Source organism: Dermatophilus sp. B7861-1, from assembly GCF_058996045.1.
The window spans coordinates 403,268-518,610 of the sequence record NZ_CM180082.1 but is presented as its reverse complement, the minus strand read 5'-3'; the positions used below and the strand labels follow the sequence as shown (position 1 = coordinate 518,610).

At 58.9% G+C, this 115,343-nt stretch carries 86 protein-coding genes and 1 riboswitch (2 of these 87 running past the window's edge); of the genes, 32 read left to right on the top strand and 54 right to left on the bottom strand.

Going from position 1 to position 115,343, the window contains the following annotated elements; genetic code table 11:
* From fbaA to AC2T9U_RS02130, 5 genes are all read right to left on the bottom strand, one after another.
* Positions 1–876, bottom strand: the 5' portion of a protein-coding gene (fbaA, locus tag AC2T9U_RS02150) for a class II fructose-bisphosphate aldolase (RefSeq protein ID WP_115031268.1). It extends 156 nt beyond the left edge of the window; only the first 876 of its 1,032 coding nucleotides appear in the window; its start codon is at positions 874–876; its stop codon lies off the left edge, out of view.
* A 124-nt stretch (positions 877–1,000) separates the two neighbouring features.
* Positions 1,001–1,681, bottom strand: coding sequence for a TrmH family RNA methyltransferase (locus AC2T9U_RS02145; protein WP_493696505.1), 681 nt, complete (start codon positions 1,679–1,681; stop codon positions 1,001–1,003).
* 100 nt (positions 1,682–1,781) lie between these two features.
* A complete protein-coding gene (locus AC2T9U_RS02140; RefSeq protein ID WP_115031272.1) occupies positions 1,782–2,519 on the bottom strand; it encodes a LemA family protein in 738 nt (245 codons plus the stop codon).
* A gap of 135 nt (positions 2,520–2,654) precedes the next feature.
* Positions 2,655–3,260 (bottom strand): orotate phosphoribosyltransferase, encoded by a 606-nt coding sequence (gene pyrE, locus AC2T9U_RS02135; protein ID WP_493696504.1) that lies wholly within the window; start codon positions 3,258–3,260, stop codon positions 2,655–2,657.
* Positions 3,261–3,372: 112 nt separating this feature from the next.
* Positions 3,373–5,016, bottom strand: a complete 1,644-nt coding sequence (locus AC2T9U_RS02130; RefSeq protein ID WP_493696503.1) for a methyl-accepting chemotaxis protein — start codon at positions 5,014–5,016, stop codon at positions 3,373–3,375.
* A gap of 301 nt (positions 5,017–5,317) precedes the next feature.
* On the opposite strand from AC2T9U_RS02130, the gene AC2T9U_RS02125 reads away from it, so the two are divergent.
* The gene (locus AC2T9U_RS02125; RefSeq protein WP_493696502.1) at positions 5,318–6,862 is read left to right on the top strand and encodes a GAF domain-containing protein; all 1,545 of its coding nucleotides are present in this window, start codon (positions 5,318–5,320) and stop codon (positions 6,860–6,862) included.
* Between the two features lie 58 nt (positions 6,863–6,920).
* Entirely contained in the window at positions 6,921–7,712 is a 792-nt protein-coding gene (locus AC2T9U_RS02120; protein ID WP_115031280.1) for an exodeoxyribonuclease III, read from the top strand.
* Between the two features lie 7 nt (positions 7,713–7,719).
* Here the strand turns inward: AC2T9U_RS02120 and AC2T9U_RS02115 are convergent, their stop codons facing one another.
* Positions 7,720–9,216 carry a phytoene desaturase family protein gene (locus tag AC2T9U_RS02115; protein ID WP_493696501.1) on the bottom strand — a complete coding sequence of 499 codons (1,497 nt, stop codon included), beginning with the start codon at positions 9,214–9,216 and terminating at the stop codon, positions 7,720–7,722.
* A gap of 61 nt (positions 9,217–9,277) precedes the next feature.
* Positions 9,278–9,371, top strand: a riboswitch (TPP riboswitch).
* On the opposite strand from AC2T9U_RS02115, the gene thiM reads away from it, so the two are divergent.
* The 4 genes from thiM to AC2T9U_RS02095 all read left to right on the top strand — a co-directional run bounded on the left by thiM (position 9,362) and on the right by AC2T9U_RS02095 (position 12,401).
* Positions 9,362–10,204, top strand: coding sequence for a hydroxyethylthiazole kinase (thiM, locus tag AC2T9U_RS02110; protein WP_493696500.1), 843 nt, complete (start codon positions 9,362–9,364; stop codon positions 10,202–10,204). (Overlaps the previous riboswitch by 10 nt.)
* Positions 10,201–10,860, top strand: a complete 660-nt coding sequence (thiE, locus tag AC2T9U_RS02105) for a thiamine phosphate synthase (RefSeq protein WP_493696499.1) — start codon at positions 10,201–10,203, stop codon at positions 10,858–10,860. Before thiM ends, thiE begins: the two co-directional genes overlap by 4 nt.
* A 21-nt stretch (positions 10,861–10,881) precedes the next feature.
* Complete coding sequence (gene thiD, locus AC2T9U_RS02100) at positions 10,882–11,718, top strand: bifunctional hydroxymethylpyrimidine kinase/phosphomethylpyrimidine kinase (RefSeq protein WP_493696498.1); 837 nt, start codon at positions 10,882–10,884, stop codon at positions 11,716–11,718.
* Positions 11,718–12,401 (top strand): TenA family protein, encoded by a 684-nt coding sequence (locus tag AC2T9U_RS02095; protein WP_493696497.1) that lies wholly within the window; start codon positions 11,718–11,720, stop codon positions 12,399–12,401. Before thiD ends, AC2T9U_RS02095 begins: the two co-directional genes overlap by 1 nt.
* Positions 12,402–12,506: 105 nt before the next feature.
* Here the strand turns inward: AC2T9U_RS02095 and AC2T9U_RS02090 are convergent, their stop codons facing one another.
* The 4 genes from AC2T9U_RS02090 to AC2T9U_RS02075 form a co-directional block, all read right to left on the bottom strand.
* A complete protein-coding gene (locus AC2T9U_RS02090; RefSeq protein WP_493696496.1) occupies positions 12,507–14,231 on the bottom strand; it encodes a thioester domain-containing protein in 1,725 nt (574 codons plus the stop codon).
* 477 nt (positions 14,232–14,708) lie between these two features.
* Complete coding sequence (gene cycA, locus AC2T9U_RS02085) at positions 14,709–16,184, bottom strand: D-serine/D-alanine/glycine transporter (protein ID WP_493696495.1); 1,476 nt, start codon at positions 16,182–16,184, stop codon at positions 14,709–14,711.
* Between the two features lie 223 nt (positions 16,185–16,407).
* Positions 16,408–17,352 carry a S8 family peptidase gene (locus tag AC2T9U_RS02080; RefSeq protein WP_493696494.1) on the bottom strand — a complete coding sequence of 315 codons (945 nt, stop codon included), beginning with the start codon at positions 17,350–17,352 and terminating at the stop codon, positions 16,408–16,410.
* Entirely contained in the window at positions 17,234–17,836 is a 603-nt protein-coding gene (locus AC2T9U_RS02075) for a hypothetical protein (protein WP_493696493.1), read from the bottom strand. The genes AC2T9U_RS02080 and AC2T9U_RS02075 overlap by 119 nt, the downstream gene beginning before the upstream one ends.
* Positions 17,837–17,949: 113 nt before the next feature.
* Between AC2T9U_RS02075 and AC2T9U_RS02070 the strand changes: the two genes are divergently transcribed.
* Complete coding sequence (locus AC2T9U_RS02070; RefSeq protein ID WP_493696492.1) at positions 17,950–19,341, top strand: IS1380 family transposase; 1,392 nt, start codon at positions 17,950–17,952, stop codon at positions 19,339–19,341.
* A 349-nt stretch (positions 19,342–19,690) separates the two neighbouring features.
* Here the strand turns inward: AC2T9U_RS02070 and clpB are convergent, their stop codons facing one another.
* The 8 genes from clpB to AC2T9U_RS02030 all read right to left on the bottom strand — a co-directional run bounded on the left by clpB (position 19,691) and on the right by AC2T9U_RS02030 (position 29,017).
* Positions 19,691–22,345 carry an ATP-dependent chaperone ClpB gene (clpB, locus tag AC2T9U_RS02065; RefSeq protein ID WP_493696491.1) on the bottom strand — a complete coding sequence of 885 codons (2,655 nt, stop codon included), beginning with the start codon at positions 22,343–22,345 and terminating at the stop codon, positions 19,691–19,693.
* A 229-nt stretch (positions 22,346–22,574) separates the two neighbouring features.
* The gene (locus tag AC2T9U_RS02060) at positions 22,575–22,841 is read right to left on the bottom strand and encodes a hypothetical protein (RefSeq protein ID WP_147279235.1); all 267 of its coding nucleotides are present in this window, start codon (positions 22,839–22,841) and stop codon (positions 22,575–22,577) included.
* A gap of 527 nt (positions 22,842–23,368) precedes the next feature.
* Positions 23,369–24,307, bottom strand: a complete 939-nt coding sequence (locus AC2T9U_RS02055) for a homoserine O-succinyltransferase (protein WP_493696490.1) — start codon at positions 24,305–24,307, stop codon at positions 23,369–23,371.
* 208 nt (positions 24,308–24,515) lie between these two features.
* Positions 24,516–24,941, bottom strand: coding sequence for a hypothetical protein (locus AC2T9U_RS02050; RefSeq protein WP_493696489.1), 426 nt, complete (start codon positions 24,939–24,941; stop codon positions 24,516–24,518).
* Positions 24,942–25,079: 138 nt separating this feature from the next.
* Positions 25,080–25,685: a malonic semialdehyde reductase gene (locus AC2T9U_RS02045; protein WP_493696488.1), complete on the bottom strand. Its 606-nt coding sequence runs from the start codon at positions 25,683–25,685 to the stop codon at positions 25,080–25,082.
* Between the two features lie 81 nt (positions 25,686–25,766).
* Positions 25,767–27,452 (bottom strand): hypothetical protein, encoded by a 1,686-nt coding sequence (locus AC2T9U_RS02040; protein ID WP_493696487.1) that lies wholly within the window; start codon positions 27,450–27,452, stop codon positions 25,767–25,769.
* Positions 27,449–28,150, bottom strand: coding sequence for an ABC transporter ATP-binding protein (locus tag AC2T9U_RS02035; RefSeq protein ID WP_493696486.1), 702 nt, complete (start codon positions 28,148–28,150; stop codon positions 27,449–27,451). The genes AC2T9U_RS02040 and AC2T9U_RS02035 overlap by 4 nt, the downstream gene beginning before the upstream one ends.
* 60 nt (positions 28,151–28,210) lie before the next feature.
* Positions 28,211–29,017: a DeoR/GlpR family DNA-binding transcription regulator gene (locus AC2T9U_RS02030; RefSeq protein ID WP_493696485.1), complete on the bottom strand. Its 807-nt coding sequence runs from the start codon at positions 29,015–29,017 to the stop codon at positions 28,211–28,213.
* A gap of 127 nt (positions 29,018–29,144) precedes the next feature.
* On the opposite strand from AC2T9U_RS02030, the gene AC2T9U_RS02025 reads away from it, so the two are divergent.
* Positions 29,145–30,428 carry a YbiU family protein gene (locus AC2T9U_RS02025; protein ID WP_493696484.1) on the top strand — a complete coding sequence of 428 codons (1,284 nt, stop codon included), beginning with the start codon at positions 29,145–29,147 and terminating at the stop codon, positions 30,426–30,428.
* Here AC2T9U_RS02025 and AC2T9U_RS02020 read toward each other — a convergent pair whose 3' ends face one another.
* Genes AC2T9U_RS02020 through AC2T9U_RS02000 form a run of 5 tightly spaced genes read right to left on the bottom strand, consistent with a single transcriptional unit; the run spans position 30,429 to position 36,246 of the window.
* A complete protein-coding gene (locus AC2T9U_RS02020; protein ID WP_493696483.1) occupies positions 30,429–31,418 on the bottom strand; it encodes a 4Fe-4S dicluster domain-containing protein in 990 nt (329 codons plus the stop codon). It lies immediately after the preceding gene.
* Positions 31,418–32,125, bottom strand: coding sequence for a TorD/DmsD family molecular chaperone (locus AC2T9U_RS02015; protein ID WP_208303884.1), 708 nt, complete (start codon positions 32,123–32,125; stop codon positions 31,418–31,420). The genes AC2T9U_RS02020 and AC2T9U_RS02015 overlap by 1 nt, the downstream gene beginning before the upstream one ends.
* On the bottom strand, positions 32,122–33,186 hold the full coding sequence (locus tag AC2T9U_RS02010) for a dimethyl sulfoxide reductase anchor subunit family protein (RefSeq protein WP_493696482.1): 1,065 nt from the start codon (positions 33,184–33,186) through the stop codon (positions 32,122–32,124). Before AC2T9U_RS02010 ends, AC2T9U_RS02015 begins: the two co-directional genes overlap by 4 nt.
* A gap of 4 nt (positions 33,187–33,190) precedes the next feature.
* Positions 33,191–33,799 (bottom strand): DMSO/selenate family reductase complex B subunit, encoded by a 609-nt coding sequence (locus AC2T9U_RS02005; protein ID WP_115031320.1) that lies wholly within the window; start codon positions 33,797–33,799, stop codon positions 33,191–33,193.
* A gap of 32 nt (positions 33,800–33,831) precedes the next feature.
* Positions 33,832–36,246: a DMSO/selenate family reductase complex A subunit gene (locus tag AC2T9U_RS02000; protein ID WP_493696481.1), complete on the bottom strand. Its 2,415-nt coding sequence runs from the start codon at positions 36,244–36,246 to the stop codon at positions 33,832–33,834.
* 376 nt (positions 36,247–36,622) lie between these two features.
* Between AC2T9U_RS02000 and gnd the strand changes: the two genes are divergently transcribed.
* From gnd to AC2T9U_RS01985, 3 genes are all read left to right on the top strand, one after another.
* Positions 36,623–38,122, top strand: a complete 1,500-nt coding sequence (gene gnd, locus AC2T9U_RS01995) for an NADP-dependent phosphogluconate dehydrogenase (RefSeq protein WP_493696480.1) — start codon at positions 36,623–36,625, stop codon at positions 38,120–38,122.
* Between the two features lie 462 nt (positions 38,123–38,584).
* Entirely contained in the window at positions 38,585–40,306 is a 1,722-nt protein-coding gene (locus AC2T9U_RS01990) for a methyl-accepting chemotaxis protein (protein ID WP_493696479.1), read from the top strand.
* Positions 40,307–40,414: 108 nt separating this feature from the next.
* On the top strand, positions 40,415–41,329 hold the full coding sequence (locus AC2T9U_RS01985; protein WP_493696478.1) for an alpha/beta fold hydrolase: 915 nt from the start codon (positions 40,415–40,417) through the stop codon (positions 41,327–41,329).
* A 21-nt stretch (positions 41,330–41,350) separates the two neighbouring features.
* Here AC2T9U_RS01985 and AC2T9U_RS01980 read toward each other — a convergent pair whose 3' ends face one another.
* Positions 41,351–42,007, bottom strand: coding sequence for a TetR/AcrR family transcriptional regulator (locus AC2T9U_RS01980; RefSeq protein ID WP_115031326.1), 657 nt, complete (start codon positions 42,005–42,007; stop codon positions 41,351–41,353).
* A 60-nt stretch (positions 42,008–42,067) separates the two neighbouring features.
* Here AC2T9U_RS01980 and AC2T9U_RS01975 point away from each other — a divergent pair, with 60 nt between their 5' ends.
* Positions 42,068–42,271, top strand: a complete 204-nt coding sequence (locus AC2T9U_RS01975; protein WP_493696477.1) for a hypothetical protein — start codon at positions 42,068–42,070, stop codon at positions 42,269–42,271.
* A gap of 95 nt (positions 42,272–42,366) precedes the next feature.
* On the top strand, positions 42,367–43,257 hold the full coding sequence (locus tag AC2T9U_RS01970; protein WP_493696476.1) for a DUF418 domain-containing protein: 891 nt from the start codon (positions 42,367–42,369) through the stop codon (positions 43,255–43,257).
* Here the strand turns inward: AC2T9U_RS01970 and AC2T9U_RS01965 are convergent.
* From AC2T9U_RS01965 to dnaK, 4 genes are all read right to left on the bottom strand, one after another.
* Positions 43,210–43,668 carry a heat shock protein transcriptional repressor HspR gene (locus tag AC2T9U_RS01965; protein ID WP_115032787.1) on the bottom strand — a complete coding sequence of 153 codons (459 nt, stop codon included), beginning with the start codon at positions 43,666–43,668 and terminating at the stop codon, positions 43,210–43,212. The two genes, AC2T9U_RS01970 and AC2T9U_RS01965, sit on opposite strands and share 48 nt — an antisense overlap.
* An 11-nt stretch (positions 43,669–43,679) precedes the next feature.
* Positions 43,680–44,693, bottom strand: coding sequence for a DnaJ C-terminal domain-containing protein (locus tag AC2T9U_RS01960; RefSeq protein ID WP_115031329.1), 1,014 nt, complete (start codon positions 44,691–44,693; stop codon positions 43,680–43,682).
* 120 nt (positions 44,694–44,813) lie between these two features.
* Positions 44,814–45,605 carry a nucleotide exchange factor GrpE gene (locus AC2T9U_RS01955; RefSeq protein WP_493696475.1) on the bottom strand — a complete coding sequence of 264 codons (792 nt, stop codon included), beginning with the start codon at positions 45,603–45,605 and terminating at the stop codon, positions 44,814–44,816.
* 154 nt (positions 45,606–45,759) lie between these two features.
* Complete coding sequence (gene dnaK / locus AC2T9U_RS01950; RefSeq protein WP_115031331.1) at positions 45,760–47,667, bottom strand: molecular chaperone DnaK; 1,908 nt, start codon at positions 47,665–47,667, stop codon at positions 45,760–45,762.
* Between the two features lie 370 nt (positions 47,668–48,037).
* Between dnaK and AC2T9U_RS01945 the strand changes: the two genes are divergently transcribed.
* Together AC2T9U_RS01945 and AC2T9U_RS01940 are read left to right on the top strand one after the other, a co-directional pair.
* A complete protein-coding gene (locus AC2T9U_RS01945; protein ID WP_493696474.1) occupies positions 48,038–48,403 on the top strand; it encodes an ArsR/SmtB family transcription factor in 366 nt (121 codons plus the stop codon).
* 34 nt (positions 48,404–48,437) lie between these two features.
* Positions 48,438–49,661 carry an MFS transporter gene (locus AC2T9U_RS01940; RefSeq protein WP_493696473.1) on the top strand — a complete coding sequence of 408 codons (1,224 nt, stop codon included), beginning with the start codon at positions 48,438–48,440 and terminating at the stop codon, positions 49,659–49,661.
* Between the two features lie 159 nt (positions 49,662–49,820).
* On the opposite strand, the gene AC2T9U_RS01935 is transcribed toward AC2T9U_RS01940, so the two are convergent.
* The gene (locus AC2T9U_RS01935; RefSeq protein ID WP_493696472.1) at positions 49,821–50,807 is read right to left on the bottom strand and encodes a hypothetical protein; all 987 of its coding nucleotides are present in this window, start codon (positions 50,805–50,807) and stop codon (positions 49,821–49,823) included.
* 815 nt (positions 50,808–51,622) lie between these two features.
* Between AC2T9U_RS01935 and AC2T9U_RS01930 the strand changes: the two genes are divergently transcribed.
* Positions 51,623–53,083, top strand: coding sequence for a polysaccharide deacetylase family protein (locus AC2T9U_RS01930; protein WP_493696471.1), 1,461 nt, complete (start codon positions 51,623–51,625; stop codon positions 53,081–53,083).
* Positions 53,084–53,152: 69 nt separating this feature from the next.
* Here AC2T9U_RS01930 and AC2T9U_RS01925 read toward each other — a convergent pair whose 3' ends face one another.
* The 5 genes from AC2T9U_RS01925 to AC2T9U_RS01905 form a co-directional block, all read right to left on the bottom strand.
* Entirely contained in the window at positions 53,153–54,403 is a 1,251-nt protein-coding gene (locus tag AC2T9U_RS01925) for a YkvI family membrane protein (RefSeq protein ID WP_493696470.1), read from the bottom strand.
* A 292-nt stretch (positions 54,404–54,695) separates the two neighbouring features.
* Positions 54,696–56,258, bottom strand: a complete 1,563-nt coding sequence (locus AC2T9U_RS01920) for an ABC1 kinase family protein (RefSeq protein WP_493696469.1) — start codon at positions 56,256–56,258, stop codon at positions 54,696–54,698.
* A gap of 93 nt (positions 56,259–56,351) precedes the next feature.
* Positions 56,352–58,652 (bottom strand): putative bifunctional diguanylate cyclase/phosphodiesterase, encoded by a 2,301-nt coding sequence (locus AC2T9U_RS01915; protein ID WP_493696468.1) that lies wholly within the window; start codon positions 58,650–58,652, stop codon positions 56,352–56,354.
* A gap of 315 nt (positions 58,653–58,967) precedes the next feature.
* On the bottom strand, positions 58,968–59,963 hold the full coding sequence (locus tag AC2T9U_RS01910; protein ID WP_493696467.1) for a PIG-L deacetylase family protein: 996 nt from the start codon (positions 59,961–59,963) through the stop codon (positions 58,968–58,970).
* 189 nt (positions 59,964–60,152) lie between these two features.
* A complete protein-coding gene (locus AC2T9U_RS01905; protein WP_493696466.1) occupies positions 60,153–61,016 on the bottom strand; it encodes an NAD(P)-dependent oxidoreductase in 864 nt (287 codons plus the stop codon).
* A 145-nt stretch (positions 61,017–61,161) separates the two neighbouring features.
* Between AC2T9U_RS01905 and AC2T9U_RS01900 the strand changes: the two genes are divergently transcribed.
* Positions 61,162–63,447, top strand: a complete 2,286-nt coding sequence (locus tag AC2T9U_RS01900; protein WP_493696465.1) for a putative bifunctional diguanylate cyclase/phosphodiesterase — start codon at positions 61,162–61,164, stop codon at positions 63,445–63,447.
* A gap of 74 nt (positions 63,448–63,521) precedes the next feature.
* Entirely contained in the window at positions 63,522–64,889 is a 1,368-nt protein-coding gene (gene brnQ, locus AC2T9U_RS01895) for a branched-chain amino acid transport system II carrier protein (RefSeq protein WP_493696464.1), read from the top strand.
* 18 nt (positions 64,890–64,907) lie between these two features.
* On the opposite strand, the gene AC2T9U_RS01890 is transcribed toward brnQ, so the two are convergent.
* Together AC2T9U_RS01890 and yaaA are read right to left on the bottom strand one after the other, a co-directional pair.
* On the bottom strand, positions 64,908–65,981 hold the full coding sequence (locus AC2T9U_RS01890) for a YihY/virulence factor BrkB family protein (protein WP_493696463.1): 1,074 nt from the start codon (positions 65,979–65,981) through the stop codon (positions 64,908–64,910).
* Positions 65,953–66,765: a peroxide stress protein YaaA gene (gene yaaA, locus AC2T9U_RS01885; protein ID WP_493696462.1), complete on the bottom strand. Its 813-nt coding sequence runs from the start codon at positions 66,763–66,765 to the stop codon at positions 65,953–65,955. The genes AC2T9U_RS01890 and yaaA overlap by 29 nt, the downstream gene beginning before the upstream one ends.
* A gap of 226 nt (positions 66,766–66,991) precedes the next feature.
* Here yaaA and AC2T9U_RS01880 point away from each other — a divergent pair, with 226 nt between their 5' ends.
* From AC2T9U_RS01880 to AC2T9U_RS01870, 3 genes are all read left to right on the top strand, one after another.
* Positions 66,992–67,543: a GtrA family protein gene (locus tag AC2T9U_RS01880; RefSeq protein ID WP_115032791.1), complete on the top strand. Its 552-nt coding sequence runs from the start codon at positions 66,992–66,994 to the stop codon at positions 67,541–67,543.
* Between the two features lie 27 nt (positions 67,544–67,570).
* Positions 67,571–67,957, top strand: coding sequence for a hypothetical protein (locus tag AC2T9U_RS01875; RefSeq protein WP_115031357.1), 387 nt, complete (start codon positions 67,571–67,573; stop codon positions 67,955–67,957).
* Between the two features lie 153 nt (positions 67,958–68,110).
* On the top strand, positions 68,111–69,550 hold the full coding sequence (locus AC2T9U_RS01870) for an alanine/glycine:cation symporter family protein (RefSeq protein WP_493696461.1): 1,440 nt from the start codon (positions 68,111–68,113) through the stop codon (positions 69,548–69,550).
* 107 nt (positions 69,551–69,657) lie between these two features.
* Here AC2T9U_RS01870 and AC2T9U_RS01865 read toward each other — a convergent pair whose 3' ends face one another.
* Positions 69,658–70,224 (bottom strand): hypothetical protein, encoded by a 567-nt coding sequence (locus AC2T9U_RS01865; RefSeq protein ID WP_493696460.1) that lies wholly within the window; start codon positions 70,222–70,224, stop codon positions 69,658–69,660.
* 28 nt (positions 70,225–70,252) lie between these two features.
* Complete coding sequence (locus AC2T9U_RS01860; RefSeq protein WP_493696459.1) at positions 70,253–70,996, bottom strand: hypothetical protein; 744 nt, start codon at positions 70,994–70,996, stop codon at positions 70,253–70,255.
* Positions 70,997–71,381: 385 nt separating this feature from the next.
* On the opposite strand from AC2T9U_RS01860, the gene AC2T9U_RS01855 reads away from it, so the two are divergent.
* A complete protein-coding gene (locus AC2T9U_RS01855) occupies positions 71,382–72,563 on the top strand; it encodes a nucleotide sugar dehydrogenase (protein ID WP_493696458.1) in 1,182 nt (393 codons plus the stop codon).
* 14 nt (positions 72,564–72,577) lie between these two features.
* On the opposite strand, the gene AC2T9U_RS01850 is transcribed toward AC2T9U_RS01855, so the two are convergent.
* On the bottom strand, positions 72,578–72,949 hold the full coding sequence (locus AC2T9U_RS01850) for a phage holin family protein (RefSeq protein WP_115032795.1): 372 nt from the start codon (positions 72,947–72,949) through the stop codon (positions 72,578–72,580).
* A 149-nt stretch (positions 72,950–73,098) separates the two neighbouring features.
* On the opposite strand from AC2T9U_RS01850, the gene AC2T9U_RS01845 reads away from it, so the two are divergent.
* Complete coding sequence (locus AC2T9U_RS01845) at positions 73,099–73,482, top strand: TM2 domain-containing protein (RefSeq protein WP_181816080.1); 384 nt, start codon at positions 73,099–73,101, stop codon at positions 73,480–73,482.
* Between the two features lie 39 nt (positions 73,483–73,521).
* On the opposite strand, the gene AC2T9U_RS01840 is transcribed toward AC2T9U_RS01845, so the two are convergent.
* Positions 73,522–77,046 (bottom strand): DUF3320 domain-containing protein, encoded by a 3,525-nt coding sequence (locus AC2T9U_RS01840; protein WP_493696457.1) that lies wholly within the window; start codon positions 77,044–77,046, stop codon positions 73,522–73,524.
* 254 nt (positions 77,047–77,300) lie between these two features.
* Between AC2T9U_RS01840 and AC2T9U_RS01835 the strand changes: the two genes are divergently transcribed.
* The 3 genes from AC2T9U_RS01835 to AC2T9U_RS01825 all read left to right on the top strand — a co-directional run bounded on the left by AC2T9U_RS01835 (position 77,301) and on the right by AC2T9U_RS01825 (position 81,492).
* Positions 77,301–78,641 carry an amidohydrolase gene (locus AC2T9U_RS01835; protein ID WP_493696456.1) on the top strand — a complete coding sequence of 447 codons (1,341 nt, stop codon included), beginning with the start codon at positions 77,301–77,303 and terminating at the stop codon, positions 78,639–78,641.
* A gap of 171 nt (positions 78,642–78,812) precedes the next feature.
* Complete coding sequence (locus AC2T9U_RS01830) at positions 78,813–79,889, top strand: glycoside hydrolase family 26 protein (protein WP_493696455.1); 1,077 nt, start codon at positions 78,813–78,815, stop codon at positions 79,887–79,889.
* 139 nt (positions 79,890–80,028) lie between these two features.
* Positions 80,029–81,492, top strand: coding sequence for an APC family permease (locus AC2T9U_RS01825; protein ID WP_493696454.1), 1,464 nt, complete (start codon positions 80,029–80,031; stop codon positions 81,490–81,492).
* Between the two features lie 77 nt (positions 81,493–81,569).
* Here AC2T9U_RS01825 and AC2T9U_RS01820 read toward each other — a convergent pair whose 3' ends face one another.
* Entirely contained in the window at positions 81,570–82,688 is a 1,119-nt protein-coding gene (locus AC2T9U_RS01820) for an iron-siderophore ABC transporter substrate-binding protein (protein WP_493696453.1), read from the bottom strand.
* Complete coding sequence (locus AC2T9U_RS01815; RefSeq protein WP_493696452.1) at positions 82,663–83,601, bottom strand: methionyl-tRNA formyltransferase; 939 nt, start codon at positions 83,599–83,601, stop codon at positions 82,663–82,665. Before AC2T9U_RS01815 ends, AC2T9U_RS01820 begins: the two co-directional genes overlap by 26 nt.
* Before the next feature lie 24 nt (positions 83,602–83,625).
* Between AC2T9U_RS01815 and AC2T9U_RS01810 the strand changes: the two genes are divergently transcribed.
* Positions 83,626–84,786, top strand: coding sequence for an alpha/beta hydrolase (locus AC2T9U_RS01810; RefSeq protein ID WP_493696451.1), 1,161 nt, complete (start codon positions 83,626–83,628; stop codon positions 84,784–84,786).
* A 33-nt stretch (positions 84,787–84,819) separates the two neighbouring features.
* On the opposite strand, the gene AC2T9U_RS01805 is transcribed toward AC2T9U_RS01810, so the two are convergent.
* From AC2T9U_RS01805 to AC2T9U_RS01765, 9 genes are all read right to left on the bottom strand, one after another.
* A complete protein-coding gene (locus AC2T9U_RS01805) occupies positions 84,820–96,147 on the bottom strand; it encodes a non-ribosomal peptide synthetase (RefSeq protein ID WP_493696450.1) in 11,328 nt (3,775 codons plus the stop codon).
* A gap of 96 nt (positions 96,148–96,243) precedes the next feature.
* Positions 96,244–97,620: a lysine N(6)-hydroxylase/L-ornithine N(5)-oxygenase family protein gene (locus AC2T9U_RS01800; RefSeq protein ID WP_493696449.1), complete on the bottom strand. Its 1,377-nt coding sequence runs from the start codon at positions 97,618–97,620 to the stop codon at positions 96,244–96,246.
* A gap of 34 nt (positions 97,621–97,654) precedes the next feature.
* A complete protein-coding gene (locus AC2T9U_RS01795; protein WP_493696448.1) occupies positions 97,655–99,283 on the bottom strand; it encodes an ATP-binding cassette domain-containing protein in 1,629 nt (542 codons plus the stop codon).
* Entirely contained in the window at positions 99,280–101,061 is a 1,782-nt protein-coding gene (locus AC2T9U_RS01790) for an ABC transporter ATP-binding protein (protein WP_493696447.1), read from the bottom strand. The genes AC2T9U_RS01795 and AC2T9U_RS01790 overlap by 4 nt, the downstream gene beginning before the upstream one ends.
* A 5-nt stretch (positions 101,062–101,066) precedes the next feature.
* Positions 101,067–101,276: an MbtH family protein gene (locus AC2T9U_RS01785; RefSeq protein ID WP_208303908.1), complete on the bottom strand. Its 210-nt coding sequence runs from the start codon at positions 101,274–101,276 to the stop codon at positions 101,067–101,069.
* An 88-nt stretch (positions 101,277–101,364) separates the two neighbouring features.
* Entirely contained in the window at positions 101,365–102,201 is an 837-nt protein-coding gene (locus AC2T9U_RS01780) for an ABC transporter ATP-binding protein (RefSeq protein WP_208303909.1), read from the bottom strand.
* A complete protein-coding gene (locus AC2T9U_RS01775) occupies positions 102,198–103,277 on the bottom strand; it encodes a FecCD family ABC transporter permease (RefSeq protein WP_493696446.1) in 1,080 nt (359 codons plus the stop codon). Before AC2T9U_RS01775 ends, AC2T9U_RS01780 begins: the two co-directional genes overlap by 4 nt.
* Positions 103,274–104,218, bottom strand: a complete 945-nt coding sequence (locus tag AC2T9U_RS01770; RefSeq protein ID WP_493696445.1) for a FecCD family ABC transporter permease — start codon at positions 104,216–104,218, stop codon at positions 103,274–103,276. Before AC2T9U_RS01770 ends, AC2T9U_RS01775 begins: the two co-directional genes overlap by 4 nt.
* A gap of 209 nt (positions 104,219–104,427) precedes the next feature.
* Positions 104,428–105,714 (bottom strand): cytochrome P450, encoded by a 1,287-nt coding sequence (locus AC2T9U_RS01765; RefSeq protein ID WP_493696444.1) that lies wholly within the window; start codon positions 105,712–105,714, stop codon positions 104,428–104,430.
* Between the two features lie 88 nt (positions 105,715–105,802).
* On the opposite strand from AC2T9U_RS01765, the gene AC2T9U_RS01760 reads away from it, so the two are divergent.
* From AC2T9U_RS01760 to AC2T9U_RS01750, 3 genes are all read left to right on the top strand, one after another.
* Positions 105,803–106,645, top strand: coding sequence for an aminoacyl-tRNA hydrolase (locus AC2T9U_RS01760; protein WP_493696443.1), 843 nt, complete (start codon positions 105,803–105,805; stop codon positions 106,643–106,645).
* A 163-nt stretch (positions 106,646–106,808) separates the two neighbouring features.
* Positions 106,809–108,191 (top strand): L-serine ammonia-lyase, encoded by a 1,383-nt coding sequence (locus tag AC2T9U_RS01755; protein ID WP_208303912.1) that lies wholly within the window; start codon positions 106,809–106,811, stop codon positions 108,189–108,191.
* A gap of 143 nt (positions 108,192–108,334) precedes the next feature.
* Positions 108,335–109,651 (top strand): TetR/AcrR family transcriptional regulator, encoded by a 1,317-nt coding sequence (locus tag AC2T9U_RS01750; RefSeq protein WP_493696442.1) that lies wholly within the window; start codon positions 108,335–108,337, stop codon positions 109,649–109,651.
* On the opposite strand, the gene AC2T9U_RS01745 is transcribed toward AC2T9U_RS01750, so the two are convergent.
* A complete protein-coding gene (locus AC2T9U_RS01745) occupies positions 109,621–110,487 on the bottom strand; it encodes an SDR family oxidoreductase (RefSeq protein ID WP_493696441.1) in 867 nt (288 codons plus the stop codon). The two genes, AC2T9U_RS01750 and AC2T9U_RS01745, sit on opposite strands and share 31 nt — an antisense overlap.
* 337 nt (positions 110,488–110,824) lie before the next feature.
* On the opposite strand from AC2T9U_RS01745, the gene AC2T9U_RS01740 reads away from it, so the two are divergent.
* A complete protein-coding gene (locus tag AC2T9U_RS01740) occupies positions 110,825–112,177 on the top strand; it encodes an SLC5/6 family protein (RefSeq protein WP_115031399.1) in 1,353 nt (450 codons plus the stop codon).
* A gap of 71 nt (positions 112,178–112,248) precedes the next feature.
* Here the strand turns inward: AC2T9U_RS01740 and AC2T9U_RS01735 are convergent, their stop codons facing one another.
* A complete protein-coding gene (locus AC2T9U_RS01735; RefSeq protein WP_493696440.1) occupies positions 112,249–113,928 on the bottom strand; it encodes an ABC-F family ATP-binding cassette domain-containing protein in 1,680 nt (559 codons plus the stop codon).
* On the bottom strand, positions 113,925–114,857 hold the full coding sequence (locus AC2T9U_RS01730; RefSeq protein WP_493696439.1) for a carbohydrate kinase family protein: 933 nt from the start codon (positions 114,855–114,857) through the stop codon (positions 113,925–113,927). The genes AC2T9U_RS01735 and AC2T9U_RS01730 overlap by 4 nt, the downstream gene beginning before the upstream one ends.
* A 204-nt stretch (positions 114,858–115,061) precedes the next feature.
* On the opposite strand from AC2T9U_RS01730, the gene AC2T9U_RS01725 reads away from it, so the two are divergent.
* Positions 115,062–115,343 carry the beginning of an MFS transporter gene (locus AC2T9U_RS01725; protein WP_493696438.1) on the top strand. The gene runs 1,248 nt beyond the window's last position, so only the first 282 of its 1,530 coding nucleotides appear in the window; it begins with the start codon at positions 115,062–115,064; its stop codon lies beyond the right edge, outside the window.

Genomic DNA, 115,343 nt, shown 5'->3' with positions numbered 1-115,343 from the left:
CATCATCCAGCCAGCAATCGGGCGAGTGAACGCGTACTGAGTGTCAGTGTCAACATTCATCTTCACAACGCCGTAATCCACTGCATCGGAAATCTCCTGCTCAGTGGAGCCCGACCCGCCATGGAACACCAAGTCCAGTGGCTTGTCGCCTTGGGCGTCACCGAACTTGGCGACGATAGCGTCCTGAGCCTGCTTCAAAATCTCCGGGCGGAGCTTGACGTTGCCAGGCTTGTAAACGCCGTGCACGTTACCGAACGTGAGCGCAGCCATGTAACGGCCCTTCTCCCCCAAGCCTAACGCTTCAACCGTGGCAATCGCGTCTTCAGGGGTGGTGTACAGCTTGTCGTTGATCTCACCAACAACGCCATCTTCTTCACCACCAACGACACCGATCTCCACCTCAAGGATGACCCGTGCAGCGGCAGCCTTCTCCAACAGTTCCTGCGCGATCTGCAGGTTCTCTTCCAGCGGAACCGCCGAACCATCCCACATGTGCGACTGGAAGTACGGAAGACCGTCCTTCTTCACCTTCTCCGTAGAAGCCTCAAGCAGCGGACGCACAAAGCCATCCAGCTTGTTCTTGGGGCAGTGGTCGGTGTGCAACGCAATGTTGACGTCATAGTTCTTAGCGACCTCCTGCGCGAACGCAGCCATCGCCAACGAACCCGTCACCATGTGCTTGATCGTCGGGCCGGAGAAGTACTCCGAACCACCCGTGGAGACCTGGATGATGCCGTCCGAACCAGCCTCGGCAAAGCCTCGGATAGCAGCATTCAAAGTCTGAGAAGACGAGACATTGATGGCTGGGTAGGCGAAGGAGCCCGCCTTAGCCTTGTCGAGCATCTCCGCGTATACGTCCGGGGTTGCGATGGGCACGTGACTCTCCTTGCAGTCGAGTGTTGACTCCAACCATCCTAGAGCCGACCACCAGAACCTTTCTGGCACTCCCACTGTCTGTCACGCGGCGACGTGCACGCACTACCACCAATCGTGGCGAACCTCACCCAGCCACCGATTGCCCAAACACATGCGCCCTAACCCAAGCATGCATGGCAATCGCTGCCGCAGCTCCGGCGTTCATCGAACGAGTAGAACCGAATTGGGCGATATCCAAGATGACGTCACACGCCGACACAGCCGCATCCGTCAAACCAGGACCTTCTTGCCCGAACAACATCACACACCGCTGCGGCAACGAGTACGTCTCAATCGGCACCGATCCCGGAACATTATCGATTCCAATAAGCGGAATCCCTACACCCCCGGCTCCATCTGACTGCTGAGCCGCCCACTGCTGCAACGCCGCCACATCACCATGATGAAACTCATGCTGGTATCGGTCCGTCACCATCGCACCCCGCCGATTCCAACGACGCCGTCCAACAATATGGAACGCCGCCACATTCATCGCATTCGCAGTGCGAATCACCGAACCGATATTGAAATCGTGCTCCCAGTTCTCCACAGCTACATGCAGCCCATGGCGCCGTGAGTCCAAATCAGCAACCACTGCCTCATGCCGCCAATATCTGTACCTATCAACCACATTCCGGCGATCTCCTTCAGCGAGAAGCGCGGCGTCATACGGCCAGGCCACCTCACCTTCAGCATCTCGAGGCCATGCCACCTCACCACCAGGCCACGGCCCCACCCCAACCCCGCGCGCATCATCCGAACTCATGCTGCCCTCCTCATCTGCTCAACTCGCACCATGCACTCACACTGGCGCGGGGTGACTCACCAACGGTGAGCCACCCCGCGCCAGAAAACGTGTTACCGAATCACTGCTCGCCTGGGCGCTTGTCCTGAATTGGGCTCGGCGTGTAGTTCTGCCCTAGCCCCTGGTTTGGGTCATACCCAGAAAGCTGTCCTGGCTGCTGAGTCCCCACGGCTGGAGGCTGCGGCGCCGCCTGCGCAGCAGCTGGCCCTCCCTGACCTGGGCCAGCAATCGTGCCGCCACCTTGACCAAAGTTGATCGTCGGGGCGTTCTTCGCGGCCGTCTCTGCCTCGAAGTAGTCTGCCTTGGCCACGCCAGCCCGCTTAGCGAAGAAGCTCGAGGGGAAAGAGTCAACCATCGTGTTCAGATCACGCACCGTGGCGTTGTAGTAGCGACGCCCCGAAGCGATCCGGTCCTCGGTGGCAGAGAGTTCACGCTGCAGTTCGGTGAAGTTGTTGTTTGCCTTCAGATCCGGGTAAGCCTCACTGATACTCATCAAACGACCCAGAGCCGAGGAGAGCTCACCCTCAGCCTGCGTAGCCTGACCAGCCGAAGGGCCAGCACTGACAGCTTTGTTACGAGCCTCAATAACCTGCTGCAACGTGTCACCCTCGTGAGCAGCGTATCCCTTCACCGTCTCAACCAGGTTGGGAATGAGATCATGCCGACGCTTGAGCTCGACATCAATCTGGCGCCACGACTCCTCCGTCAAGTTGCGTGCCTGCATCAACTTGTTGTTGGTCGAGATTCCATACACGACAACCCCCACCACGATGAGGATGAGCAGAAGAAGGACAACCATGGGCAACTCCCCTTGAATTCGGTGTTAACAAGCAACGCGCAATACCAGCGCAGGCCACAACACAATCGCGTTGCAGCCTGCGAGTTCGCTCACCTCATCCTACCGAGGGAAAACGCTATTCACCGAGGCCGAACATCAGGCCAAGCCGAGGTCCTCAAGACCATACGCATAGAAGTACGGAACGCCCGCCTCTTTCCTAATCCGCTCAGCGGCACCAGAAGAACGATCAGCGATAACAGCAACGCCAACAACCTCAGCACCGGCTTGACGAACCGCCTCTACCGCTGTCAACGGTGAACCACCCGTGGTAGAGGTGTCTTCTACTACGAGCACCTTACGACCAGCGATCGAGGGCCCCTCAATACGCTGCTGCAAACCATGCGTTTTCTCCGCTTTACGGACCACAAAAGCATCCCGCCGAATACCACGGTGGGCACCAGCATGAAGCATCGCCGTCGCCACCGGATCAGCACCCATCGTCAACCCGCCAACCGCATCGAAATCCAGCTGCGAGGTCAAGTCCAGCATCACCGCACCTACCAACGGGGCAGCCTGCGCATCCAAGGTGATCCGACGCAAATCAACGTAATAATCGGCCTCTTTCCCCGAAGACAACGTCACCTTGCCCAAGACAATTGCCTTCTCCTTAATAAATTCCAACAGCTCTGCCCGCACCTGCGCAGCCTCCGCTGGAGGAATCACAGCAGCCAGGTCGCCATGACATGAAGAGTTCTCGGTCATACCGATCAGCGTACGTGCGAGATCACCCCCACCTACCTACATAGCGAACGTCGCAGCAGAAACTATCTGCTGCGACGTTCGCTATGGCGCATTCCTCAACCCAAGAGCAACCTCAGATACTGAATCCATCCACCAATTGCTGCAGCTCCGTCGCCCGACGGGAAAGCTCCTCCGCCGCTTGCACCGTCGAAGAAACCGCCTCATTGGTGTCTTCAGCAGCCGCCGATACCTCTTGAATCCCCGAAGAGATCTCACTGGTACCCGCAGCCGCTTCCGAGGCGGAACGACTCATCTCATTCGTCGTCGCCGTTTGCTCCTCCACAGCCGAAGCGATCGTGGACTGTGTGTCATTAATGGAAGCAATGATTCCGCTGATCTCAGCAATCGCAGACACTGCAGCCTGGGTATCCAGCTGGATCTGCTCTACTCGGCGCCCAATATCATCTGTGGCCCGGCTCGTCTCTTGGGCTAGATCCTTCACCTCATTAGCAACCACAGCGAAACCCTTACCTGCCTCACCAGCACGAGCCGCCTCAATCGTGGCATTGAGCGCCAAAAGATTCGTCTGCTCAGCGATACTCGTGATTGTTTTAATAACCTCACCAATCTCCAAGCTCGACTCACCAAGTTTGGCGACCGTGGCGTTAGTCTGGTCGGCTACCTGCACAGCTGAAGCAGCAACAGCCGCAGCATCAGTCGTATTTTGGGCGATCTCGCGAATAGACGCCGTCATCTCCTCCGTGCCTGCAGCAACAGTCCCCACACTTTCAGAGACCGAAGCTGCTGACTGAGCAGCCATCCCCGCTTGACGCGAAGACACCTCCGAAGACGAACGCACCTGCGAGGCAGTGGCAGTCAGCTCCTCAGAAGCAGCCGCGACCGAACTCGAAGCATCCGCCACCCTCGACATCACCTCACGCAAAGACAAACGCGTCTCTTCGATCGCCTCAGCCATGTCGCCCAACTCATCATTCGTCTTACGGACGCTAGGCACACTCAAATCTCGACGACGAATCGCCTCCACCGAAGCCAGCACTCCCTGCACCGAAGCAATAATCGACCCACTGATCCGCATAGCCAGAACACCGACTACCACCGCAACAACAACAAGAACCAGCAGTCCCACCCATATCGCAAAAGTACGCGCACTCAGCACAGCCGCCTGGGCTTCCTCAAAATTCTGTTTAGCAAGGCTATTCAACTTGTCCGACGAAGCCCGGAGCTCATCCATGATGACGCCAGCCTGATCAGTGGCCAGAGCACTGGCTTCTTTATTGCCAGCAGCCGTTTTCAACAGCAACGCAGAAACAACCTTGGCGTCGTTGTTTTTCCAGTCACCGTAAGCACTCTTCACTTTGCCCAACAGCTCCTGCTGCGCGGGGTCATCAAAAACCTCATCAGCCTGGGCCAACACCTGATCCATCTGCCCTACGGCTTTCACATAAGCCTTCCGCGAACCAGCCGTATCACTCACCGGCGGGGCCTCAGTAGGCAAAGCCTCAATGACATACCCGTTCTGCTGACCATTCAACTCCGAAAGCGCCTGGGCAATTCGCCACGCAACAACCCGCGCCGTCGCCGCTTTGGACATCGTTTGTGAGGCAGAAGTGACATTATTCAGCGCCACCAACGAAGTCATCGACAAAAGCAAAGCGCCAATTACGCCAATTGCTCCCACCAGCAAAATTCTTGGCCGTACTCCACGACGACGATTCGTTTGTTGCGCTCGATTTACAGCGTCAGTTGAGAATGCCATGTCAACATCTCCGATGCGTGAGTCCCAAACACGGATCGTCCCGTGCTACGCCCGCCACCCATCCTCTTGCCCTGGCAATGAGGCGCGGCAGTCACTGCTCATATCGACCAAACCGCCCCGAAAATAATCGGATCCACCACCACAAAAACAACACCAGACAAAGAAACTCGCCCCAACGAAAACATCACAATTCCGCCTTACTTACTCGCCCATAAACTCCGTTCCACTCCCCCAGTAGCCCTCAGAGGACACCCCTGACGACCGAAAGGACCTCAAAGAACCTCTCCCGGAACGAGGAAGAATGCGCGCGCTCTTCAACAAACCTCCACAGGTCACCGAGCCCCTGCCGCCCCAGGACGACGAAATCGCAGTTCTACGAACCGTGATGGCAGCCCTGGAAACATCTCACGGGTATGAAGAAGCAGCCTGCGCAGCAATCAACGCCGCATGCTGTGCCCTGGGCTGGGACCTTTGCAGCGTCTGGCGCGTCAACCACGACACCAACAAACTCATCATGGATGCCTCCTCACACCGAGACCCTTCTCTCGAACCAGCCCCTGGAGAAAAACTCACCCTCGCCAAAGGCGAAGGAGTGCTCGGACGCGCCTGGGAACGACACGAAATCATCATTGAAGAGAACGAAGCGACCATTCTGCGCCACTTCTTCGGCCCCAGCGCCCCCATCGGCGCCACCCATATCGGACTGCCGATCAGCCACCAAGGCCGCATCTACGGGGTCTTGTCATTCTTCGCCTACACGCCCTGGATCATCACCGAACGCCGCATCGAACTACTCAAATGCATCGGCGATCTTCTCTCCACCGCACTCGAACGAATTCGATACTCCGCCATCAGCCAAGAACAAGCCCAAAGCGCCAACGCCGTGAACTCCGTTCTGCGCGAAGTCACCCAAACCACTGAAGAATCCACAGCAATCCAAACAGCCCTCGACACCATTCGACACGAATTCAACTGGGAATACGGATCTTTTTGGGGACTCGACGAAAAAGAAAACGTGCTGCGCTTCGTCATAGAATCCGGCGACGCTGGCGAAGAATTCCGCCAAGTCACCCACAACTCCACCTTCGCCAAAGGAGTAGGAGTCGCCGGACGCACCTGGGCAAGCAACAACCTCGTCTACGAACCCGACCTAGGCCAAGTCACCGACTGCGTCCGCGCTCCCGCCGCCCAACGAGCCGGCGTCCGCTCCGGCGTCTGCCTGCCCATCGTCGTCGACAACAAAGTAGTTGGCACCATGGACTTCTTCGCCACCCGCACAATCGACCTCAACGACACCCGCCGCGAAGCCCTACGCAACACCGCATTCCTCGTCTCCCACGCAATCGAACGCATCCGCGGCACCCAACGCATCTCCGAAGCAGCAACACACCTACTCGACTCCATCGCCGAAGTCGAAAAAGAAGTCCACTCAGCACGCACCATCGCCGACGAAGCAGCCCGCATCACCACCGACGCCAGACGCATCATCAAAGAACTCGACACCAGCTCTACCGAAATCGGCGCCGTCGTCAAAACAATCACCGCCATCGCTGAACAAACCAACCTACTGGCCCTCAACGCCACCATCGAAGCCGCCCGCGCCGGAGAAGCAGGCAAAGGCTTCGCCGTCGTCGCCAACGAAGTCAAAGAACTCGCACACGAAACCTCTGGCGCCACAGACGAAGTCAACCTCAAAGTCGGCCGCATCCAATCAGACGCCACCAACGTCAGCAGCACCCTCGATGAGGTATCCGCCGCCGTAGAACGCATCAACACCGCACAACAAGCCATCGCCGCTCTCTTGCACAACCAAACCGACGTCACTCGCGCCGTACTCGGCGGATAAACCCCACACCACCGCACCCCAACACCAAGAACCACCCCACCGGCCTAGGGTGGACCCCGTGCGTATCGCTTTCTGGAACATCAACTCCATCCGCGCCCGCATGGACCGACTCCTCGCCATGCTCGAACGCAACGACATCGACGTCTTGGCCGTGCAAGAAACCAAAGTCAAAGACGAAGCCTTCCCCGCCGACCCCATCCGAGCAGCCGGCTACGACGTCGCCCACCACGGAATCAACCAATGGAACGGCGTGGCCATCCTCTCCCGCGTCGGCCTCGAAGACATACAAATCGGATTCGACGGCATGCCCACCTGGGGCGAACCCGACCCCGTCGCTGAAGCCCGCGCCATCGGCGCCACCTGCTGCGGAATCCGCGTCTGGTCCCTCTACATACCCAACGGCCGCGAAATCGACCACCCCCACTACACGTACAAACTCGACTGGATGCGCGCCCTACGCAACAACGGCGAAAACTGGCTCACAAACAACCCCCACGCCCAGATCCTCCTCACCGGAGACTGGAACGTCGCCCCCACCGACGAAGACGTCTGGGATATGTCTTTCTTCGAAGGAAAAACCCACGTCACCGCCCCCGAACGTGAAGCATTCCAAGCAATGATCGACACCGGCTTCACCGACGTCGTCCGCCCCCACACCCCCGGTCCCGGTGTCTACACCTACTGGGACTACACATCACTACGCTTCCCCAAACGCCAAGGCATGCGCATCGACTTCGGACTAGCCTCCCCCGCCCTGGCCAACCGCGTCACCCACGCCTACATCGACCGCGACGAACGCAAAGGCAAAGGCGCAAGCGACCACGCCCCCGTCATCATCGAACTCACCTAACCCAACATCACCGGCGGCGGAGGTCACGCAACGCTGCCTCCGCCGCGTAAAACCCACACATACCGTGCACCCCACCCCCCGGCGGGGTCGACGACGAACACAAATACACACCAGGAACACCCACCTCATAAGGCCGCAACGTCACCCGCGGCCGAAACACCGCTTGCAACCCCGAAGCAGCACCACCAACAATGTCCCCCCCCACCACATTGAGATTCGCCGCCGACAGCGCACTAGGCCCCGACTCCACCCGCGCCACCACCCGATCCCGAAACCCCGGCGCAAACCGCTCTATCTGCGCATCAATCAACTGCCCAACACCAGGCCCATCAGCCCCCGAAGGCACATGCGCATACGCATACACAACCTGCCTACCCTCCGGTGCACGCAAACCATCCGCAACACCCTGCTGACACACCACCACAAACGGACGCTGCGGCACCCGACCCGCCGCCACCTGACCCTCAGCCCACGCAATCTCCTCCATCGTCCCACCAACATGCACCGTCCCAGCCCCACTCACCCGCGAATCAGCCCACGGCACCGGACCATCCAACAAATAATCCACCTTGTACGCCGCAGCCCCATACCGCCACCGCAACAACGCCCGCCGCACCCGCGAAGGCATGCGTTCCCCCACCAAACGCACCGCATCCCACGGCCCCACATCCAACATCACCACATCCGCATCCCCCACCTGCCGCACATCCACCACCTGGCACCCCGTCACCACCTGACCACCTAAAGACTCCAACTCAGCAACCAACGCCGCCGTAATCGCACCCGAACCCCCCTCAGCCACCGGCCACCCCACCGCATGCCCCGCCGCCGACAACACCACCCCAAACGCCGACGTACACGCCCTACTCAACGGCACAAACGCATGAGCCGCACTCCCAGCAAACAACGCCCGAGCCTGCACACCAGAAAACAGCGAGCGCCCCAACAACGTCGCCGGCCACACCCCACGAACCCCAAACCCAGCCATAGTTACCGGATACCTCGGCACCCGCACCACCGGGCCCAAAAACGACTCCACCACCTGATCCCATCCACGCACCGACGGCCCTAAAAGCCGCCGCCACGCCACCCCATCACGGCCCAACTCACCGGCCGTCTGCCCCAACGAACGCTGTAACACCACCGCTGGACGCCCCACCAACGGATGCGCCAACGGAACCGGCGCATGCAACCACCTCAACCCATGCTTATCCAAACCACACCCCCGAAAAAAGGGGCTAGATACACCAAACGGATGCGCCGCAGCTCCCACATCCACCACCGACCCCTGCCCAAACAACGGCACCGAACGCACCGAACCACCCGGCACCGATGCAGCCTCAAACACCCTCACCTCCAAACCACTACGTGCCAAATGCACCGCAGCAGCCAACCCATTAGGACCCGATCCCACCACCGCAGCAACACCAGCAACCACAACACCCTCCTGCGCACAACTCGATCCACCGACCGTACGGCCATCACCTGAAAACGCCCCAGACAAACACCCGCCTCTACCCGATGACTCCACGCACACCAACCCCCACCCCTGACGGCGATATGCTGCCCACGACGCGGGGTGCCGACCACAACGGCTGAGAAACACCCGTGGAACCTGCTCTAGCTCGCACTAGCGAAGGGACGTCACCATGATCACCACCCTGCCCGCAGAACCCATCACCCCCCACCACATCGCCACCGCACACGAAGCCCTACGCGCCAACAGCCCTCTGGTGCATTACCTCACCAACATCGTCGTAGCCAACACCACCGCCAACATCCTCCTCGCCGCCGGCGCAGCCCCCGCCGTCATCGATAACCCCCACGAAGCTGCCGCCTTCGCAACCATCGCATCCGGAGTGCTCATCAACCTCGGCACCCCCTACGCAGAAACCGTCACCGCCATGCGCGAAGCCGCCAACGGCGCACACAGCGCACACACCCCGTGGGTCCTTGACCCCGTTGCCGCAGGTGCACTGCCCTGGCGCACCGACATCGCTCGCGAGCTAGCCACCCACTCCCCCAGCATCATCCGCGGCAACGCCTCCGAAATCATGGGCCTCACTGGCGGTGCAGGAGGACGCGGAGTCGACTCCACCGCTGCCACCGACGACGCCCTCGAAGCAGCCATCACCGCCTCACGCCACTACGCAACCACCATCGCGGTTTCCGGCGCCACCGACATCTTCGTCACCACCACTGCAGAGGAAACCACCATCGTGCGAGGCAACAATGGTGTCCCCTTGCTCGCCCGCGTCATCGGAACTGGCTGCTCTCTAGGAGCACTTATGGCCGCATACGCCTCAGTAGCCAGCCCCCTCATCGCCGCAGTCGCAGCCACCACCCACCTGAACATCGCGGGCGAACTCGCAGCCGAAAACAGCTCAGGACCAGGATCCTTCGCCGTCAACCTACTCGACGCGCTCGACAACATCACCGCTGACCACATCACCAACGGCACCAACATCACCACCGAAACCATTCCCGCATGACCCGCCCCAACCTCGACCTATCCGTCTATCTCGTCACTGACACCACAATGGCCGGTTCACGGCGCCTGCACGACATCGTTCAAGAGGCCGTCGCAGGTGGGGTAACCATTGTTCAAATACGTGATCCTCACGCTGAAGACCGCGCCTTTACTGAACTTGCCCGCAATGTCGTGCATACACTCACCGGCACCGGCATACCCGTCATCCTCAATGACCGCGTACACCTTGTTGCCGCCACCGGAGCCGACGGCGCCCACGTAGGACAATCCGACATGCCCGTCACCGAAGCACGCACCATTCTGGGCCCCGACGCAATCCTCGGCTTGTCCATCACCCACCCTGATGACCTCACCGCCGCCATGAACAACGGCCCCGAGGCACTGACCCAACTCGACTACATCGGCGTAGGCCCCATCCGCGACACCACCACCAAACCCGGACACGCACCAGCCACCGGTTTGGCCACACTCGCCGGCATCATGGCCAGATCCCCGTGGCCTGGCGTAGCCATCGGCGGAATCACCGCCGCCGATGCCCCGGCCGTCCACGCAGCCGGAGCCCACGGACTATGCGTCGTCAGCGCCATCATGAACGCGCCCGACCCGCACTCAGCTGCAAAAGAACTCGCCGCCGCCTGGCACACAGCCACCCACTAACCGTTTTCTTCAAGGGACCCCATGAACACCCACCCAACCGCACTGACAATCGCTGGTTCTGACCCCTCTGGCGGCGCAGGAATCCAAGCCGACCTCAAAACCTTCTCGGCTCTAGGCGCTTACGGAAGCACCATCATCACCGCGCTCACCGCCCAAAACACCTGCAAAGTCACCGACGTACACCCCGTCCCCACCGACTTCATCCGCGCCCAATTCAACACTCTCACTAGCGACCTCCACATCGACAGCATCAAAATCGGCATGCTCGCCACCCCAGCCATCGCCACTGAAGTCACAGACTTACTCACCACCTACAAAAAAAGCCGGACCCGCCAACAACAGCCCCCCGCCTACATCGTTCTCGATCCCGTCATGGTCGCCACCAGCGGAGATAGCCTCATGGCCCCCAATACTCTGGAGGCACTCAAACGCCTCATACCCCTAGCCGACGTCATCACCCCCAACTTGCCCGAAGCAGCCACCCTGCTCAACACCACCCCCGCAACCACTATCGAAGCCATGCGGCACCAAGCAACCGCTCTGCTAGACCTGGGCGCCACCGCCGTCATGCTCAAGGGTGGCCACCTCACCACCACCAGCGACACCACCGTCGACGTCTTCACCGACGCAACCGGAATCAGTGAACTGACTGGACCAGCCATAGCAACAACCAATACCCACGGCACAGGGTGCAGCCTCTCCTCGGCCTTGGCAGCTCTTCGCCCCCAACAACCCGACTGGCACACCACCGCAGCACACGCCAAAACGTGGCTTACCCACGCCCTCGAGCACGCAGATGCCCTCGACATCGGTCACGGCCACGGCCCCGTGCATCACTTTCACGCCTGGTGGAACTAATGGACTCCACTGTCACCCAACAATGGTGGCAAGACACTGCCACCATCCGCGCAGAAATCGACCGGTTACCCTTCCTCAACGCCCTAGCTGATGGCACCCTCGGACGCAGCATTTTTGTGGAATACCTCGCCCAAGACGCGCACTATTTACGCGACTACGGCCGAGTCATGGCGATGCTGTCAGCGATAGCACCTACCAGGAAAGCCTCCGTTTTTTGGGCCACAACAGCTGCGGAGTCTCTCGAGACTGAACAGCTTCTTCACGACTCACATTTGTCCCACATCCCTGCAGAAAACTTCCCCGCCCCCTCCCCCACATGCATGATGTACACGAGCTTTCTCCTGGCTGAAGCAACCCGTGGAAACTACGCAACTCTGTCAGCAGCTGTGCTTCCTTGCTTCTGCGTCTATGACGATGTCGGTCGCAGACTCGCCGCGCGCGTACGCGCTACGCGTCCCCATGAGACGGATCTTGCTTGGCATCCTTACGGCGATTGGATCAGCACCTACGAAGATGATGCCTTCAGCGCCGCTGCTGCGAATGCCTCAGCTTTAGTGAATGAAGCTGCCATAACAGCTACCGCAGCAATACGTGCGCGCATGCGCGAGGTCTACATCATGGCTACTCGATGTGAATGGATGTTTTGGCACGCAGCTTGGCGGCAAGAACGGTGGCCGGTCTAACTGGCTGTCCTGTAAGTCCTCATGACGCAGAGAGGCTGCCCACCCGTACCTACGGGTGAGCAGCCTCTCTAGCAGTTTGCTCACTGAGTTGATTGCTAGTTCAGATCAGCCGCGGGCAAAGAATTTCTGCACCGTCTTCTTAGCGGTGCCCCATGCGTTCTTAGCAGTGGCGCCCTTACCCAGCTCCCATGCGATGACGTGGGTGCGTCCTGCAGCAGAGGAAGCCAGTTTGCTTGCGGTGTTGACGTCGCCGATCTTCGCGCTGGTTTTAGCGTTGATCGCTTTCATGATGTCAGCGTGGCTAGCGTTGGCTGGCACCGTGACAGTGACGATCTGCCAGGCAGAGCGGCCCCACATGAACTTGTCCTCGCGGTACTTCAGTACACCGTCGTTATCCAAAGCGGCGACACCACGTGCCTGGACCGCATTCTGTGGCATGTAGCGGTCAACCTGGAAGGTGCGAGTCACCATTGGGGTGGCTACTTTACGGACCTTCTTGGGCTGTTCGGCGCGGTTTTTTTCTTTCTCTGGGGCTACAGGTGCTGGGGTGACAGGGGCAGTCGGTGCGGGGGTGGTGGGCTCGACCGGAGCAGGAGCAGCCGGGGTGGTTGGCGCCGCTGGTGCCGGTGCTGGGGTGGCGGGCTCCACCGGTGCTGGTGTTGTAGGAACAACTGGTGCTGGCGTGACAGGGGCAGTCGGTGCCGGGGTGGTGGGCTCGACCGGAGCAGGAGCGACTGGTTTTGCCGTCCAGTTAATCGTGGTTTTTGCCATGACGTGTTGTGTCACTGCTTTGGCCGTGATGAGGGATTGGCTTCCTTTGGCGTACCAGACGGTTCCAACCGGTGACGGCTGTCCTTGGGCATCAGCTGAGATTTCTACTGAACCCGCGGCGGCATTCTCCGGAACTGCCAGCTGCATCGTGGTGCCATCGGCGACTGCGGTGAGTTTGACGTCTCCGGTGTATTCCTTGCCCGAGACGGTAAGGGTCGCGCCTTCGGGCAAAGAGACGTTGACGTTGGCGGGAGCTGTTGATTTGAGGGTGAGGGGTTTGAATACATTGCCAGCAACATTGGTGCTGTTTGCGTTTTGGAAGAAGATTGAGGGAGTGACGTTCTCGACAACAGGAGCTTTTTCGGCGCGCTCGATCAGACGCTGGTAGGCCTCGTAGATGTCGATCTGGCTGCCATCGGCGAAACGCCCGATGCGGGTGTGGTTGCTCTCGTCGATCCAGTTGTTGGAGAGGTCAATACCGTTCGCGAAATGCCAGATAGCCAGCTGGGTGGCGTCGCGCATAGCGCGGTTGAGGTCTTTTTCGCTGTAGGTGCTGCCGTCAGCATAGGTGGGTAGTTCCATGCCGAGTGAGGCGAAAACCTCACGTGCAGGCTTTTGGGGGTAGGAGTTAGCCAGGAGCCACAAGACTTTGTGTTTGTTCGCGGTCCAGGAAGCACGGCGTTCGGCGGTTTTTGCTTGTGAGGTGTAGGTTTCCCAGTCTTGGGCGGAGTAGGCGCCACGGACACCGGTGATGCTGTCCAGGATGGGTGTGTCGACTTCGATGCAGTAGGCGTAGATTTCCTGGCCAGAGTCGTCGCCACGCAGCTGCAGAATGAGGGGGGCGACAGCCTCGTTCATTGCTTTGTCTTGAAGGATGTACTGGTTTCCGTTACCGAGTGCTTGGAGGAATGTGGCGGTGTTGTCCGTGGCGGTGGCTTCGGCAGCGTGAGCGTGGGGCGCGAATTGGCTGTTCATTCCGACCATCGCTGCGGCGATGCTCAGGGCGGCAATGGCGCGTTTGCTGGTGGTGATGGCCAGTGCGTTGGTGGTGATGTTCATGGTGTTCCTCTTTCGTGCGGGCGGGTGGTAGCCCGCTGTGCTGAGTGCTCGGTGTCGTGGTAGCCACGACACCGTGGCTTCCCCCTGTGATCGGCGTGGAGTTCTCCGCTGCCGGTCGCTGCCTTTTTCCCCTCTTGCGGCGACACCAACCTGATCGACCGTCCTAGTCGGGACTTGAGCAGTCGTCCGACAAAAAAGTGGGAAAAGTTGTTCACCCGTCCTAATTCAGAGGATTAAAGATGTGCTTTTTCATCGAAATACCTTGTTTTTCAAGGTTTTTATTTCGACTTATGGGTTTAGTGAGATGTGTCTAAGACGTACGTTCAAGTCGCGTACGTGCTCATATGGCGGCTCGTGTTGTACGTCTGCCTTACTTCATGAAGGTGGCGGTCGGCTTACTTCGAGGGGTCGGGTCACAAAGCGAGGGCGCCCATCCGGTAGTGGATGGGCGCCCCCGTGTAATCGTGGCCGGAATTGTTAGGAAGTGGGCTGGATTTGCGGGGTTTCTGTGTCTTTGTTGATGGTGTTTTTGCGGACAAAGATCCAAGCCACGCCGAGGAAGATAAACCAGAAGGGAGTTACCAGGAGTGCTTGGAGGGTGTCTGTTTCTTGGGTGAGTAGGACAAGAACGAATGCGAAGAAAGCCAGCACTATCCAGCACATGGGTATGCCACCAGGCATTTTGAATGCAGATGCTGCGTGTGCTTCAGGGTGGCGCTTTCGGTAGACCATGTAGCTGCACAGGATGAGTGTCCATACGAAGATAAATAGGACCGCCGAGATGGTGGTGACAACGGTGAAGGCTCCCATGATGGTGTCGCTGGCGAGCAGGAAAACGGCGCAGGCCACGAGCGCAACGGATAGGAAAAGTCCGTTTTGGGGGACTTTGCGGCTGGAAAGTTTCCCGAATGCGGCGGGGGCCATTTTGTTGTGTGCCAGGCCGTAGAGCATTCGTGAGGTGGAGAAGATGCCAGAGTTCGCGGAGCTGGAGGCAGAGGTGAGAACAACGAAGTTCATGACGGAGGCGGCTCCGGCGAAGCCGACAAGCTGGAACATGTTGACGAATGGGGATACGGCGGGGTTGATCTGATCCCAGGGGGTCACGGTCATGATGGCCATGAGGGCGAAGACGTAAAACAGGACGACGCGGATGGGGATGGAGTTGATGGCTTTAGGCATGCTGCGCTGCGGGTCAGCGGTTTCGGCAGCGGTAGTGCCTACAAGTTCAATTCCAACGAAGGCGAATACGGCAATTTGAAAGCCGGCGAAGAATCCTGGGAGGCCGTGAGGGAAGAAGCCGCCAGGGCGGTCCCATAGGTGGGTGAATGAGGCTTTGATGCCTTCGGGTGAGGTGAATCCGACAACTGCGAGGAAGATTCCTAGCACGATGAGCACGACAATCGCGATGACTTTGATGATGGCGAACCAGAATTCAAGTTCACCGAAGAGTTTTACTGTCAGGAGGTTGAGGCCAAGCAGGCCTAGGAGAGTGATAAGGGACAGGGCAATTGCCAGAGGGGTGAGGACGTCTGGGTCGGGGCCATGAACCCAAAAGTTCCAGTAGCCAGCGACCGCGATGACGTCTGCCATGCCGGTAACTACCCAGCAGAGCCAATATGTCCATCCGGAGAAGAATCCGGCCCAGGGGCCGAGGAATTCGGCGGCGAAGTCTTGGAATGACTTGTATTCGAGGTTGTGCAGGAGCAGCTCGCCCATGGCGCGCATGACGAAGAAAAGCATCACGCCGATGATGAGGTAGACGAACATGATGGAGGGTCCAGCAACGCTGATGGTTTTTCCTGAACCCATGAACAGGCCGGTACCGATGGCGCCGCCGATAGCGATGAGTTGGATGTGGCGGTTGGTCAGGCTTCGCTCCAGGGTTTCCTGGGCATCGCTGTGGCCACTGGAGTGGGGGGCGCTGTGGCTTCCCTGGGATGGGGTATCAGTCATTTGCCGTCGCATTCTCGTGAGGGCACGGCGGGTGCACCGTGGTGGAGGTCACATCGTTGTGACACCAGTAACACGCATTAAATAACGAATGACTGGTTGGTGGCACGAAACTGCGCAATGAACTATCTGGGTTTCAGTGGTGGCGTGCAGGCATGAGAACGGGCCCGGCTCGGGAGAGGAGAGGTGTTCTCCCTGGAGACGGGCCCGCGTTGTCGAGCGCGTGTCAGCGCAGTTTGTCGGCGGCTTTGAGAGCGGCCGGGGCGTTTACTTCACCGTGTCCGAAGTAGTTGGTGAGTTTTCCTCGAGCGCGGCAGGGCTGCTCAGTGCTGATCTTCCCAGACTTGGCGCAGGTGCGGGGTTTTGCGCTCTCTTCGAGGATTTTCTCGATTTGGTCGGGGGTGGCGTTGGGTAGTTTCTGTTTGACCAGGGCAGCGACGGCTGACACTGCCGGGGATGCAAAAGACGTTCCTGCGTTCTGCTGGTATTCCCCTGGGTAAGTAGCATATACGCCGGATCCGCGGGCGGTGAGGTCGACGATGCCTAGGCCGGAGGTTGAAGAGAAAGCGACGGTGCCGTCTTCATCGAGTTCACCGACGCCAAGGACGCCAGGCACCTCGGCGAGGAGCGCTTTCAGGCGCGAGGCTAGCCGGGGTAGGTTGCGTTCGGCGTTCGACGGCGGGATGTGGGGTTTGTCAGAAAGGTCTTCGCCGGAGTTCCCGGTGGCGGCGATGTTGAGCACTCCATGCTTGCGGGACCAGTCGTATGCCTTGTTCACTGCAGTGATGGCAGGGCCTTGGTCTGGGTCTTTGGGGTCCCAGAGGGCATGACGGGTGGCTTTGACGTTGTCCAGGCCGTAGGAGTGGTTGACGATGGGCAGTTTGTATTTGACTGCCTGCATCGCGGCGCAGATAGAGGCTTCGGGGTAAATGTCACCATTGTCGGAGACGACACGCATGGCAACTACCTGGGCTTTGGGCGCGATGCCGATCATGCCAGCACCATCGCGCACGGCGGTCATGATGGAGGAAACCATCGTGCCGTGGGTGTCTTTACTTTTCGGTGGGGCGCCATAGGTCGTTGCCGCTTTGCCACACGCCTGCTGCGGTACATGAGCCGGAGCGAGTTTTGTCGATACGTCCGGCGAGTTCGTTGTGCTCGTCGAAGACACCGTCGTCGGCGACACCGATGGTTACGCCGGTGCCGTCAGCTCCCTTGGGCAGGGAGGTAGCGCCAACGAACTGGGTCAGTTCGCCGGGCTTTTCAGCTTTCTTGGGCGGTGCCACCTTTTTGCGGGGTTGACGTGGCTTTTCTTTCTGGACCGCACCTACTGCACCGACAGACTGGATGCCGGGAACTTTGCGAATCTGCTGAACGACGCTCTTGACCTTGGCTTCGGGGGCGATACCGACGGTCACACCGATTTCTGGCCAGGAAGTGGCGTATGTTGCGCCGGCTTTCTTGATGGCTTCGGTGGCGGTTTTTGTGCCTTTTTCGCCGGCTTCGGTGTTGATGATGAAGCTGTGGCCAGCCGGGATTTTGCCGGCAGTTTTCGTGGTGTGAGCGGCCGGAGGGGCCTGCGTCGTGTGGGAAGCAGCTCCGGCCATCGGCGCGAATGCCAGGGGCGAGATGAGGGCGACAGCAGAGGCGATCACTAGCCCGGAGATTTCACGGTGTGAGTAGCCCCTGAATGCGAGAAGTGCCATTGAACTGCAAGGATGTCGCTTGCGACGGCAAACATCAGCAGGGATCGAAGGGCACTTCTCAGGTGAGTAAGCGTAGCGGGCTGTACCCGCATGTCCGCCTCGACGCGGCGCGGGTTCCTGCGGTCGCGCAGGCGGGTGGGGTGTTGTTGACGCGCACGGCCCGCGTCAGCGGGCTGGACGCGGCTCTGAGTGAAGCCTTGGCGCCGTGGCGTAAGCCGCTCGCCAGGCACGATCCCGCGAAGGTGATTTTGGATCTGACTGTCGCTCTTGCGTTGGGTGGGGATGACTGCTCGGATGCGAACCTGCTGCGCGCTGAACCAGGCTTGTATGGGGCCGTGGCATCCGACGCGACGATCTCGCGCACCATCACTACCCTGGCCGCTGACGTGGGCAAGGTCGAGAAAGCGATCGCCGCCGCGCGGGCCACGGCCCGGGCCAGCGCGTGGAAGCACGCCGCCAACCACGCCCCCGACCACGCGATCAGCACCGACAATCCGCTGGTCATCGACCTGGACGCGACCCTGATCACGGCTCATTCCGACAAGGAGAAGGCCGCACCGACGTTCAAGCGGGGTTACGGGTTCCACCCGTTGTGCGCGTTCCTGGACCACGGCGCCGAGGGCACCGGTGAACCGTTGGCGATGCTGCTACGCCCCGGGAACGCCGGGTCGAACACTGCCGCCGACCACGAGTACGTGATCAAGGAGGCGTTGAAGAACGTCCCCGGCATCAACCCCGCCCGGCCGGGCAAGAAGGTGCTCATCCGCACCGACGGCGCGGGCGGCACCCGGGACCTGCTGTGGTTCCTGCACCGTCGCGGACTGTCGTACTCGATCGGGTGGACGTTACCCGCGAACACTCCTGACCTGTACAAACTCATCCCTCAGCAGCTGTGGCAACCCGCTTACAACGCTGACGGCGCCGTCCGTGAGGGCGCTGACGTGGCCGAGTTCACCGGGGTCCTGCCGTTGAAGGGGTACCCGCCGGGGATGCGGGTGATCGTGCGCAGGGAGCGGCCCCACCCCGGCGCGCAACTGCGTTTCGACGACGTCGGCGGCTACCGGCTGACCGCGTTCGTCACCAACACCACCCGCGGGCAACTGGCTGACCTCGAGCTTCGTCACCGCCGCCGCGCCCGCTGCGAGGACCGCATCCGCATCACCAAAGACACCGGACTGAACGCCTTCCCGCTGCACAGGTTCGATCAGAACCGCCTATGGCTGTTGATCGTGCAACTCACGGGCGACCTCCTCGCCTGGATGGGCCTGCTCGCATTCACCAGCCACGATGCCCGCCGGTGGGAACCCAAGACCCTGCGCGTGCGCCTCTTTACCACCGCCGCGACACTCGCGCGCACCGCCCGCCGCAAGACACTGCACGTGAAGAACACCGGCCCCTGGGCGAACCTGATCGTCACCGGCTGGGGCGCTCTGGCTGCCTTGTCGCCGCCCTGACCAGCACCGACGCCCATCCCGACGACCCCAGCACAACCACCTCGTGAGTGGAACACGACGCCCGCCGGAGCCGAGATCCGAAGGGCAGTCGTACCCCGATGCCAGAATTCACCCCGCAGAAGCGGCAACGGCGCCGACTACACCGACGCCGCCACCCGATGAAACATCGAGGCTAGGGATCTGCGGATCATTTTCATGAGGAAAACTCCTGTGGGAGAGTGCGAATGAGTATATGTTCGCCCACATTGCTCACACTATGTTCACAGTGGACTCACACTCGTGGGTCACACTGTTTTTTTGTTGGTGCAACTGCCGGGCGCTGCGCATTTTGCTCGCAGCGCCCGGTGCATTACTGCTCGATTGCGCGGTCTTCGACGATTTCGGCGTCGACAACGTCATCTTCGGTGTTGGGAGTGCTTGCTGTGGTTTCTCGGGGCTGGGGCAGGAGCACTAGACCGTTGAATTCGTTGCTGGGATCGCTGTCCACGATGACGCGCTGCCCGTCTCGTACCTCACCGGCAAGGATGAGCCTGGCTAGTGGGTCTCCGATTTCTTTTTGGACGAGGCGTTTGAGTGGCCGGGCTCCGAATGCTGGGTCGTAGCCGGTGAGTGCGAGCCATTCTCGGGCGGCGTCGGTTACTTCGAGGACGATGCGGCGGTCTTTCAGGCGTGCGGCCAGGGAGTTGACCTGCAGGTCGACGATACTGCCGAGTTCTTCAGTGTTGAGGGGTTCGAAAACCACGACTTCGTCAAGCCTATTAACGAACTCTGGTTTGAACGCTGCCCGGACAGCGCTCATGACGGCGTCGTGTTTTGCATCATCAGTGAGGGCATCTTCGAGCAGGTAGTGGCTTCCCAGATTTGACGTCATGACGAGGATGGTGTTGCGGAAGTCAACGGTGCGTCCTTGCCCGTCGGTGAGGCGTCCGTCGTCGAGGACTTGCAGGAGAACGTCGAATGTTTCTGGGTGGGCTTTTTCGACTTCGTCGAGAAGGACGACGGAGTAGGGGCGACGGCGGACGGCCTCGGTGAGCTGTCCGCCTTCTTCATAACCGACATAGCCGGGAGGTGCTCCGATGAGTCGGGCAACTGCATGGCGCTCGGAGTATTCCGACATGTCGATGCGAACCATTGCGTGTTCGTCATCGAAGAGGAAGTCGGCAAGAGATTTAGCGAGTTCGGTTTTGCCTACGCCGGTGGGGCCCAGAAAGAGGAAGGACCCGGTGGGGCGGTCAGGGTCAGCGATGCCGGCGCGGCTGCGGCGTACTGCATCACTGACGGCGGCGACGGCTTTGTGTTGACCGATGAGCCGTTGACCGATGTGGTCTTCCATGTGGAGGAGTTTTTCGGTTTCCCCTTGCAGGAGGCGTCCTGTTGGGATGCCTGTCCATGCAGCGATGACTTCGGCGATGTCGTCGTAGGTGACTTCTTCTTTGAGCATGGGCTCAGGTGTTTCGGTGTTTTCTTGGTTGCGTTGGGCTTCGTCAATTTCGGCTTGAAGTCGCGGGATTTGGCCGTAGAGCAGGGGCGCAGCTTCGTCGAGTTTGCCGTCGCGTAGGAGAATGTCGGCTTTGATACGCAGGTCATCGAGGGTGGCTTTGAGTTCGCCGACTTGGTTGAGGCCTGCTTTTTCGGCTTCCCAGCGGGCATTGAGTGCGGCGAGTTGTTCATTTTTGTCGGCTAGGTCGCTGCGCAGGCGTGCGAGGCGTTCTTTGGATGCTTCGTCGTCTTCGCGAGCGAGGTGGAGTTCTTCCATTTTGAGGCGGTCGACGTTGCGGCGGAGTTCGTCGATTTCTTCTGGGGAGGAGTCGATTTCCATGCGCAGGCGGGAGGCTGCCTCGTCGACAAGGTCAATGGCTTTGTCGGGGAGTTTGCGGTTTTGGATGTACCGGTTGGACAGGGTGGAGGCGGCGACGAGGGCAGAGTCGGCGATGGCGACTTTGTGGTGTGCCTCGTAGCGTTCTTTGAGTCCGCGCAGGATGGCGATGGTGTCTTCGACGGTGGGTTCGCCGACAAAGACTTGTTGGAAGCGGCGTTCGAGGGCTGCGTCTTTTTCGATGTGTTTGCGGTATTCGTCGAGGGTGGTGGCGCCAACGAGGCGTAGTTCACCTCGAGCCAGGAGTGGTTTGATCATGTTGCCGGCATCCATGGCGCCTTCGCCGGATCCGCCAGCGCCGACGATGGTGTGGATTTCGTCGATGAAGGTGATGAGGCGTCCTTCAGATCGGCGGATTTCATCGAGGACGCTTTTGAGGCGTTCTTCGAATTCGCCGCGGTATTTGGCGCCAGCAACCATGGAGGATAGGTCTAGGGCAATGAGTTTTTTGTCGCGGAGGGATTCGGGGACATCTCCGGCGACGATGCGTTGGGCTAGCCCTTCGACGACAGCGGTTTTTCCGACGCCGGGCTCGCCGATGAGGACGGGGTTATTTTTGGTACGGCGGGAGAGAACTTGGATAACGCGGCGGATTTCGCCGTCGCGGCCGATGACGGGGTCTAGTTTTCCAGCGCGGGCGACGCGGGTGAGATCGGTTCCGTATTTCTCGAGAGCGTTGAAGGTGTCTTCGCCTGATTCGGTGGTGACTTTGCCGCCGCCGCGCATCTGAGGGATGAGTTGGTCGATGGTTTCAGCATCGATACCGAATTGGCCGGTGCGAGCGATGGCCAAGAGTAGGTGGTCGGTGGCGATGAATGTGTCGCCCATTGATTCCATGATTTTTTGGGCTTGGTCGAGCATGCTCATGGATGCGCGGGAGAGGTTAGGGCTGGCGACACTGCTGCCGGTTGCTTTGGGAAGTTTAGCTAGTTCGCGTTCAGCGCTGGCGCGAGCGGCGCGTAGGGATGATCCGCTTGCGTCCAGGAGAGGACCGGTGGTGGTCTCGGGTTGTTCAGCGAGAGCGAGAAGGAAGTGGGCTGGCTCGATGTGCGGGTGTCCCGATGCCGCGGCGTTGCGGGTGGCGGCGGAGAAAGCTTCTTGGGCTTTGGTGGTGAGTTGAAGGTTCATGAGCGTTTGGCTCCTTCTGGGGTGAAAGTTCTAGCCGCGCCGCTTCTGCTCGGCCAGGTCCTTCTGCGCCTGGTGTTTTCAGAATAGCGCTCCTGTTGACATCAACCTCAAGCAAGTTGCGTCTATTCCACTCAACTTTGATTTTTTATGATCCGCTCCCCACACGAACGCGGTGTGGCGCGGAGGTTCCCCTCCGCACCACACCGCGTTCACCGCCACAGGCCTCCTGTTAGACCGTTCCACTCACGAGCAGAACGAAGGCATACAGCGCTCCTGCTGTTGCGGGGACAAGCCCCCAGAGATTTACGCGGAATCCGTCCCATTCCTCATCACGCACACATACCCAAGAACGGTATGCGGCAATAACGAATGCGAGCATAAAAAAGATGACAGCGATTTTGGAAATACCGAGATAGCGCAAAATAACTGCCAGCGCTACCACAGTTATCGAATAAAGCCATCCGTGTTGGTTTTCCTGGACTGCATTTCTACTCATCACATTGTTTTCCACCGCGACCAAAACTCCCACAGCCTTCTTCAATTGAAAAAATTCAATTACCAAGAACCTGACGCGCAAATTTTTCGAAGGCTGCCTCTTGTCCCCTGCCCCGCATGCAACGACCCCACGCCACGCAGGCAGACACCCCCCGACTTGACATCAAACCTGGCAAAGAGGGGTTCAGTCTATCTAGTTCCCTTGTCGCCCATCAACGCTCCCGCCTTCCTTCTCAGCGCAACCCACCTCACCACTCCCCCTGCGCAACGCAGCCCACCGTCACCGCCACACGACCTCTACAAACACCCCTCGACCCGCAAAAATCGAACTTCCAGTCCCCCAATACCGAAGAAAACACACCAACCCTAAGAACAGGAATACACCAAATTCCCATGCATATATCAGGATAAAAACAGGTTTTCTACACAATGCCAGCTGTGCAAAAAATGCATCAACAAACTGATCAGAAATCTTCCATGCCCCACCCCCACCCAGCATCAGCTAGACAAGGCGACTCCCACACCGCTTTAGGACGACCCCATAGCTGCACCAGGAAAAGTAGGCGCTTCATACGGCGTCCCCTGGTAAACACAGTGGTTAAGCCAGTTCGCATAAAGAAGGAAGGCGTGCGCTCGCCACGAGACAATCGGGTCACGCGTCGGATCATCGCCAGGGAAATACCCGTGCGGCGGACGAATAGACAGCCCCCGGGAACGATCTCGCTCCCATTCACTGCGCAGGGTGTCACGCTCGTACTCCGGGTGCCCTGTCACGTAGAACGCACGCCCGTCCTTGCGGCCTGCCAAGTAGAGACCAGCTTCATCGGATTCGGCAAGAATCTCCAGCTCATCTATGAGCTCGACATCGTCGATTCGCGTGGCCGTATGCCGAGAGTGCGGGGCAGGAAAGTATTCGTCGAACCCAGATAACAGCGGCGAGGTCGGTTTCACAACACGGTGTTGAAACACCCCAAACATCTTCTCTGGGAGGTCATATTTAGGGATTCCGTAGTCGACATACAGGGCTGCCTGAGCACCCCAACAAATGTTTAACGTTGAATAAACGTTCTCTTTGGACCACGCGAGAACTTCGGTCAATTCACCCCAATAGTCCACCGCTTCGAAAGGCATCTTCTCCACTGGCGCACCAGTGATAATCAGACCATCGAACCACTCATCTTTGACCTGCGTGAATGTGCGATAGAACGCTCTCATGTGCTCTGGCGGAGTGTTGCGGGTGTGGTGAGAGCTCATGTTGAGCAGAGAAATCTCTACCTGCAGTGGCGTGTTACCCAGCAGGCGCAGCAAATGGGTTTCGGTATCGATTTTTAAAGGCATGAGGTTGAGGATCGCAATCCGCAACGGACGGATATCCTGGCGCGCGGCGCGCTCCTGGGACATAACGAACACGTTTTCCGCTTCGAGCACCCGGCGCGCTGGCAAGCTGTGCGGAATATTGACCGGCATCGTTCCCCCTCGACGATGCACCCCGTATCTCGGCGTGCAGTGACATCCCCAGTGTTCTCATCGGTTGCGAAGTCATTTTCCCGCGATCTATGGGCCACTTCGAAACCACATGTGTTTCGACCTGCTCCATCTTGCTTACCCCATGGATGCAGTAGAGCCCGCCTCGAATGTTCAAGGCGGGCTCTACTAGGGCACATGATGCGTGTTGTTATCGGGTAGGAGGCAGTTGCTCTCCATCGCTGTCTGGGTTCCTCAGAGAACTCTGGTGTTCCTGCGCAATGGGCGGCTCCACTCGCGGCTGGGAACCTGTTGCGGCGCGCTCTTCGTGCTCATCAAGACGAGCACGTGTCTCGGCCAGCTCAGCGGCTTGTTCACGCTCGCGGCGCTCCATTTGGCGACGCTCACGGTGCGACTGGTAACGGCGTTTAGTTGCAAAGAACGCCATCCACACGCCCAACATCATGAGCAGCATCGCGATAGCGCCAAGAACAAACATGGTGGCCGGGGTGATTGACAACGTGTTGCTGAACAAGTCAACGGTCACGGCAGGTGCTGTCTCACCTGAGGCAGCCCACAGGCAAAAACCAGCGATACCAAGGGCCAGAAACATGAGAACCGAACCAAGTACTGCCATACGTGTCTCCTTGCGAGGCTGCCCGAACATGCCGCATGTTCGGAAACGTGAGGTGGGCGATCGCGACCACAGTACCGACCTTCACGAGCAACATCGCAGACCGGCGGCTACTTCTTGGCGCCATCGTTGTGTTTTTGTTCAGATAGAGTTGAAGACCTCCTCGAATGCGAGGCGCTTGTTTCGTGGGTGGTATGACGCTGTGTCGGCATACCCAACGTTGGCAACGATGAGAGGGAACACTCGCTCGTCTGGGAAGAATTCTTTTGCGATGGAGGGAAAGTCCGCGCCTGTCATCGGGGCGACAGCAAGTCCGGCAGCACGTAGCGCCACGATCCAGTACGCAATTGAGAGTGTGGCGTTGAGATGAGCCGAAGGTGTTCTTTTTTCGCGTCCAAGTTTCTCGAACATGTCGTAGGCATCTTTATAGGCCGGGAACTGTTCTGCGGCGTACTGATGAAAGTCCAGGTCGGCAGCGAAAATGAGAGTCACTGGAGCGGTTCGTGTTTTTTCTTTGTTGCCACCAGACATGTGCTCAACCAGCGCGGCTCGGCGTTGCGGAGATCGTACAGCCAGGACACGCAAAGGTTGCAGGTTCATCGAGGTCGGGCCCCATTTTGCTAGCTCATACACCTGGCGGAGTTGTTCATCAGTGACTGGCTGATCAGTAAATGCGTTGGGGGTGCGGGCTTGGCGGAAGAGAAGATCTTGAGCAGCCTGATCGAGAGCGAAAGCAGTTTGGGTCATCCCCCACCCTAACTCTGGGTTTTCGGGCTGTTCTGCTTTGGAGGAACCGATTCCAAGTGGGGGATGACTATGGAGCTGGCTTTATGTCAGCTTTTTTCCTGCTTTCGCGCCGAGGAACCCGCTAATACTGCTGGCGAAGAACAGGGCGATGAATGCTGCGTGGAGCAGTACAGGAGGGCTAGTGGGGGTGATGGTGTGGTTCGGCGCTGCGTGGGCGACGCCGTGTCCCATGACCCACCATGTCACGAGAGTGAATAGGTAGACAGTGGCGGTGCGGGCAGCGGCGTCAGCAGCGACGCTGAACAGATCTGCTGTCCTGGTGGCTCCTAGGGCGGTAGTCACTGCAGTGGTGCGGTGGAAGCTGGCGTTGAGTAGGTAGACCGAGGCAACGCTGAACAGCAAAGATAACGTGATGAGTGGGGCGAGCATGGGGCCGATATCTGCGGCACCAGCGCCACGTATCACGGCTTGAGAAGGGCCATTCTGCGCCCAGGAGCGAGCAGTGGTTACGTTGATGGTGGGGTCGGGCAGTTTTTCTGTCTTCGTAAAGACAGGCAGGGCACGCCATGTGTGAACGGATTCGGGTGGGGCTCCGTCACGAAGTTTTTGCCACGGAGAGCCGGTCAGCCCGTTGCTAGGCGAAGACCATAGCGTTTCTCCTGGCGTGGCAGCGGGGGTGTTGCTAGCCCAGGTGAACAGGGCTTCTCGGGTGTTCTTCTCGGCGTAAGCAATACCGGAGTAACCGCTGGCGTCGGGCCCGATATGGATTAGTCCTACACAGCTGGAAGTGCTGCGGCAGATATGGTCGGCGCTCTGATGGGGCAGTAGCATCCCGTCCGCGGTGGTAGCGACGGCTGCGGTGGGGGTGAACAGATTTGCTAGGGATGCTCGCTGGATCAGTTCTACTGTGCTGATCATTGAGACCAGAGCAGCGAAGAGCACCACGGCGAATGTGGAGACAGTCACGCTAGATGACAGGCCGAAGATGCGGTCACGGGTCAGGGCAATCCTGGCAGCCCATGCTCCTGGCCAGCGGCGGGCCAGGAGCGGCGCGCAGCATACAAGCGTGAATAAGGCTGGGGCGAGCAAGACTGCGGCGATCACCCATATAAGGGCGCTGCCGAAGAGTGCACCCGGGCCATTGGTGGGAGCGGACAGCAGTAAAGCGACTGCGCTGATAACGGCGAGGACACCGGCTGTAGCTCGCAGATAGAACAGCACTGTGTTGCGGCGGCGGCGATGACTTTGTTCTCCGCGGAAGGGACGAGCTCGCCATCCTCCGAATATGGCCAGGAGTGCGGTGAGGGTGGTTCCGGTCAGGTAGGAGAGCGGCCACATTGCTGAGTCGTGGGGTAGGCCGTGGAATCCACCGGTGCGTAGCAGCCATAGCAGCATCCAGTAGGTCGGGACTGCTGCCAAGAGGGCCAGGGGTAGTCCCATCAGAAAGGCGACTAGGGATTGTGTGGCGGTGAAGATGTGGACGCGGGTTGGGCTGTATCCCAGGGCGGTTAGAGCAGCGAGGTCGTCGTCGAATCCGGCTCGCACGACGTCGGTGACGCTGCATGCGATGGCGAACAGTCCGATTGTGGTTGTGAGGAGGAAAATGGTGAGCGCGCCAGTGTTTCCACCACTGGTGATCGAGGCAGTGAGGAGTCCGGTTAAGGCGATCATTCCCGCGGTAGATGCGGCGTAGACAAGTATGGGTGCCAGGAATGCGCGCAGGGTGCGGGTGACGCTCAGCGCGGCTGGGCGTAGAGGTGTGCTCACTGCGGTGTGCTTTCTGTGCGGGCTTGTGCTGGTTCGCTTTTCTGAGTGTGGGTTTCTTGGATCTGTCCGTTGTCGATGGTCAGGATGCGGTCGGCGTAGTTTTGGGCGCGGTTGGTGTCGTGGGTGACGCACATGACGGTGGTATTGGCGTGATGGGCGAGGTCACGTAGACCAGACAGGACGAGGTCGGAGTTGGTGGCGTCCAGTGCTGAGGTGGGTTCGTCTGCCCAGACCAGTGGAGAGCGTCGATAGATGGCGCTGGCCATTGCCACTCGCTGGCGTTGTCCGCCGGACATATGTGAAATTCGAGAGTCGGCGTGGTTGAGGAGTCCTACTGTTTCTAGTGCGTTCCGGGCTGTGTCGGTGTCACGGCGAATACCGGCGATTTCACCGGCTATGAGAACGTTTTCCAGTGCGGTGAGGTATTCCACGACGGATCCTCGCTGGATGAGGTAGGTGCCTTTGCGGCGCACTTGTCGGCGTGCTCGAGCATGCCGAAGGTCCAGGCCTAGGACGTGGACTTGCCCGGAGGTGGCGGGGATAGTTCCAGCACAGACGTCTAAAAGTGTGGATTTCCCGGTTCCGGAGGGTCCGCATATGGCGATGAATTCGCCGGCACGGACATGGATTGAGGGTATGAGGAGCTGGAAGGACGAGCGCGGGTGTTTCACCACGACGTTGTGTAGGTCCACGATCATGGTTCATTCCTACCTGGTAGCGGCAGGGTCGAAAATTTAGTTGTGCCGTTAGAGAGGGGGTCAGTCGTTGTGTGCTGCGGTGACAGTGGTGACGTCTACACCGCAGGAGCACAGTTCAGCGAGGGCTTCGTCACTGATATTGGCATCGGTGAAGACGCGGCCTACCGCTCCGGCTGAGCACAGATGTACAGGGGCACGTGTTCCGAATTTGCTGGAGTCGCTGAGGACGACGATCTCCTCAGCTTGAGCTGCCATGGCGCGGACTGCTTCGGCTCGGGCAATGTCACGACCGGAAAAACCCCGGCCGGTGTCGAATCCGTCGACACCGATGAAGCATGAGGTGACGTGGAAGTTTCTCGCTGCTGCAGCCAGGAGTGGACCCACCATGACTTGGGATCGGGTTTGGTATTCGCCGCCGAGAACGATGACGCGAGGGGCGGAGGTGTTACGGACGTAGTCGGCGATGAAAGCGGAGTTAGTGATGATGGTGATGCCGCGGTCTGCGACACAGAGCTCTTCAGCAAATAGGGCTGCAGTAGATCCTGATTCGATCAAGATGGTTTCGCCGTCGGGAACGGTTTGCGCGGCGGCTCGCGCGATGTGGGATTTCACTTTGAAACCAGAGGCAAGGCGGGCGCGGATGTCATCACCAGCGTTAGCGACCGCGGCTCCATGTTCGCGGCGAAGTAACCCTTGTCGGGTGAGTTCGTCGAGGTCTTTGCGAACGGTGACTTGACTGACGCCTAGGAGTGCAGCGAGCTCGCCGACTTCAACACGGCCACGTTGGGTAACGATGTCCAGTGCACGGTCACGTCGGCCGCCGAGGCTTCGGGTAGCGGAGGGGGCGGTTCCTCTTGTTCGCTCCATAGGAGAAGCATAGGCTTTCGTTTGAAATCAAAAAGATTTCGAGTGTAGTGACGTGTCGGTGTGGAAATGAGGACGCGGATTCACTGCTCATGCATTTTCCCTACCCGATGAAAAGAGGGTTCCCACCGTGACCGATACCGCTCTTCCAGTGATCCCTGCCTCGACAGCACCTACTGATTTCGCTGCAGCCGTCCGCACAGCCAAGAAAGACATCATTTCCGAAATCGGTTCTCCTCAAGCTGCTTACGCGTCGATGATGGATCATCTTCGTCCCGTTCTTGAGGAAATCATTGCGTTGCGGGACGCTGGAAAACAGGTGTGGCCGCAGATCGACTACGACCGGATTGCTTCTGGTGCCGTCACCGAGGCAGAACGAGATCTCATCCGGGCGCGTGGCTGCCTGGTAATCCGTGGCCATTTCCCCCGCGAACAAGCTCTGGACTGGGACGCACGTTTAGAGGAATACGTCGACGCTAATGATTTCGCGCGGATCTACCGTGGCGCAGGGGATGACTTTTTCAGCACTACCTCTGCCTCCAAACCCGCGATCTACCCGATCTACTGGTCACCTTCCCAGATGGAGGCCCGTCAATCCTCCCGTATGAACTGTGCCCAGTCGTTCCTCAATCGCCTCTGGAAATACGAATCAAACGGGACCCGGTGGTTTGACCCAGACCGCAGCATTATCTATCCCGATCGCATCCGTCGCCGCGCCCCCGGCAGCAGCAACGGTGGTCTTGGGGCGCATTGCGACTCTGGTTCGCTAGAGAGGTGGCTGCTCCCGGCATACCGCAAGGTGTATTCCGCTCTCTACGCGGGGCGCCCCGAGCTTTACGACCCATGGGATGCAGCTCACCGGCCCCAGATGCACGAGTACGAAGGCGGCACCACCAAATGTTCGGTGTTTCGCACTTTCCAGGGGTGGACGGCTCTGTCTGACATGCGCAATGACCAAGGGGTCTTACACACTGTTCCTGCTCCTGAGGCACTCGGGAGTGTTTTGCTTCGGGCATTACTGCCTGATGCGGCCCCAGACGAGCTGTGTGGTGTGCAGCCTCGTATGGTCTTGGCTGTTCTCGAAAAGTGGCACCCCGAGCTGCATGCCGCGCTGACTCCTATCCCTGATCTACGGGCTGGTGACTCGGTGTGGTGGCACGCCGACGTTATCCATTCTGTCGCTGCGGTGCAGAACCAGGATGGTTGGGGCAACGTCATGTATATCCCTGCGGCCCCGGCGTGTACGAAGAACCTCATTTATGCCCGCCACACGTACCGTGACTTTCTCGCTGGTCGGTCACCGCACGATTTCCCGGCCGAACATTACGAAACCGATTGGTCTGGCAGGTTCACTGCCGAGCAGCTCACTGATCACGGGCGCCGAGCTTTCGACCTGGACACAGTGAATGGGTAATTACTGTCTATCCCGGGCAGGCAGTGTTGAGCCGAAAGGTTTTTTCCTTCGGTAAGCGCACACCTGACAGAGTCCACCTGCATCAACAGGGGTGGGGGCGCAGCAACGCGTACACGGGGCAACTTCCTGTTGGGCAACGGGTAAGACCCCTCCCCGCAGTTGATCGCTCCACCGAGCATGCCGACGCACCGTGAGCACGTGTGATGGGCACATCTGGACACAGTGACGGCATCCGGAGCAGGCTGCGATATTTTCGGTCAGCACAGCTGTACTTTCGCTAACAATCTGCAGGTCTAGGGCTTTTTCCGGGCACGTTCGTATGCAGGTGCCGCACGCGTTGCATCCGGGAGCTGCGAGCATCACCGCTGGGGCAGCGGTAGTGGCCGCAGCGGTTGCATCGGGGACGCGGTGCCCGGTGGTTTCATGCAAGTTCACCAGGGCGGTGATGAGGTCACTGTGCTCGGATGCCTGCCGGTGGGGCAGAGTGCTCTGGGATGGTGCGCTGATGAGGGTGCGGCGCGAGACCGGCATAGATTTGCCTTCGAGCAGCGGTATCGGCGTGGCGGGGCTACTGGTGGCAGGTGGCAGTGATGTCCACACCTGGAGCGAAGGGGTGCCTGGATTTTTCTGTTCTGTTTCGGGCGGGGTGGTGTTTGTGTCACGTATGAGGGCCAGGAGGTCATTCATTCGTGCATGCACGTGGTCAGGGCGAGCGCATCCGTTGATGAGCAGACGCACACCGGCGGCGCCATCGGCCAGGATGTGCACCACCTGGCTGCGGCGCACGTGGGCTAGGCATCCTGGTGCCCGGATGACTACCGCTTCTGGGCGGGCACGGGTAACCGCATATGCGGTGTCGTGCGGGTGTGGATGTTCTGCACATATCAGCACCACTTCGATTCCGGCTGATCTGCTTTGTAGCCACTGTCGTACTGCACCGAGTTCTGTCGTCGCAGCAAGAGTTTGTGAGGTGGTGTGCAGAGTTGGCATCACAGTGGCCCGTTGGGTTTAAGGAGGGCTGGTGCTGCATCCAGGAGTGCAGCGGTGGCAGCGGCCACTGCTTGGTAGAAGGTGGTGTGGGCGCGGGCGCGTACTAGTGCACAAAAGTCTGGTGCCCACGGCAGCAGGTGGGTGGCGGTGAATTGGCGGGCGCCTTGGGCGTAGATGGCTGCGGACTGGGTGTCGTCTTCTTCTAGGCAGTCTGATGCCCATGTGGCTAGGGTTGCGAGGAATTCTAGTTCGAGGCCGATGTGGTCATCGGGTTCTTTGCCTTGTCTGGGTGCGCTGAGCCCATAGTGCTGATACCAGGCGCGCACATCGAGGGTTTCTGGTTCGAACAGCAATCCTTCGGCAGATGTGTGCACTGATTCGTAGGGGGCGGCTTCCATATGTCCCGGGCCAACGAACAGGCGCTGGTGGTCGGCGGCTACGGCGTCTACATCATGCGGACCAGCGAGGTGGCGTAGTGCCGCCTGGCTTGATGCGTCTGTAGGCGGTAGTGGCCAGGCGTGGGGGAGGTTTTCGGCGTGGAGGTTCTCCAGAACGTCAGCGCCAGCCGGTGCCAGGAACCAGCGAGATAGGGGTGTTGCTGTGGCGGCGAGTTGGATCAGGTTCTCAAAGGCAGGTGGGGCGGGCAGCTGCCTTGTGGGGGTGGTTGACCCGAGCGTTGGCCAGGGTAGCGGTGTCGGGGTGTTCATATCCCGACCCGGAACATCGAGGTGTAGAACTGCGATCGGGCGATGAACTCGGCAACGAATACGAGGACGAACGCGACAGTCATGACCACTGCGACCTGCTCAGCGTGCCCCCATTGGAGCTGTGCTTTCGTCGAGGTGAGAGTGTCTCCTCCTGATGAATAGGTTCCTGTGTTGGGGTCTGCTAGGCGGAAAAGGAACAGTCCGAGCAGCCCTGCCCCTAGCACAGTCATCGTGAATCGGATGATGGCTGCTGCTCCGGTGTAGGCCTGTGCGCTGTTTAGAGCGATCTGTTTGGGCTCAACTGTCAATAGGTGCGTGAAGATGAGCACGTACCAAGCGATTTGCAGAACGAGTAGCACGATCCCGGCGACAGCGATGCCGCGCAGGCAGCTGAGAATGAGGCGAGTGCCCGCTTCGGAAGCGGCTTTGCCACCGAGGCGTTCAACGATTGACAGGTGGGCCCGCTTGCGGGAAATCTCTTCCAGGCGAGTCATCATCGGGCTGCTATACATTCCGCGGCGACGCAGCATCGTGACCGTGACGAATGCGGTACCGATAGCGAAGGCACCCAACAGCAGTGTTGTTGTAGCGAATTGAGCGAACGTCAGCCATGTGGCCCATACGGGAACAGTGGGCAGAGAGATGTAAACCATGCTCATCGAGATGATGAGCAGCACTCCACAAGCCGCGGCAACGAATGCGAGCGCCTGCCGTAATGCGGCTGATCCGATTCGGAAAAGTTGGCAGGCTGTGTAGAGGAACCCGGTGCTGGCGAATAGCATGCCCGAGACGATTTCTCGGCTCAGCCACGATGTTTCTAGGTGTCGGAAGACGTTGAAGACGTGGAATACGTCGTTCATGTGGAACGTGGAGGCTCCTAGCCCAAGGAGCAGGGCTGCTCCGACAGCTAGTACGGCGGGGTCGCTGATTTCTTCGACTGCGTGGGTGTCGTAGCCGCGTAGCCGGGCAGCGGTGTTGATCACGCCGAGCACAATGAACGCGCCCACGGACATCTGTGCCAGGACGGTGAACGCGATCATGGGCAGTTCGTGCATGTTCATCGGTTCAGATCTCCTCAAGGTTGGCTATCTCACCGGTTCCGGCGTTCCATTCCTGCGCGTTCTTGTGAGGTTTGACCACGAGGTTGGGGCGGGTGGTCGAGGGGTCGGGCAGGGGTGCGGTGGCCATGCCTGGCCCGAATTTCTTTTTCAGTTCGCTGATTTCTCCCCATGCCAGTGCTCGGGATGGGCAGGCTGCCACGCAGGCGGGGTCTTTGCCGGCTTGGCGGTAGTCGTAGCAACCGTCGCATTTGCTCATGTGGCCGCTTTCGGCGTTGAACTGGGGTGCCGAGTAGGGGCAGGCCCATTCGCAGTATCGGCAGCCGACGCATTTGCTCCCGTCGACGTAGACGGTGCCGTCCTCGCGCACTGTCATGGCAGTGGTTGGGCAGACTTCAACGCAGATGGGGTCGGCGCAGTGGTTGCACGAGATTGAGGTGTAGTAGGAGAACACGTTAGGGGTCAGGGTCTCACCCTGTCGGGACCAGCTTCCTCCGGTGTATTCCACAACTCGTCGCCATTTCACGCCTATGGGCAGGCTGTGTTTGTCTTTACAGGCGATTTGGCACGCCTTGCAGCCGTTGCAGGCGCTCTGGTCGAACGCGAATCCCTGCATGAGAGGCCTCTTTTTCTTTCAGTGCTGCGGTTTTAGACGGGGGCGCCGTAGCGCGGTGATGGTGCACCGGCTTGTGTGGGAGCATCGGTGGCTTTAGCGACTTGGGCCAGCACTGTGTGCTGGGCGTTACCTTTGGCGTAGGGGGTGCGGTGCATGCTGGTCAGGATGTTGACGGCGCCGCCGTGGTCGGTTCCCTCTGGTCCGCGTTCTAGCCAGGCGCCTTGGGGGACGCTGAGGACGCCGGGCATGATCCGTGGGGTCACCATGACGCGGAGAGTGATTTTTCCGCGGTCGTTCCACACTGCGATGCGGTCATCGGTTTTGATGCCTCGCTCGGCTGCGTCCAGCGGGTTCATCCACGCTTTTTGGGGGTGGGCTTCGCGGTTGTTGGCGAGGTTTCCGTAGGTGGAGTGGGTGCGGCCTTTGAAGTGGTGGCCGATGACTTGAAGTGGGTAACGTTTGTCCGTTTTCGCGGCGGTCGCGCCCTCCCAGGTGTCGATGTGCATCGGGATGGCGGTGATGACGTCACCGGGTAGTCGAGGCTCGGGAAAAGTCCAGGTTTTCGCCATTTCCCATAGCTGGGTAGAGAAGATTTCGATTTTCCCTGATGGGGTGGGGAGTTTGTTCTTCTCGGGGTCTTCGCGGAAATCTTTGAGCGCTACGGTCATGCCCTCGGGGTTGTGGTAGCGGTGTACGCCTTTCTTACGGAGGGTGTCGAAGTCAGGGAAGTCGGGGTGTTCTTTGACTGTTTCGGCTTGCATGTGGCGAGCCCATTCTTCGAGGGTGCGGCCCTCGGTGAATTGTTTTTCGATGCCCATCCGCTTAGCGATTTCGGTGCACATTTCGTAGGCGGGTTTGGAGTCAAAGAGCGGCTCGATGGCTTTCTCCGCCATGATCAGGTAGGCCATGTCGCCGGTGTATTCGCTGGGAACAAGGTCCCAACGTTCTGCCGTGGTGGTGTCTGGCAGGACGAGGTCTGCCAGGTGCGCCGAAGCCGTCATCTGGTTATCAACAACGCAGATGAACTCTGCAAGTGACTCGTCGGTGAGGATTTTTTTGGTGCGGTTAATGTCGCCGTGTTGGCTGGCGAGCATGTTGCCGCCGTAGGAGAGGATGAACTTAATGTTCGATTTCAGGCGTTCACCGCCGCGTACGCCATCTGAGGTAGCAGTCATTTCGGTACCGCGGGTGATGGCGTCGGTCCAGCTGTAGAAGCTGATTGACGTTTTGACAGGGTTATCGCCGTCGGGGAACCACTTCGTGATGGGCCAGTAGTAGCCTTCGCGTCCGCCGGTGCCGCCGCCGGGGATACCGACCTGACCAATCATGGCGGCGAGGGTGTAGATGGCGCGGGCTTGGTTCTCGCCGTTGGCGTGGCGTTGGGGTCCCCAGCCTTGGGTGATGTTGGTTGGTTTGGTGGTGGCGACTTCCCGGGCGAACGCGATGATGGTGTGTTCGGGCACGCCAGTGATTTTCGCGGCCCAGGCAGGGGTTTTAGGGGTTTTGTCTGATCCTTTGCCCAGAATGTAGCTCTCGTAGGAGTTCCCTTCGGGGATACCTTCGGGCATGTGTTCTTCATCGAAGCCTTGACAGTAGGTGTCGAGGAATTCTTTGTCGTGGAGCTTCTCGGTGATCATCACGTGCGCCATCCCGGCCACGAGGGCGGCGTCGGTGCCTGGGCGCGGAGCGATCCACTGGTCAGCCAGGACGGTCCCTGAGTCGGAGTATCGGGGATCCACGAGGATTACTTTGAGTCCCTTTTTCTTGGCCAAGAGTGAGGTGTAGGTGTTTCCGCCTCCGGACATGCGGGTTTCTTGGGGGTTGTTGCCCCACAGCACGAGCAGCCGCGAATGTGTGGCTGCGTCTTCGAAAGAGTTCGACATCTGCTCATCGGTGTTACCGAATTGGAAGATCGAGGCCGAGTTGAGGTTGCCGTAGCTGTAGTTGGCGTAATAACCCAGGTGCCCGCCGAGTAGGTTGAACAGGCGCGGCCACCCGCCGGAGTAACCGAGATGGGCGTTCCATGTACCCGATCCATAGGTTTTGAAGATTGCTTCGTTGCCGTAGGTGTCGATGGTGTATTTCAGCTTCTTGGCGAAAAGGTCAAAGGCCTCGTTCCAGGAGATTTCTTGCCATTTGCCTTCGCCGCGTTTGCCGACGCGTTTGAGGGGTTTTTTGATGCGATCAGGGTTGTAGATGCGCTGGCGCATGTTGCGTCCGCGTACGCAGGCCCGGATCTGCCGGTTGAGTAGTGAGTCGTCGCCGGTGTTGTCGGGTAGAACCCGCACCACTGTTCCGTTCTCTACTTGCAGCCGCAGTGGGCAGCGCGAACCGCAGTTGATCACGCACGCTGACCAGACAGTGCGGCCGTTGACTGCTACGCCTTTAGCTTCGTCTGGGATGGGGGCGGGGCTGGCGGGGGCCTGCGGGCGTGCGCACCCGCTCATCAGGGCGACTCCGCCCCCAGCGATCGCTGACCATTTCAGGACAGAGCGCCGGGCGATTGGCGTTTTTAATGGGCGGGTCTTGTCCATCTGTCCGCATCCTTCACTGACCAGATCGCTGCGTGTTTGCACGTCAAGCTTTTGTTGAACCTGTGAGAGGTTTCTTGATTCTGAGAGTAAAGATGCCCCGGGGTGTAACCCCCAGGTGGGACGGTTTTCAGGGACTGTTGAGAGATTATTCACAGGCACCAACTGCACAGGCAGCCTGTCTGTGTAGTTGGCCGCTCAGGAGCGCCTTGCTCACCCACACTTGCGCACGTCTCATACTCCTCATACCCCTGTTCGCTCGTTGAACATCACCATCAGCAAGGAGAACTCGATGACCGAAACCACCACCACCTCCACCGGCGAATCAGCAAAAGGTCTCTCGCCGGACGGTAAAGCCGAGGTCGGCGTCATCGGTATGGCTGTCATGGGCAGCAGCCTGGCCCGGAACATGGCTCGCCACGGCTACGCGGTCGCTATCTATAACCGCACCTTGGCCAAAACCGAAGAGGTTGTGCGTGAGTACGGCCACGAGGGCACTTTCGTAGCTGCGCAAACCTTGGAAGAGTTCGTTTCTTCGCTGGCCAGCCCGCGACGCATCGTGATCATGGTGCAGGCTGGGCGAGGCACGGACGCCGTCATCGATGAGTTGATGCCCCTGCTGGACAAAGACGACATCGTTGTTGACGGCGGTAATGCCTTTTTTGAAGACACCCGCCGCCGTGAGAAAAAGCTCGCCGATGCCGGGTTCCGTTTCATCGGTGCTGGGATCTCCGGTGGTGAAGTCGGTGCCCTTGAAGGACCTTCGATCATGCCTGGCGGCCCGGCCTCTAGCTACGCGCTCATGGGCCCCATCCTTGAAGACATTTCCGCCAAAGTTGATGGGCAGCCATGCTGCACCTACATCGGCGCTGACGGGGCTGGCCACTTCGTGAAAATGGTGCACAACGGCATCGAATACGCCGACATGCAGTTCATCGGCGAAGCCTACGAATTACTCAAAGCTCTGGGCCTATCCGCCGATGAAATGGCTGACACTTTCGCTTCCTGGAACTGCGGCGACCTGGATTCCTACCTCGTTGAGATCACCTCCGAGGTGTTGCGCCACAAAGACCCGAAAACGGGCACGCCGCTGGTGGATCTGATCGTTGACGCTGCCGGGATGAAAGGCACCGGCACGTGGACTGTCCAGTCCGCTCTGAACCTGGGCACGCCGGTCAACTCCATCAGCGAAGCCGTATTTGCTCGCGCTATCTCCAGTCACGGTGAGCTGCGTGAGCATGCACAGGCAGCTTTGGAAGGCCCGGACCGGACTTTGCCTGCTGACCTGGATCGAGAAGCTTTCATCAATGACATCCGGGACGCCCTATGGAGCGCCAAAGTCATCGCTTATGCCCAAGGCCTCGACGAAATCCGCACCGCTGCCCACGAATACGGGTGGCAGATTGATGTGGCTGCAGTTGCTTCGATTTGGCGAGCCGGGTGCATCATCCGTGCCGCGCTGCTCCAACGCATCTCCGATGAGTACGCCGCGAACAATCTCACCACCTTGCTCGAAGCTCCCTCTATCGCCGCTGGCCTGGCCAAAAACCAGGACGCGTGGCGCCGAGTCGTCGCAACCGCCGCGAGCGCTGGAGTACCTATTCCTGGCTTCAGCTCTGCCCTGGCCTATTACGATCAAGTTCGTTCCCCTCGCCTCAACGCTGCGCTCACTCAGGGGTTGCGTGACTACTTCGGGGCGCACACCTACCGCCGCATTGATGGCGGTGAGGCTTCGTTCCACACGTTGTGGTCTGGTGACCGTAGCGAGATCAATACCTCCACCAGCCACTGATTCCCCGAATTTCTCGCATCCATAATCCTGCGCATATACGAAGGGCCCTGTCCGTGGTGGACAGGGCCCTTCGGGCGGATGAACTAGTGCACGGCTCAGCTAGAGCGACGTGATTCCACACGAACCGGCACCGGCTCGGGGCGCGGCGCGGCGGCAACGACAACAACTGCGGTCGCTGTCGCGACGACTGCGGTAATGACTGCCATGTCATGTCCTTCGTGTTTGGTCCGCGCGGCGGTCATAAGCACACGCGGTATCGCGTCCAGAATATCGCGGCCGCCGCACATCTTGTGTACACAGGAAAAAGTTATTCAGCCACGCCGAAGGCGAACAGCACCTTGTTCTTCCCTAAATCTATGGCCGACTACCCCGTCGTAACAACGAAATCTGCTCAGGTACAAAAATGTTCGCCCGATGAGAGCAGCAGGGGAAAGCTATGTCACATCGCGGGGAAAGGTCGTCATGAAACAATCCACCCTCATCAGAACTGGATATTTGGCGACCCTCATACTGACCGCACTTACTCTTTTGGCCATCGCCGCGCTACTACTCAACACCGGCACCCCTATCCAGGACGGCGGCACCCCCACCGCCACGGCCACCAGCTCCTCTGGCACCTCCTCAGAAACAACAACAGGAATCAGCGACGCCGCCACCATCTTGGACACGATGCGTGCCCTAACCGCTGACGCACGAGGATTCGCCACCACCGGTGACCGCGGATGGCTTACCGACTACTTCGCCATCAGCGAGAACTCACGCACCATCGACACCGCCCTGGAATCCCTGCGCTCAACCAAAACTGCCCCCACCCTGGCCGCCGCAGCCGCTACCGCAGCTGAGGCACACAAAAAACTCACCATCGCCGATATCCGCTCCATGCGGCTACGCCTGGAAGCAGAAAACGTCCCCGAAACTCAAATGCCTGTCCGGGTCGCCGAATACCAACTGATCCCCGCAGATAAAGAGCTCACCGCCACCGCCAAACGCGAACTCGCAGCCACCGTCGTATTGGGCCGCGACTACCGCAACGCCTCCGAGGCCGTCACTGCCCCCCTCAAAAAAGCAATCACCAGCGCCAGCACCACTACCACCCCAACTGCAGCTTCAGACCCCATCGCCCCGGCTGCCAGCGAAACCACCTGGGTCAAGAGCTGGGCCACGATCCCCGTGACTGTCTGCGCAATCGTCTGCCTTATCACCCTGATTGCTCTCGTGCGCCTATGGCACACTCGCACCGCAGCACCACTGACCCGCTATGCCACCGCACTCACCAGCGCAGACCCTCACGATCTCAACCTCACTCTCACCCCCGAAGGCACTGACACCACCCGCGCTCTGGCCCACCACTTCAACACCCGCCAAGCCGCGTTAACTACCTCTTTACATCTCATCACCAGCGACATTGACCGCATCGCAGCCACAGCAGCTGAACTCGATACCAGCGCAGACCGGTTTGCTACCACCTCCGCAGCGACCAGCTCAGCTGCAGAAAACGCCGCCGGTACCGCCACCCAGCTGAGCGACAACGTCAACACCGTCGCCACTGGCACTGAAGAAATGAACGTCTCTATCCGCGAGATCGCCACTGCAGCTACCCGCGCCTCTGAAGTGGCTTCCGAGGCGGTCACCTCTGCCCAGGGCGCGGTAAGCATCGTTGAAAAACTTTCTGAATCCTCTGTCCGTATCGGCGAAGTCATGAAAACCATCACGTCTATCGCTGAACAAACCAACCTGTTGGCCCTCAACGCCACCATCGAAGCCGCCCGCGCCGGAGAAGCAGGCAAAGGCTTCGCCGTCGTCGCCAACGAAGTCAAAGAGCTGGCTTCCCAATCCGCGGCGGCCTCCGATGACATCTCCGAACGGATCCTCGGCATTCAAGGAGACGCTGAAGCGACCTCGGCAGCGCTGACCAGCATCGGCGAAATCATTGCCCGCATCAACGAAACCCAATCAACAATTGCCTCAGCTGTGGAAGAGCAGACCGCAACCACCACAGAGATGCGCCGTTCGGTCCAGGAGGCCGCTACCGGAGCCAGCGGCATCGCCCAGACCGTTTCTCAGGTCGCAGATCGTGCATCTGCAGGTTCAACAGCGGCGACCGAAACCCGTCAAGAGATCGCTACCTTGAGCGAAATAGCCGCCTCTACTGCCCAATCTCTGCGCATGTTCAATACCCATTAGGGAGCCGCGACACGCCCCTAGGCACCCCGCAGGTATGTTCTCTTCATTTTTGCGCATATCGTCGATACCCCCACCAATGGGCTCAGACGGAACGCGAAGGAAAATCCCATGTCGCCACAGGACATCGAAATACCCGTGGATACCGGCGTCCTCGCCGTCAGAGATCATGGTGGCAATGGCCAGCCGCTCATCCTCGTGCACACGCCCGGTTGGAGCCTGGAACTGTGGACGCCACTGGCCCAGCAGCTCACCGACCAGTTCCACGTTTACAGCTTTGACCTGCGCCGCCACGGCCACTCCACCGCCGTGCACCTGCCCGCTTCCGCGGCGTGGCACGACCTCGAAACTATCAGCAACTACTTCAACCTCGCCCCTGCGATCCTCATCGGCCATGACATGGGGGCCTTCTTGGCGTGCGTGGCTGCTATCAAACGTCCGGATCTGTTCACCTCGATCATTGGTATTGACGCAGCAGCAACACTGGCTCGCCGTGAAGTAATAAAGACCTACAGCACTATCACTGACCCCGAATTCCACGCTGGACTCAACACCCGGTTCGCACTGGACACCAAATTGCACAGTAAAGAAGATGTCGAGGCATGGGCAGAAAAACAGCTGGATCGATACCGGAAAGACTGGACTCTCAAAGGGTTCGATGAGGACGCGATGCGCGCTGATATCGACCGAGGTATCCGTTTGCACCCTGATGGAACATTCCGGACAGCACCTAGCATCGAGGAGATTCTGGCTCTCTACATCTTCTCTCTCGCCGACGAGGTGTTCCCCTCAGTCGACCTCTACGAGAAACTCCCCTGCCCCTCGTTGACGATTCACTGCCGAACTGGTTTGCACAGTGAAAGCCACCAGCGTCTCCTCAAACTCACAACACAGCATCCTTTGATGGAAGTGGTCACCATCAACGCTGGCCACATGGCAATTCATTCATCACCACGGGATGTCGCCACCTTGGTCAAGGAGTTCACCGCTGAGGTCTGCGCAGCAGAAACTCTGTGCTTGTCGTAGCTTTATCGCTTAACAGCACACTCATCGCGCATCCAACGCCGCATCGACATGTCTATGCAGTATTTCTCGCACTGTCTTGGCGTTGAGTCGCTCTGGGCCGTAGAGCAAAGCCACCGCTAGGCCATCTACCGCCACCGCAAGACATTCGGCACGCAGTTCAGCCTCAGGGACACGCGCATACTCCACTAAGGGACGCGTCACTATCCTTGCCCCTTCGATCATCTCTTGGGCTTGTGTCCGCAAAGACTTTTGAGTTCGAGAGCGCTCACTCAAAGCTAGCCACACGGCAACTTCACGACGCCGCGTGGCGTCCAGCGGCAGCAGTTCTTCTAAAACATCCACGGCCATATCTCGGAATGCAGGTGAAGCAGCGATAACTCGCTCAGCTTTGGGCGAGAGCTCTTTGAGTGAATCTTTTGTGTTTTTCAGCTGTTCTTTTTGGAAAACCTCTACTCGTGCCCAGATGCGTTTCTCAATGCGTTCCTCCATGACCTGGAGGGATTCAATAAGCATTCCTTCATGGCCATCTATGTAATGACGCACTGATCCAACGTTAAGTCCAGCCTCGGACGCGACGTTACGTAATGACGCTGCTTCCACTCCGCCTCGCTCAATAAGGGCGAAAACGGCGTCGGCAATGCGCTCTCGCCTGCGGGTGACGTCGACGATTTTGGGCACGTTCCTTGTCTATCACCTGCACACCAGATCTTTTTTATCTCAACTGTGATAAAAAAAGCCATGACCTCACCTAAGCCTCGCTATGCCGCCCTGGACATCGCCCGCGGCATCGCGATCTGTGGCACGCTAGCCACCAACATATGGATCTTCTCCCACCCCGGCGGCCTACTCGGTTACTTCGACTCCCCCACCAGCGCCAATGCCGCCCCCTGGCAGCAAACAGTCGAAGCCATTCTTCAAGCTCTGCCAACGGAAAATTCCTAGGTCTCCTGACGCTTCTTTTTGGCATCGGCCTAGCACTTCAAGCAGAAAGCGCATCCCGGCGCGGCCACACCTGGCCTGGGCCCTACCAATGGCGCATGTGCATCCTGTTCCTCGACGGAATCCTGCACTACCTACTTGTAGTCGAATTCGACATTCTTATGGGGTACGCAGTGACCGGCGGTATTGCCGCCTGGGTTATTACCTTCAGCGAACGCACCCGAAAAGCGTGGTTCACATGCGCACTAGCTGTGCACGCTTTACTCGTTCTCATAGCATCGATGATCCTCATGGCAGCCATGAACACCCAGAGCTCCCCCGCTACCTATGGGCACAATCCTTACCGCGATGGCTCCTGGTGGGACCTGGTGCTTCTTCGCATTGATTCAGCATTTATGTTCCGGATTGAACCAGTTTTCATTCTTCCGATGAGCATTGCGATGTTCCTGCTTGGCCACCGCCTATACCAATCAGGAATACTCACCGAAAAAGCCACACAGCTACGCCGGCGATTAATCATCATCGGACTCATCACCGCGCCAATTGACCTGGCCCTATCCCTGTCTTCCCCCGCCTTAAATATCCTCACCCGATACGGCACTGCACCAGTAGTAGCTGTAGGAATGCTCGCACTGATTATCAGCACCGCACATTCACTCAGCTGTGGAATATCCCGCTACCTAGCCGCACTCGGGCGCGTCTCCCTCAGCGCATACATGCTGCAAAATCTCGTTGCTTCAGCGCTTTTCTACGGATGGGGCCTGAACGTGGGGGCGATGGATCCGCAGTGGCGACTGCCAGTCACAATCGCAGCGTGGATAGGCATCAGCGCACTCATGCTTGTGATGGCTCACTGCTGGCTACTTCGTTTTCGCCACGGCCCCATGGAAATGGTCACTCACAAGTTGTACCGCAGCATCGCTGGAACTCCGGAAGCGACCTCAACGGCCAGGAACACGCCGCGGATCCCACACCACAAGAGCACGTGAAGCAACGTTGCGGCGCGGGCGTTGCCCAGCCCGCACCGCAACAACATCACCACTGCTTGCCGCCGCGAAAACCCGCCTGGCCTGATCACGGCGGTCCCGTGCCTGCTCAACCTCGCGACGCAGCTCCTCGACCGTGGCGTTGAGCTCTTCAATACGGTTTTTCAGCGCCAGGATGTACCGAATCCCCGACAAGCTCACGCCTTCATCTTGCGAAAGCCGTTGAATTTCCCGTAACTCCATCACATTCCGTGCTGAATAACGTCGCCCTCCCCCGCGCGTACGCGCAGGTACAACCAGCCCAAGCCGGTCATACTGGCGCAGAGTTTGAGCGTGCATTCCCGCCAGCTGCGCAGCCACGGAGATCACGAACACAGGAGTGTCATCATCAGGGGAAAACGATGAGGAGTTCACGGCGGGCACTTTCACTCACCTCGCGCCCGAGTGAGCAGCTCCGCCCTGGGATCGAAGTCGCTTTCCTGAGCGCGCAAGGCTTCAATAGCTGCACGTGCTTCATCTGTGAGCCGCTGCGGCACCGTTACCTGGATACGTGCCCGCAAGTCGCCCGGAGTTCCTTTAGCTGGCACTCCCCTGCCCCGCACACGCAAAGAACGCCCACTGGGGGTTCCGGCAGGCAGTTTCAACTTCACGGGGTTGCCGCCAAGAGTCGGAACAGAGATCGTGGCCCCTAGCGCGGCCTCTGCGAAAGTAACGGGAACATCAACGACGAGGTCGTTTCCTTCGAGCCGGAATACCGGGTGCGGTTTCACGGTCACTTTGAGGAGAATGTCGCCTGCTTCTCCCCCTGCCATAGGCGAGGATTCCCCTTTACCGCGCAATCGGATGGTCGCTCCGTCTTTAACCCCGGCCGGGATGCGCGCGGTGATTGGTTTACCGCTGACTCCGTTAACAACAACCGTGTCACCGTTAACGGCTTGTTTGAAGCTCAGTGTGGCGGTGGCATGCACATCACGTCCTTTGGGTGGACGTGTCCCAGCGGTACCGAAACCCATATTGCCTGCGCCTGAACCTTGTTGACCGAACATGCCCAAAAGATCTTCGAGGTTGGGTGCTGCTCCAGCAGTGCGACGCGCCCCGCCGAATCCTCCCGCATTACCGAACAGACCACCGAGCAGATCGTCGAATCCGGCTCCCCCTCCCGGCATACCGCCGGGTCCGCCAGCTGTGAAACGGGGACCACCGCCCCCCATGGCGCGGATAGCGTCATATTGACGACGTTGTTCGGCGTCGGAGAGCACTGCATACGCTTCGCCGATTTCTTTGAACTTGGCCTCGGCTACGGGATCGTTTTTGTGGGTATCGGGGTGATACTCACGCGCCATTTTGCGGTACTGCTTTTTGATCTCTTTGTCGTCCGCGCCCGGTTTCACACCGAGGACAGCGTAGAAATCCTTGTCCAACCAGTCTTGACTGGCCATGTTCCCTCCTTGACGTTCTGTGTCGGGTGAGTTGTGCCCGAAGCTGCTGTGCGAGGCGCCGTGGCGGGCGCCACTACACGAGGGCGGCGCGGACGACGATCAGCGCTGGGGTATCCCCAGTCACTTTGGGTCAGCGACACCCACTATTGCTGGGCGCACTACCCGCTCACCGATGCGGTAGCCGGGCTGCATGACCTGCACGACAGTGGTGTCGGTGACGCCTTCGGGCAGTTCTCGAACGTCGTGCGAAATAGCTTGGTGAACGGTGGGGTCGAAGACGTCCCCTTCAGCCCCGAATCGTTCTACGCCTTGTTTGAACAAGGAGGTTTCGAGTTTCTCTGCGATTTTCGCCAGCGGGCCAGTTTCGAGGTCACCGTGAGCTCGGGCGAGACCGATCTCGTCAAGAACTGGAAGTAGCCCTTCGAGGACTTTGCTGGTGCCACGCTGGGCTGCTTCTTCAAGGTCGCGTTTCGAGCGCCGCACGTAGGCGTGGTACTCGTTTTCAAGGTTGGTGTACGAGGCGCTTACGCGCTGTAGCTGGTCGATGAGTTCTTGCTCGCGTTCGCTAGTTTCGTTTTCGAACGCGGCAGCGAGGCCTTCAGGAGAGTCGTCCATGGCTTGCGCTTGGTCAGACTCTGGCTGCTCGGCGGCTGTTTCTTCGCTTGCCTGCTCCACGGTTTCTTCACTGGTTTGCTCGGCGGGCTCTGGAGCCACAACGTGTTCTTCTTCAGGGATAGCCGTGTCGGGGCGGTTCTTTTGGGCGCCTTCGTAGGCGGCTCGGGCGGCGGCTTGCCCCCCTGGCCCGGAGACCGGTGATGTCGGCCCTGGAGCGAACTCAGTTCCTTGTTCGGGTGCGCTGTGGCGGGCTTGGTATGCGCCGAACTCGTTGTCTTGCGGCTGTTCCTGCGACACGTTCCATCGCCTCCTGTTGAGGAAAAACTACTGCTGCTGCACGCCGTTTGTGGTTGTAGGGCATCGCTTGGCGTTGGGTGATACCCGGTGCGGCTCTGGGGCCGCCGCGTGTTGCGGCGGCCCCAGAGGTTACATTCGGTCGGCGACTAGCAGGTCACTTCTTGTCGTCTTCGACGACCTCGGCGTCAACGACGTCGTCGTCTGCCTTGGCCTTGGCGCCCGTGGCGGAACCTGCACCAGCACCAGCGTTACCTGCCGCACCAGCGTTACCGGCCTGTGCGCCCTCGGCCTGGGTAGCCGCGTACATTGCTGCGCCCATCGCCTGAGAAACCTCGTTCAGTTTGGTGACCTTGGTGTTGAGCTCTTCAGGGGAGACTTCGTCGTCACCGGTCTTCGCGAGAGCTTCCTTGAGGTCCTTAACTGCTTCTTCGACCGGGGCTTTCGTCTCGGCAGGAACTTTCTCACCATTGTCGGCGAGGAACTTCTCCGTGGAGTAGACGAGTTGCTCAGCCGTGTTACGGGCCTCAGCGGATTCGCGGCGCTTCTTGTCTTCTTCGGCGTGCGCTTCAGCTTCCTTGACCATGCGGTCGATTTCTTCCTGCGGAAGAGCCGAGCCACCAGAGATCGTCATGGACTGCTCTTTGCCCGTGCCGCGGTCTTTAGCGGAGACGTTCACGATGCCATTGGCGTCGATGTCGAAGGTGACCTCGATCTGCGGGACGCCACGGGGCGCTGGGGCGATGCCGGTGAGCTCGAAGGTGCCCAGAGACTTGTTCGCGCTAGCGAGTTCGCGCTCTCCCTGGAACACCTGGATTAGCACCGAGGGCTGGTTGTCTTCAGCAGTGGTGAAGGTTTCGGAGCGTTTGGTGGGGATGGCGGTGTTGCGCTCGATGAGCTTGGTCATCAGGCCACCCTTGGTCTCGATACCCAGGGACAGCGGCGTGACGTCAATGAGAAGAACGTCTTTGCGCTCACCCTTGAGGACACCGGCCTGCAGGGAGGCTCCCATGGCGACAACCTCGTCTGGGTTGACGCCCTTGTTGGGCTCTTTGCCGCCGGTGAGCTCCTTGACGACCTGGGTGACGGCTGGCATACGGGTGGAGCCACCAACGAGCACGACGTGAGCGATGTCGCCTACGGAGATCCCTGCATCCTTGATGACCTGGTGGAACGGCGCCTTAGTGCGCTCAATGAGGTCGGCGGTCATCTGCTCGAACTGGGTACGGGAGAGCGTTTCGTCCAGGTGGATGGGGCCGTTCTCGCTCATGGAGAGGTACTGGAGCGAGATGTTGGTGGTGGTGGCGCTGGAGAGTTCTTTCTTGGCCTGCTCGGCGGCGTCACGCAGACGCTGCATGGCGATCTTGTCGGTGGCAAGGTCGATGCCGGTGTTGTTTTTCACCGTGGTGAGCAGGTGCTGGACGATGCGGTCGTCCCAGTCGTCGCCACCGAGCTTGTTGTCACCGTGGGTGGCGCGGACCTGGATGGTGGAGAAGCCATCTTCGGGGTCTTTGCCGACTTCGAGGAGGGAGACGTCAAAGGTTCCGCCACCGAGGTCGAAGACGAGGATGAGTTCGTCTTCTTTGCCCTTGTCCAGGCCGTAGGCCAGAGCGGCGGCGGTGGGCTCGTTGACGATGCGCAGGACGTTGAGGCCCGCGATTTCACCGGCTTCTTTGGTTGCCTGGCGTTCGGCGTCGTCGAAGTATGCCGGAACGGTGATCACTGCGTCGGTGACAGTGTCGCCGAGGTAGGCCTCAGCGTCGCGCTTGAGCTTCTGGAGGGTGCGGGCGCTGATTTCCTGGGGCGTGTATTTTTTGCCGTCGATTTCGGTGGTCCAGTCGGTGCCCATGTGGCGCTTGACAGAGCGGATGGTGCGGTCGACGTTGGTGACGGCCTGACGTTTGGCGATTTCACCGACGAGGATTTCGCCGTTCTTGGAGAACGCAACGACGGACGGGGTGGTGCGGCCGCCTTCAGCGTTAGCAATGACGGTGGGCTCGTCGCCATCGAGGATAGAGACGGCCGAGTTGGTGGTTCCGAGGTCAATACCTACTGCACGTGCCATGTGTTGGCGCTCCTTCACGTTGGGTGGTGGCCTTAAGGGCCAGCGGCAACCCGGTGGCTGCTTGTTGCGTTGGCGGAATGCCACCTGCTCGGGGACGTAGCCATCTCTGCGCGAGAGAGGTTCGTACCGGCGTTGTTGCTCGGGTTAATGAAAGACGGACCCGAACGAGAGGCACTCCGCCCTGGCAGGTCAAGCACCTGCTTCGGGTTGATTGCTACACACTCAACTTTGAAACTTGAGTTGAAGGTTGTCAACTACCACACCGAAAACTTGCGCATACTCGACTCAACTTTAAGCTAAGCGCCACTCCGTCTGCGAGATGCATACAGCAGGCAAGAACCCCTGGATGACATTTTGTTACTATCTGCGTATGAATGCAGATAGTAAGGTTTGCGGTCTCTCTCCCTCATCGGAATACGTTGATCTAGCAGCTGAAGTCTTCCGCCTGCTTTCTGACCCCACCCGAATCAAAATCATCCTGGCCCTGCGCGCCGCCGAAGAGCTCTCCGTTAACTCTTTGGCCGAAATCGTTGACAAAAAACCTTCCGGCGTTTCTCAACACTTGGCTCGCATGCGTATGGCCCGCATCGTCACCACTCGTCATGAAGGCACCAGCGTGCGCTACCGACTCACGGACGAGCACGCTCTGGCCCTGGTCATCGAAGCTGTCAAACAAGCCGAACACGCCACCGCCAACGGCCAAACACCACGGCACCACCACTCCCCCGCCGAGTAACCCACATACATCACCTCAGCGAACGACTCACCCCATGCTGCGCGTCCTCACCCACCACACCTACGCGAAGCTTTTCAGCGCCCACGTCATCGCATTAGTCGGCACTGGACTGCTCACTGTCGCGCTAGGCCTACTAGCTTTCGACATTGGCGGCGGTAACGCTGGCCTCATCATGGGCACCGCCATGACAATCAAAATGGGTGCTTACGTGTTCGTTTCACCCATCACTACCGCCTTCGTTTCTCGTCTTCCCCGCAAGCCTGTTCTCATTGGGGCAGAGCTCACCCGAGCCGCAGTAGCTCTCTGCCTGCCGTTCGTCACTGAAGCATGGCAGATCTACATCTTGATCTTCTTGCTTCAATCAGCTTCGGCCACATTCACCCCCACCTTCTCGGCCACAATCCCCACAGTCTTGCCTGATGAGAATGAGTACACCCAAGCGCTTTCACTCTCTCGCCTCGCCTATGACCTGGAATCACTGATCAGCCCGATACTGGCTGCAGCACTGCTGACCATCACTGGTTTTCATAATCTGTTTTTTGGCACGTTTGTTGGGTTCATTGCCTCTGCTGGGTTGGTCATAACAACTCACATTCCTGCCACTGCACCCTCATCGATAGAGAAATTTCACGACAGACTCACTCATGGGTGGCGGCTCTTCTGGTCAACTGCTGAATTGCGTGGCCTGATGGGGATGAATCTTGTTGTTGCCGCAGTCACGCCCTTGGTGATCGTCAACACTGTCGTTCTGGTGCGAGCCGAACTTGGTAGACCACAGCACGATGTTGCGGTGCTTCTGGCAGCGTATGGAGGCGGTTCCATGTTGATCGCACTTGGCATACCGAAGCTGATCAACCGCCTCACAGATCGCAGCATCATGCTTGCTGGAGGCATCTCACTACTTCTGCTTTTGATCGCCGCCGCGGATGCGATCGCTTGGACGACTCATTCTGCCCAATGGGGTGCACTTCTACTGGTGTGGACGCTGATGGGTGCCGCCACCTCGGCTGTGCTTACACCCTCGGCACGAATTCTGCGCAGGAACAGCACTGATGAGAACCGAGCCGCTGTGTTTGCGGCTCAGTTCTCGCTGTCTCATGCATGTTTTTTATTCACTTACCCGCTAGCTGGGTCATTGGGAACGGGTGCGGGGGTCTCGACAACCGCTTTGACACTTGTTCCGCTGGGATTGATCGGTGTGCTTACCGCAGCAGGGATGTGGATGCCTTCATCGGTGGCGAAGTTAGCGGCTAGCTAGCAGCCACATTCTGGTGCAGATCAGCACGATGACGTCGGGCAGTCTTCTGTCAATTAGGTGGTGGCCGGTCACGTCATCACAACCGGCCAGCGGTCAGAACATGTGGCCATGGTGGTATTGCACGATCTCACTGCTCTGTAGGTGCATCCGATGTGCTTTTTAGGAAACAGAGCTGTTCGTGGTGCATTCGGCGGCTTGTTGGCTGGCGTCTTGGCGAGCGCGCGACAGCCAGCGGCGAGCAGTGCGGTCAGCGACATGGTGGCCTAGGTGCGACATAGCTTCCTGGACGTGACGACCTGTCGCGGCATCGCCGTACAGATCGAGAACTTTTGCAGCGACGGTGCTGATTTCTTTGTCGCTGTCCGCAACGACAAACTGTGGCACCCAGCCAGAACCTGCGAGTGCCAGCTGAGGGGCTGTTTGGGGTGTATTTTCAGCGTCTTCGTTAGGAGCGAAGGAGGCATGTTTGGTCGTGGCCAAGGCAGGTAGTGAGTCAACAGCTGCGACCTGGCGCATCGCGGATGCGAGTGCTGCTTGATCCAAGTTGGGTTGACTCCGGCAAAGGCGTAGGTAGATGGCCTCCAGGCGGGCGCTAGCTTTGACGCGTTCACGGTTGGTTGCAGATGCGGCGGCCTGCCTTGCAGCTACTGCCACATCCAGGGTGGCGTTATGGCGGATGCGGTCACCCCAAGGCCAGGCTGCGCGCTCTTCGGCGTCGGCAAGGACGTGGTTGTGCCACAGCCAGGCGGCGATCAGTGGCGCAGCGAATCGGAGGGTGATAGCTAGAAACACCGTGATGGAGATCGTTTTGGGCGCTGCGGTGGTGAGGATTTCATGAAGGGCGGAGAAAATACCTGTGCCCAGGGCGATAGCCCAGGTTGCGATGAGGTCATTACGTGCGCAGCGGCCGGTGATGATGGCTTCGCGCGCAGACAGCGCTGCGACAACGAAAGCAAGCTCACAGAAGATGGCCATAGCGATAGCTATTTCAACGGGGAAGTTGAGAGCTTGGATGCCAACGAGGGCGATTCCGTGAGCGGAAAGAACGAGGGGTATCGCGATTGTCAGCACGGTCACGGTGAACACGGTGCGGGATCGTCCGGTGGCTGTTGAGGTAGCTGCCTGTGGTGGCTTGGCGTTTGTCATGGGACTAGGTCCTTTGGGTTAGCGATGGTTTAGGTATGTATTCGTTGTGCGGCGGCCAGATCCAGCAGCGCTCGGTCACGGATGTTTTGTACGAAGAGCTGCGCGTGTTTGCCCTGAATCGGTGTCGCCGTGTTGTGGTTTTGTGGGTGAGCTCTCTGCGGGCTCGCGACGCCGGAGCGCTACGTCGACAATTCGCTTCCGGGATACGGATGCAATTGACATTCGAGGTGACCATCGAGCCATGAAAAAGGCTCAGCTGGTTTCGGCGTTGTTAGGCCTCGAAGGGTTCGTGGAACGGAAGTCAGCGGTGGCGTTGCAGCCATGCCGTATGCACGACTGCGTCGTGGCCAAGCCAGCTGTCCGCCCGACCGGCCATTGCTGTGAGGGTGACCTGTATCGCAGGTCTTGATGTTCCGAGAGCCGTTCACATGAAACGGTTTCGATGCCTTTTTGAAAGGATACAAGGGTGATTGAGGGACCACTGAAAAAGTGGTAGTCCCACATGAGTGGCCACCACATCGCAGGCATGACCACACGTGAGGCAAAAGCACGTCGCAGCTGACTGGAAGAGTTTTCTACGACATTCAATAATTTTTGCCAGATCCTTGAACTCGCAATGTTTTTCGAGGTCATCGTGATGTCTGCACGCATGCGGGGCAACTGCCGCTTCCGCAGCCAAAAGGGTGCTTTTTCTTAGGCTCGAAAAAACAGCACCCACACCAACCACATCGCGAGACATGCAGGCTTCGCGCTGCCTGAATCTTCCCCCACTACCCTGGACCACCACATGAGCAGCGCGGGGCATCATTGCATTCGTGACGAGAGCAAAAAGAATTCGGGCAAAGCACCTCAGTGTCCTGCTCGCCGCGACACTGACATTGACATTAGCGGCATGCGGATCAGAGCCTGCAGAAGAATCAGCACAGCCACCGGCTGGAGTAACAGCAGACGTCGCCAAGCGCATTGACGAAGAAAAAGCTCACAAAGAACAGACGGAAAAAACTATTCCGGGACTTTCTGCAGCACAAGTAGCAGATGATGACCCTAATCGCCCAATATCTGTCAAATATCCACAACTTAATACTTACAAACCATTTAACGACTGGATATCTAAACAAGCCGAGCAAACCGCAGAAACTTTCCGCTCCGACAATCCAGCCAAAGGAGGCGTCGCAGCCCCAGAACTCACCCAAAACTGGAGGCTCCTCGCAGCCTCAGGGACCACCGTCGGCATACAGCTTGAAACATATACTTTCTCCGGGGCCTCCGGCTCAACGGAAAGTCGAACGGTATGGGTTGACTCCGCCAACAACCAACCTCAGCAAGGATCAGCCCTTCTGACCCCCGAAGGTCAAACGGAAGTCCGCAAACGCATTATCGAGGCAATTAAGAAAACAGGCGCTGCCGCCAACGAGCCAGACCCCCAACACACGGAAGCCGTGATCGCCGGAACAAGCTTCACTCCCGCTGGTGACCTGCACATTATCGTTTCTCAAGGAATGGTCACCTCATACTCTGAGGGACGTTTCGAAGTCACCCTTCAAGGAGACCCCACCTCCAAACTCACCCCGCTCGGTCAAGCAGCCCGCAAAGCCTCACTCCAAGGCGCCCCTGGGTTCACTGAGCCAGCAGGAAGCAAACCTGCCGCACCAGCCACCACCGCAGCCCCCGCCCCCAAAACAGACTGCAACGTCGAAAAGTGTGTCGCCCTAACCTTTGATGATGGCCCTGGTCCCGGAACACACAAGGTCCTTGATGCCCTTGATGCTCACCAAGCCAAAGGCACGTTCTTCATCCTCGGCGAGCATGCACCACTACACCCTGACGCACTCAAACGCATGGCTGCCGAAGGGCATGAACTGGGCAACCACACCTTGGACCACAAACTTCTTACGAAGTTGTCCCCCGAGGAGCAACGCCGAGAAATCGAAACTACAACCGAGACGATCAAACGCATCACTGGGCAAGCCCCTAAGACCTTCCGCCCACCGTACGGTGCCTACAACAAAGACACCCGCGCCGTGAAGATACCGATCATTCTCTGGAACGTTGACACCCAAGACTGGAAAACCCGCAGCACCGCAAAAACTGTGGAAAGCGCAGTCAACAGCGCACGTCCAGGCGCTGTGATCCTCATGCATGACATTCACGACTCGACTGTTCAAGCAGTACCTGAGATCGTGCAGAAGCTCACCGAAAAGGGCTTCAAGCTGGTCACTGTTTCTGAGCTTGGCGGAGAGAAAGTCCGCCCTGGAGAAACCTTCTCCGGCCGCTAAACACCCCGCACGCTCTGGAGGCCTTCGACGATTCGTCGAAGGCCTCCAGAGCGTCAAGCACCTACACGCTTAGGGTTGCAGCGACTTTGTTGGCTCCGCTTCACCTTCTTGCACAGCCGTGACCGCCTCACGATCCAAAACCTCGACAATCACCTCATCTGGCACGTTTGATTCGCGCGCAGCCGTGCGCAACGCCGCCGCCTCCGTACGCCCGAAACGACGCTTTGGGTGTGCACGTGAAGTCAACAATGCTTTTATGCGGTGCCGACGTCCAGTCTCTTCACGAATAGGGGTGCGACTACGTATCCACGCAACCAGCATCACAGCAATCATCGCTAATCCGATGTATCCGATAACGGGATACACGTAATTCATCAATGTACTGAATCCGACAAAGCTCACACCGTAGCCAACTACACACGTGGCAAGAAAAACTATTCGATAACGCTCAGGGCACGAAGCTGTTAGACGCCGCCCTAAGGCGTAAAACATCCCGATGGCAGTGTTGTATATCATCGCAAAAACAACAAAAACCATAATATATGCGAAAGCCGGATGCATTTCTTCAAACAAACGCAACATAGGAACATCCGCGGAACCAACTCGCGCAATATTCAGATATAGAACAATTGCAGCCATGAGCAAAAGCACCATGTAAGCGGCGCCGCCAGCCAACCCACCCCAACCAGCTTCACGAGGATTGGGGTAATTGCCACCAATAACCAAACACATTGACACACCGAGCATCAATGCCAGCCCCGTGTAATTCAGCGAGACAAGCCACCAAGGCTGCACCGGCGATTCGGTACTCAATGCTACGTTCTGCAATGCCCAAACATCCGCTGGCATGTGAAACATCGTGTAGCAGAACGCAATCACCACAGCCACGATGATCAACGGCGTAATTCCCGAGATAATCCCAGAGACCTTATCTACATCCAGCATCCCTGTAGCCATGACCAGCAGTAACATCACTCCTGCCCCCACCCATGATGGCAGAGAGAACTGCTGCTCCAACGTAGATCCCGCACCAGCGAGCATCACAAATCCCACCGCAAATAGCGTTAATGTCACTGCACCATCTAAAGCAGCAGAAACTATGGGGTGCGCCACATTTCGAAAGACCATGTTGTGTTCGCGCGCCAAAAAATAACTACCCAGTTGAATGATGACTGCACCCATGACCGTCATCAACACGCCTGACAGAACCGCACCCCACAACCCCGTGAGGCCAAACGACACGAAGTATTGGATCACCTCCTGACCGGTCGCGAACCCTGCCCCAATCAATAGGCCCACAAAAGCTAGGGCAATCTTCACAGTCGTACTCGGTGACACGTCCGCTCCTCCGCGGCTCGACGACAAGTGTCCGCCCAGCACGGTAACCGTCTGTGATCGAAGAGAAGGCCCCCAACGACGTTCGGCACATTTTTTAGCACCATCCAACCAGCACCATCGAAGACCTAGGAAAAACTTTACTTCCCAGCTCAGAGAGGTTTCGCTTAGAGAGAACTTGGCTACTTCATCACAAATTACATTCGTGTCCCACGTAGTGAGCAAAACGCATCTTCACGACCCCGCAGAGAGAACCAGCATCGGTATGGCTAGCGACTTATTTGCGTGCTCGATACCATGCACTCCACATAATCGATCCCGCAATAATCCCCGACGAAGCCAGCATGCCCCCCACCAAACGCCGCGTGTCCCGGTCACGTTGCCGCCTCATTTTCTGCAGCGAATCCCCCGCAACCGTCACCTCGCTCTCACCAGATTCGATCACATCCAGTACCCGACTGACCCGCGCTGGCAAGTCATGAGCGAAAACCATCGCATCACCAAGCAAGTCAGTCGCGATCTGTCTGAGCTGCTCTGGGCGCATATCAGCACCGAAAGCCTCTCTGGCCTGCACTGCAGCCAAATCGGGTAACGACAAATGTGGAGACAGCCTGCGCACCAACCCCTCTGCCACGCTCATGGCCCGCAAAGCCACCGGAATCGAAGGATCCAGTCGAAGCCGATGTGCCCTCACAATGCGAGTGATCAACCCACCAACTTCAGCAGCTGAAAGCTCAGACAATGTCGTGCTGCGCAGAATATGGACTAACTCGCCGACATCGCGACGCAACTTCGGGCGGTCAAGATGACGACGTGGCGTAGCTAAATCCAACAGTGCAGAAATCAGCAACCCTTCATGCGGAATCGCGAAACCAGCGATGAGCCGCAGCAGCGCACGCCGCGTAGCTGTATCGACATGTCCCACCATGCCCCAGTCAATAAAAGTGAGATGGCCATCAAGGTGCACATAGACATTGCCTGGATGAGGATCAGCATGGAACCGCCCGAAGGTAAGCAACATGCGCATCAAGGCATCGACATAACGTCGTCCTGCACGGTCAGGATCAATACCCGCTGCGCGCATGGATTCAAGATCATCAAGCCGAATACCGCCAACTATCCGCTCTTGGGTGAGCACGTCAGCGGTGGTCAAATCGCGGTACACAGCTGGAATAGCTATCGCTTCATCACTAGCAAAGCGGGAACGCATTTCTTCGCAGTTGGAGGCTTCGGTTCGGAAATCAAGTTCGGCGCGCAAGGTGGCGGCGAAGGTTTGCATTGTCTCGATAACACCGAGTTCTTCGAGTTGAGGACGCGCCCGGCACATCGCTTTAACTAGTCGTTCCATCAGTTCCAGATCAATATGCACATTCTCGAGCACCCCTGGTTTGCGGACTTTGACAACAACCTCACGCCCGTCACTAGTAGTAGCGGGGTGAACTTGACCGACGGAGGCCGACCCCAGCGGCACGGGGTCGATGTGGCGGAAAAGAGCGCTCGGATCGGCCCCTAAAGAGGTAGCTATCGTGGCGCGGATATCAGCAAAAGGCGCTGGGGCAGTGTGGTCGGTGAGGGTTTCGAGTGCGTCGCAGTATTCGGCGGGAATGAGATCACGGCGGGTTGCAAGGGTCTGCCCCAGCTTTATCCAAGCGGTACCGAGTTCAGTGAGGGTACTGACCAGGACTTCAGGACGGGTATTTTCAACTGCGCGGATACTGGCGTCGCTACGAGGTGGGTCGCTGGGGTGTCGAGAAAGCCCAGCACTGTCGGCTAAGGCACGCAGTCCGTTGCGGGCGAGTATTTCTCCTACTTCACGCGACCGGGCGAGTCCGCGTTTCACCGCCACCTCCATGCGTTCGTATGCGTACTTCCCTGTTACATCTCCTTCTTGTTTACATGTCTTGGCGAGGATGAAGGCATGTGAGTGGGCCTATCAGCCTGTTTCGACTGGTGCTGTGAGGATCTGGGCTGACGGGACGGGACGGCCGTAAAAGAACCCTTGAACGCGAGGGCAACCGAGCTGGGCGAGGGCCTGGGATTGTTCAGCGGTTTCGATGCCCTCGGCGGTGACGCGGTTGATTCCTACGCTGGCAACCAGGTCAAGCACTGCTTTGACGCGTGCAGGGGCGGCAGGGTCGTCATCAAGACGTTTAATGAGGGATCGGTCAAGTTTGACACCATCAATCGGCAAGTTCAGCAGCGTAGTGATTGATGCGTATCCAGTGCCGAAGTCATCCAGGCTGAGGGCCAGGCCTGCCTGACGGAGGCGGTGGAGCGTATCAAGAGCAGGCGAGTCGTCGTCGACGAGCATAGATTCGGTGATTTCCAGGACAATCCGACAAGGGCTAAGACGCACCTGGTCGAGAGTTTCTAGAACGGTGTCAACGAAGTTGGCTTGGAGGAGTTGAGCGACAGAAACATTGACGGAGAGGGAAACATCTTCTAGCCCTAATGCACTGATTAGGTCACTGAATTCGGCGGCAGATTTGCGGAGTATTAGGTCGCCGAGATCGCAGATAAGGCCAAGTTCTTCGGCCAGAGGGATGAATTCATTGGGCGGAATGGGACCTAGTGTGGGGTGCTGCCAGCGGGCAAGAGCTTCCCAGCCAGCTAGTTCGCTGTAGTTGTTCCCGCGAAAGATGGGTTGGAATGCTACGGAGAGCGCGTTACGACTCAAGGCCTCGCGCAGAGCCTCGGACATCACGGCTCGTTTGACGGCTTGCTCTTTAAGGACGCTGTCGTAAAAGGTGCATGTACCTCGGCCGGTGGCTTTGGCGCGGTGTAGAGCTAAGTCGGCGTTACTAAGCAGCTCGGCGGCAGTGTGCTGTTCGTGGGGGCAAGCCAAGGCAATCCCCATGGAAGCGGTGACAGTGTGGCCGCGGCGGGCGCCAATGGCGACGGGGGCGCTGAACGAGGCTTGCAGCTTGGCGGCGAGGGCAAGCGCTTCTGCTTCGTCGGTGACTTCGGTGACGAGTGCGAATTCGTCTCCGCCGTGGCGGGCGACGGTGTCTTCTGGTCCGGTCGCTTCGCGCATTCCGGCGGCGAGGTGTTGCAGGACTTTGTCTCCGACGTCGTGTCCCCAGGTGTCGTTGACGTCTTTAAAAGCATCGCAGTCCAGGTAGATGAGGGCGATTGCTGGGCTATTGGAACGCTGGCGGAGTAGGCGACGGTTGAGGTCGTTGTGCAGGGCGAAGCGATTAAGTAGTCCGGTGAGTTGGTCGTGGGTGGCGCGGTAGCTGCTGTCGCGTTCAGAGAGGGCTAGGTGGCGGGTTGCTGCGATAAGTCGAGAGATGAGCAAGAGGAGTAGTGCGACGACGAGCAGGGAGCGGATGCGGTAGTCGAAGGTGGAGAGCATGGGGGTGAGCAGGCCGAAAGACGTTGCGGTGACGGCAACAATGACGTACACGTTACGAAGTGTCATGTTGTCTGCGTCAACGGGTTTAACTACGTGTTTTCCCCAGTCTTTAATGTGTGGGTGGGTGATGCCTGCAATGAACGATGCCCAAGAAAATAGGTTGAAGCCCATGATCCAGGAGGGTGGCCAGGAGTCGTAGTTAAGGGCGTAATAGGTGACTACGCCGTGGACGGCCAGCATGATGAGTACGCCAGTAAGGAACCAGTTGAGGCCGGGCGTGGTGCCTTTAATGCGGAAAAGTACCTGGCCAGCGAATCCAAGAATGGCGAGGTCGACAATGGGGTAAATAGCCCAGGCGAGGTCAGCGGTGCGGCCGGTTGGGTGTATTTGTTGGGAGATGGCCCAGGTGGCGATAACGATACCGATGGTGGCTGCGCTGGTGTCGAAAATGGCGTAGGTCAGGCCACGCAATCCGGTGAGGTGCCAGGTGGCGTAGAGAACCCAGATTCCGGCGATGACGTAGCTGGCGAGGCTGAGTATGTCGAAAAGGGCAATATTGGCGATGTGGGGGTCAGGTGAGCCGGGGTAGTTCCTGACGAGGGTAGCCCCGACTGGGCAAAGCCAGGTGAGAGAGAAAAACACCCAGAGGCGGCGGGGGCGGTATGCGGCTAGTAGTGGGGTGGCAGCCACGATTGAGGCCAAGACCAGCATGAAAGCGTTGGTAGCGATGAGCTGGGTGGCGCTGGCTCGGTCGCCTAGCCAGATGATGTAGGGAATGAGAAAGGCAAAGAGGAGAATGAGGGCACGTTGTCGGTGGGTAGCACGACGTAAGAGCGGAGGTTTATGCCCCGCTCTTTCCGCCTCTTCCACTATCGACACACCCATCTCCTCGACCTGGTACCCCCGAACCTAAGCTCAAGCGTATTGAAATGGTGCTGTTCGGGATAACGGCGCGGGTTGTGCAGTTGTATATGTGAAGTCGTGTTGTGTTCATCCACGTCGGTGGTGTCGGTGGAGCCCCCCGGGGTGCGCCGCGCTATGACTGGTGTCAGGTGGCGTTAGCTGCGCCGTGTGGATCACCAACCAGTTTGTCCCGCATTGACGGTGACATGAATTTTCTTCGGTGACAAGGCCATTCTTGGTCAAGCTGAAAGGTTAGTTCGTTTCATAGCCTCAACGGTTCCTCAGCGACGCTTATCGCAAGGTGGCTAGCTCGACATCAGGGCGACTTTGGGTGGTAGCTATCCAGTTCAAGGCGCGAGTGCGGTCGCTGTCTGTAACCCAGGCGTCACGACTGCTAGGGCCATGTGTCCAGACGCCTGGACGCTCGCGCAACGCTCGGAAGGAACGCGAGACGGAATGTTTCCAGCCGATGGCGTAGCGGCCGTTGTTGGGGTCCCATTGTCGGTACTCTTCAGCGGCCTGGAGCACTCGCCCGTCGGTGGAAGGAATCCATGCACCGATAGGAGTGGCCACGGCAGTGGTAATGGCGTATGAGGGAGCGTCGGGCTGGTAGGAGCTGTACTGATAAAAGTGGCATTCAGGGCCGTTGCCGTCGCGGCACCGTCGGTCGAGATGGTCAGCGAGGTGGTAGTGGGCAGGATTTTTGTCGAGCCAGCTCATGGAGTTGTATGCGGCGTGGGGACCGTAGGTATTGATGATCTGATCCATGGCGGTGCGGAAAGGTTGCGGCTCATCAGTGTCTTCTACGCCGAGGAAGTGAATATTCTCGGTTTTTATGCCGAGTTTTTTAGCAGCGGAGACGAACTCAGCGTTTCGTCCGGCTTGGTATTGAGCTTGTGTGATGGGAGGTAGCCCCGCACGGGTTAGAGCGTTGTTCACGACGCGGTGACCGCGAGCATTGTTTCCCCGTGTAACCAGAACAAGGTGAACGTCTTTGCCTGCCGCGGTATCGGTGGCGATGGCTGATCCCATGGAGAGAGTCTCATCGTCTTGGTGAGGAGAGATGTAAACCTGAGTGTGAGCACGGTGCTGCAGGCGAGAACGAACGCTCTCTCTTTGACGCGCTGAGTCAGCGCTGGCGATGCTGGGTGTGTGAGTGGGTGTATGTGCGTGGCTGGGCGCGATTGCCGCATCGGCCAGGGCTGACCCGGCAGCAGGCAGGCTTGTCGTACCCCACATGCTGAGGAAAAGAACAGCGGCGAAGGTACGTACGGTGGGCGCGGCCATGCAGGACTCCGTTCCAGACGGCCCCTTGAATGTTCACCCCGACACGGACTCCATCCGTGCCGCATCGGTGCGTCCGCCTCGTTAGGCAGTAAAACGCCCAGTTATGAGCCTGCGCATATCATGTGGGCTGCTTATTCATGCATCGAGGCAGCCCCGCATCATTTGTGTTTTCGAATTTTTATGTGACAGCTATTCGCTGCCGAACATGGCGGAAAAGTCGTGGCCACCTCGCCTGGCGCGCTGTTGGCTCTCTAACGAAGCAAGCGCTGCTCGCAATGCTGGAAGGTCTAATCCTGCGCGATGGTGGCCGTGGCGAATAGCCGCGTCCACTTGGGCAATCATCAATCGAGCATCTTTAGTGATGGCATCAACAGTGAAGTCACCCTGGGCTGTGTCTCGTTCTCCACGAATAAAGGGCGCCTTCATGTTGGCAATGAACTGCAATCCCGTTGACTGCAGCATTGTCAAAACGTCTTCTTCCCCCACGCCCAATGCATCACCTAACGCGAGCGCTTCTCGTAATCCTTGGGCGGATATGGCTAGGGCAAGATTGGCCAAAAGCTTTCCAGTGGCGGCGCGGGCTGCGCTGTCAACGCCGATGAGACGATCTGGATCAGCCCATGGGCGTGCAATGTCTAGGGCCAGGGCGCGTAGTTCAGCATGGGGGGTGCCGACGTAGACGCCGAGTTTGCCGGCGCGGGCTGGGCCGAGTGTACCGATCACCGGGGTAGCTATATAGGTATCGCAGGTGGCGGCGAATTCTTCAGCATCGTGTGGAGAGACGGTGGTGGCATCTAGCCAGGGCGTTCCTTGGGGGATGAGGTGAGAGTCGATGACGATGTCACGAACGGTGTCTGGTCCAAATAGTGCCGTCACGACGGCATCTGCGTTTTTGACTGCTGCCTGTGGCGTGTGTGCCCATTTGGCTCCTTCAACCAGCACACGTTGGGCGTTGGCTTCGGTGCGATTCCAGATGGTGAGTTCATGGGTGCGCAGTAGGTGTAGAGCTAGTTCGGTGCCCATGCGGCCGGTTCCGAGAAAAGCAATCCTCATACCGGCTAGTCTCCCACTCCGTGCAGCCCATATACCGGAATAGTGAGCTTCACACTCTTACAATTGAATTCATAGTCCAGATGCTTGTAGTGCCATATCCAGGTAACCCTCCCGGCCCAAAGCCATACAAGGAACGGTGACGGCGGTGACCTATCCCATCGCAGGGAAAACCACTCCACCTCACAACAGGTGTGCCGAACACTCTCTTCTTACCGGGCTGGCTGTCGTTGCAGTCGTTCTCTATCTTGTTCTGCCATCGGATTTGGCCACCCCGATCAAGAATGTGTGGATCGTTCTTTGCGGGCTCATCGCTGTTTTTAGTCCTCTAGCGAAGCGTTTACGGAAAAAACAACTGTGGGCCCAAGTGCCTGTCGTGCTGTGTTTTTACCTCTACTCGATGATTGACCGGGGGAACGGTCACAACATCGGCCCTTTCCAACTCAGTGACGGTACTTACATCGCCGGATACGTCATCTTGTGCCTGTGGCTCACCAGCCTTAACGCGCAAGTGGTGGGCAGGCATCTTGCGCTGCGTGTTTTCCTCGACACTGCAGCTTCAACCAGCGCAGCCGTCTTAGCGTTATGGACCTTCGCGGTCACTGTTGTCCCCACCCATTCGCTGCCTCCCAGCCTTATCTGGACCGTATACCCGATCCTGGACATCATTGCCCTATCGCAAGCAACGCACCTGACATACCGCAGCAGCGGCACTCCTTCAGCGTGGCGATGGCTGCTGCCTGCTTTTGTTCTCCTCTTCATCACAGATGTGGCGTATGTTCTCCTGACCGTTTTCCAAGCCCAAGACGGCATTGAACCCATTGCCGTCAACTACATGATCGCCGCCTATTTCCTCGCTGTTGGCGGCCATCACCCTTCAATACGCGGCCCTCTTCAACCACCTGCCGCTAAAGAGCCACGTTCCACACAGTTCCTGCGCATCTCGCTCATCTTCACAGCCGTCCTACTCGCCGTTATTTCATTGGCTTTCCCTGTACACCGCCACGAGGACGAAGTCGCTCGATCTGGCCTCATCGCGTTCCTCCTCATCGCTCTATTCGCTCGACTCCTCATGACCATGCGTGACCTCGCCCGAGCTGAACAAGAAAGCCGGAACCGCGCCACCTACGACGCCTTAACCGGACTTGTCAGTCGGCAAGAATTCATCGACCGGCTCCATCACCGACTCACTTCAGACCACCACGACGGCCTTCACACCGCACTGCTTTTCATCGACTGTGACGACTTCAAACTCGTCAATGACACCTGGGGACACGCCGCAGGAGACTGCCTCCTACGCGAAGTCGCGTTACGCCTACGCAACGGAATCCACGGAGACCGCGTCCTAGGGCGACTCGGAGGCGACGAATTCGTTGTCGCCATCTCTTTAACCGACCCAGACGAGGCCAACGACCTAGCCCACACCGTGCAGGCCCTTTTCGACGACCCAATCCCCGTCCTGCCACACCATCTACACAGAGTCCGCATCTCCCTTGGCGTCGCCACCACCGCAACCACATCCGCTATCCACCCCGACCTGCTCAGCATGGCTGACGCTGCTCTCTACGAAGCCAAAGCCCGTGGCCGCGCCCAATTCGTGGTGTACGACGAAGAGTTAGACCAGGCAATCCATCAACGAAATGCCCTAGCCACATCACTGCGCGAAGCAATCAAGCACGACAACCTCACCATCACCTACCAAGAAATACGTACCGGCCCCGGCTACACCCGTACCGCAGGGTGGGAAGCCCTCGCCCGCTGGCGTCACCCCACACTTGGCGACATCCCTCCAGCAGTTTTTATTCCACTTGCCGAGGAACTGGGCCTCATCAACGCTCTGGGACAGACAATTCTCTTACGCGCCTGCCGGGAATTCGCAACCCTGCGCACCAGCCTAGATCTAGCTGGCACCTTCATCTCCATTAACGTTTCGGCACCACAACTACACGAACCTGGTTTCGCTACAACCGTTCTTGATGCTCTTAACCTCGCCGGGCTCCTACCCGAAGATCTCAAACTCGAAATCACCGAGACGATGATCGTGACCGAAGATTCCCCAGCCATCGAAACCCTCACTAATTTGCGCGCAGCTGGTGTACGCATCTGTATGGACGACTTCGGCACCGGCTACGCATCCTTAGCCACGCTCATCCGGCTCCCCCTAGACACAGTCAAACTCGACCAATCCATCACCGCACGACTCCAGCACGATCCTCAAGCCCCCGCCCAAGCAACCGCCATCCTCGCCCTGGCCAGAAGCCTACTCATCGCAGACATCGTCGCCGAAGGCGTCGAAACCCCTCAACAAGCTGCACTTTTGGAATCAATCGGCTGCCCCATGATTCAAGGATGGCTCTACGGGCGCCCGCGCAGCCTCACCGACATCATCGCTTCCCGAACACACCAAATCCCCACCCCAGGCAGGCACACCTAACCAGGTTCTACCAGAATCTTTTCACCTACAGGACGCCCTCTTCTTGACTGGGGCCTGTTTGGAATACTGTCGAAATGCCACCCACAAATCAGCCCAGCCGAAGTCTTAGTACCGGCAACTCACTCCTGGTAGGTTCACTGCTCTTTGGACTGTTTTTCGGAGCAGGAAACCTTATTTTCCCTGTTCAACTCGGCCGCGACGCTGCCGGAGCCACTCCTGCAGCCACCGCAGGATTCCTCATCACCGCGGTAGGACTACCCATCATTGGCGTGATTGCCTCCGCGCTATCCCGCTCTTCCTCCATGCTCCAAATGACCAGCAATGTATCGCGCTGGTACGCCATCGCATTCACTTGCGCGCTCTACCTAACCATCGGTCCTTTGTTCGCTGTACCACGAACCGCGACCGTCTCCTTCGAAGTAGGTTTCGCCTCATATCTCTCCGAAGGCTCTGAGCACCTCTGGCTGGCCGTCTTCACCATCGTCTTCTTCACCTTGACCGGCCTGGCAGCCATCCGTCCTGGCCGCCTTATCGACTGGGTAGGCCGCTACCTCACGCCCGTCTTCCTTGTTCTCCTTCTTGCGGTCATCGCCGCAGCCGTCATCTTCCCCATGGGACCCGTCGAAGGAGTCCCCAGTGAGAAGTACGCCCAGAACGCCGCAGCCGTCGGATTCATCGACGGCTACGCCACCATGGACGCCCTAGCCTCCCTGGCCTTCGCCATCGTCATCATCGAAGCTATCCACCGCCTGGGCGTCACCTCACCTGGACGAGTAGCCACCGAAACCGCCAAAGCAGGCATCTACTCAATGATCGCCATGACTGTCATCTACGCAGCCCTGGCCTACATCGGCGCTACCTCACTACACCTAATCCCCACCGCCAAAAACGGTGGCACTGTCCTAGCAGCTGTGTCCTCTCACTACTTCGGCCCAGCAGGGACCGTCCTCATCGCCGCGATCGTGCTAGCTGCCTGCCTGAAAACATCCATCGGGCTTGTCACCGCCTGCGCCGAAATGTTCTCCACCATGTTCCCCACCGTGCTTGGCCACAAAGGCTGGACCATCCTGTTCACTGTTTTTTCCGCTGGCGTTGCAAACATCGGCCTAGCCAGCATCGTGAAAATCTCGGTACCAGTGCTGTTGTTCCTCTACCCCCTAGCAATCACCGCGATCATTCTCGGATTGCTCACCCCCTGGCTAGAAGGACGAGCACTGGCAGCCCAATTGATGACAGCTTTCACAGCCGTGGCTGCGCTCTTTGACATGATTAAGGCGCTGGAATTCCCCATCCCGGGCAAAGACGCTCTCGTCAATTTCGCCTCCGCCGTACTACCTGGCTACGACCTCGGTTTCGGATGGGCTCTACCTGCCCTCGTAGGACTAGCTGCTGGCTTTGCTATCACGCATTTCCGTAACAGCCCACCCGTAGCCGCTGCCTGACCTGCCATCACCAAAACCTCACTCTTGGTGATCAGCAGAGATCCCCACACGCACCCGCCGCCCGGCCTCCACCCGGGCGGCGGCGCGTTCATCAGCACGATCAGCTGCCACCGTGGAGCGAGGAACAAGCTGCAACTCATCCTCAGCTGGTAACCCTCGGTTCAACTGCCTGGTTCGTTCAATTTCGAAATCCACCACTGCCCCGAACAACATCGCCACATTAAGAATCCACAACCACAGCAAAAACAGTACCGCCCCGGTAAGAGTGCCGTACATAGCGTCGTACTGCGCGAAATTCGAGACGTACACACCGAATCCTCCCGACGCGCACACTGCCGTAGCCAACGCGATAAAAGCCCCTTGAGACGGAAACCGTCTGCTTCGAGAATGCACATTCGGGGTAAATCGATATAGCAAACCCAACGTCGCGACCACCAGCATCACCAAAACCGGCCACTTTGCCACGGCATACATATCTATCCCAGCGCGGTCCAAACCAACCAACGTACCGACAGCCTCTGCCACCGGACCAGAAACCACCAACAACGTCAGCACCGCAGCGGCCAAAACAAGAATCACGGCCGTCAATAGGTACATGTCACTCCAGAACCGCACAAGCGTGCGGCCCTCTTTCACCCCATAGATCTGATTGACGAACCGCGCGAAAGCACGCACGTACATCGAGGCTGTGAAAAACGCCACCACCAACCCCACCCCTGCACCTGCCCCCACCCCCTCGGTGGGCATCACAGCATCGATCACGGCGAGTACCGCCGTAAGCGTTTGAGGAGTCACCACATGGGACAACTCCCGCAGCAGCTCTTCCACGAATGAACGAAGCAGTTGCGGATCTTGCCCCAACATCGTCCCAACAGACACAAGCGCAATCGCGGCCGGAAAAATGGATAGCACCGCGTAATACGTCAGTGCCGCGGCAGCATCAATAAGCCCCTGCTCCACAAACAAGGCTGCCGCGCCGCGCAGCACGAACCGCACCCGTGCCCTGCCATGCAAAGCAGTTGGCTGTGGATCTACATGGCAAGGCTCAGAAACTTCAACGGCCTCATCCATGACGGTTCTCAGCAGATGCACCCCGCACCTCAACACGACGGAACACAGGCATGTCCGGCCTAGAGACCTCCGGGACAAACTGATATCCCCCCTCATTGAAGTCTTTCAAGGCACGCACTGACCGAACCCGGTTCTGCACAATCCACCCGGCCATCAAGCCACGCGCCACTTTCGCCGAAAAAGAGATGACCTTCCACTGCCCACGAGAGTTACGGTCCTCGAAACGAGGAGCAACAACCCGAGCATCCAAACCATCCAGATCAACTGCCGTTGAATACTCGGCTGAGGCAAGGTTGATAACAACATCGGGTCCCGGCGAGGCAGCCAGGTCATCGATAACTAGATCCGTGATCTGGTCCCCCCACCAGCGATACAAGTTATGACCTCGTTCGGTTGCCAAGGACGTACCCATCTCGAGTCGATACGGCTGGATCAAATCCAAGGGACGAAGCAAGCCATACAGGCCCGAAAGGATGCGCAGCGTCTTTTGCGCCTCGGTATGATCACGAGCATCAAACCGCTGTGCGGCATTCAATCCCCGATACACATCACCTGCGAACGTGAAAATCGCTGGTCGTGAGTTATCTGGGGTAAAAGGAGTGCTGAACCTGGCGTAACGCTCGGCATTGATCTGAGCGAGTTCAGAGCTAATACGCATTAGTTCAGCCAGATCTTCTGGCGCTTTTGTGCGCATCACGTCAATGAGGAGTTCAGCCTCCTCAAGCAGCCGCGGCAAGGTGTATTTACGTGTAGGTAGCGGTGATTCAAGATCGAGAGATTTTGCTGGAGAAATCAGGGTGAGCACACACAGAAGGTACTCTGCCCGCGTCTGAAGTTACGTTGCTGTGAACTGTGTGCGAGGGCGTGCCGCTGCACGTGGACGTTGTCGATCTGGGACATGAGCTGGCAGCAAGCGAAGAAGGAGCGAGTATCGAGTGCGAAGCGAGGAACAGGTGGCAACTGCGGCGGTACCCGACCCAACAGGTTCCCCGGACGGGGGTGGTCTCCCGCGAGCAGCCTCGCATGCAGTGATGCTGCGCCAGTTCCTTACTTTCGGGATCATCGGTGGCTCTGGGGTGCTGGTGAACATGGCTGTGGTGATTTTGTGTAACCGCAGCGGTCCTGACGCCACCGGCATCGTGTGGCCGATCGTGTTCACGCCATGGTCCGTGCGCTGGTATCACGTGTACTCAACGTTGGCGTTTCTCGTCGCGAACGTCTCGAACTTTTTCCTGAACCGGCGCCTGACGTTTTCCGATTCACGCCATATGACTGTCCGTTCTCAGTTCTGGCCGTTCTTTTGTGTTGGGGCGATCGGGCAGCTATTTGTACTCGGCATCAATACGCTCCTATTGAATCCAACCTCTCCCCTGTTCCTGGATTTCGCATGGATGGACAGCACCACAGGGCTTCGCAAACCCGAGTACTGGGCGCAATTGACGTCACTAGTGTTAGTGACCCCGCTCAGCTTCATCTTGAACAAGGTGTGGAGCTTTGCTTCCCATCGCGCACACCGCTACCCCACAAGCCCACAGACTCCCGATGAAAACACCTCCGACCAGGACAACCCAGAGCACTATTGACCTCGACCCCCGTGCCGATGAGAGTGCGTGAGCGTTTCCGGCATTGAAGGACCTGACCCTGGCCGGGCAAGCGGCGTGAGTCCTGCCCCAGCTACCTCCGCGAACCTGCCCACCAGCCCAGTGCAACCTGTGGCACGCACAGCCGCAACTACCTCTCGCGAAGCTCGGGCAGGCCGCGAACAGTTCTACTCCCCCGAACTCACCTCTGGTCTACTTTCAGACAATGTGACTGGCTGGCAACGAGAATCGCTTGGCAGATTGGCACGCATGCTGCGGATGCAACCTCGAGCCGTATTAGCTGCTTTGCGCGGCGGACTTCACGCTTTGCCATCCCTTTTGGCATCTCGACGCATGAATGTCGCCGATCTCAATGGCATGTTCGATAAAGGTCTTCTTGTCGACGCTATGGCGTGACCACGGCAATCACGCCACAAAAACTACATATACAGTGCCTCTGCGCTGGCTTTTTTCAGCCTCCATGGGACGAATGCCCAGTTAGCGCTCAGTTATGGCACTCTGCTGCCACGCCGTGAATACCGGCGGTCCCTCTTCCCTGAAAGGGCCTCGATGGCTGATTTTCTTACCGCCGTGAGCGACGTGTTGTACCAGTACATCCTCATCGCTCTGCTCATTGGAGCTGGACTCTATTTCAGTGTTCGTACTGGATTTGTGCAGCTGCGACTGCTGCCCGAATCAGTTCGTGTTGTGACAGAACCGAAAGAAGAAGGCGAATCGCTTTCTTCCTTCAGCGCCCTTATGGTTTCCACCGCTTCGCGCGTTGGCACAGGAAATATTGCAGGCGTAGCAGTCGCGATCGTCTTAGGCGGCCCTGGCGCATTGTTTTGGATGTGGCTCATCGCTTTACTTGGAGCTTCATCGGCGTTCGTCGAGAGCACTCTGGCCCAGATCTACAAGCGCCGCGGTGAAAACAATGTCTCTTATGGGGGACCGGCCTACTACATCACCACCGCACTGAAGGCACGCTGGCTAGGAGTGGTGTTTGCCTGCGCGTTGATCTTCACGTACATGGGTGGCTTCAACATGGTTGCCTCGTACAACACTGTCGACTCATTCCGCACTTACGGCTTTTTCTCGGAAAGCACCACGCCATTGATTCTCGGTGCTGTCCTAGCCTTGATGGCTGCGCTACCGATCTTCGGTGGTGGTCAGCGTTTGGCTCATGTCACTTCGATGCTTGTTCCTTTCATGGCGATCGCTTACCTACTCGCTGGGATCGCAGTGGTGTTCACCCACCTGCACTTAGTTCCTGGCATGTTCGCGGCGATTTTCTCCAGCGCCTTCGATTTCCCGGCAATCTTTGGTGGCTTTGCCGGCTCAGCAATGATGCTTGGCATTAAGCGTGGCCTTTACAGCAACGAAGCTGGAGTTGGTTCGGCACCTAACGCCGCTGCGTCAGCATCGGTTTCACACCCGGTTAAGCAAGGACTCGTTCAGATGCTGTCGGTATATATCGACACATGGTTCGTATGCACCGTCACCGGTTTCACAGTGCTGGCCTCAGGCGTGGTCCCGGACGAGAAGATGGCAGGCGTGGCTTACGTCCAGGCCGCGGTGGCTACCGTATTTGGCGCATGGGGTCCGCCCTTCATCACCACATGCCTGGTGTTGTTCGCCTTCACCACTCTCATCGGCAACTACTACTACTCGGAAGTTAACCTGAGGTTCCTTTGCCACGGGGAACCTGCTGTGTGGCTGCTACGCGGTTTCCGTGCCGTCGCAGTACTCATCGTGTTTTGCGGTGCACTCCTAGAGTTTGAAATGGCCTGGAGCATCGCCGATATCTTGATGGGCTTGATGGCTCTGATCAATATTCCGGTGATCATCTTGCTGGGTAGCCACGCCATCAAAGCCAGCAAGAATTACATCGAGCAGCGCAAGCAGGGCGTGAACCCCACGTTCTGCGCCGCCGACATCGGTATTACCGAAAAAACTGACTACTGGGGGCCAGAGCCGCAATCGGTTAGCAGCTCACCTACTACTGCCTGATTCTCTACAAATCCGTGGCTACGCAGATTGCCTGGTCATTGTGAAAACGACCCAGGCAATCTGCGTACCCAACGCGTGACTAAGCAGGAGACTTAGCTGCGCGGATATCAGAACAATCCGGTCGGCTTACCGAAGTTAGTGTGCGTATTGCCCGCAACAGTTGAGTCGACGTTTTGATCGTTAGCGTTGGGGGTATCACCTGGCAAGCGGCCCTTTTGAGTGGTAACGATTTTCTGGATGACACGGCCCTCACGAGTAGCGCCGATACCGAAGTAGAAACCCGCGATGTTCATACCTTTAGTGCCGCGTTCCACCGGGTTAGACAGGATCACGCGGTAGGTGTGCGTGGAAGTTGCTTCATCGAACCCAAGATCTTCCACGTGCGAGCCGTGAAAACTGCGGGTGCCGATATTACGGTTCACTCCTTGGGGCCCCTTAGCCGTGATGATTTTGACTTCAAAAGTCACCAAGGGGAATTCACCGTAATACCGGTCCGTTCCTGCATTGGTCAGGCGAAGCGTCACTAATCCTGGATACCCAGGAATCTTCGCTCCTGATACGGCATAACTCACCGCGAGGTCACGTTTGGGAGCGGTATCGGCAGCTGAGGCGGGCACTGCTGCCGATGCCACTACCGCCGCGGCAGCGCCGGCTGCGAGGAACCTACGTGTCATTCTTTTCATCGCTGTGACGTCCTTGTTTTCACTTGGTTCCGGTCGCCTCAGAGGCGCTGTTCTTGTAGACCTTCACGACGACGGCGTTGCTCAGCGGCGCCAGTCCCGAGTAAGTCCAGGGGTTAGACCATGTTCCATTGGCGCGGCAGCGCTGCTGCGTGCCTTTAAACGACAGCTGCCGGAACCCGTACGTTGCTTTGCCTGTGTGGCCAGCAGGGACAGTGAACGGTCCGATTGTTTGTCCAACCGTCCAGGCAAGTGAGTACGAGACGCTGGGCCGGATATTCAGTGACTCTGCGGGTGAGGTGGCAGAAATGTTTCCGGTAAGTTTGCCCGCCACAGCGCTCAGGCCCGAGGAGATGCTGCCAAACGTCTTGCCGTAGTCACCGCTGACAGACAGGCTGATCGTTTGAGTTCTGCTCAACTGTTGGCTTAGAGGGATATCTCCCTTTGAGTCGTTGCGGGTTTCGATCGCCCCCATGGGGGTGAAGTGATCCTGTACGCGATAAATGACGGTGCGGTAGTCCTGGTGGGCGTTACAGACCGGGTGCGGATTGAAGATGTTGGGTTTAAGGCGGGTGTTGGGGCGCTTGACATTGACCAGCGGCAGGAGAGGGTTGTTATCAGGTGTGTTAGGTGTGGTGATGTTGCCAGTAGAAGGATCTGACCCGTTACTCTCTGGTGCGGCGTGGACGGTAGGTAGAGCTGTGACCATCAAAACGAGAGCGGTCAGCCCAGCCCCCGCGACACGCGCGACATTGCGCTTATGCATTTGTGCTCCTGGGGAGTTGAGGTGAGGCATGATGTTCCTCACTGCGAGAGTGCTGCACAGTTCGGCTATAAAACGAAAACCGTTGTGCCGAACTGTTTTTGACGCTAAAGCGAGCGTTAACTGACTTCAATACCTCACCCACACGTTGGGATTTTTTCCAGCAATCACTGGGGCAAGTCACAAATACAAAGAGCTTGCAGCTCATAGCTTTTTCCGCATGAAACACTCACCCAAACACACTCATGTCAAGATGAGATAAATCACTTTCTTCGCGTTCCAATGGCGCCTAGAGAATCACCTATTCCACACTGGCCCGCCCCAACGCGGCCACGCCTGACACCCGCAACTCTCACGAATCCGACTCTTCCGCGCCTAATCTGACCGCATGAAGATCGCCGTAGCAGGACTTGGATACGTCGGGCTCGCGAATGCGGTAATCCTGGCACAGCACCACGAAGTCACCGCCGTGGATCTCGACAGCGCCCGCGTAGCCGACATCAACGCCCACCGCTCCCCCATCGTCGACCCCGACATCAGCGAATACCTCACCAACCATTCACTCAACCTCACCGCCACCACCGACCCCACCGCATACACCGGTGCTGACTTCGTCATCATCGCCACCCCCACCAACTACGACCCCAACCTCAACTTCTTCGACACTTCAAGCGTCGACGCAGTCCTAGACCTGGTGGCCCGCCACAACCCCGGCGGCACAGCAGTCATCAAATCCACCGTCCCAGTGGGATACACCGACCAAGTACGCACCACATACCCCGACATCACCATCCTTTTCTCACCCGAATTCCTTCGTGAAGGTCGAGCGCTCCACGACAACCTGCACCCCTCACGCATCATCGTCGGATCCGACCCCAACTCCCCCACCGCTAGCGACAAAGCAAAAACCTTCGCATACCTACTTCACGCAGGCAGCCTCGAAGAAGACACACCTGTCCTACTCACCGGAACCACCGAGGCCGAAGCCATCAAACTCTTCGCCAACACCTACCTCGCCATGCGAGTGGCCTACTTCAACGAACTCGACACCTACGCCGCCCGCCACGGCCTAGACACCCGACAAATCATCGAAGGCGTCGGGCTAGACCCTCGCATCGGAAACCACTACAACAACCCAAGTTTCGGCTACGGCGGCTACTGCCTACCCAAAGACACCAAACAACTCCTAGCCAACTACGACCAGGTCCCCCAAACTCTCATCCGCGCCATCGTCGACTCCAACACCACCCGCAAAGACTTCATCGCCTTCGACATCATCGACAAAAAACCACACGTCGTCGGGGTCTACCGACTCACTATGAAAACCGGCAGCGACAACTTCCGCTCCTCCTCCATCCAAGGAATTATGAAGCGAATCAAAGCAAAAGGAATCCCCGTCATCGTCTACGAACCCACCCTGGAGGCCACGGAGTTCTACCGCTCCGAAGTAGTCAAAGACCTCAAGGAGTTCAAAAGCCGCGCCGATGTCATCATCGCGAACCGTCGCTCTCCAGAACTAGCCGACGTCGCTGAAAAGGTCTACACCCGGGATCTCTTCGGCTCTGACTAAACCCCAGCACCTCCTCAGCTACCACCCATCGGCGCCAAAAGGAGCCCCGAAACCACGCTGATAATGATCGAACCGATCAACGCACTCCAAAAACCATGCACCGCAAAAGCCAGCCCAACCGCGTTAGACAACCAACTACTCAACAGCAACATGCACGCGTTGATCACCAACAAGAACAGTCCCAGCGTGAGAAACACCAGGCAGCCAGACAAAAACGTGACAATCGGTTTGATCAAGGCATTCACCACACCGATCACAATCGCCACCCCAATGAGGGTGAAGAGTTTGTGCCCAGTGGAGACCCCACCAACGGCGATACCCGGAACAACCCACGCAGCCACGGCCGTCGCGGCAGCAGTGGCTCCGACTCGCATGAAGAAATTCATGCCCCACATCCTGGCACCCGTGCAGCACACATCCCACACCACGCAGCTATGCCCTCTACTGAATTGCGACCCACGCGGGCAGGGAAGATGGTTCATACATGCCGTATATGAAGCCACGCACCTCACACCCACCCAGCGAAAGGCCACCCATGGATGAGCGACCTACCGCCAACGACAGCTACTACGTTCGCCGCCACAGCGACCCGATCGGTCCGTACTCCTTCTCAGATCTGGCCATCATGGCTAAAGACCGCACCCTACGCGGCAGCGACACCGTGATCCTGCCCGATGGCCGTCAAATGTTCGCTTCACACGTACCTGGCTTGTTCTCAAATAAAAGCTGGCTAGTCGCCATCTTGCTGTCGATTTTCTTTGGCGTCTTCGCCCTGGACCGCTTCTACCTAGGAAACATTTGGCTAGCTATAGGCAAACTGCTGTTCGGCTGGGCAACCTTCGGTATCTGGCACATCGCAGACATCGTCCTCATCGCGCTGCGCCGTGCCCACGATGGCCGCGGAAAACTCCTGGACTGAGTTACTGCGCTGCCCACGCACTAGTGGCTGCCAAATTATTTACCCCACGCGCGAATGCTCTCGCGCAGCAGAAGCATCCTGGACAAGAACGAGTTCGCGTCCTTGACGTTGCACCTGTCCGCTCGCCACGAGATTTTCGATAACCGGCCAAAAAGCTGGCCGCAACTGCGTTGCCAGGAAACCGAAGCCGAATATCTCCTTGACTCCTCTGAGCACGGTGGATTCTCCTGCTTTCCCACCTGACTCAGCAAGTGCAAGTAGGACAGCGTTAGCGCGTTCTTCAGGCGCAATCTCGGTGGCACGACGCTCAGCCCGATTCTGTCCCCGCACCACGCGGTATTTATCTCGGTCGACCCCCTCGCCCCATACAAACTCTCCGGAGGTGTCAACAACTCGTTCTAGCTCAGGAGGCAACGCGGCAACGATGGCGTCTCGTTCCACTCCTGGCATACGTCGCCACCCAAATCTGCGGGCAACGATACGGGCCGCACGGTCGATGTGGACGGGGCCCTCAATCTCGACAATTTCGCGCCATTGCGCTGCCACCTCTTCAACAGCGGCGTGGTCTGGCAACGCGTTGATTGTTTCACGCGAACCACGCTGCTCTGCCTCAGCAGCTTCAAAACGAGTGAGCACTGGTGCCTGATAACCGATAGGAGTGGCGCCCATGCGCTCAACAATGTCGGCTTGTGTTTGAGCTTGGGCTGCTGCAGCAGCAAGGAGCGGATCAGGTTCGGCTCCTGACCCACTGGTTGCTGCTGTGCTGTTAGCAGCGTCGGCGATGGGTGCTTCATCAGCAAGACGAACAAGATCAGCGATGACCTGGTCGGGGCTGTTACTCCATTCGCTGCGATACAACTGGTAAGCCGCAGCCCATCCCATCTGGCCCACAAGTACACGTTGAGGGATCTCGTCACGATCGGTGGTAGCTGGCCTGGAGGCCCACTGCTGGGTGTCCAGGCCAACAGCAACCCAGCTTCGCCCGGGTCGACGAAGTGCCAGGTCTACCCGGAAAGCACTGACGCCCACGTCTTCGACTGCTTCAAGGCCCTCAGCACGTAACCGCGCAGCAATGGGGGAAACAAGGCAAGAGGGCTCCGTTGAGGTGGCAGGTTTTTCTGCAATCTGCCCATAGCGAGCAGCGCATAAGTAATCACGCAGGTCAGCTAGCCCCTCGGGGAGGTCATCAATCTGGTCGAAGACGTCGGGGTCGTAGCTAGCAAAAAGCACGTTGCGTACGCGGGCGCGAGTGATAGCGACGTTGAGGCGACGTTGGCCGCCGTCGTGGCGCAAAAGGCCGTAGTCACGAGAGAGCCTGTCTGCATCATGAAGGGAGTAGGTCAAAGAGAAGAGAATGTGATCGCGTTCATCACCTTGGACGTGTTCGATGTTCTTGACGAAGATTGGTTCGTTTTCTCTTCGCAGCGCGGCCCGTACTTCGGGTGCGGATTCATCGGATTCGAGTTTGTCGAGGATGTCGTCGCGTTGAGCTGCGTTGAAGGTGATCACACCAACAGAGACATCTGGATCTAGGGCAACCATCTCGCGGACTGTGGCAACGACTTCGTTGGATTCAACGATGTTCAGTGGTGGTTTCCGTCGGGCTGCACCGAAAAAGCCACCTTCGACACGACGGAATTCAACACCAGAGGCGGTTACGCCCGGAGGCGTGGGGAAGCTGGCAAGTTCACCGCCGTAATAGCGCTCGTTTGAGAAGGCAACGAGTCCTTCAGTGCGCGACCGGTAATGCCAGGTGAGCCGTAGGCATGGGATGCCGCGCCGTACAGCTTCGAGCAGGATCGATTCAGCTTCATCCGGACGGTCGGTTTCGTCTGCTGCGGCAGCACCAAAAAGGTTAGTCGGGGGCATTTGTTTGGGGTCGCCGACGATGATGGCCGAGTCTGAGCGGCCCAGGGATCCAACAGCGTCAGCTACGCGGATCTGGCTGGCTTCGTCAAAAATGACCAGATCGAACAGGTGTGCGCGGGCGGGTAGATAGCGGGCAACGGTGGCCGGACTCATGAGCAGACAGGGGGTGAGGGTGAGGATGGCGTCGATGTGTGTGTCGACGAAGTGGTGGAGGCCTTCGATTTCACCTGCGGTGAGTTCGGTGGATAAGGCGTCCATCGCGGCGGGTGGAGCAGGGTGGGAGGGCTGCATATGGGGCAGGGCTGCAGCCAGTTCGCTGCGCAGTGTGTCTGCGCTGTGACGGAATTGTTCAGCTTGTTCCCGTCTAGTAGAGGCGTCCACGGCAATGGGACCGGTTCCGTGCTCGCGGATGGCTGCGGGGTGGCGGGCTAGATCCGTGACGATCTCGCGGTGCAGTTCCCGGGCTGCGATGAGGTCTTCGCTGGTGGGGATGGCGTGCTGAGCTAGGCATGTAGACAGGTGGGTACGGATGCCGCGCAGGGTTTGTTCTTTGCTGCGTAGGTCTAGGCACCGTCCGTGCAGGCCGATGGCCGCTAGGCGGCGAGCAACAACATCCAGAGCAGCGTCTTTTTCGGCCACGAACAGGACGCGGCGTCCGTTGGCGAGTGCGTCGGCGACGATGTTGGTGATGGTCTGTGATTTTCCAGTGCCAGGTGGGCCTTCGAGGACAAAGGTGTGTTGGTCGTGGGCCCAGGCGATGGCGCGCTGTTGGGCTCCATCAGCTGGTAGGGGTGCGGTGAGTTCGGTTTCAGCTTGGAGTGGCCGGGTGGCTAGTCCGTCAGTGGGGTTGGCTGGTGGGGCTGCGTCTTCACTGCTGGTGAGGTGGGTAAGGAGTGGATTAGTGAGGTATGTGGCCCAGTTGTCGTGCAGATCTCGCCACATTTCGAGAGTGGAGTACTCCAGCAATGCGATGCGGGCGTCGGTGGTGACCTCGGCGTCGATTCCTGCGTGGGTGATGGCCTGGCGGATGCGCTCCAGCGCGCCGGGCAGGTCGAGGGCATCGTCGCTGGTGTGCAGGTCGCGCAGGGCTTGGGGGTCGATGCCGTGGTTGCGGCGCAGCCGTTCGAGCAGGCTTTCGTTGATGCGTAGGGTGCCTTGGGTTTCGAGCTGCATGGTCCAGGACCCGTAGCGGCGGCCTTCAAGTGTGATGGGTAGGAGGTAGAGGGGGGCGGTGTCAGTGCTTCCGTTGGTGTGGGTGGTCAGCGCCCCCAGGGTGAGGTAGAGCGGACTGGCTCCGGATTGGTCACGGATGACGTGGGCGCGTCGGCGTAGGTCGGGGAAGCGTTTGCGGATGGTGGCGGTGTCATCGACAGCGAAGATGAGGTTTTCCTCGTCGAGGAGGGTGGTGTGGGTGCTGCTGTCGAGGTCAGTGGATTGGTGGGCGCCGGTGGGTAGATCTAGTTCGTCGAGGTCATCGGAGCCTCGGATGACGATGGGGGTGCCTGAGGTGATGGCAGTGATGAGGGTGGGGAGGGTGTTTTCGCTGGTGTGGAGGGCTACAGCGGTGTTGGGCAGGCAGATGAGGGGGTTGCGTCGGGTGAGGTCGAGGAGGTTGGAGAGCCAGGTGTGGACGGCTGGTGGTGGGGTGGTGTGGTGCCCGGTGGTGTTGGTGGTGGGCTCGGCGTTGTCGGCCACGTGGTGTTCTCCCTTGTGTCCTCCCAGGGTGCCCGGGGATGGGCAGCCAGGTTTGGTCGTGTATCAGAACAGTTGTGAAGGCAGATGGAGGCAAGGAGGGCACACGGGTTTGGGGAAATTTTGACTGATTAAGGAGGGTGTTCTGGGGCGGGTTATACGTGTTCGTTGGGTGTGCGTTTTCGTTGTCGGGATGTATTTGGTGTGTGAATTCCATACTTTTTTGGGAGCGGCAGGTGCAATGCCGTGATTAGCATGTGGAAGCCTTCGCGAAAGCCGTGATGTCGTCGATGGTGTCTCTTGGGCATCTGCTGTGCTTGCTGCAGGTTGCTGACGCACCACTTCATCGCGCCCATTTCCTTGATGAGAAAGGCCACCTTATGTCCGACACCAGGGCTCTGTATGCACAGATCGATGAGATCAAGGGTTGGCAGGAAGAGTTGTATAAACATCTGCACGCCAACCCTGAATTGTCGATGCAAGAGACCGCCACTTTGGCGCAGATCACTGGGCAATTAGAAGAATTCGGGTACACCACGCATCAAATCGGTGGCGGCGTCGTCGGGGTTCTCGCTAATGGTGAAGGGCCCACTGTTTTGTTCCGCGCCGATTTCGATGCCTTACCTGTCAAAGAAGAGACTGGTCTTCCCTACGCTTCTACAGCCACGACGAAAGACCGTGACGGAAACGAGCAGTTCGTCATGCATGCCTGCGGTCACGATTTCCACGTCGCTGCTCATCTGGGTGCAGCGAAGATTCTCGCTCATCATCGTGATGCCTGGTCAGGCACTTATCTGGCTCTTTTCCAGCCGGGAGAGGAGACCGGTGAAGGTGCGGTTTCGATGGTGGAAGCAGGCTTGACCGACACTGTTCCTACCCCTGACGTTGCTCTGGGACAGCATGTTGTTCCACTGCCTGCCGGTCATATCCAGATCGCTGCGGGGCCTGTTTTATCTACGGCAGCGATGATGAAGATTGTCGTCCATGGCAAGGGCAGCCATGGTTCTATGCCGCATTTTTCTGTCGACCCCATTGTTCTTGCTAGCGCTATCATCACCCGGATTCAAAGCGTTGTCGCTCGAGAAATTGATCCCAGTGATTTTGGTGTCATCACCGTTGGCGCGATCCACTCGGGCACGAAAGCCAATGTGATCCCCAGCGAAGCAACCATGCTGCTTAACTTCCGCGCCTACAATTCAGAAACCCTCGACATTCTTATTGAGGCGGTTAAACGAATCGTTCATGCCGAATGCACTGCTGCGCGCTGCCCACGCGAACCTGAATTTTTTCTTTCTGCTGTAATCCCACCCACTGAAAACGACACCACTGTCACTGAGGCTCTCACCTCAGCATTCACTGAACATTTCGGCGCCGAGCGAGTCAGCCCGATGACACCGGCAACCGGTTCAGAAGATTTCAGCACCATCCCGCAGGCCTTCGGCACGCCTTATTGTTACTGGTTTTGGGGTGGATTCGACGCTGACAGTGAACCCCACCCCAACCACAGTTCACGCTTCGCCCCCGCTTTACAACCCACTTTGAGTACCGGAACCGAAGCAGCTTTGACCGCGCTACTGACCTTCCTCAAAAGTAACTAACAACCTGTTCCCTCCCTTGTGCTAGCCCTGTGGGTCATCCCCACGGGACTGCACACCGTCACGGCAGTGACATAAGGTTCCGGCAGCCGGGGGGCAAGGGGGTACGAGCAGAGCCATGAACTGCATGTACATACATGCCTTTCGGTGCCCGCCACACCGAAAGGCATGTATATGACACTTCGACGAGCTTTCGTAACGCTCACTTCAACAGCCCTCCTCGCCGGAGCCGCCATTACCGCCACACCGGCTAACGCCATCACAACACCGGCGAATAACAGCATTAAAAACACCGCTGTGGCCAAACCTGCTCCCAATAATCTGGCCAACCAATACTTGGGTAAACCCAGGTCCGGAAATAAATGGCACTCTGGAGCATGGGTCGGCGGCTTCATGTCCGGTGAACGCGCCACCCGCTGGGGCACTTGGCGCGGCGCTCCCAGCGACGTCACCCCTTCCTTCCCCGGCTGGGATACCTGGAAAGACCTCAACGACCCCAGCTGGGAAATCAACACCTTCAAAGACTTCAAAGGTGTCCTTCTCTGGGGGCAACCCATTTTGCCCCGCGAGGCCAAGCCCAGCGACCTGAAAAATGTCGCTGCAGGAAAATACGACGAAACCTACCGCCGCACCGGACGTGAATTACAAAAAGCAGGACGCGGTAACTCGGTGGTGCGTATCGGCTGGGAAGGCAACGGCACCTGGATGCCTTGGAGCGTGACCGCCTCAACCGCTGGCGAATACAAAACCGCGTATCGACGCATCCATGATTTGATGAAAAAAGAAGCTCCTGGCCTTAAATTCAGCTTCGACATTAACTGCGGCACTGTGATGCGCGGCCAGAAAAACCGCCTCGACAGCCTCAACCTCATGTACCCCGGAGATGACGTCGTCGACATGGTCGGCTGTTCCCACTACGACTGGGGCCCTTTACGTGCCCGCAACGAAAACGAATGGCGCCGCTCCATCGCCCCTGACTCCAGCGTTGGCCTTTCCGATTTAGCCCGATTCGCACGCGAACATAAAAAAGGCCTCTCAGTTTCCGAATGGGGCTTGGCTAGCCCAGGCCGTGACGGCAACGGCGACAACCCCTATTTCATCCGTAAAATGCGCGAATTCTTCCAAGGAAACAGCGATGTTCTCGTTCTAGAGAGTTACTTCGCCGAAGCTGGCACTGATATGAAAAACCACATTTGGGACGCTGACCCTCTTAACCCCAAATCGGGAGAGGTTTATCGCAAGCTTTGGTGACCTTCGGTGACCTCCTCGCGCCCACGCTTTTGGATCAGCGCGAACTGTGAATAAGCTGATCGAACTTCGCGTGGGCGCGAGGCGGGCCACAGGAGGCTCTACCTCCTGCCCCGCCGGACCCCCTCGTTAGGAGGCCACCTTGAGCAAAACACCCCCCACCAAGGTCGCAGGACACGACCATCATGAACTGCACCGGGTCATGGGCCCTGGGCTGCTTCTCCTGTTCATCCTCGGAGACATTCTCGGAACAGGTGTATACGCCCTCACTGGCAAGCTGGCCGCCAACGTCGGCGGCGCTGCCTGGGCCCCCATCTTGTTCGCCTTCGCAGTAGCAACACTTTCTGCTTACTCCTATCTCGAACTCGTCACCAAATACCCAGGCGCCTCCGGAGCCGCCCTCTACGCGCACAAAGCGTTCCACAAACAATTCCTCACCTTCATGGTGACTTTCGCCGTGCTGTGCTCCGGATTGACCTCGGCTGCAACCACCTCCATGGCTGTGGCTAACAACATCAACCTCGGTTTTGGCCTGAACTGGAGCAAAACCTCGGTCGTTGCCTTAGCTATTGCCTTCCTCATCTCATTGGCAGTCGTAAATTTCTGGGGTTCCTCCGAATCTGTGAAACTCAACATGGTGCTCACCCTCATCGGGTTCCTCGGACTGGCACTGGTTATCGGGGTCGGTATCTGGGCCACCATCAACGGCAACGTCGACTTCTCACGCACCGTCATTTTCGAAGCCCCCCAAGACAAATCTATGTTCCTGGTGCTCTCCGGAGTCACCGCACTGGCCTTCTTCTCCTTCGTCGGTTTCGAAGACTCCGTCAACATGGTCGAAGAAGTGAAAGACCCCCGCATCTTCCCCAAAGTCATGCTCAGCGGCATGGGAATCTGCCTAGCTATCTACGTCGCCATCTCACTGTTCACCGTAGCCATCGTGCCTATCGGTGTTCTTGCCAACTCAGACACGCCACTTTTCGAGGTCATCGCCCGCGGCGCACCTGGCATCCCTATCCACACTCTCTACCCGTTCATCACTATTTTCGCTGTCGCGAACACCGCGCTGCTGAACATGATGATGGCTTCCCGACTCGTTTACGGCATGGCTAAACAAGGCGTCTTGCCACGCCCCCTAGGAAAAATCCACCGCGGACGCCGTACCCCATATGCGTCCATCATCTTCACCACTGCCCTCGGAGTGGGGCTGTTGGCCCTTGTCGGACTAGCACTGGGCGCCGACACCACTTCTGCCCTCGGAAGCACCACAGCGCTTCTTCTCTTAGCCGTATTCACGGTAGTGAACATCGCTTGTATCGTGCTACGACGCGACAGCGCAGCCGAAGCACATAACCACTTCCGCGCTCCCCGATGGGTTCCTTACCTCGGCGCAGCCTCCACTATCTTCCTCATCGGCCCCTGGGCACAGAAGCCAGTGGTCTACTCCATCGCTGCTGTACTCCTACTTATCGGAGTACTCCTATCTGTGCTCAACTGGCTCTACCAGCGCAATATCAAACACACGGATGCCCACCTCACCATGGGCGATACACAAGTGATCGCGCAGATTGTCGCCGACATTCCACCAGAAGACACACGCCGTTAAAAAAACATGAAAAGTGTTGTGGCCCCCACACCATTTGGTGTGGGGGCCACAACACTTTTCATGCGGAAAACCGTTACTTACTCACCTTTAACAGCTGCATCAAGCGGCTTCTCAATGTGGTCAAGCACATACCCCAAGCTAAGGACTGTCTGCCACCCGAAGGCCTTCTCGAGCTGGTCTTCAAGGAACAATGCGTGCTTATCTTTCATAGCTGGCAGTGAAGACAACGACTGCTCAGATTCGATCTGAGAACGTCCCTTCGGGGCGTAAGAGATCTGGTCCCAGACCAGTACGTCGGAATCGAGCTTGCGAGCTTCTTCCAAAGAGAGTTCTGTGTAGAACTTGCCCTTTGCTGCGTCATTAACTTCTTTGTTCGCTTCAAATCCAAGCGAGGTGAAGAACCGCGTGCGCATGTCATTGGCAGCGAAAGCAGACAGCGCCTTGCCGTCATAGGTAGCAACAGTGGCGCTCTTACCCTTCCACTCAGGGTGACGGGCAGCTAGCTCACTGATGCGCCCCTTGATACCGTCGACCAATTTCTTGGCCTCGGCAGGGCGCCCCACGGCAGCGCCGATCTCTTCAGTCGTGACATCCCAGGGCTGCTGGTAGTCCTCGTAGTCACCCTTTTGCACAATCACTGGGGCAATCTTGGAAAGTGCCTCGTAGGTGGGTTTGTCGACGTCGGAGTAGGTGGCGACGATCAGGTCAGGCTTTGCTGCTGCTACTGCCTCCGGGTCAACGGTTTCTTTGGTGTACACCTGGGGTTTTTCACCCTTGATGCGGTCTTTGGCCCATGCTCCTGCAGCCTCACCAGAGGGGGTCATTCCGTCCCAATTGCGCACCATCACCGGAGTGACACCGAGAGCCAGAAGAGCATCCTGGTCGTTATACCCCAGGGACACCACCCGAGTAGGCGCTTCTTTAACCACCGTTTGGCCGAACTTATGGGCAATCGTGGCTGGGAACGCGCCAGCCTCCGTGGCCGCAGACGCTGGCTTGGAACTCGCCGAAGTCGAGGAGTCAGATGTGGAGCATCCGACAACTCCGCCGGTCAAACACAGTGCAGCTGCGAGCAGGAAAGCCCTCCGGCGTAACGAAGACAGTTTTGTGGGCATGGTGTAGTAATCCCCCGGATAGTTGGTGCCTTGGGTTTCCCCATGGCTGTGTGGGTTAGGGCAAATCGATGTAGCCGCCATCACCGAGAATTTCGGTTGCGGCTACTTCGCGACCGTCGTCAAGACGGAGCGTTTCTAGGATGAGCGCAGGAGCTGGCGCGTTGCGTTGCGCAGAACCACAAACTACGGCTACTCCCCCCTCATACGGGACCGTGACACGGCCCGGAGTGCCGCCGAATCGGCTGCGTGAGACGTGGGCTCGCAACACACGCAACCGCTGCCCGCGGTAGTTGAAGTACGCGTTCGGGTAAGGGTCGCTGTGGGCACGGACCTGCAGCTCCAGGTCGGCAGCGCAGGCTCGGAAGTCAAGATATGCCTCCCGCTCGGAGCGCTTATGAAAATAGGTGGCGCGGGCTGGATCTTGCGCGGTAGCGGTGAGTGTGCCTGCGGCCAGGTCGGCTAGCGCACGAGTGACCAGCGGCTCGATCAAAGCGACGGTCGCGTGGAAAAGATCAGTGGTGGTGTCATTAGGGCCAACGGGTACTGCCTGCTGCGCGACGATAGGGCCAGCATCCAGGGTTTCGTCCATGCGGTGAACGGTGACCCCCACATGGGTTTCACGGTTCAGCAGAGCCCACATCACTGGCGAGAAGCCGGCGTATTCAGGAAGTAAGGAGTCATGCACGTTGAGCGTGCCGTGCGGTGGGGCGTCGTAGATCTCCGGAGGTAGCCAGGTGCGCCAGTTATTAGCAACGATGACATCTGGTTTTGCTTCACGGACGGCATTGATTAGGGCTTCATCGGGGCGGCGCGCTTCGTAAACAGGGATTCCGTGAGCGGTGGCCAGCTCGGCCACCGAGTCGCTCCACATCTGTTCGTAAGGGTTGTTGCTCGGCGGATGGGTGACGGCCAATGGCACCTCATGTCCGCCTGCGAGAACAGCCTGCAAAGTCCGGTGGCCCCAGGTCTGGTATCCGAAGGTAACGACGCGCATAGATTGAGGTTAGGCTCACCTAATATGACTGTCAAAGCAGTTTCATCACCACAAAAAAAACACCACAACCCCACCCCCAAACCCGGCCTACACGACGTCCCCCACCGTTCCCCCCAATGGCCCCTCTACCGACTCCTACCCGACGGCTCAGCCCTAGGCATCGTCACCGCCCCCCACGGCACCCACATCCTGTGGGAACACAAACAATCAACCCCTATCACCAACCCAGACCCCACCCTCGCCCAAGAACTAACCACAGCAGGACACGAAATACCCCCAGGCTTCGGAATCGCCCAAATACCAATCCCACCCCAAGCCTGCGTAACCTACAGACTCAGCAACAACGACGGCCCACCCAGCGCCGACCCACTCAACCACGACGCCACCGGCGAACTCGGGTCACTTCTCACCCACCCCACAGCTCCCCGCGACGGCGCCGCCGGCCTAGACCGATGGCCACCACGCAGCCCCCTACACATCTGCCCCCACCCCTCAGAGCGACTACGCCTAGACCGCAACGTACTAGGACGACGCTGCACACTACGCATATTCACCCCCGGCCAACTCACCACAACAACACCCGTCCTCTTCCTCCTGGACGGAGACCACTGGCTCCACCTACACGACGCCCCTAGCACCCTCAACACAGCCGTGGCCGACGGGCTCCTGCCGCCCCACGTTCTCGTCTTGATCCCCTCCCCGGCAGACCCGCAAGCACGCACCAACTTCCTCACCAGCCCTACCCTGGCTACCGCACTACCTGGACCAATCCTGACCATGTGCGACACCTGGCTATCCCAGCGCGGCTCCCAACGAACACACACAGTCATAGCTGGACAAAGCCTCGGCGCCCTCGCCGCAACCCGAGCCGCAGCAACAACCACCCAATTCAACGCACTCCTAGGACAATCCCCCGCGTTCTGGTGGACCGACACCAACCCCACCGACCCCCTGAACGCACCACCCGGAGGAGACACCGCACGCCACCTACCCGACCTACACAACATGCAGATTCGCTTCACCGTCGGTGAAGACGAAAAAGCAATGCATCAACACGTCAACGCAGTCACCAAAGCACTCACCGAAGCCAACATGGACGTGCACACCCGAACCGTCCCCGGCGGACACGATCACGCCTGCTGGCGCACCACCCTCATTGAAGAACTGGTGACCCTCTGGACATAACCCCCAGAGGGTCACCAGACCCACTCTGCTGTCTTACATCACCAGCTTCTGGGCCATCCTCTCCACGGTACGCAGCGCATACACATCACGCACCGCCAGCTCAGAAACACCCTCAGCACGAAGCAACGCCACAAGACGCACCGCCGCCATCGAATGCCCACCCAGCGAGAAGAAATCAACATCTGCTGGCACCTCATCCTCATCCAGGTCGAGCACCTCAGCCACGAGCTCAGCCACCAGACATTCCTGCTCACCGCGAGCAGGACGCCCCGTGCTACCCACCGGGCTACCCGAACCCAGCTGCGCTGTATCCACCTTGCCATTAGCAGTCAGCGGGAATTCCGGCACAACCGCATAACGGTCCGGCACCAACGCCTCTGGCAACACCGACCGCAACCCATCACGCACCGCACGCGCCACAACCTGCGAATCAGCCACCCGAGCAGCCAGATGACACACCAACGCACCATTGACCACTGTCGTGACACAGCCATACACCGCAGCCACATCAGAGGGCGCCTGCGCACCGCGATCCTGTTCAGCCAAAGCGAGCACAGCCGCAGAGACCTCACCCGGATCCACTCGATGACCTCGAATCTTCACTTGGTTGTCCGTACGCCCCAAGTACTCCATGAGCCCATCTGCAACACGACGCCGGACTCGGTCACCGGTGCGATACATACGCGACCCTGGCTCACCCCATGGGCATGCCACAAACGACTCAGCTGTACGTCCCGGCATGCCGTGATAACCACGAGCCAACCCAATTCCCGTCAGATACAGCTCACCAGGAACACCATCAGGAACAGGACGCAACCAACGGTCAAGCACCAACGCCACCGTATGATCCACCGGCGCACCAATCACTGGATCAGCGCATTCATCATCGCCCACCCCCAACGCGTTGATCGTGTACTCCGTAGGGCCATACAAGTTGTAGCCACGCACACCAGGCATCTGGCCCAAACGACGCCACAACCGCACAGACACAGCCTCACCACCGAGCAAGACGAGCGAAGGAGCATGCATCCCCTCGTCCAACAACCCTTCAGCAATCAGCTGCTCTGCCTGCCCCGGAGTCACATTGATGACATCGATGCCGTTCTGACGGGTGTACTCAACCAGACGCTGCGGATCACGTCGCAGATCCTCATCACACAAATGCACTTCGTGCCCATCAGCCAACCACAGCAGCTCTTCCCAGGACATGTCGAAAGCAAACGACAACGCGTGCGCAACCCGGAACCGACGATCACCTGCAGCATGAACAGCCGGAGCAAAAATCTTTCGCCGATGGTTGACCAACATCGAAGCAAGACCATCATGTGGCACAACCACACCCTTAGGACGCCCCGTCGAACCAGACGTGTAGATGACATAAGCGTCATCTACGGCAGTGGCGCGCGACACCAACTCAGCAGACATCTGCACCGATGCAAGAGAATCAACCTCTACCAGCGGCACATCTGGAACGATTCTGGCCATCCGAGAGCGTGACTCTCCCGTGACCAGCACCACCTCAGGATTCACATCACCAAGCACCGCCGCCAAGCGACCATCTGGATGAGACAGATCCACAGGAACGTACCTAGCACCCGTGCGCAGCACACCCATCAACGCTGCAACCACATGCGCTGACCGAGGCAACCCCAGCGCCACGGTGTCACCAGGACCAACTCCCCGCCGCCGCAGCTCTTGCGCCACGGCAAGACAACGCCCTTGGAACTGCGCAAACGTCCACCGGTGTTGCTCATCGACCAGAGCCACTGCATCGGGGTTGCGTTCAGCTGCTGCATCGAGGGCATCAACCACAGTGAAGTCCACCCGAGCGTTCTGGGCGGCCACCACGTCACCGTGATCTGGGCCAGCCTGCCATCCAGGCAAAGACGCCACGGGGCGTCGGCCACTCTCAGCTCCCAAAACAATGTCAGTCAATGACTGCAGCGCAGACACCGCCAGGTTCGCCGCTGTCTGCGCCGCACCAGCGGGAAGCAGTTCGGAGCGGTGCTCAAGCGTGAGCCTCAACCTCTCCCCCGGCGTATACACCCAGGTCAATGGGAAGTGGGTGGCATCCACGGAAGACTCCGCCGTGATCCCGTGCATACGTCGCGTTTCTTGCGCCGCCTTGGGGTCCAGGAAGTTCTGCACCACCACGAGCGAGTCGAACAGCACCTCCATGCCTAGGTCTCGCTGAACCTGACCAAGATCGACCCCATCGAAAGGCATCGACTCCAGCCGCTCAGCCTGAATTCGGGTTAGCAGATCCATTACCGTCTGCTGGGCTTGCAACTGCACCCGCGCCGGAACGGTGTTGAGCAACACACCCACGACCGAATCCACCCCGGGGTCCTCCACGAGGTTACGGCCAGAAACCGACAGGCCTACGACAACGTCGTCTTCACCAGTGAGAACCCGCAACGAGAGCGTGGTCGCAGCCACGATCAAAGCGGTCAGGGTCACCCCGGCGCGGGACGCCGCTGCGTTCAGCGCGTTAGTGCTCTGCTCATCCAGATCGATCACTACCGATTTCGGCAGCGTCGGTGTCGTGGCCAGCCGTCCATCACCGACAAGCGTTGGTCCATTCAGTCCTTCCAAACGGCTTCGCCAGTGGGCCAGCGCGGCTGCCTCATCGTGCGATGTGGCTTTGCGAGCAACCTCAGCGAAGCTTGGAAGCGCTGGCTCTGGTAGACAAATGTCCTGTTCAGGAGTGTTCTCACGCAGGCGGAGTCGCTGAAGGAAACTGTTCAGTAGCAGCGCCCTCGACCAACCGTCCATCAGGACAAGGTGGTAGGTGAACACCAGCAGGTCGCCTTCGTGCGGGGTACGGATGAGCAGGAACCTAGCCAAGGGCCATTCGCCCAGGTCAAATGGCAGTCGTCGCTGCGCGTCAAGCAGCGCATCGATCTGGTCAACACTGTTGACTTCGTGCACCGTCACCTCAGGACAGATGCGCTGGGTCGCTCCGGGAAGCCACTGCGTCGGTGTGCCGTCCTCGTCTAGGAGGAAGCGGGCACCAATGGCTGGGTGAATCGTGACTGTGTCAGCGAAGCTTTCGGCCACGATCTGCGGATCAAGACGCCGATCGAAGGCCAGCGTGGTTTGTGCCGTGTACGTACCTCCGGGGGCGACCTGAGCCTGGAACAACAGTCCTCGTTGCAGCGGAGTCAGTGCTGCTTGTTCGCCTTGTTGGGCAAGCGATTCTGCCAGGTCAGCGACGGCCTCTTGCCATGCTGGGATGAGGTCAGCCGGATCGACTCCTAGCTCGCTCCAGGCTGGTTCGGCCACACGGAACTCGGCTCGCAGTTCTTGGCTGCTCATCGCCCATATGTCTACCTCAAGCAGGTGCGGGGTTCGCGGCGGAGCGGCTGGGGTAGGCACGCAGAGCACTGCGTCGCTTTCGGCGCGGCCGAGATAGTTGACCAGTACCTGTGCTCCACCATTGCTGAGCATGCGTGCGCCGTGTGGGTGCAGGTAACGCAGCGCTGTATAGCTGGTTGCGGGGACGGTATCGCTCCCGCCTTCTACAGCGTGGATTACCCGCTGTGGGTCGCTCGATCCAGGTACGCGCACCGGCGCTAGGCAGGTGAACCATCCAACGGTACGTTCCAGGTCGATGTTGAGGCTGTCCCCGCCGTTACGCCCGTGTGTTTCCATCTCTACCAGCATCTCGGGCCGCTCGCCGATACAGCGGGACAGCGCTGCGACGACAGTGGCGGTGAGCCGAGCCGCGACCTGGGGGCCGGAGGTCGCTGTGAGCAAAGCTTTTGCTGCGCCTGCCTCTAGTCGGGTGGCTAGTAGACGCACCTGCTCACCTGGCCAGCTATCAGCTGCCACTAGCTGCGGTATGTGATGCATGCGTTGCCAGTGCGGTAGCCATTGGGTGATTTCGTCGGTATGGGTGCGGCGCAGCAGTTCCGTTGCGTGTTCACCGGCCGAAACAGCTTCAGGCGCAAGGGGCTTGTTTTCGAGAGCGCAGCGTAGGTCGTTCTCGATCACCAGCCAGGACATGCTGTCCACAACTGCGTGATGCACGGCCATTACTGCAACGCGTCCTCCCTTTACTACTGCGGCGGCAAGGAGCGTTCCGTTTTCGGGGTCGAGGGTTTCAAGCAGTGTGGGTAGTGCGTGTTCAGCGGTGTCTGCCTGTAGCACGGGGATTGTTGGCGTGGTGGCTGGTATTTCGATTCCTAGCGGCAGTTGGTGTGACAGGCCGCTGAGCCGGGCCCCGAGCAGCGGGTGTGCTGTGACCACGTGACCTAGCGCCTTACTCAGCTGTTCCGTGTTGACGGTTTCATCGAGTTCGATCGTTCTGGCCTGTGCGAAGTCGCTGGGCATACCCAGTGTTTGCTGGCGGTACAGCATGGGCAACGGCACCAATGGCCCATGCGTTGTTTTCGCGCGAGTCGCTGATGTCGCGGGGGTGGATTGCAGGCATAGGCGAGCGATTCCGGCAGGGGTGCGTCCGGTGAAAACCTCGCGCGGGCTCACTGCGATGCCTTCGCGACGCAGTCGGTGGCACAGTTTGAGCGCCAGGATCGAATCTCCACCGAGTTGGAAGTAGTCCGCGTTCGGTCCTACTGCTTGGGGGTCGAGGTCGAGCACCGCAGCTAGCGCTGCCGCGATCGCTGCTACCGCTGGTTCACTCTGTTGCCCAGCAGCAGGTGCGGTGTCTGCTTCTGCGCACATCTCGTGTTCGTTGGATGCCTCGAGCATTGCGAGCAGGGCTGTTTCATCGCGTTTGCCGTTGATAGTCAGCGGCAGCTGTTGTGCTGCGATGAGTAGGGAGGGAACGAGATAGGCCGGTAGCTTGCGCCGTGCGGTGCGTCGAGCTGTTGAAGCTGCCTCGGCCAGGTCGGTGCCTTCGCGGGGCACGACAACGGCGGCCAATTGGCGTCCTTCAGGCCGATCGAGGGCCAATACTGCAGCGTCGGCCACTCCGGGCGCGGTGAGCAGGACTGTTTCAACTTCACCGGGTTCAATACGGAAGCCTCGCACCTGTATTTGGCGGTCGGCGCGGCCGATGTACTCCAGCCCGCCGTCGGCCCGTACCCGCATAACGTCACCGGAGCAGTACATGCGGGTGCCGTCAGCGGCGAAGGGGTCGGCGACGAATCGTGCGGCGCTGAGCCCTGGTTGTCCGAAGTAGCCACGGGTGACTTGTGGACCGGCTACGTAGAGGATTCCGGTGCCCCCGGGGCGTACTGGGCGCAGCTGGCCGTCGAGAACATAGCCACGTAGCCCATCCAGTGGACGTCCTACTGGACTTGCGGTGGTGCGGGTTTGCTGGGCTGTTTGCAGCAGCGTGGTGGTGAGTTTGAGTGCCGTGACATGCACTGTGGTTTCAGTGATGCCGTACATGTTGATGATGCGGCAGTTGGGGTGCCGATGAGCGAATTCGGCGACGCGAGCTATTTCGAGTGCTTCTCCGCCGAAGATGAGGTGGCGTAGCGCTGGCAGGGTTGCTCCGGTGGAGTCCAGGGCGACGAATGCTGAGGGGGTCTGGTTAAGAACCGTCACTTTTTGTTCAGCGAGTACGCCAGCGAAGTCGTGGGGTGAGCGTGTCAGGGCGTAGTCGAGGAGAACGACGCAGGCCCCGTACCGCAATGGTGCCCACAGCTCCCAGACGGAGAAGTCGAAGGCGAACGAGTGGAACAGACACCACACGTCCTGGTTACTCATCTGGACGTGGTTGTCGGCTGTGTGCAGTAGCGCCAGCACGTTGGCGTGGGTGACTACCACTCCTTTGGGGCGGCCGGTGGAGCCGGAGGTGTACAGGATGTAGGCGGGATCGTGGGGAGATGGGGTGCGGGGGGAGAACTGTAGTTCTGTTGTGTTGTCTTGTTCCTGGGGATCGGGCATCACCATGACGGTGGTGCCTTCGGGGGCGATTATGTGGGCGCGCTCAGCGTGCTGAGGCCCGACGAGTAGCACTTCGGGCTGGCAGTTATCCAGGATGAGGTCGATCCGGTGGTCAGGTGACAGCGGGTCCAGAGGCACGTAGGTGCCGCCAGCAAGGACCACCGCCAAGATGCCGACTACTTGCTCTGGGGAACGGTCAAGCAGGAGAGCTACCCTGGCGGGCTGATCGCTGTGGGGTAGGGCTTGGCTGAGTGTGGCGGCAACGCTGCGAGCGCGGGCGTGCATCTGTGTGTATTCGATGCGCTCTGGTGTGCCTTTATCAGCGGTGACGGCGACGAGGGCTGGGCGTTGTGGGTGTGCTTCCACACTTGTCTGCCACAGCTGGGTCAGTGTTGCCGGTTCGTTGGTGCTCTGGGCGCCTGCGGCGGCGATGTGTGCGGTTACGTGTGCAACCGAATTCGATGAGCACAGTCCCTCGACGGCGGCGGCAAGCATCCGGGTGATGCGTTGTGCGCGGGAGTGGTTGATGGATGCGGGGTCGTAGAGAACCCGCATCAGGGGTTCTTCGGTGGGGGAAACCACTAGCGTCAGTGGGTAATGGGGGGCGCCGTCGTTGATGACTGCGCGGATTTCCACTTCTGCTCCGGGCACGTGTAGTTGTGCTGGGTCGGTGGGTAGGTCCATCACCACGAGGGTGTCGAAGAGGTCACCGACGGTGCCGCCCTGGGGGACGGTGTCTGCTAGTGGCACGTGCATGTGGGCGCGTACTTGATCTAGGTGTGTGCTTACACCGGTGAGCAGCGTGTGTGCTGGGTCGGTGGGGGCTGCCCCTGGAGCTAAGGATGGGACGGTGTTGATCACCATGCCGACCGCGTTTTCGAGGTCATCTACAGGGGCGTCGCGTCCGGAGACGGTGGATCCGAAGATGACGTCGCTGTGGCAGTCCAGGCCAGCGAGGTCGCGCAGTACTAAGCCCCATGCTGCGTGGGCCAGGACGGGTATTGACCATCCGTGGTTGCGGCAGTGTTCCAGCGCAGCGTCGATGTTGTCGGCGATGACAGGGATTTCTTCAATGTGTGTGGGGGTTGCTGCGCCTGGAGCGACTACTACGGGGGTGGCTCCTTGGAGTGCTGTTCGCCAGAGTTGTTGGTCGGCGTGGCGGTCGCGGGTATCCAGCCACCGTACAAAGCCTGGGATGCCGCGTTTTGGCCGGTATGCGGGTTCTGGTAGGTCGGGGTTGGTGTAGCACTCGATGAGGGTGCGCAGCATGAGGGGCACTGACCATCCGTCAGCCACGAGGTGGTGGACGGTTTGGATGAGCACGCAGTGTTCTGGTTCGAGGGTGACGAGCGTGCAGCGCATCAGCGGTGCGTGTGTTGGGTCGAATCCGGTGGTGCGGTCGGTGTGTGCCCGTTGGCGTAGCCGTTGTTGGGCTTCATGTGGTTCTACTGCGGTCAGATCGAGTTCGGCGAGGTGAAGCCGGTCGGCGGCGGCAGTGTCGATCACAGACACTGCTTCTCCGGAGGTGGTGGTGAATACGGCTGCGGATAGGGCTGGGTGGTGGCGTAGCAGCGCGCGTAGAGCGGTTTCGAGGCGGTGGGCGTCGATGGGGCCGTGGAGGTGGACTAGTTGTTGTTCAACGTAGGCGTCGGACTGTTCGCCTTCGAAGACGGAGTGGAAGTACATGCCGTTTTGCACTGGGGTCAGTGGCAGGATGTCGACCAGGGTGGGGCTGTCGAGGTGGTCTAGGTCTTCGAAGCTGATGGGTGCAGGTAGGCCGGGGGCGGAGGCAAAGTCTCCGGGCGAGCGTGATCCTCGGTGGGCTAGGCCTGCTAGTGCGGTGAGTGCTTCGGTCCATAGTTGTGCCAGTCGGGTGATGCTGGTGTCTTCGAGGACGTTGGCTCCCCAGGAGAAAGTGGCGCGGAGTACGCCGCCGTCGGGTTCTACGGTGGTGACGGCGTTGAGTTCTAGGGTGCGTGGCAGTGGTTGTTCTGGGTCGCGGCGCTCACCTAGCAGGTCGGTGCCTGGTAGAGGTTCGAACTCTGCGCCGTTGCTGGATCCCACGCGGCCTAGGTAGTTGAACAGGATTTGTGGTTCGTGGTCGAGGCCGGCCGCGGCGCCTGGGCGTTGGTCGAGTCGGCGTAGCGCACCGAATCCGATTCCGCCGTTGGGTACTTCGGCGAGCTGGTCTTTGACTGTTTTTAAGGCTCGTACAAGGGCGTCTTCATCGGCGTGCAGGGTGATTCCAGGGTCCAGGATTACGGGGAACATGCTGGTGAACCAGCCCAGGGTGTGGCTGAGGTCGGCTTCGCCGCCGGGGGTGGGGACGAAGCGTGATTCGCGGCCGTGTCCTTCGAGGTCTATGAGTGCTGCGGTTTGGTGGGTTCCGTTTTCTTCTCGCCAGGTTGCGAGTGCGAGTGCGAACGCGGTGAGGAGTACGGTGTTGACGCTGGTTCCGAAGGCGGCTGGTACTGCCAGGGTGATGGCTTCGGTGGTGGTGGCGTCGATGTGGCGGGTGAGGGTGCGTTCGTTTGCGACGGTGGGGGTGGGGCCGGTGGCGTTGGTCAGTGGTGCGTCTGGGGTTGCCAGTACCCGGCGGTAATAGTCGGCGTCGGTGTCGAAGTGTCCGGAGGCGACGGCTTCGGCGAGGCATTGGGTCCATCTGCGTAGGGATGTTCCCTCTGGCTGTACGGGGTGTGTTTTTCCTGGTGTTGGGGTGCCGTCGGGGTTGAGCTCTCCGGCGCGCCATGCCTGCATCGCTGCGGTGAGGTCATCGGTGAGGATTTGCCAGGAGATGCCGTCCATCACGAGGTGGTGGATCACTACTAGTAGTACGCCGGGGCGTAGGCGGGCGCGTACGAGCACTCCGGCTGCTGGGTCCAGGTCTGCGATGAGTTCGTCGGTGTCTGTGTTTTTGTCGCCGCCTGGTCCTCGTTCGTCTACGTAGACGGGTGTGGCATTTTCTGGGGCGGGGATGTCTAGGTGGAGGCCGTTGTGGTGGCTGACGCGGGCGTGGAGTGCTGGGTGTTGGTGGATGGCTGCGTTGAGGATGGCTTGGGCGGCCTGCAGGTTGAGGTCGTGGGGGGCGCGTAGGGGCACGGCTTGTACGAATCCGTCGATGGCTTGGGTTACTTCTCCAAACCATCGCAGTACGGGCAGGTCGTGCAGGGGGCCGTGGGGTTTGTCTTCTACGTCGATGGGGGTTGGGAGGTTTTCGACGGTGTCGGCTAGGGCGCGGGGGGTGCGTGCTTTGAAAATGTGTGCGACGCCTATTGGTAGGCCGGCAGAGCGTAGTGCTCCGGCTAGGCGGACGGCGATGAGGCTGTCGCCGCCGATGTCGAAGAAGTCGCAGTCGGGGCTGACGCGTTGTAGGTCAAGGACGTCGGCCATGGCTGCACATACCTGGGCCAGGCGTGGGTCGGTTATGTCTTCGGTTGTGGTGGTGTTGTTTTCCCATTGGGGTTCGGGGAGGGCGGAGCGGTCGACTTTGCCGTTGACTGTGATTGGCATGGTGTGGAGGATCACGACGGCTGCGGGGACCATGTATTCGGGCAGCTGGGAGCGGGACCAGTCTCGTAGTTGTTCTCCGGTGAGGCCGGAGTCAGCTGTGGTTACTGCGTATCCGATGAGTCGTCCGGATCGGGCGATGACGCAGACGGAGCGCACTTCAGGGTGCTCTGCCAGGCCGGCTTCGACGTCTTCGAGTTCTAGGCGCATGCCGCGGATTTTCACTTGGTTGTCTGCGCGGCCGACGAATTCGAGCGAGCCGTCATCGAGGCGTCGTACGAGGTCGCCGGTGCGGTACATGCGGGATCCGTCAGCGGCGAAGGGGTCAGCGACGAATCGTGAGGCGGTCAGTGAGGGGGCGCCGACGTAGCCTCGGCCGACGAGCATTCCGGCGGCGTAGAGTTCGCCGGGTTCACCGATGGGGGCTGGTCGTAGGTCGGGGCCGAGTACGTATAGCCGGGTGTTGGGGTTGGCGCTTCCGATGGAGTGCCCCATGCGGTCACCCTCTGCGCGGTAGACCACGTGTGAGACGCCGATGGTTGCTTCGGCGGGGCCGTAACCGTGGTAGAGCGGGATATCTAGGGCGCGGCGGAATCGGCGGTAAAGCGCTTGGGTGAGCAGTTCGCCGCCGCACCAGACGTGGCGTAGGTGGCGTAGGGCTCCGGTGGAGGTTTGGTCGGTGGTGTTGGTGTCTTCGGCGTCGAGGGTGAGGAGCATTTCGAGCATCGATGAGACCAGGTAGGCGAAGGTTACTCGTTCGGTGCCGATGAGGTTGAGCAGGTAGGAGGGGTCGCGTTCTCCCTCTGGGGCTGCTACGACTACGCGTGCTCCGGAGATCAGTGGCAGCAGGATTTCGTTGATGGAGATGTCGAAGGCCAGTGGTGCTTTGAAAAGGGATGCGTCATCGGTGCGGAAGCCGAGGATTTCGTCGCGTTGCCACAGGAGACGTTCGACGATAGCAGCGCGGCGGATCATGGCGCCTTTGGGACGGCCGGTGGAACCGGAGGTGAAGACGATATAGGCCAGGCTGGAGCCGTTGATTTCTTCTGGTAGTGGCTCTGGTTTGGCTTGGGGTAGGGGGTTGTTGAGATCGAGGGTGATTGTTGGTGTTTCTTCGCTGGTGGTGGGGTCTGCCACGAGCAGTAGTGAGACGGCTGCGTCGGTGATGACTGAGGCTCGTCGTGGTGCTGGCCATGCTGGGTCTACAGGCACGAAGGCGCCGCCGGCGAAGAGGACACCGAGGATCGCGACGACCATTTCGGCGCTACGTGGCAGTGAGATGCCGACGACGGTTTCGGCGCCTATGCCGTGGTGGCGCAGTTGTGCGGCTACCGCGTCTGCAGCTGTCACGAGTTGACGATAGGTGAGGCGGTGTTCGTCGCTGATGACGGCTTCGGCTTCGGGTGTCTGTTCGGCCCAGGAGCGGATGAGTTCGGTGATGTCTGGTCGGTGTCGGGGTTGATCGGTGTCGTTCCACATGGCCTCGAGTGCCACGCGTTGGGTGTCGCTTTGGGCGCGCAGGGAGAGCAGTGTGCGCTCTGGGCGGGCGATGATGTCGGTGAGCAGTGTGTGTAGGTCATGTTCGTCGACGCCTGGGGGGACGTGTACGCACACGGTGGCTTGGGCGGAGCCGGTTTGTGCTGGCTCTACTGTCACGGTGGTTGTTTCAAGGGTGGCGCTCACTCGTCCCGACGCCCACTCTGCTTGTTCTGCCATGGCTGCCGCCAGGTGAGGGAGTCGATCGTGGGCCGTGACCTGTATGTGGTGTTGGCCCAGCGCGTCATTCAGGGTGACGGTGAGGGGGGTGGCCCTCACATCGGTTCCTTCTGTGGCGGGTGTGTTTCCGTGTTGCACCCACCATGCTGCTGCCACTGCCAGGAGGGGTAGGCAGATTGAGGTAGCGCAGGTGCCATCGGGGTCCTTGCCCATTCGGTTGGCCATTGCGTGGACGTCCTGAGTGGGCAGGTGGATGAGGTGGGTGAGTTCTTGAGTCATCGGCGGGTCCTCACAGCGGGTGGCAAGACGGGTAAGGGGCCGACGACGAGGCCGGCTCGCAGGAGTGGGCGTCGGGCGGTGGCGCCGACACTGAGGTCAGCGCGTGGCGAGCACTGACTGTTCGGTGTGTACGTGGTTGGGGTTTTCTTCTTGTAGGTCGGCGCGTAGTGCTTGGCAAAGTTCTCCGGCGCGTACGGCGATGGTGGATAGCAGGGTGGCGGAGAGGCCATGGCTGCTTTCGGTGGCGCCTTGGATGAACAACCCGGGTACTTCGCGTCCGTTGACGATGACGTGGTGGTCGCGGGAGACCTGGGGAGTTTCGGTGCCGATGAGACTGGGGGCCAGGCCGCTGAGGCCGCGGGAGCGGAATCCGGTGGCGCAGACGACGGCGTCGACGTGTGTGGTGTGTTCGGTGCCGTCGATCCGGTTGCGGAGGATGACTTCGACGCGGCCATCTTCGGCTAGGCGTGCGTGCATGACGCGGGTGGCGCGGTGGAAGTTCAGTCGGTGTTCGCCGGTGACTTGTTCGCGGTATTCACGGTTGTACAGGTCGACGATGAGGCTTTCGTCGACGCAGGCGTAGTTGGTGTATCGGTGTCGTTGTACTAGGTCGCGGCGTACGTCTTCGCAGGCGTGGTAGAAGTCGTCGACTGCTGCGGGGTCGAAGACGCGGTTGGCGAAGGGGCTGTCGTCGGCTGGTGCGAATCCGTAACCGTGGAATGCTGCCTCGACGTTGGCTCCGGCGTCGTGCAGGTATGCGATGACTTCAGCGGCGGATTGGCCTGCGCCGACGACGAGTGCGCTGCGTGGCAGGCCTTCTGGTAGTGCGGCGAGGTGGTCTAGTAGGCGGTGGTTGTGGAACACCCTTCCGGATCCGGCTAGTTCAGCTCCTAGTGCCCATTCGGGAAGTCGTTCTTCTAGGCCGCTGGCTACGACGACGGTGCGGGCGTAGTGGATTTCGGGCCCATCAGGTCCTTCTGCGGTGATGGTGAAGCGGGCTCCGTTGGGGGCGTCGTCAATGGCGTGGTCGAGTGCGGTGACTGTTCGGCCGTAGCGGACGTCGGCGTCGAGGTTGGTGGCTACCCAACGTAGGTAGTCGGAGAATTCGACGCGTTCGGGGGTGAATGTTTGTCGGTTGATGAAGTCTGGGAGTCGGTCGTGTTCTTTCAGGTAGTTGATGAAGGTGTAGCGGCTTTCGGGGTTACGCATTGTCACGAGATCTTTGAGGAAGGAGATCTGCATGGTGGTCCCGGGCAGAAGCATGCCGTCGTGCCAACGGAATTCGTTTTGTTTTTCGAGGAACATGGCTTTGATGCCTGTTCCTTCATTCAGGGCGATGGCTAGCCCGAGGTTACCTGGTCCAAAACCAATGCCGATGACGTCGTATACCGCGGTGGAGCGGTTGGATTCTTGGTGGGGGGCGTGGCTGTTTTGCGTAGGTGTGTGGGATTCGCTTGGGTCAGGGGTAAACACGATGACTCCTCCATTCTATAAGGTAAGCCTTACCTTACATGGACATGTGCTCAACTCGATCCGCCACCGTCACCCACTCCGGCCCGGCACAAAGAACCACTGTGGTTCTGCCTGAACGTTTCTCAGCCAGCAGCAGCGAAATGCTCCGCGCTGTCACGGCATCAACAGCAGAGGTCGGATCCACCAAAACCAAAATGTCTGGGTCAGCAGCCAATGCCCTCCCCAATGCCAGCCGCTGCCGTTGGCCACCAGAAAGATCGGTCCCCCGCTCAGCCACATCTCGCTCCAATGCCGAACCAGCCGTCACATCATCCAGGCGCAACCGGCTACACAACTCAGAAGGTTCATCAGGCTCAGTTTCTTTGCCAGCAAACCGGCCAGTGGGGACCAGGGCCTGCCCCACCGTTCCCTGCAGGATCTGCGGATGTCTCGCCTCGGCAAGGACGAGGTCCCGCAGCTGCTCTAGATCTGCTTCCTGTGTTGGCACGCCACGCACCTGCACATGACACTGCATCGGTGCCGCATCAACACCTGCACGCAACGCCTCTACTACTTCTGCAGCATGTCCAGAGGAGCAATACACCACGGTGAGTTGCCCTTCGGGGGCAGACCACTTCCGCTCGCCATTCCAGGCGCCAATCGCGGCTACTTCTCCAGCAGCAGGCAAGTCGCGTCCCTGCACCATCGGAGTGGGCTCCCCCACTGCGGCCAGGCGCCGGGATGAAGCCCGCGCGGCTGCCGCATATTGCGGCATTCGGCACAGCTGTTGAGCTGGATCTGCCACAAATTGGGTCAAGCCAACGACCGTGATGAGTTCACCGATCGAAATATCACCAGCTAGGGCTCGGTAACCTGCAGCCACCCCCACAAGACCAACAAGAAGAGTGCTGGTCAAGGTGGTCACCATCTCGCTCACCCCGCCAAGCTTGGCGAGCCCTTCGGCCTGCTCACGCGCATCGGAAGATAACCGCCGGTATCCCTGATAAGCGGCCCCCCTACCACCAATTCCAGCCAACGGGCGCAGCCCCCGCAGCAAGTCACCTACGCGAGCAGTAGCCACCGCTAAGAGACGTTGATGCTCTTGCCCCCAGGAGGCAATGCGTCCTGAGATGAGATGCAGGACTGTAAGCACCACAGCCGTGCCGCCAAGCACCATCGCTCCTAGCGCGAGGTCGATATACGCCAGCACACCGGCACAGAAAAGAATCCCTACCAGGGCAGAAGCGGCCACCGCAAGGATTTCCATGATGTCGGCAGCGTGACCGGCATCCTCACCTGCCACTGTCACCAAGTCATCCCCGTTAACCTCACCGCGGGAGGGGCGAGATGCGATGACGCTGGTAGCAATTTCGTCGCGCAGTTCTTCAGTGCGGCGAGCCGTAGCAGCCTGCAAAAAACGGAAAGCGGTGCGCCAGGACCACGAGACGGTGAAAATAGCTACGCCCAGCGCGGCCACTGACAGCAGTGGAGCCCACACGCTGCGCTGCTCAAGTACGTGATCGACGATCCAACCCAGCAGCAGCGGAACTGACGCTTCTGCCACCTGATACAGGCACAGGAGCGCACCGGCTCCTAGGAACGTCCACCTTTGACGGCGCAGGGGGGTGAGCAGGATTTCTCGTGCTCGGGCACGCTCGGGCACGCCAGTGCCTCCCAAACTCATCGCATTTCCTCTTCCCGTCCGGTGCTCCATGCATCCCACAGTTCGGCGTAGCGTCCACCTGCAGCGAGGAGCTGTTCATGCGTGCCGTGTTCGATAACCCGACCGTCTGCCATGACAGCGATGGCATCAGCGGCGCAAACCTGATCGAGCCGATGCGCCACCACCACGGCAGTGCGACCAGCCGTGACTGCTTGCGAGGCTGCTTCCAGTACTCCAGCTTCGGCCGATCCGGCTTCAGCAGTTGCTTCGTCAAGCACGACGACTGGTGTGTCACGCACGAGGATTCGAGCGAGGGCAAGTTGCTGGGCCAGCGCAGGGTCGGGAATGAACCCACCTTCACCGACGCGGGTGTCTAGGCCTTCAGGCAAGGACTGCACCCACTCTTGAACGCCAACAGTTTTCAGTGCGTCATGGAGCGTGGTGTCATCGGCTGTTGGATCTGCTAGCCGTAGGTCATCGCGCAAGGTGCCAGCGAAAACGTGGCTTTCCTGAGTGGCGACGCTTACCAGCGCACGCAGCTGGGACTCATCGAATTCGGCGATAGAGCGACCATTAAGGGTGATTTCACCTTCAGTGGGATGCAAACTGCCTGCAAGCAGTGAGGCCAAGGTGGTTTTACCGGCTCCAGTGGCTCCGACGAGGGCCAGGGTGCTCCCGGCAGGGATATGCAGGTCTACACCATCGACTGCGGGATGTTCTACTGCGGGGTAGCGGTGATGAAGCCCGTGTACGCGTATCTCTACTGCTGTTTCTTTTTCTCGGCCAGGTTGCGCGGGCTCGGCGTCTGCGGCCAGGCGCATCACGCCGACAAGACGCACGAGCGCTGCACCTGCTTTTTGTATGTCGTCAGTAACGGCTAGAACTGCACCAATAGGGGTAAATAAGCGGTGGAATAGCAAGGTCGCGGCAGCAACATCGCCGACGGTGACTTGCTCAGCGCGTAGCAGTAGCCACCCCATGAGGATCAGCGCTGCCAGCCCGATGAATTCGGCGCGGTTTTCTCTGGCAACGAACCGCGTGAACACCGAGAAGCTATCGATGGCTTGACGACGCACTGCAGCAGCGGAGTCGGTTAGCTGGCGGCGGCGTTGTTTTTCCAGTCCGTAGGAGCGCAGTGTGTGCATCGCCTCGACTGTGCCTACTACGTCGTTGAGGTATTCGGCTTCTAGGTGTCGTAGTTCCCGGTAGCGAGGCGCGGCCCGTGGTAGGTACCAACGCACTGCCAGAACGTACATCGGCCCAGCGGCCATTCCAGCAAGAGCGAGCCGCACGTCAAGGGTTGCCATACCTACCAGTGCCACGAAGATCATCAGCGAGGCACCTAAGACGGTGGGTAGAGCGCCGCGAGAGGCCGAGGATAGGACTGCAACGTCGGGGCCTACGCGAGAGAGTGTGTCGCCTCGTCCTGCGTTTTCGAGGGTGGCCACAGGCAGGCTGAGTGTGGCATGGGTGACGCGTTCGCGTAGTTCAGCGACAACACGAGCGGCCAGGGTACCCAGGAGGGTGTGCCCCAGACCGTTGAGCAGACCTGCCCCCAGGGCACAGGTAATGATGATGCTCAGTAGTCCAGGCAGGGTTTGTGCTCCGTTGCCTGCGCGGATGAGGTCAACGATCCGGCCAAGCAGGAGCACTGGCCCTACTGCCAACGCGGCGCCACCCAGTAGGGCTAGGGCGGCCCCGGCCGCTAGGAATGGACGGTTTTTAAGTGATCGGACCAGTTCGGTGGTTGCCTGTGCAGCGGTGACGACTGGCAGGCGCTCGCTGGAGGGGACTCCCACGGTTTTTAGGCGCCGATGCGCTGTGGGCGCAGGTCTGTCCAGTGGGCTTCGATGTATTCCAGGGCGGCTTCGCGGGAGGTGCCTTCAGGTGCTCCGTGGACTATGTTCCAGCCCGCGGGTACGTCGGCGAAGGTTGGCCATAGGGAGTGTTGCCCCTCGGTGTTGGTGAGGACGTAGAAGCTGCCGGATGCGTCGTCGAAGGGGTTGTCGGCCATGGCGTCTCCTCCAGGGGAAGCGGTGGGAATGAGTGACATGTGCCTAACTAAGGTAAACCTTAGTTAGGTGTTGTCTCATTTCTTCCCATCAGATGGACGCGATCCGTTCGCTGTGCCGTTCACCCACAGGAACAATTAACGGCCTGCCCGAAACGGGATCCTCGATCACTCGACTACGGAGCCCGAAAACCTCGAACAGGAGCTCTTCGGTGACGATCTCCTGGGGTTCTCCGCGAGCGATGATGCACCCATCGCGCATCATCACCAGGTCGTCGCAGTAGCGGCATGCCAGTGCGAGGTCATGTAGCACCATGACGACAGTGCGGCCATGGTCGGCGTGCAGCCGGTCCACGAGGTCCAGCAGATCCAGACTGCGAGCTAAGTCCAGGCTGGTGGTGGGTTCATCCAGGAGCAGCACGTCTGTTTGTTGGGCGAGCACCATCGCAATCCACGCGCGCTGCCGCTGACCACCGGAGAGGGCATCCAGGCGCCGGTCTGCTAGATCACTGACGCCAGTGAGGGCCATCGCTTCACGTACCGCCTCGGCATCACTGCTGGACCACTGTCGCAGCCAGGACCGGTAGGGGTGACGCCCGAGAGCAACCAGGTCGGCTACTCGGATCCCTTCTGGGGCGGTGGGGGTTTGGGTCAGCATCGCCAACCGTCGTGCCAGTTCTCGTCCTGACAGGGATGCCAGTGGTTGGCCGTCGAGTTCGATGGATCCGCTGCTGGTGGGGATCAGTCGAGCCAGGGATTTGAGCAGTGTGGATTTGCCGCACCCATTTGGTCCAAGAATGGCCGTCATGACTCCGGGGCGAATCTCCAGATCGCAGTCTTTGACCACAGTGTTTCCGCGGTAACCGACGCTGATGCCGCTGGCACGCAGCGCGGGGGTGACCGTCTGGGCAACGGCGGTAAGAGTCATGACGTGACCTTCTTGTTAGCGTGAACCAAAAGTGCAATGAAGAACGGTGCACCTGCGGCAGCTGTGACCACCCCGACCGGGACGGTTCCGGCGAGAATGTGCTGGCTGATCAGGTCACATCCGGGCACCATGACCGCCCCGCAGAGTCCGCCGGCCACTGCTGGCGGTGTGGGGCTGGCCAGGAGAAGGCGAGCGACTTGGGGGGCGGCCAGGGCCACGAATCCGATGGGGCCAGCGGCGGCGACCGCTCCAGCTGTCATGACAACGGCAGCCACCCAGGCCAGTGCTTGGCTACGTCCGATAGGCACCCCTAGAGAGCGGGCTGTGTCATCCCCCAGCGGCAAGACCTGCATTGCTGTCGCGGAAGCAGTCAGCAGGATGAGTCCGGTGATGAGGCAGATGGCTGCCGGGGCTGCATGCTGCCACTGTCGCCCATCGAGGGTTCCGGCCAGCCAGGCCACTGCTTCGCTGGCTTGGTGCACATCGGAGCTGGCCAGCACAGCGGAGACTGTCGCTGAGCACAAGGTGGTGATCCCTACTCCGGTGAGCACGAGGCGGGAGGTGTCGGTGCCTCCAGGCAAGGTCAGCAGCCATACCACCCCGGCTGCGATCAGCCCACCGACCAGTGCAGCTAGCGGTACCGCGATGCTTGCGAGCGCCCCTGTTGCCAGGAGCATGGGGCCAGGAATGAGAGCCAGCACTGTCACGACAGCCACTGAGGATCCCATGGTGATCCCCAAAAGGTCAGGGCTGGCTAGCGCATTACGTGCCAGCGTCTGGGTGATAGATCCTGCGGCGCCAAGAGCGCAACCGACCAGCACTGCGACCAGTGTTCGGGGCAGCCTCCATTCCACGACGATGATGTGGTGAATTTCGGGGCCGTTGCCGGTCAGCGCAGTGATGACTTCAAGGGGGGTGAGTGGGTATGTGCCCTGTCCTAGCGTCAGGATCGACATGGCAGTGACGAGAACGCCCAAGGCGGCGCAGACGAGCACTGTGCGCACTCGGATCCGGGTGCGTGGTAGCGGCCATATCAGTTCACCGGGGCGAAGGCGTGAGTCTGTGATGGTGCTCATGTCGTCGCGACCGATCGACGGCGCACTAGGGCGAGGAACACGGGAACTCCAATGAAGGCGATGACGATGCCGCCAGGGATCTCGGAGGGGCGGGTGAGGATGCGCCCGAATACGTCGGCGAGGACCATGAGCAGCGCTCCGGCCAGGGCACTCATCGGCATGATCCAGCACTGATTGGTTCCCACGAGCAGCCGTACGGCGTGCGGGACAACGAGCCCGACGAAAACGATGGGGCCAGCGGCTGCGGTGGCGGCTCCTGCCAGAAGGGTGACGCCGGTCAGGCCCAGCAGTCGCGCCACCGGCACGTTGACGCCCAAGGAGCTAGCGATGTCATCACCTGCGCCCAGGACATTCAGCGTGGGGGCTGAGAGGAAGGCCAGCGCTGCCCCTACGAGAAGGAAAGGCGCTACGGCGGCGAGCACTGATAGGTCTCGGCCGGTCAAAGAGCCGGTGTTCCATTGGCGTAGCTCGTTCAATCCTGCCTGGTCACGCAGGATAATCGTGGTGGTGAGGGCGTTGAACAGGGCGGTCGTGGCGGCGCCAACGAGCACGAGCGTCAGCGGTGAGGCAGCTCCGGTGCCGATTGAGGAGATGGCGAACACGGTCACGGCAGCGAAGATCGCGCCGAGCAGGGCGAACCATACGAGCACGTCGGTGCTTGTGGCGCCGAAGACGAACACTCCCAGCACTACCGCGAACGCTGCGCCTTGGCTGATGCCCAAGATGCCTGGATCAGCCAGCGGGTTACGGGTGTGTCCTTGAATGAGCGCTCCAGCCAAAGCCATGGATGCCCCCACAGCCAGGCCAAGAAGTGTGCGAGGTAGCCGCTGGCTCCACACGATGGCACCGATGTCGGTGCTAGCGTCCCACGGACGCCCTAGAGCGGTAAGAATCTCATCGATTGTTGTCGGTCGCGTGCCGACGAAAATGGAAAAAACCACTGCACAAAGAACACCCACCACGAGGAGCGCCGCTCCGGTAAGCCTGCTCCCTGACCACTGCATCACATAGGTCAGGCTACCCTTATTAAGTTTGTGGATGCAGTTTGGCATCTACGCGCTTAAGAACACCGCAGCCCTATTCCTAGCCGGTATTTGCTCCCTACCCAGCAACAGACTCCCAACGGCCGCCCACCGCTGCTTCCTACCTGCTACCCCACTCGCAGCCGCAGATTCCGCACCTCATACCCCGAAATGAGGTCAGCCCACCCAATCTTCGGTTCGGAGACAAGCCGCAACGGCAATTGCAGCAAACGCGTCAAAAACGCATCTGATTCCTGTAAAGCAACATGCTGCCCAGGGCATTTATGTCCCCCATCACCAAAACTGAGCACCTCACCACCGGTGCGCGATGGCAGCGGACGTCCAGGGCATATGCCCATTGGGGATTCTCCGACATGATCCGGATCAGCATTGGCCGCACGAATGTACAGATCCAGCAACGCATTCTCCGGAATCTCATATTTATCCTCGCCATCGCAGATCGTGATCGCTGAAAGCGTGCGCCGATACAGGTGCCCCACCACTGGCTCCAACCGCAAGATTTCTTCCAGGATCGCGTACCTATTTTTCGCCCCAGCAGCAGAGACATCCGCTAAGAATCGTTCCCGTAATGCAGCATCGCTGAGCATGTGCCACGTCGCCATCGAGATGAACTCACGCGTTGTCACCATTCCCGCCGCTGCGTACGTCACGCATTCGGTCAAAATTTCTGCGTCGGTGTATCCCTGCTCAATGCAGTGACTGATCACATCGTTGCGTGGCTGAGCTCGCCGTTGACACACTGCGGGGCGTACATCCCGTACAAAGAAATCAATCACCGATATTGATCCCCGCAGCGACATCAGCAGCGACGTCAACCTGCTCGGCGGGGCCACCAACGGATCCACACCGCCTTGAGCCCCCAATGCCGGAATGGCAAAGAAGCGCTCCATCCGCGCCGACATTCCCCGCATATCTGCCCCACCCAAACCAATTACTTGGGCAGCCACCTCCACAGAGAACCGCATAGCTGGCTCAGCTAAATCCACTTCACCTTCTCGCCCCAACTGCTCAATCCGCGCAACGATCTCTTGGGCTCGCACATTCATGAAATCCCGGTAGCGGCTATCGACCGTTTTGGGCGCGAAATACCGAGCTAGCTTGGCCCGTTGCTGGCGATGTTCTTCACCGTCTACGTACAGAATCGGGCGGCGCATCCACGAAGACCCCACACTTTCAGCGTTGAACCCTGCCTGTACGGTGGTGCGCCCTGAGCGCAGCACCTCCCGTACAGCAGGCAGGGAGCGCACATGCCACACCCCATCGATCTGCTCAATTCGCGGTGCATCAGGAAGCGTCGCCTCCGCTTCCCGGGTCGTCTTGCGCGTCCCGGTGAAAGGGCATCCTGTCCCACCTGCACCATCATTCATCGCAATCCCCTCACCAGAAACCAGCATGTGCCGCCTATCGATAAACAGCGTGGCACACCCGCCAGAGCCCCTACGCTTCCCCACATCACACCCATCCATATCGACCGGAGATCTCATGACCGTCGGCAGCGCTTTGGCTCCTCTTATGTCCCTCTACTGTGAAGAAACCGCTCACACCTCCCCTGAGCCTGGCCCTGATGAAGAAGCCTCCGAACACATCCGCGCCATCCAACTCATCATCAATCTCCCTAAAGATCCGGATCTTGCTCCCGGCTGGCACGCTGCGCTGGCAGCATCGGCGAGCGCTTGCGCTGCCTTGTGTTTGGATGCTCGTGCTGAGCCGGAGGGCGAGTGGTTCGATGCTGTGCATTCCTACAGCCAAGGGCATATCCGTAAGGTGACTAGACGCGCTCGAGGAGCTCACTGGCAGGCGGTGCAGGATTTCGCCGGTGTTGGTGTTGTTCACGGAACAACACACGTGCGGGCTTTGGTGCCGGGGCTGGTGCAGGAGCTGGATAAACGGGTAGCGAAGCTGCAGGTGGGCGGGACTGATTTTCCGGTCAATGACCAGAGTGTGGTGGTGCGCTCCGGTGAAGGGGATGGCCGCATAGTGGCTGCAGATGGGCCTGTAGTCACAGTGCATGTTGCGGCTGGGAACACAGCGCCGGTGATGTCTGCGGGCAAGCTCATGGCGCAGGCTGGGCATGCCGGGATGTTGACGGCGGCGGCGTTGGCGGCCACGAATATTGACTTGGCTCGGCGTTGGTTTGAGGGTGGGTGCGCTACCCGTGTTGTTCGTAGCGGGCAGCAGCAGTGGGCGCAGTTGAGCCAGGTTGTGCGCGACCCGTATCGAGCCTGGGGTGAGCATCGACTTGTGGGGGTCAGGGATGCTGGGTTCACTGAGGTTGAGCCGGGCACTACAACAGCGATCGCGGCTTTGCGTGAAACGGGTGCATGAGTCTGTCTCACCCTTGCGGAGGTTGCGTTTACACGCTGTTGTCAGGTGTGGGTTTGGGTGCTTTGAGTGCAGGTGAGCGGAATAGATACCACCAGGAGAGACCGTCGTCACGCACAGCGACATCGGTGAACATCTGGGGGCCAATGGGACGTACTCTCGTTACATGGCCCTCAGCTTTTTTGACCTGTTCAGCATCGGTCTTGGACCGTCGTCATCGCACACGGTCGGCCCTATGCGAGCCGCACACAAGTGGGCCGAACGCCTCTTGGCTGAAGGGATTCTCGACACGGTCGCGCGCATTCACGTTGACTTGTGGGGATCTCTTGGTTCTACTGGCGCCGGCCACCACACTGATCGAGCCACTGTGCTTGGTCTGATGGGTAATGAGCCCGAAACTATCGACCCTCGTGTTGTAGCTCCCAAACTTGACGTAGTGAAGTCCACTGGTCGTTTGTCGATTCTTGGCACCCATGAGATCGACTTTGACTGGGTAGAAGATCTCACTTTGCACATGTTTGATGCTCTCCCCCAACACCCCAATGGGATGACCATCAAAGCTTTCGATGCTTCTGGTGAGGTTGTTTACGAAAACACTCAGTTCTCTATCGGTGGCGGTTTCATTCTTGACGCTGCAGACATGGTTATTGATGGCCAGTCTGCTGAAGAGAAGAGCGTCGGCATGGATGCGCCTCATGAATTCCGCACCGCTAAACAACTCCTTGCCATGTGTGATGAGCAGGGCAAGAGTATCGATCAGCTTGTTCTTGAGAACGAGTTATCGTGGCGTAGTCGAGAAGAGCTTGAGAGCGGCGTGATGGCCATCTGGGGCGTCATGCAGGAGTGCGTACAAAATGGGCTGCACACACAGGGGCGCCTTCCTGGTGGTTTGAATGTGCTGCGCCGCGCCCCGCTGCTGCGTAACCGTTTGTCTTCGCAGGATGTGCACGACCCGTTGGCTGCGATGGACTGGATTTCTTTGTATGCCATGGCTGTCAATGAAGAGAATGCAGCGGGGGGTCGTGTTGTCACCGCTCCCACTAATGGTGCTGCTGGCGTGATCCCTGCTGTGCTGCATTACTACCGTTTTCACATGTCCGGCGCCAGTGACGAGGGTGTGATGCGGTTTTTGCTCACCGCGGGGGCTTTTGGCGCAATTATCAAAATGAATGCGTCCATCTCAGGTGCTGAGGTTGGCTGCCAAGGTGAGGTTGGTTCTGCTTGTGCTATGGCTGCGGCAGGTTTAGCTGCTGCTCTAGGAGGCAGCGCAGAGCAAATTGAGAACGCCGGTGAGATTGCAATGGAGCACAATCTTGGGCTCACCTGTGACCCTGTTGGCGGACTAGTGCAGGTTCCGTGCATTGAGCGCAACGCCATTGGTGCGGTGAAAGCTGTCGCTGCGGCGCGCAGCGCATTGCACGGCGATGGCAAGCACATTGTTTCTTTCGACACCGCTGTGAAAACGATGCGTGACACTGGCCGTGACATGCAGACGAAGTACAAAGAAACGTCGCAGGGCGGCTTGGCCGTCAATGTAATTGAGTGCTGACCTCGCGTCGCTGCTCAACATCGTCTCTGCGCTCTCCCTAGACTGTCTGGGGTAAAGCGTTCCACCGGCGCCGAATTCACTATGTGTTTTGGCGCCGGTGGTCGTTTCAGAACGCACGACGGACAATAAGGGCAGGTTCGGCCATGAATTCCGCAGAATCCGCACGTGCGCACTCACGTGTCCGGCTCCCTGCCGATCAACGACGAGCGCACTTACTTGATGAATCGGCGCGGCTTTTCATGGAGCGCGGATACGCCGGTGTCGGGATTGACGAGATCGGCGCAGCGGTGGGGATAAGTGGTCCTGCCGTGTATCGACATGTCGCTGGCAAGGAACAACTGCTCACCGAGATTGCGTTGAATTGGCTTGATGAGATCACTACGCGAATTCAATCCGTTCGCGATACGCATCTTTCAGGTGTGAAGATTGATCCTGAAGAACAACACCGTCGTGTTCTACAGACAGGCGTCGATTACTGCCTGGCAACGATTCCACATCTGACTGTGGTTTTGCGTTACGTGCATCCCGGCATCGAGCACGAAGCTTTTGCGCCTCGCGCATTAACTGAATCTTTGCCTGAGGAGACAGTACAAACCGGCCTTGATGAAGCCCGCAGTTTCGCCGTGGAACGTTTCGCTCGGATGCGTGACACTCTTGCCCACAGCTTGCGTCATTTCAATCCTTCGATGCCTCAACAGTCGATGTCGGTTTACACCCGGGCTGCTGCGGCTTTAGTTCTTGGGGCTGCTTCCTCGGACCGGGATATTTCACATTCGGCACGGTCGAATGCACTTGTCATGGCTGCGATGCGTCTTCTCCGCACTCCTCTGATTGAAGGGGAAATGTCCATCATTAAAAATGATGTGCCGGGTTGGTCGCGCGCTAGTCGGCGTGAACAAATTCTGCGCACTGCGGTTCGTATGTTCCGTGAGCGGGGCTATGGGGGCGTATCTATGGCCGATATCGCTGGCGAAGTCGGTATCACTGCTTCTGCTTCGTACCGTCATTTTGTGAGCAAGGACGACTTGTTAGCGACTGCCATGTTGCGCACTGCTAACCGTTTCGTCAGCGGCTTGGGTGAGTCTCTTTTATCGGCTCACAGTGCAGATCAAGCGATGACGAACATGCTTCACAGGTATGTCATGGACACTCTCGCTGACCGGGATATGGCGCTGGTTACTGGTCGCGAACGTTTCCATCTAGCCCAGGAGCCGCGCGCGGAACTGCATCGTTTGGAACGGGTGGTGTTCGACGAATGGTCACTTGCGTTGGCAGCTTTGCGTCCAGAATATTCGCCTGCGGAGCGGGATTTACTAATTGCCGCTGCGCATCGCGTCATTGTGGAGATGGCTTACGCGTGGGGAAACGCTTCTGCCGATAACCTCGAAAACATGCTGTTCAGAATGGCGCAATCCATTCTTGGGGTGGGTCAGCCAGTGAGCGCTGGCGAAGCCGCGTAGATGTTTCGCAGCACTGTTTGCGCGCTGGTTGCTGGGCGCCCTAGCACACGTTCAATATCTCGTGTCACGTCACCGAGTTCTCCTTTTGCCGCAGCGAGAAAGTGAGATACGCGGGCGCTGGCCTGCCATGGCTCTAGGGTGCCCAGGAGCTCATCCATCGTCTCTTCTACTGACGTGTGTTGGTAAGAGACGGCCTGTCCACTTTCTTCTTGCAGGAGGCGGGCTAGCTCGGCCCATGGGAATGCTTGCGGCCCGGATAGTTCCAGGCTTCGGTGATCGTAGGCGTGTGGATTGAGCAGTACCGAAACAGCAACATCGACGATGTCTTCTTGAGCAACGGGCGCGATTTTCCCTTTACGCCCTGGGCCACGAATAACGCCGTCTTCTCCCACGAGCTGCGGCAAGGTGTCTGCGTACATGTTGTCGCGCAGGAACGTCCAGTGGCGGCAAGTTGTGCGTATGAGGCGTTCGGTGTGCCAATGATCCCGGGCGACCGTGCATGTCGCGTCGCGCATTGCGCCAGCAAATGACAGGTACACGACGTGGTTGACGCCTGCAGCCATCGCGGAGGAAATGAACTGGTCGTGGGTGCGCAGCAGGTCAGCGTTTTCGTCAGCAGAGACGAAAAACAGTACGTCGATCCCTTGTAACGCGTCATATACGCGTTCGCTGTCGGTATATGTGCCTTCTGTAATTTCCACATCGCCTAGTTCAGGCAGTCTGGTGGCATCACGTACAAAAACCCGCAACGGCACGTTCTGTTCTGCCAACTTGCGGGCAACGCTGCCACCGATATGACCTGTGGCACCTGTCACGGCGATCCGTGTGGAGGACATTGGCCTCTCCTGCTCGACTCTTGCTGTGCACCTGAAGCGCGATGACCGATGATCGGATAGCACTCACCACCCGACAACGCGAGAAATGCTCTCACCGCTGGGAACCGTAGCGAATTCGACAGTCAGTGTCTGCTGCTTGCGGCTTTCGCTTACTCGCGTCTTTTTTGCGTAAATGTCTGCACATCTGCTTTTAGAACGCCATCACGGTACAAGAACACAATCCGGTGACGATGTGCCCGCTCTCACCCACCACCAAGTCGTCTCCCAGGGGAGTTTGAGGTTTTATTAGAAACCCCTGCACAAAGCTGCGCTGGAATGAAGAAAGTGGTGAGTGGCCATGGCAGATCCCAAGGCCGACGTCCACTCGGGAAACGATCAGTCACCCGAGCACCTGACCGCGAGCGACGCCACAAGCGGACCCGTGGGACAGGCAAGCACCAAGGAACCGGAAATCTTCGATACTCCTCGGTGGAACAAACACGATACAAGCTGGGTCATCAGCCTGTTTGGGACTGCGGTGGGAGCAGGAATCTTGTTCCTTCCTATCCGCGCAGGAGCGGCTGGCCTGTGGCCGCTGGTCATCATGACCCTTCTCATTGGCCCGATGACATATTTTTCCCACCGGGCATTGTCAAGAATTATTTGCAAATCTCCCCGAATGGGTGACGACATCACCCTCGTCGTCGAAGACTATTTCGGTTCCGCTGCCGGAAAGCTCATTACCGTTCTGTACTTTTTTGCGATTTACCCGATCGTGTTGATTTATGGCGTCTCTATTACAAACACAGTGGATAGCCTTCTCGTCAACCAGCTCGGAATGCCTTCACCGCCGCGATGGATCCTTTCAGCAATTCTCATCGCTGCTCTCATGGCGGTCATGCTTTCGGGTGAAAAAATCATCTTGATGGTTACTAGCTGGGTTGTTTACCCACTCATCGCGATTCTGATCGGTGTCTCGCTTTATCTCGTTCCGCAGTGGGATCTCAGTGGTCTCACCCAGCCGCAGCCCTTGCCTAGCATGCTCATGACGGTGTGGCTGACCATCCCCGTGCTCGTATTCGCGTTCAACCACAGCCCGGCAATCTCGCAGTTCTCGTTAGCGATGCAGCGCCACTACGGTTATAACTCGGCCGAGAAGGCTTCGAAGATTTTGCGCGCTAACGCGATCATGCTCGTGCTGTTCACCATGGGTTTCGTATGGTCATGCGTACTCGCTCTAGGACCCACTGAACTAGGTAAGGCACGTGAGGCAAACCTGCCTGTGCTGTCGCATATCGCCAATGTGATGGCTAACCCGATCATCAGTTACCTCGGCCCGATTGTCGCGATTACTGCCATCGTTTCTTCTTTCTTTGGGCACTATTTCGGCGCTGCTGAAGGAGCGGTCGGTATTGTTCGCGCTGTCACGAAGGGCAAAGTCAAGCAGCGTTCTGCCCAGATCGGTGTCGCCGCATTCATGTTCCTCACTACGTGGGGAGCGGCCGTGGCGAACCCAAGCATTCTCGGTCTCATCGAAACGATTTCTGGCCCAGTCATCGCATCAATCCTGTACCTCATGCCGATGTATGCAATCCACAAAGTGCCAGCGCTCAAGCCATACCGCGGCAAGCTCAGCAATGTGTTCATTACGGTTGCTGGATTGTTCGCAGTGGGAGCAATCATCGTGACAATGGTGCAGAGCTTCATGTGATCATGCCCTGACATCTATGGGGGTGGTTCCGCGAAAGGGAACCACCCCCATTTTTTTGTGTTCAGATCAGGTTAGTCCGCGTCGATCTCCTCTAACGTTCCGTTTTCTACGTGCCAGCGGCGGGTGAGCCGCACAGACTCGAGCATGCGACGGTCATGGGTGACGAGCAGGATGGTTCCGTTGAATTCTTCGAGTGCTTCCTCAAGTTGTTCGATGGCGGGTAGGTCGAGGTGGTTGGTGGGTTCATCGAGAACGAGAAGGTTCACACCGCGCGCTTGGAGAAGAGCTAAGGCTGCTCGGGTGCGTTCTCCTGGGGAAAGCGATGAAGCGGGCCGATTCACGTGGTCAGTTTTGAGGCCGAACTTGGCCAGGAGGGTTCGCACGTCAGCGTCGGGCCAGTCAGGAACTTCGAGAGCGAAGCACCGACTTAGGTTTTCTTCTCCTTCGAAGATGTCTCGTGCTTGGTCAATTTCACCGATGACGACGCGTGATCCAGCTGAGACTGTGCCTTCACATGGTGGGATGCGCCCAAGGAGGAGGTTAAGAAGAGTGGTTTTTCCGGCGCCGTTGGGGCCAGTTACCGCTACGCGATCGCCGTAGCGCAGCTCGACGGTGAGGGGACCGAATGTGAAGTCACCTCTGTGGATGATGGCGCGACTGGCCTGGGCGACGATGTCACCTGAGCGAGGGGCTGCTGCGATGGTGAACTGTAATTGCCATTCTTTGCGAGGCTCTTCAATGACTTCGAGGCGTTCGATTAATTTTTCGGTGATTTTGATCTTAGCGGCTTGTTTCTCACTGCTGGCGCGGTTGTGGTGGCGAATAAATTTGTCTTTTTCTTTACCGTGGCCACTTTTTCCTTTGCGGACAGCATTTTTAACGCCTTTGTCCATCCATGCGCGCTGCATACGGGCACGAGTTTCGAGCTCAGATTTACGTTGTGCATAGTCGTCGTAGGCTTCACGAGCATGGCGACGCCGAATTGATCGTTCTTCTAGGTAGGCGTCGTATCCGCCGCCGTAGGTTGTGACTTTTTGAAGGGAGCGGTCAATCTCGACAATGCTTGTTGCTACGCGGGCGAGGAATTCACGGTCGTGGCTAACAAGAACGGTGGGAGCGTCCGTGTGGGTGACGAAGTGTTCAAGGTGTGCAAGTCCTGCAGCATCGAGGTCATTGGTGGGTTCGTCGAGGAGGTAGACGTCGTAGCGGGATAGGAGGAGGGCTGCTAGACCGACGCGTGCAGCTTGCCCGCCGGAGAGTGAATCGACTGTGCGGTCGAGGTCGATGTTCAGACCGAGGTTGGCGGCAACGACAGGCATGCGTTCGTCGAGGTCCGGGCCGCCTAAGTTGAGCCAGATTTCGAGGGCGGTGGAGTAGGCGTCGCCGGCTGCTGCGTCGGCGTCGGGGTTACCGAGTGCCTCTGCGGTGGCGTTCATGTGTGCCGTGGCGGCGGCGATGCCGGTGCGACGGGTGAGGGCTTGGCGGATTGTTTCTCCAGAGCGAGCGTCTGGTTCTTGGGTGAGGTAACCGAGTTGAGCGTGGTGGGGTGTACAGGTAATGGTTCCGGTGTGGGGTTGTTGGTGGCCGGCAAGGATTTGCAGGAGTGTGGATTTTCCTGCCCCGTTGGGCCCGACGAGGCCGATGACGTCGCCGTTGGTGACGATGAGGTCAAGGTTGGAGAAGAGGACTGTGCTCCCGTGTCCGGCGGTGATGTTGGCGGCGTGGAGGGTGCTGGTTTGGCTCGCGCTCATGTGAGCTCCTCAAGGGTTGGGGGGTTCGCCCCGGCACGGGTGATTGTGATGCCGCTGATGTGGCTGCAGCGTCGGATGATGTTGGTGAGAGTGGTGTGGTCGATATCGGCGAGATCGTTGCGGTGGTCTGCTCCGAGGAGTCCGGCTGTCCATAGCCCGTCAATGAGGGCGGCCATGAATGAGTCTCCGGCGCCGACGGTGTCGACAACGTTGACTGTAGGGGTTTCAACAGTGATAGCCACGCCGTTTCTGGTGAGTGCGACTGCGCCTTTGGCTCCGCGAGTGATGACAACCAGGCTGGGGCCGTGGCGTAGCCAGTTTTCCGCGACAGTAAGGGGGTTGGTGGTTCCGCCTGTGATCCAGTGAATGTCTTCGTCGGAGACTTTGACTATGTCGGCCATGCCGATGAGGCGTTCCATGTGGGTGTAGGCATGCCGGGGTGTGCCCATGAGACTGGGGCGAGCGTTGGGGTCGTAAGTGATGGTGGCGGTGGCGCGGGCGGCAGCGATGGCTTCACGGACGTGGGTTGCTCCAGGTTCGGTGATGGCAGAGAAGGAGCCTGCGTGAACGATGCAGGCGTTGTTAGTGATGTTGATGGGTGGGCGGTCCCAGTGGACATCGAATTGGTAGGTGGCTGATCCGGTGGCGTCAATGGTGGCGTGGGCAGTGCTGGTGCGGGCTGCGGTGTTGCTTCCTGGGGTGATGGTGATGTGTTCGTCGGTGAGGTGGGTGTGGAGTTGTTTGCCGCGGGAATCGAGTGCATAGGAGGTGGCTAGGTGAACGGGGCGAGCTAGGCGGGCTAGACCGACGGCAACGTTCATGGGTGAGCCGCCGGGGTGTTCCTTGGTGTGGCCGGCTTCGATGTCGATGATGTCTATGAGGGATTCACCAATGATGAGTGCGTGGGGCTGGGTGGGTTGCTGGCTCATGTGGGCTCCGTTGCGGGTTGGTGGCTAGTCACACACAAGAGAAGGTCGTACTCACTTTTTTGGGGTGAGACGATGGGATGCTCTTAACAGCTAGGGGTGGGGCGTTCGTTGGTAGGTGTGTTCTTCTCCAGGCTGTGTTGCGGTTGGCATAGCTGGCTGCGGTGATTCATTGATGTTGAGGAAAGTGAGCGGAGTTCTGTGTCTGTGACGGTTTCGGATCGTGCCGGATGGCGGGAATGGTGTGCGTTGGGGGTGTTGCTGCTTCCGGTGCTGACTGTATCGATTAGCACGACTGCTCTCGGTTTCGCGGTGCCTGCGCTTTCTGCAGCTTTGCGACCGACCGGTGAAGAACTGTTGTGGATTGTGGATGTTTATCCGCTGGCGCTTGCTGGTTTGTTGTTGACCAGTGGGGTGCTTGGTGATCGTATCGGCCGGCGGAAAGTGTTGGCGATCGGTGCGGTGGGGGTTACTGCCGCTACGGTCTAT

Excerpts from the sequence above, each read along its gene's own strand:
- AC2T9U_RS02145 (WP_493696505.1), bottom strand. The coding sequence starts at position 1,681 with ATGAGTTCGGATGATGCGCGCGGGGTTGGGGTGGGGCCGTGGCCTGGT.
- AC2T9U_RS02140 (WP_115031272.1), bottom strand. The coding sequence starts at position 2,519 with ATGGTTGTCCTTCTTCTGCTCATCCTCATCGTGGTGGGGGTTGTCGTG.
- pyrE (WP_493696504.1), bottom strand. The coding sequence starts at position 3,260 with ATGACCGAGAACTCTTCATGTCATGGCGACCTGGCTGCTGTGATTCCT.
- AC2T9U_RS02130 (WP_493696503.1), bottom strand. The coding sequence starts at position 5,016 with ATGGCATTCTCAACTGACGCTGTAAATCGAGCGCAACAAACGAATCGT.
- AC2T9U_RS02125 (WP_493696502.1), top strand. The coding sequence starts at position 5,318 with ATGCGCGCGCTCTTCAACAAACCTCCACAGGTCACCGAGCCCCTGCCG.
- thiM (WP_493696500.1), top strand. The coding sequence starts at position 9,362 with ATGATCACCACCCTGCCCGCAGAACCCATCACCCCCCACCACATCGCC.
- thiE (WP_493696499.1), top strand. The coding sequence starts at position 10,201 with ATGACCCGCCCCAACCTCGACCTATCCGTCTATCTCGTCACTGACACC.
- thiD (WP_493696498.1), top strand. The coding sequence starts at position 10,882 with ATGAACACCCACCCAACCGCACTGACAATCGCTGGTTCTGACCCCTCT.
- AC2T9U_RS02095 (WP_493696497.1), top strand. The coding sequence starts at position 11,718 with ATGGACTCCACTGTCACCCAACAATGGTGGCAAGACACTGCCACCATC.
- AC2T9U_RS02090 (WP_493696496.1), bottom strand. The coding sequence starts at position 14,231 with ATGAACATCACCACCAACGCACTGGCCATCACCACCAGCAAACGCGCC.
- cycA (WP_493696495.1), bottom strand. The coding sequence starts at position 16,184 with ATGACTGATACCCCATCCCAGGGAAGCCACAGCGCCCCCCACTCCAGT.
- clpB (WP_493696491.1), bottom strand. The coding sequence starts at position 22,345 with ATGAACCTTCAACTCACCACCAAAGCCCAAGAAGCTTTCTCCGCCGCC.
- AC2T9U_RS02060 (WP_147279235.1), bottom strand. The coding sequence starts at position 22,841 with ATGAGTAGAAATGCAGTCCAGGAAAACCAACACGGATGGCTTTATTCG.
- AC2T9U_RS02055 (WP_493696490.1), bottom strand. The coding sequence starts at position 24,307 with ATGCCGGTCAATATTCCGCACAGCTTGCCAGCGCGCCGGGTGCTCGAA.
- AC2T9U_RS02050 (WP_493696489.1), bottom strand. The coding sequence starts at position 24,941 with ATGGCAGTACTTGGTTCGGTTCTCATGTTTCTGGCCCTTGGTATCGCT.
- AC2T9U_RS02045 (WP_493696488.1), bottom strand. The coding sequence starts at position 25,685 with ATGACCCAAACTGCTTTCGCTCTCGATCAGGCTGCTCAAGATCTTCTC.
- AC2T9U_RS02035 (WP_493696486.1), bottom strand. The coding sequence starts at position 28,150 with ATGATCGTGGACCTACACAACGTCGTGGTGAAACACCCGCGCTCGTCC.
- AC2T9U_RS02030 (WP_493696485.1), bottom strand. The coding sequence starts at position 29,017 with ATGGAGCGAACAAGAGGAACCGCCCCCTCCGCTACCCGAAGCCTCGGC.
- AC2T9U_RS02020 (WP_493696483.1), bottom strand. The coding sequence starts at position 31,418 with ATGCCAACTCTGCACACCACCTCACAAACTCTTGCTGCGACGACAGAA.
- AC2T9U_RS02015 (WP_208303884.1), bottom strand. The coding sequence starts at position 32,125 with ATGAACACCCCGACACCGCTACCCTGGCCAACGCTCGGGTCAACCACC.
- AC2T9U_RS02010 (WP_493696482.1), bottom strand. The coding sequence starts at position 33,186 with ATGAACATGCACGAACTGCCCATGATCGCGTTCACCGTCCTGGCACAG.
- AC2T9U_RS02005 (WP_115031320.1), bottom strand. The coding sequence starts at position 33,799 with ATGCAGGGATTCGCGTTCGACCAGAGCGCCTGCAACGGCTGCAAGGCG.
- AC2T9U_RS02000 (WP_493696481.1), bottom strand. The coding sequence starts at position 36,246 with ATGAGCGGGTGCGCACGCCCGCAGGCCCCCGCCAGCCCCGCCCCCATC.
- gnd (WP_493696480.1), top strand. The coding sequence starts at position 36,623 with ATGACCGAAACCACCACCACCTCCACCGGCGAATCAGCAAAAGGTCTC.
- AC2T9U_RS01990 (WP_493696479.1), top strand. The coding sequence starts at position 38,585 with ATGAAACAATCCACCCTCATCAGAACTGGATATTTGGCGACCCTCATA.
- AC2T9U_RS01985 (WP_493696478.1), top strand. The coding sequence starts at position 40,415 with ATGTCGCCACAGGACATCGAAATACCCGTGGATACCGGCGTCCTCGCC.
- AC2T9U_RS01975 (WP_493696477.1), top strand. The coding sequence starts at position 42,068 with ATGACCTCACCTAAGCCTCGCTATGCCGCCCTGGACATCGCCCGCGGC.
- AC2T9U_RS01970 (WP_493696476.1), top strand. The coding sequence starts at position 42,367 with ATGTGCATCCTGTTCCTCGACGGAATCCTGCACTACCTACTTGTAGTC.
- AC2T9U_RS01960 (WP_115031329.1), bottom strand. The coding sequence starts at position 44,693 with ATGGCCAGTCAAGACTGGTTGGACAAGGATTTCTACGCTGTCCTCGGT.
- dnaK (WP_115031331.1), bottom strand. The coding sequence starts at position 47,667 with ATGGCACGTGCAGTAGGTATTGACCTCGGAACCACCAACTCGGCCGTC.
- AC2T9U_RS01945 (WP_493696474.1), top strand. The coding sequence starts at position 48,038 with ATGAATGCAGATAGTAAGGTTTGCGGTCTCTCTCCCTCATCGGAATAC.
- AC2T9U_RS01940 (WP_493696473.1), top strand. The coding sequence starts at position 48,438 with ATGCTGCGCGTCCTCACCCACCACACCTACGCGAAGCTTTTCAGCGCC.
- AC2T9U_RS01935 (WP_493696472.1), bottom strand. The coding sequence starts at position 50,807 with ATGACAAACGCCAAGCCACCACAGGCAGCTACCTCAACAGCCACCGGA.
- AC2T9U_RS01910 (WP_493696467.1), bottom strand. The coding sequence starts at position 59,963 with ATGGCCGCGCCCACCGTACGTACCTTCGCCGCTGTTCTTTTCCTCAGC.
- AC2T9U_RS01905 (WP_493696466.1), bottom strand. The coding sequence starts at position 61,016 with ATGAGGATTGCTTTTCTCGGAACCGGCCGCATGGGCACCGAACTAGCT.
- brnQ (WP_493696464.1), top strand. The coding sequence starts at position 63,522 with ATGCCACCCACAAATCAGCCCAGCCGAAGTCTTAGTACCGGCAACTCA.
- AC2T9U_RS01880 (WP_115032791.1), top strand. The coding sequence starts at position 66,992 with ATGCTGCGCCAGTTCCTTACTTTCGGGATCATCGGTGGCTCTGGGGTG.
- AC2T9U_RS01870 (WP_493696461.1), top strand. The coding sequence starts at position 68,111 with ATGGCTGATTTTCTTACCGCCGTGAGCGACGTGTTGTACCAGTACATC.
- AC2T9U_RS01865 (WP_493696460.1), bottom strand. The coding sequence starts at position 70,224 with ATGACACGTAGGTTCCTCGCAGCCGGCGCTGCCGCGGCGGTAGTGGCA.
- AC2T9U_RS01860 (WP_493696459.1), bottom strand. The coding sequence starts at position 70,996 with ATGCATAAGCGCAATGTCGCGCGTGTCGCGGGGGCTGGGCTGACCGCT.
- AC2T9U_RS01855 (WP_493696458.1), top strand. The coding sequence starts at position 71,382 with ATGAAGATCGCCGTAGCAGGACTTGGATACGTCGGGCTCGCGAATGCG.
- AC2T9U_RS01850 (WP_115032795.1), bottom strand. The coding sequence starts at position 72,949 with ATGAATTTCTTCATGCGAGTCGGAGCCACTGCTGCCGCGACGGCCGTG.
- AC2T9U_RS01845 (WP_181816080.1), top strand. The coding sequence starts at position 73,099 with ATGGATGAGCGACCTACCGCCAACGACAGCTACTACGTTCGCCGCCAC.
- AC2T9U_RS01830 (WP_493696455.1), top strand. The coding sequence starts at position 78,813 with ATGACACTTCGACGAGCTTTCGTAACGCTCACTTCAACAGCCCTCCTC.
- AC2T9U_RS01820 (WP_493696453.1), bottom strand. The coding sequence starts at position 82,688 with ATGGCGGCTACATCGATTTGCCCTAACCCACACAGCCATGGGGAAACC.
- AC2T9U_RS01815 (WP_493696452.1), bottom strand. The coding sequence starts at position 83,601 with ATGCGCGTCGTTACCTTCGGATACCAGACCTGGGGCCACCGGACTTTG.
- AC2T9U_RS01810 (WP_493696451.1), top strand. The coding sequence starts at position 83,626 with ATGACTGTCAAAGCAGTTTCATCACCACAAAAAAAACACCACAACCCC.
- AC2T9U_RS01805 (WP_493696450.1), bottom strand. The coding sequence starts at position 96,147 with ATGACTCAAGAACTCACCCACCTCATCCACCTGCCCACTCAGGACGTC.
- AC2T9U_RS01795 (WP_493696448.1), bottom strand. The coding sequence starts at position 99,283 with ATGAGTTTGGGAGGCACTGGCGTGCCCGAGCGTGCCCGAGCACGAGAA.
- AC2T9U_RS01785 (WP_208303908.1), bottom strand. The coding sequence starts at position 101,276 with ATGGCCGACAACCCCTTCGACGACGCATCCGGCAGCTTCTACGTCCTC.
- AC2T9U_RS01780 (WP_208303909.1), bottom strand. The coding sequence starts at position 102,201 with ATGACTCTTACCGCCGTTGCCCAGACGGTCACCCCCGCGCTGCGTGCC.
- AC2T9U_RS01775 (WP_493696446.1), bottom strand. The coding sequence starts at position 103,277 with ATGAGCACCATCACAGACTCACGCCTTCGCCCCGGTGAACTGATATGG.
- AC2T9U_RS01765 (WP_493696444.1), bottom strand. The coding sequence starts at position 105,714 with ATGCTGGTTTCTGGTGAGGGGATTGCGATGAATGATGGTGCAGGTGGG.
- AC2T9U_RS01760 (WP_493696443.1), top strand. The coding sequence starts at position 105,803 with ATGACCGTCGGCAGCGCTTTGGCTCCTCTTATGTCCCTCTACTGTGAA.
- AC2T9U_RS01755 (WP_208303912.1), top strand. The coding sequence starts at position 106,809 with ATGGCCCTCAGCTTTTTTGACCTGTTCAGCATCGGTCTTGGACCGTCG.
- AC2T9U_RS01750 (WP_493696442.1), top strand. The coding sequence starts at position 108,335 with ATGAATTCCGCAGAATCCGCACGTGCGCACTCACGTGTCCGGCTCCCT.
- AC2T9U_RS01745 (WP_493696441.1), bottom strand. The coding sequence starts at position 110,487 with ATGTCCTCCACACGGATCGCCGTGACAGGTGCCACAGGTCATATCGGT.
- AC2T9U_RS01740 (WP_115031399.1), top strand. The coding sequence starts at position 110,825 with ATGGCAGATCCCAAGGCCGACGTCCACTCGGGAAACGATCAGTCACCC.
- AC2T9U_RS01735 (WP_493696440.1), bottom strand. The coding sequence starts at position 113,928 with ATGAGCGCGAGCCAAACCAGCACCCTCCACGCCGCCAACATCACCGCC.
- AC2T9U_RS01730 (WP_493696439.1), bottom strand. The coding sequence starts at position 114,857 with ATGAGCCAGCAACCCACCCAGCCCCACGCACTCATCATTGGTGAATCC.